Source organism: Helcococcus sp. SA-HE-C1, assembly GCF_985670335.1.
Genome location: NZ_OZ484652.1, coordinates 1,036,716 through 1,152,058, shown reverse-complemented (window position 1 = coordinate 1,152,058; position 115,343 = coordinate 1,036,716). Strand labels below are relative to the sequence as shown.

The 115,343-nt window shown below is 29.4% G+C and carries 90 protein-coding genes, 17 tRNA genes, 1 other RNA gene, 7 pseudogenes and 1 riboswitch (2 of these 116 cut by a window edge); of the genes and pseudogenes, 98 read left to right on the top strand and 17 right to left on the bottom strand.

The features are described 5' to 3' along the window. The 13 genes and pseudogenes from AC4KN9_RS05975 to dut form a co-directional block, all read left to right on the top strand. A protein-coding gene (locus tag AC4KN9_RS05975) for a diacylglycerol kinase (RefSeq protein WP_491017687.1) crosses the window boundary here: on the top strand, nucleotides 1-695 show its 3' portion. 55 nt of this gene lie to the left of the window's left edge; only the last 695 of its 750 coding nucleotides appear in the window; the start codon falls outside the window, past its left edge; the stop codon is at nucleotides 693-695. 7 nt (nucleotides 696-702) lie between these two features. Continuing rightward, complete coding sequence (gene era, locus AC4KN9_RS05970) at nucleotides 703-1,590, top strand: GTPase Era (RefSeq protein ID WP_491017686.1); 888 nt, start codon at nucleotides 703-705, stop codon at nucleotides 1,588-1,590. Continuing rightward, the gene (recO, locus tag AC4KN9_RS05965) at nucleotides 1,577-2,308 is read left to right on the top strand and encodes a DNA repair protein RecO (protein WP_491017685.1); all 732 of its coding nucleotides are present in this window, start codon (nucleotides 1,577-1,579) and stop codon (nucleotides 2,306-2,308) included. The genes era and recO overlap by 14 nt, the downstream gene beginning before the upstream one ends. Nucleotides 2,309-2,318: 10 nt before the next feature. Then, entirely contained in the window at nucleotides 2,319-3,203 is an 885-nt protein-coding gene (gene glyQ, locus AC4KN9_RS05960) for a glycine--tRNA ligase subunit alpha (RefSeq protein ID WP_491017684.1), read from the top strand. Continuing rightward, nucleotides 3,196-5,267, top strand: a pseudogene (gene glyS, locus AC4KN9_RS05955) (glycine--tRNA ligase subunit beta). Before glyQ ends, glyS begins: the two are co-directional and overlap by 8 nt. A 2-nt stretch (nucleotides 5,268-5,269) precedes the next feature. Beyond that, the gene (locus AC4KN9_RS05950) at nucleotides 5,270-6,064 is read left to right on the top strand and encodes a pyruvate, water dikinase regulatory protein (protein ID WP_491017683.1); all 795 of its coding nucleotides are present in this window, start codon (nucleotides 5,270-5,272) and stop codon (nucleotides 6,062-6,064) included. A gap of 8 nt (nucleotides 6,065-6,072) precedes the next feature. Beyond that, nucleotides 6,073-7,395, top strand: a complete 1,323-nt coding sequence (dnaG, locus tag AC4KN9_RS05945) for a DNA primase (protein WP_491017682.1) — start codon at nucleotides 6,073-6,075, stop codon at nucleotides 7,393-7,395. 80 nt (nucleotides 7,396-7,475) lie between these two features. Beyond that, entirely contained in the window at nucleotides 7,476-7,820 is a 345-nt protein-coding gene (locus tag AC4KN9_RS05940) for a hypothetical protein (protein ID WP_491017681.1), read from the top strand. A 9-nt stretch (nucleotides 7,821-7,829) separates the two neighbouring features. Continuing rightward, entirely contained in the window at nucleotides 7,830-9,857 is a 2,028-nt protein-coding gene (rpoD, locus tag AC4KN9_RS05935; protein WP_491017680.1) for an RNA polymerase sigma factor RpoD, read from the top strand. A 51-nt stretch (nucleotides 9,858-9,908) separates the two neighbouring features. Then, on the top strand, nucleotides 9,909-10,595 hold the full coding sequence (locus AC4KN9_RS05930) for a tRNA (adenine(22)-N(1))-methyltransferase (RefSeq protein WP_491017679.1): 687 nt from the start codon (nucleotides 9,909-9,911) through the stop codon (nucleotides 10,593-10,595). Further along, entirely contained in the window at nucleotides 10,577-11,341 is a 765-nt protein-coding gene (locus AC4KN9_RS05925) for a Nif3-like dinuclear metal center hexameric protein (protein WP_491017678.1), read from the top strand. Before AC4KN9_RS05930 ends, AC4KN9_RS05925 begins: the two co-directional genes overlap by 19 nt. Before the next feature lie 37 nt (nucleotides 11,342-11,378). Further along, an RNA gene (rnpB, locus tag AC4KN9_RS05920) (RNase P RNA component class A) lies at nucleotides 11,379-11,706 on the top strand. A 91-nt stretch (nucleotides 11,707-11,797) separates the two neighbouring features. After that, nucleotides 11,798-12,160, top strand: coding sequence for a dUTP diphosphatase (dut, locus tag AC4KN9_RS05915; protein ID WP_491017677.1), 363 nt, complete (start codon nucleotides 11,798-11,800; stop codon nucleotides 12,158-12,160). A 284-nt stretch (nucleotides 12,161-12,444) separates the two neighbouring features. Here the strand turns inward: dut and AC4KN9_RS05910 are convergent, their stop codons facing one another. From AC4KN9_RS05910 to AC4KN9_RS05890, 5 genes are all read right to left on the bottom strand, one after another. Further along, the gene (locus tag AC4KN9_RS05910) at nucleotides 12,445-13,605 is read right to left on the bottom strand and encodes a galactokinase (protein ID WP_491017676.1); all 1,161 of its coding nucleotides are present in this window, start codon (nucleotides 13,603-13,605) and stop codon (nucleotides 12,445-12,447) included. Between the two features lies 1 nt (nucleotide 13,606). Continuing rightward, complete coding sequence (gene galT, locus AC4KN9_RS05905; protein WP_491017675.1) at nucleotides 13,607-14,596, bottom strand: galactose-1-phosphate uridylyltransferase; 990 nt, start codon at nucleotides 14,594-14,596, stop codon at nucleotides 13,607-13,609. A 95-nt stretch (nucleotides 14,597-14,691) separates the two neighbouring features. Beyond that, entirely contained in the window at nucleotides 14,692-15,717 is a 1,026-nt protein-coding gene (gene mglC, locus AC4KN9_RS05900; protein ID WP_491017674.1) for a galactose/methyl galactoside ABC transporter permease MglC, read from the bottom strand. Nucleotides 15,718-15,725: 8 nt separating this feature from the next. Continuing rightward, the gene (locus AC4KN9_RS05895; RefSeq protein WP_491017673.1) at nucleotides 15,726-17,225 is read right to left on the bottom strand and encodes a sugar ABC transporter ATP-binding protein; all 1,500 of its coding nucleotides are present in this window, start codon (nucleotides 17,223-17,225) and stop codon (nucleotides 15,726-15,728) included. 57 nt (nucleotides 17,226-17,282) lie between these two features. After that, the gene (locus AC4KN9_RS05890) at nucleotides 17,283-18,338 is read right to left on the bottom strand and encodes a galactose ABC transporter substrate-binding protein (protein ID WP_491017672.1); all 1,056 of its coding nucleotides are present in this window, start codon (nucleotides 18,336-18,338) and stop codon (nucleotides 17,283-17,285) included. A gap of 289 nt (nucleotides 18,339-18,627) precedes the next feature. On the opposite strand from AC4KN9_RS05890, the gene AC4KN9_RS05885 reads away from it, so the two are divergent. From AC4KN9_RS05885 to AC4KN9_RS05835, 11 genes are all read left to right on the top strand, one after another. Next, nucleotides 18,628-19,494, top strand: a complete 867-nt coding sequence (locus AC4KN9_RS05885) for a class B sortase (protein ID WP_491017671.1) — start codon at nucleotides 18,628-18,630, stop codon at nucleotides 19,492-19,494. 5 nt (nucleotides 19,495-19,499) lie between these two features. Then, nucleotides 19,500-20,255 (top strand): DNA-3-methyladenine glycosylase family protein, encoded by a 756-nt coding sequence (locus AC4KN9_RS05880; RefSeq protein WP_491017670.1) that lies wholly within the window; start codon nucleotides 19,500-19,502, stop codon nucleotides 20,253-20,255. Between the two features lie 425 nt (nucleotides 20,256-20,680). After that, nucleotides 20,681-20,959, top strand: a complete 279-nt coding sequence (locus AC4KN9_RS05875; RefSeq protein WP_491017669.1) for a hypothetical protein — start codon at nucleotides 20,681-20,683, stop codon at nucleotides 20,957-20,959. A 1-nt stretch (nucleotide 20,960) separates the two neighbouring features. After that, the gene (gene groL / locus AC4KN9_RS05870; RefSeq protein WP_491017668.1) at nucleotides 20,961-22,586 is read left to right on the top strand and encodes a chaperonin GroEL; all 1,626 of its coding nucleotides are present in this window, start codon (nucleotides 20,961-20,963) and stop codon (nucleotides 22,584-22,586) included. Between the two features lie 118 nt (nucleotides 22,587-22,704). After that, nucleotides 22,705-23,418 (top strand): response regulator transcription factor, encoded by a 714-nt coding sequence (locus tag AC4KN9_RS05865; RefSeq protein ID WP_491017667.1) that lies wholly within the window; start codon nucleotides 22,705-22,707, stop codon nucleotides 23,416-23,418. Nucleotides 23,419-23,426: 8 nt separating this feature from the next. Continuing rightward, a complete protein-coding gene (gene pepF, locus AC4KN9_RS05860) occupies nucleotides 23,427-25,175 on the top strand; it encodes an oligoendopeptidase F (protein WP_491017666.1) in 1,749 nt (582 codons plus the stop codon). Nucleotides 25,176-25,203: 28 nt separating this feature from the next. After that, nucleotides 25,204-25,662, top strand: coding sequence for an MGMT family protein (locus AC4KN9_RS05855; RefSeq protein ID WP_491017665.1), 459 nt, complete (start codon nucleotides 25,204-25,206; stop codon nucleotides 25,660-25,662). Between the two features lie 20 nt (nucleotides 25,663-25,682). Then, nucleotides 25,683-26,930: a bifunctional metallophosphatase/5'-nucleotidase gene (locus AC4KN9_RS05850; RefSeq protein ID WP_491017664.1), complete on the top strand. Its 1,248-nt coding sequence runs from the start codon at nucleotides 25,683-25,685 to the stop codon at nucleotides 26,928-26,930. Between the two features lie 144 nt (nucleotides 26,931-27,074). Further along, the gene (locus AC4KN9_RS05845; RefSeq protein ID WP_491017663.1) at nucleotides 27,075-27,503 is read left to right on the top strand and encodes a hypothetical protein; all 429 of its coding nucleotides are present in this window, start codon (nucleotides 27,075-27,077) and stop codon (nucleotides 27,501-27,503) included. Next, nucleotides 27,493-29,202, top strand: a complete 1,710-nt coding sequence (locus tag AC4KN9_RS05840) for a M3 family oligoendopeptidase (protein ID WP_491017662.1) — start codon at nucleotides 27,493-27,495, stop codon at nucleotides 29,200-29,202. Before AC4KN9_RS05845 ends, AC4KN9_RS05840 begins: the two co-directional genes overlap by 11 nt. A gap of 80 nt (nucleotides 29,203-29,282) precedes the next feature. Then, the gene (locus AC4KN9_RS05835) at nucleotides 29,283-29,615 is read left to right on the top strand and encodes a putative heavy metal-binding protein (RefSeq protein ID WP_491017661.1); all 333 of its coding nucleotides are present in this window, start codon (nucleotides 29,283-29,285) and stop codon (nucleotides 29,613-29,615) included. 119 nt (nucleotides 29,616-29,734) lie between these two features. Here AC4KN9_RS05835 and AC4KN9_RS05830 read toward each other — a convergent pair whose 3' ends face one another. Beyond that, entirely contained in the window at nucleotides 29,735-31,342 is a 1,608-nt protein-coding gene (locus AC4KN9_RS05830; protein WP_491017660.1) for a Na/Pi cotransporter family protein, read from the bottom strand. Nucleotides 31,343-31,910: 568 nt separating this feature from the next. On the opposite strand from AC4KN9_RS05830, the gene AC4KN9_RS05825 reads away from it, so the two are divergent. The 6 genes from AC4KN9_RS05825 to AC4KN9_RS05800 all read left to right on the top strand — a co-directional run bounded on the left by AC4KN9_RS05825 (nucleotide 31,911) and on the right by AC4KN9_RS05800 (nucleotide 41,501). Then, nucleotides 31,911-35,150 carry a hypothetical protein gene (locus AC4KN9_RS05825; protein WP_491017659.1) on the top strand — a complete coding sequence of 1,080 codons (3,240 nt, stop codon included), beginning with the start codon at nucleotides 31,911-31,913 and terminating at the stop codon, nucleotides 35,148-35,150. Beyond that, nucleotides 35,095-35,298: a hypothetical protein gene (locus AC4KN9_RS05820; protein ID WP_491017658.1), complete on the top strand. Its 204-nt coding sequence runs from the start codon at nucleotides 35,095-35,097 to the stop codon at nucleotides 35,296-35,298. Before AC4KN9_RS05825 ends, AC4KN9_RS05820 begins: the two co-directional genes overlap by 56 nt. 118 nt (nucleotides 35,299-35,416) lie before the next feature. Beyond that, on the top strand, nucleotides 35,417-37,075 hold the full coding sequence (locus AC4KN9_RS05815; protein WP_491017657.1) for a G5 domain-containing protein: 1,659 nt from the start codon (nucleotides 35,417-35,419) through the stop codon (nucleotides 37,073-37,075). A gap of 61 nt (nucleotides 37,076-37,136) precedes the next feature. Then, a complete protein-coding gene (locus AC4KN9_RS05810) occupies nucleotides 37,137-37,301 on the top strand; it encodes a hypothetical protein (RefSeq protein ID WP_491017656.1) in 165 nt (54 codons plus the stop codon). Between the two features lie 107 nt (nucleotides 37,302-37,408). Then, nucleotides 37,409-37,621, top strand: a complete 213-nt coding sequence (locus tag AC4KN9_RS05805) for a hypothetical protein (protein ID WP_491017655.1) — start codon at nucleotides 37,409-37,411, stop codon at nucleotides 37,619-37,621. Nucleotides 37,622-37,682: 61 nt separating this feature from the next. Next, the gene (locus tag AC4KN9_RS05800) at nucleotides 37,683-41,501 is read left to right on the top strand and encodes a hypothetical protein (RefSeq protein ID WP_491017654.1); all 3,819 of its coding nucleotides are present in this window, start codon (nucleotides 37,683-37,685) and stop codon (nucleotides 41,499-41,501) included. Nucleotides 41,502-42,142: 641 nt separating this feature from the next. On the opposite strand, the gene AC4KN9_RS05795 is transcribed toward AC4KN9_RS05800, so the two are convergent. Then, entirely contained in the window at nucleotides 42,143-43,051 is a 909-nt protein-coding gene (locus tag AC4KN9_RS05795; RefSeq protein ID WP_491017653.1) for a CPBP family intramembrane glutamic endopeptidase, read from the bottom strand. 12 nt (nucleotides 43,052-43,063) lie between these two features. Then, on the bottom strand, nucleotides 43,064-44,161 hold the full coding sequence (gene ychF, locus AC4KN9_RS05790) for a redox-regulated ATPase YchF (RefSeq protein ID WP_491017652.1): 1,098 nt from the start codon (nucleotides 44,159-44,161) through the stop codon (nucleotides 43,064-43,066). 210 nt (nucleotides 44,162-44,371) lie between these two features. Here ychF and gap point away from each other — a divergent pair, with 210 nt between their 5' ends. The 4 genes and pseudogenes from gap to hprK all read left to right on the top strand — a co-directional run bounded on the left by gap (nucleotide 44,372) and on the right by hprK (nucleotide 50,047). Further along, nucleotides 44,372-45,370: a type I glyceraldehyde-3-phosphate dehydrogenase gene (gene gap / locus AC4KN9_RS05785; protein WP_491017651.1), complete on the top strand. Its 999-nt coding sequence runs from the start codon at nucleotides 44,372-44,374 to the stop codon at nucleotides 45,368-45,370. Nucleotides 45,371-45,508: 138 nt separating this feature from the next. Then, complete coding sequence (locus tag AC4KN9_RS05780; protein ID WP_491017650.1) at nucleotides 45,509-47,263, top strand: aminopeptidase P family protein; 1,755 nt, start codon at nucleotides 45,509-45,511, stop codon at nucleotides 47,261-47,263. Further along, a pseudogene (gene uvrC, locus AC4KN9_RS05775) lies at nucleotides 47,263-49,092 on the top strand (excinuclease ABC subunit UvrC). The gene AC4KN9_RS05780 and the pseudogene uvrC overlap by 1 nt, the downstream one beginning before the upstream one ends. Then, nucleotides 49,085-50,047, top strand: a complete 963-nt coding sequence (gene hprK / locus AC4KN9_RS05770; protein WP_491017649.1) for an HPr(Ser) kinase/phosphatase — start codon at nucleotides 49,085-49,087, stop codon at nucleotides 50,045-50,047. Before uvrC ends, hprK begins: the two are co-directional and overlap by 8 nt. A gap of 79 nt (nucleotides 50,048-50,126) precedes the next feature. On the opposite strand, the gene murJ is transcribed toward hprK, so the two are convergent. Further along, nucleotides 50,127-51,662, bottom strand: a complete 1,536-nt coding sequence (gene murJ / locus AC4KN9_RS05765) for a murein biosynthesis integral membrane protein MurJ (RefSeq protein ID WP_491017648.1) — start codon at nucleotides 51,660-51,662, stop codon at nucleotides 50,127-50,129. 213 nt (nucleotides 51,663-51,875) lie between these two features. On the opposite strand from murJ, the gene AC4KN9_RS05760 reads away from it, so the two are divergent. The 12 genes and pseudogenes from AC4KN9_RS05760 (at nucleotide 51,876) to metK (ending at nucleotide 60,997) form a co-directional block, all read left to right on the top strand. Further along, entirely contained in the window at nucleotides 51,876-52,166 is a 291-nt protein-coding gene (locus AC4KN9_RS05760) for a metallopeptidase family protein (protein WP_491017647.1), read from the top strand. Continuing rightward, on the top strand, nucleotides 52,163-53,605 hold the full coding sequence (locus tag AC4KN9_RS05755) for an alpha-amylase (RefSeq protein ID WP_491017646.1): 1,443 nt from the start codon (nucleotides 52,163-52,165) through the stop codon (nucleotides 53,603-53,605). Before AC4KN9_RS05760 ends, AC4KN9_RS05755 begins: the two co-directional genes overlap by 4 nt. A gap of 38 nt (nucleotides 53,606-53,643) precedes the next feature. Continuing rightward, a riboswitch (FMN riboswitch) is annotated at nucleotides 53,644-53,756 on the top strand. Nucleotides 53,757-53,854: 98 nt separating this feature from the next. Further along, a complete protein-coding gene (locus tag AC4KN9_RS05750; RefSeq protein WP_491017645.1) occupies nucleotides 53,855-54,466 on the top strand; it encodes an ECF transporter S component in 612 nt (203 codons plus the stop codon). A gap of 8 nt (nucleotides 54,467-54,474) precedes the next feature. Beyond that, entirely contained in the window at nucleotides 54,475-55,188 is a 714-nt protein-coding gene (locus tag AC4KN9_RS05745; RefSeq protein WP_491017644.1) for a pseudouridine synthase, read from the top strand. 8 nt (nucleotides 55,189-55,196) lie between these two features. Beyond that, nucleotides 55,197-55,826 carry a uridine kinase gene (udk, locus tag AC4KN9_RS05740; RefSeq protein WP_491017643.1) on the top strand — a complete coding sequence of 210 codons (630 nt, stop codon included), beginning with the start codon at nucleotides 55,197-55,199 and terminating at the stop codon, nucleotides 55,824-55,826. Nucleotides 55,827-55,904: 78 nt separating this feature from the next. Then, a tRNA-His gene (locus AC4KN9_RS05735) sits at nucleotides 55,905-55,979 on the top strand. Nucleotide 55,980: 1 nt separating this feature from the next. Further along, nucleotides 55,981-56,065: transfer RNA gene (locus AC4KN9_RS05730), tRNA-Leu, on the top strand. A gap of 431 nt (nucleotides 56,066-56,496) precedes the next feature. After that, nucleotides 56,497-57,342, top strand: coding sequence for a hypothetical protein (locus AC4KN9_RS05725; protein ID WP_491017642.1), 846 nt, complete (start codon nucleotides 56,497-56,499; stop codon nucleotides 57,340-57,342). Nucleotides 57,343-57,364: 22 nt separating this feature from the next. Continuing rightward, nucleotides 57,365-57,853 (top strand): WxL domain-containing protein, encoded by a 489-nt coding sequence (locus AC4KN9_RS05720; RefSeq protein WP_491017953.1) that lies wholly within the window; start codon nucleotides 57,365-57,367, stop codon nucleotides 57,851-57,853. 84 nt (nucleotides 57,854-57,937) lie between these two features. Further along, a pseudogene (locus AC4KN9_RS05715) lies at nucleotides 57,938-58,645 on the top strand (WxL domain-containing protein). 62 nt (nucleotides 58,646-58,707) lie between these two features. Further along, a complete protein-coding gene (locus AC4KN9_RS05710; protein ID WP_491017641.1) occupies nucleotides 58,708-59,754 on the top strand; it encodes a WxLIP family cell surface protein in 1,047 nt (348 codons plus the stop codon). A gap of 68 nt (nucleotides 59,755-59,822) precedes the next feature. Further along, nucleotides 59,823-60,997, top strand: a pseudogene (metK, locus tag AC4KN9_RS05705) (methionine adenosyltransferase). Nucleotides 60,998-61,063: 66 nt separating this feature from the next. Here the strand turns inward: metK and yaaA are convergent. Beyond that, the gene (gene yaaA, locus AC4KN9_RS05700; protein ID WP_491017640.1) at nucleotides 61,064-61,777 is read right to left on the bottom strand and encodes a peroxide stress protein YaaA; all 714 of its coding nucleotides are present in this window, start codon (nucleotides 61,775-61,777) and stop codon (nucleotides 61,064-61,066) included. An 85-nt stretch (nucleotides 61,778-61,862) separates the two neighbouring features. Between yaaA and tadA the strand changes: the two genes are divergently transcribed. The 10 genes and pseudogenes from tadA (at nucleotide 61,863) to uvrA (ending at nucleotide 77,903) form a co-directional block, all read left to right on the top strand. Further along, complete coding sequence (gene tadA / locus AC4KN9_RS05695; protein WP_491017639.1) at nucleotides 61,863-62,324, top strand: tRNA adenosine(34) deaminase TadA; 462 nt, start codon at nucleotides 61,863-61,865, stop codon at nucleotides 62,322-62,324. A gap of 4 nt (nucleotides 62,325-62,328) precedes the next feature. Further along, a complete protein-coding gene (locus AC4KN9_RS05690; protein ID WP_491017638.1) occupies nucleotides 62,329-65,787 on the top strand; it encodes a DNA polymerase III subunit alpha in 3,459 nt (1,152 codons plus the stop codon). An 8-nt stretch (nucleotides 65,788-65,795) separates the two neighbouring features. Beyond that, entirely contained in the window at nucleotides 65,796-66,755 is a 960-nt protein-coding gene (gene pfkA / locus AC4KN9_RS05685; RefSeq protein ID WP_491017637.1) for a 6-phosphofructokinase, read from the top strand. Between the two features lie 14 nt (nucleotides 66,756-66,769). Then, complete coding sequence (gene pyk, locus AC4KN9_RS05680; RefSeq protein WP_491017636.1) at nucleotides 66,770-68,527, top strand: pyruvate kinase; 1,758 nt, start codon at nucleotides 66,770-66,772, stop codon at nucleotides 68,525-68,527. 153 nt (nucleotides 68,528-68,680) lie between these two features. Then, nucleotides 68,681-69,367 (top strand): cell division ATP-binding protein FtsE, encoded by a 687-nt coding sequence (gene ftsE, locus AC4KN9_RS05675; RefSeq protein ID WP_491017635.1) that lies wholly within the window; start codon nucleotides 68,681-68,683, stop codon nucleotides 69,365-69,367. Next, a complete protein-coding gene (gene ftsX / locus AC4KN9_RS05670; protein WP_491017634.1) occupies nucleotides 69,354-70,280 on the top strand; it encodes a permease-like cell division protein FtsX in 927 nt (308 codons plus the stop codon). Before ftsE ends, ftsX begins: the two co-directional genes overlap by 14 nt. Then, nucleotides 70,270-71,718, top strand: coding sequence for a murein hydrolase activator EnvC family protein (locus tag AC4KN9_RS05665; protein ID WP_491017633.1), 1,449 nt, complete (start codon nucleotides 70,270-70,272; stop codon nucleotides 71,716-71,718). Before ftsX ends, AC4KN9_RS05665 begins: the two co-directional genes overlap by 11 nt. A 127-nt stretch (nucleotides 71,719-71,845) precedes the next feature. Next, nucleotides 71,846-73,081, top strand: a complete 1,236-nt coding sequence (locus tag AC4KN9_RS05660; protein WP_491017632.1) for a S41 family peptidase — start codon at nucleotides 71,846-71,848, stop codon at nucleotides 73,079-73,081. A 12-nt stretch (nucleotides 73,082-73,093) separates the two neighbouring features. Further along, the gene (uvrB, locus tag AC4KN9_RS05655) at nucleotides 73,094-75,076 is read left to right on the top strand and encodes an excinuclease ABC subunit UvrB (protein ID WP_491017631.1); all 1,983 of its coding nucleotides are present in this window, start codon (nucleotides 73,094-73,096) and stop codon (nucleotides 75,074-75,076) included. Nucleotides 75,077-75,084: 8 nt separating this feature from the next. Beyond that, a pseudogene (gene uvrA / locus AC4KN9_RS05650) lies at nucleotides 75,085-77,903 on the top strand (excinuclease ABC subunit UvrA). A 64-nt stretch (nucleotides 77,904-77,967) separates the two neighbouring features. Here the strand turns inward: uvrA and AC4KN9_RS05645 are convergent. Both AC4KN9_RS05645 and AC4KN9_RS05640 read right to left on the bottom strand, forming a co-directional pair. After that, a complete protein-coding gene (locus AC4KN9_RS05645; RefSeq protein WP_491017952.1) occupies nucleotides 77,968-78,891 on the bottom strand; it encodes a penicillin acylase family protein in 924 nt (307 codons plus the stop codon). Then, nucleotides 78,888-80,321 (bottom strand): penicillin acylase family protein, encoded by a 1,434-nt coding sequence (locus tag AC4KN9_RS05640; RefSeq protein WP_491017630.1) that lies wholly within the window; start codon nucleotides 80,319-80,321, stop codon nucleotides 78,888-78,890. The genes AC4KN9_RS05645 and AC4KN9_RS05640 overlap by 4 nt, the downstream gene beginning before the upstream one ends. Nucleotides 80,322-80,611: 290 nt before the next feature. Here AC4KN9_RS05640 and AC4KN9_RS05635 point away from each other — a divergent pair, with 290 nt between their 5' ends. Continuing rightward, nucleotides 80,612-81,607 carry a metal ABC transporter solute-binding protein, Zn/Mn family gene (locus AC4KN9_RS05635; protein WP_491017629.1) on the top strand — a complete coding sequence of 332 codons (996 nt, stop codon included), beginning with the start codon at nucleotides 80,612-80,614 and terminating at the stop codon, nucleotides 81,605-81,607. Nucleotides 81,608-81,662: 55 nt separating this feature from the next. On the opposite strand, the gene AC4KN9_RS05630 is transcribed toward AC4KN9_RS05635, so the two are convergent. From AC4KN9_RS05630 to AC4KN9_RS05620, 3 genes are read right to left on the bottom strand one after another with little or no spacing between them, the layout of a single operon-like run. Continuing rightward, the gene (locus tag AC4KN9_RS05630; protein WP_491017628.1) at nucleotides 81,663-82,631 is read right to left on the bottom strand and encodes an RnfABCDGE type electron transport complex subunit D; all 969 of its coding nucleotides are present in this window, start codon (nucleotides 82,629-82,631) and stop codon (nucleotides 81,663-81,665) included. Further along, complete coding sequence (locus tag AC4KN9_RS05625; RefSeq protein WP_491017951.1) at nucleotides 82,631-83,074, bottom strand: 4Fe-4S dicluster domain-containing protein; 444 nt, start codon at nucleotides 83,072-83,074, stop codon at nucleotides 82,631-82,633. The genes AC4KN9_RS05630 and AC4KN9_RS05625 overlap by 1 nt, the downstream gene beginning before the upstream one ends. A gap of 50 nt (nucleotides 83,075-83,124) precedes the next feature. Then, entirely contained in the window at nucleotides 83,125-83,928 is an 804-nt protein-coding gene (locus tag AC4KN9_RS05620) for a hypothetical protein (protein WP_491017627.1), read from the bottom strand. Nucleotides 83,929-84,143: 215 nt separating this feature from the next. On the opposite strand from AC4KN9_RS05620, the gene AC4KN9_RS05615 reads away from it, so the two are divergent. From AC4KN9_RS05615 to AC4KN9_RS05420, 40 genes and pseudogenes are all read left to right on the top strand, one after another. Beyond that, nucleotides 84,144-84,851 carry a metal ABC transporter ATP-binding protein gene (locus AC4KN9_RS05615; protein WP_491017626.1) on the top strand — a complete coding sequence of 236 codons (708 nt, stop codon included), beginning with the start codon at nucleotides 84,144-84,146 and terminating at the stop codon, nucleotides 84,849-84,851. 1 nt (nucleotide 84,852) lies between these two features. After that, the gene (locus AC4KN9_RS05610) at nucleotides 84,853-85,710 is read left to right on the top strand and encodes a metal ABC transporter permease (protein WP_491017625.1); all 858 of its coding nucleotides are present in this window, start codon (nucleotides 84,853-84,855) and stop codon (nucleotides 85,708-85,710) included. Then, nucleotides 85,710-86,570, top strand: coding sequence for a metal ABC transporter permease (locus AC4KN9_RS05605; RefSeq protein WP_491017624.1), 861 nt, complete (start codon nucleotides 85,710-85,712; stop codon nucleotides 86,568-86,570). Before AC4KN9_RS05610 ends, AC4KN9_RS05605 begins: the two co-directional genes overlap by 1 nt. Further along, the gene (locus AC4KN9_RS05600; RefSeq protein ID WP_491017623.1) at nucleotides 86,537-87,190 is read left to right on the top strand and encodes a metal-dependent transcriptional regulator; all 654 of its coding nucleotides are present in this window, start codon (nucleotides 86,537-86,539) and stop codon (nucleotides 87,188-87,190) included. Before AC4KN9_RS05605 ends, AC4KN9_RS05600 begins: the two co-directional genes overlap by 34 nt. Nucleotides 87,191-87,376: 186 nt before the next feature. Beyond that, the gene (rpoB, locus tag AC4KN9_RS05595) at nucleotides 87,377-91,021 is read left to right on the top strand and encodes a DNA-directed RNA polymerase subunit beta (RefSeq protein ID WP_491017622.1); all 3,645 of its coding nucleotides are present in this window, start codon (nucleotides 87,377-87,379) and stop codon (nucleotides 91,019-91,021) included. A gap of 38 nt (nucleotides 91,022-91,059) precedes the next feature. Continuing rightward, a pseudogene (rpoC, locus tag AC4KN9_RS05590) lies at nucleotides 91,060-94,609 on the top strand (DNA-directed RNA polymerase subunit beta'). 132 nt (nucleotides 94,610-94,741) lie between these two features. After that, the gene (gene rpsL, locus AC4KN9_RS05585; protein WP_491017621.1) at nucleotides 94,742-95,149 is read left to right on the top strand and encodes a 30S ribosomal protein S12; all 408 of its coding nucleotides are present in this window, start codon (nucleotides 94,742-94,744) and stop codon (nucleotides 95,147-95,149) included. 120 nt (nucleotides 95,150-95,269) lie between these two features. Continuing rightward, complete coding sequence (gene rpsG / locus AC4KN9_RS05580; RefSeq protein WP_491017620.1) at nucleotides 95,270-95,740, top strand: 30S ribosomal protein S7; 471 nt, start codon at nucleotides 95,270-95,272, stop codon at nucleotides 95,738-95,740. A 21-nt stretch (nucleotides 95,741-95,761) separates the two neighbouring features. Next, a complete protein-coding gene (fusA, locus tag AC4KN9_RS05575; protein WP_491017619.1) occupies nucleotides 95,762-97,855 on the top strand; it encodes an elongation factor G in 2,094 nt (697 codons plus the stop codon). A gap of 20 nt (nucleotides 97,856-97,875) precedes the next feature. Continuing rightward, on the top strand, nucleotides 97,876-99,069 hold the full coding sequence (tuf, locus tag AC4KN9_RS05570) for an elongation factor Tu (RefSeq protein ID WP_491017618.1): 1,194 nt from the start codon (nucleotides 97,876-97,878) through the stop codon (nucleotides 99,067-99,069). Between the two features lie 124 nt (nucleotides 99,070-99,193). Continuing rightward, entirely contained in the window at nucleotides 99,194-99,811 is a 618-nt protein-coding gene (locus tag AC4KN9_RS05565; RefSeq protein ID WP_491017617.1) for a thymidine kinase, read from the top strand. A 193-nt stretch (nucleotides 99,812-100,004) separates the two neighbouring features. Then, nucleotides 100,005-100,340, top strand: coding sequence for a hypothetical protein (locus AC4KN9_RS05560; RefSeq protein ID WP_491017616.1), 336 nt, complete (start codon nucleotides 100,005-100,007; stop codon nucleotides 100,338-100,340). A 25-nt stretch (nucleotides 100,341-100,365) separates the two neighbouring features. Further along, nucleotides 100,366-100,527: a hypothetical protein gene (locus tag AC4KN9_RS05555; protein ID WP_491017615.1), complete on the top strand. Its 162-nt coding sequence runs from the start codon at nucleotides 100,366-100,368 to the stop codon at nucleotides 100,525-100,527. A gap of 261 nt (nucleotides 100,528-100,788) precedes the next feature. After that, nucleotides 100,789-101,619, top strand: coding sequence for a hypothetical protein (locus AC4KN9_RS05550; protein WP_491017614.1), 831 nt, complete (start codon nucleotides 100,789-100,791; stop codon nucleotides 101,617-101,619). Then, nucleotides 101,616-102,803, top strand: a complete 1,188-nt coding sequence (locus tag AC4KN9_RS05545) for a TadA family conjugal transfer-associated ATPase (protein WP_491017613.1) — start codon at nucleotides 101,616-101,618, stop codon at nucleotides 102,801-102,803. The genes AC4KN9_RS05550 and AC4KN9_RS05545 overlap by 4 nt, the downstream gene beginning before the upstream one ends. Next, the gene (locus tag AC4KN9_RS05540) at nucleotides 102,796-103,497 is read left to right on the top strand and encodes a type II secretion system F family protein (protein WP_491017612.1); all 702 of its coding nucleotides are present in this window, start codon (nucleotides 102,796-102,798) and stop codon (nucleotides 103,495-103,497) included. The genes AC4KN9_RS05545 and AC4KN9_RS05540 overlap by 8 nt, the downstream gene beginning before the upstream one ends. Next, a complete protein-coding gene (locus AC4KN9_RS05535; protein ID WP_491017611.1) occupies nucleotides 103,498-104,349 on the top strand; it encodes a type II secretion system F family protein in 852 nt (283 codons plus the stop codon). Nucleotides 104,350-104,357: 8 nt separating this feature from the next. After that, a complete protein-coding gene (locus AC4KN9_RS05530) occupies nucleotides 104,358-104,534 on the top strand; it encodes a Flp1 family type IVb pilin (protein WP_491017610.1) in 177 nt (58 codons plus the stop codon). Next, the gene (locus AC4KN9_RS05525; protein ID WP_491017609.1) at nucleotides 104,518-105,033 is read left to right on the top strand and encodes a hypothetical protein; all 516 of its coding nucleotides are present in this window, start codon (nucleotides 104,518-104,520) and stop codon (nucleotides 105,031-105,033) included. Before AC4KN9_RS05530 ends, AC4KN9_RS05525 begins: the two co-directional genes overlap by 17 nt. Further along, a complete protein-coding gene (locus AC4KN9_RS05520; RefSeq protein WP_491017608.1) occupies nucleotides 105,023-107,650 on the top strand; it encodes a DUF5702 domain-containing protein in 2,628 nt (875 codons plus the stop codon). Before AC4KN9_RS05525 ends, AC4KN9_RS05520 begins: the two co-directional genes overlap by 11 nt. Beyond that, nucleotides 107,650-108,123, top strand: a complete 474-nt coding sequence (locus AC4KN9_RS05515; protein ID WP_491017607.1) for a hypothetical protein — start codon at nucleotides 107,650-107,652, stop codon at nucleotides 108,121-108,123. The genes AC4KN9_RS05520 and AC4KN9_RS05515 overlap by 1 nt, the downstream gene beginning before the upstream one ends. Further along, nucleotides 108,035-109,162, top strand: coding sequence for a hypothetical protein (locus AC4KN9_RS05510; protein ID WP_491017606.1), 1,128 nt, complete (start codon nucleotides 108,035-108,037; stop codon nucleotides 109,160-109,162). The genes AC4KN9_RS05515 and AC4KN9_RS05510 overlap by 89 nt, the downstream gene beginning before the upstream one ends. Further along, the gene (locus tag AC4KN9_RS05505) at nucleotides 109,152-109,664 is read left to right on the top strand and encodes a prepilin peptidase (RefSeq protein ID WP_491017605.1); all 513 of its coding nucleotides are present in this window, start codon (nucleotides 109,152-109,154) and stop codon (nucleotides 109,662-109,664) included. Before AC4KN9_RS05510 ends, AC4KN9_RS05505 begins: the two co-directional genes overlap by 11 nt. Further along, a complete protein-coding gene (locus tag AC4KN9_RS05500) occupies nucleotides 109,661-110,932 on the top strand; it encodes a WG repeat-containing protein (protein WP_491017604.1) in 1,272 nt (423 codons plus the stop codon). The genes AC4KN9_RS05505 and AC4KN9_RS05500 overlap by 4 nt, the downstream gene beginning before the upstream one ends. Further along, nucleotides 110,925-111,575, top strand: coding sequence for a DUF6382 domain-containing protein (locus tag AC4KN9_RS05495; protein ID WP_491017603.1), 651 nt, complete (start codon nucleotides 110,925-110,927; stop codon nucleotides 111,573-111,575). The genes AC4KN9_RS05500 and AC4KN9_RS05495 overlap by 8 nt, the downstream gene beginning before the upstream one ends. A gap of 159 nt (nucleotides 111,576-111,734) precedes the next feature. Beyond that, nucleotides 111,735-111,809, top strand: a tRNA-Glu gene (locus tag AC4KN9_RS05490). Nucleotides 111,810-111,814: 5 nt separating this feature from the next. Beyond that, nucleotides 111,815-111,890 (top strand) — tRNA-Val (locus AC4KN9_RS05485). Between the two features lie 5 nt (nucleotides 111,891-111,895). Beyond that, nucleotides 111,896-111,972 (top strand) — tRNA-Asp (locus tag AC4KN9_RS05480). 39 nt (nucleotides 111,973-112,011) lie between these two features. Then, nucleotides 112,012-112,087, top strand: a tRNA-Thr gene (locus AC4KN9_RS05475). A 13-nt stretch (nucleotides 112,088-112,100) separates the two neighbouring features. Next, nucleotides 112,101-112,185, top strand: a tRNA-Tyr gene (locus AC4KN9_RS05470). A 55-nt stretch (nucleotides 112,186-112,240) separates the two neighbouring features. Further along, nucleotides 112,241-112,314, top strand: a tRNA-Gly gene (locus tag AC4KN9_RS05465). Nucleotides 112,315-112,325: 11 nt separating this feature from the next. Further along, a tRNA-Arg gene (locus tag AC4KN9_RS05460) sits at nucleotides 112,326-112,402 on the top strand. A 6-nt stretch (nucleotides 112,403-112,408) separates the two neighbouring features. After that, nucleotides 112,409-112,484 (top strand) — tRNA-Gln (locus AC4KN9_RS05455). 4 nt (nucleotides 112,485-112,488) lie between these two features. Then, a tRNA-Lys gene (locus AC4KN9_RS05450) sits at nucleotides 112,489-112,564 on the top strand. A gap of 5 nt (nucleotides 112,565-112,569) precedes the next feature. Further along, a tRNA-Ser gene (locus AC4KN9_RS05445) sits at nucleotides 112,570-112,658 on the top strand. 8 nt (nucleotides 112,659-112,666) lie between these two features. Further along, nucleotides 112,667-112,760: transfer RNA gene (locus tag AC4KN9_RS05440), tRNA-Ser, on the top strand. A gap of 33 nt (nucleotides 112,761-112,793) precedes the next feature. After that, nucleotides 112,794-112,869 (top strand) — tRNA-Phe (locus AC4KN9_RS05435). A gap of 21 nt (nucleotides 112,870-112,890) precedes the next feature. Next, nucleotides 112,891-112,966 (top strand) — tRNA-Trp (locus AC4KN9_RS05430). A gap of 4 nt (nucleotides 112,967-112,970) precedes the next feature. Next, nucleotides 112,971-113,047: transfer RNA gene (locus AC4KN9_RS05425), tRNA-Ile, on the top strand. 15 nt (nucleotides 113,048-113,062) lie between these two features. Further along, nucleotides 113,063-113,139, top strand: a tRNA-Ile gene (locus tag AC4KN9_RS05420). Between the two features lie 348 nt (nucleotides 113,140-113,487). Here the strand turns inward: AC4KN9_RS05420 and ald are convergent. Then, nucleotides 113,488-114,599: pseudogene (gene ald / locus AC4KN9_RS05415) on the bottom strand (alanine dehydrogenase). Between the two features lie 92 nt (nucleotides 114,600-114,691). Here ald and AC4KN9_RS05410 point away from each other — a divergent pair. Then, the gene (locus AC4KN9_RS05410) at nucleotides 114,692-115,297 is read left to right on the top strand and encodes a hypothetical protein (protein WP_491017602.1); all 606 of its coding nucleotides are present in this window, start codon (nucleotides 114,692-114,694) and stop codon (nucleotides 115,295-115,297) included. A 28-nt stretch (nucleotides 115,298-115,325) separates the two neighbouring features. Here the strand turns inward: AC4KN9_RS05410 and AC4KN9_RS05405 are convergent, their stop codons facing one another. After that, a protein-coding gene (locus AC4KN9_RS05405; protein ID WP_491017601.1) for a ribonuclease H-like domain-containing protein crosses the window boundary here: on the bottom strand, nucleotides 115,326-115,343 show its 3' portion. 789 nt of this gene lie beyond the right edge of the window; the window shows 18 of its 807 coding nt (coding positions 790-807); its start codon lies off the right edge, out of view — the gene reads right to left on this strand; its stop codon occupies nucleotides 115,326-115,328.

Below are 115,343 nucleotides of genomic sequence, written 5' to 3'. Positions count from 1 at the left end.
ATGCATCTTTTGATAATGCCATAGAAGGAATAGTGGAAAGTATTAACACTGAAAGAAACATGAAAATACATTTGATTTCAGCTTTTTTTATAATACTGATATCTTTTTTTCTTGACTTTTCAAGGGTTGAGTTAATTATAATATCTATCACTATTTCTTTAGTTATAGCCTTCGAACTTATAAATACAGCGATTGAAACTCTTACTGATATGGTTGTTGAGGGGAAATATAGTAAACTTGCAAAAAAAGTCAAGGATATTTCTGCTGGAACAGTTTTAATTATGTCTATAAATTCAATAGTTGTTGCATATTTGATTATTTATCCAAAAATAAAAAGATTTTTTTTCAGTGACTCTCTTTACGAAAAGGTATTTACAAATTATGAGCATTTAACGGTTTTATCTTTGACGTGTGTTATATTTGCGACAATATTATTGAAAGGTATTTTCTACAAAAAGAACACTACATTTTTAGTTGGAGGAATTGTTTCAGGTCATAGTGCAATAGCGTTTAATATTGCGACTATTCTTACAATTATAGTGAGTAATATATATTTAAATATTTTATTTTTCATACTAGCAATAGCTATATCGGTATCTAGAGTAAAGTATAAATTTCACACTAAGATAGAAGTTATATTAGGATCACTTTTAGGAATAGCGGTAGCGCTTTTATTCTTTATAAAATATATATAGGAGAAATATGTTTAAATCAGGATTTATAACAGTAATAGGAAGACCAAATGTTGGTAAATCAACATTATTAAACGGATTAGTTGGTGAAAAAATTTCAATTATTTCTGATAAACCTCAAACGACAAGAAATAGGATTCAAATGGTTTATACGGATGAAAAAATGCAATGTGTATTTTTAGATACGCCCGGGATTCAACAGCCCAAAAACAAACTGGGTGATTATATGTTGTCAGTTTCTAAAAAAACACTTAGTGAAGTTGATTTAATAACATTTATGGTAGATTTAAGTGAAAATATTGGTAAATTAAATCAATATATTCTAGAACTTTTAGAGGATGTTACTACAAAAGTTATCTTATTAGTAAATAAGATTGATTTAGCTGAAAGTCAAACTCAAATTGATGAATTAGTTAAGAAATATGAAGAAACTGAAAAATTTGAAAAAGTAATAGCTATATCAGCTATAAATGAGCAAAACTTTGAAAAATATTTTGATGCAGTATATGATATTCTAGAAGAGGGGCCATTATACTATCCAGAAGATATGATAACTGATCAACCGGAAAGAAATATTATTGCTGAAATAGTCAGAGAAAAAGTTCTTTTGAATATGTATGACGAGATACCTCATGGTATAGCGGTAGAAGTTATTAAGATATCAGAAAGAAAAAATAAAGAGTTGATGGATATTGAAGTAAATCTTTATGTCGAGCAAAATTCTCATAAGGGAATGGTGATCGGTAAAGGTGGCTTAATGCTCAAAAAAATTGGTACAGAGGCAAGAAAAGATATTCAAAACTTACTTGATATTAAAGTAAATTTAAATATATGGGTTAAGGTAGCTAAAGATTGGCGTAAAAAGGACATGAGGTTAAAGGATTTTGGATACCTATGATGCAAAAGCATTTGTAATAAGAGATGTAGATTATGGAGAATCAAGCAAAATATTGACTTTATTTACAAAAGATAGAGGACTTATTTCTGTGATGGCAAAAGGTGTCAAATCTGCTAAGTCTAAAAAGTTAAATTTAATATCTGTATTTACAGAGGCTAATTATGAACTAACAGAAAAAGATGATTTCTACTTCTTAAAAGATGGACAGATAATTGAAAGTAACTTAGAAATACGAAAAAGTATAGACAAAATTTATCTAGCACAGCTATTTTTTGATATAATAGAACGAACAAGTTTTAATTATGAAGATGAGAATATTTATTTACTTTTAAAAAAATCAATACTCTATTTACAAAAAACAGATAATACTATAAGATTAGCGAATATGTTTTTATTAAAATATATATCGATGATTGGTTTTAAGCCATATTTAAATCTAAAAAATATAGATAATAAATTTACAATATATTTTTCATTGTCAAAAGGAAGAATAGTATACAAGAGTACATATGACAATGAAACAGTAAATATTAGTTTTAAGGAAGCTAAATATTTAGAAAAAACACTTTTAGAGGTGTTAGAAAATATTGATGAAATAGAAAATGATATCGATGAGAAGAAAATTTTTAAATTGATAATTAATTTTATTAAATACAACCTAGACATTACTATGCCTCAATCATATTATGGGTTTATTAAATTAAAAGGTATAGATTAAAGGAGATTTTATGCATTTACAAGAGATGATAGAGAAATTAAAAAATTATTGGGCAAATAATGGTGCAGTAATTTTAGAATCCTATGATATAGAAAAAGGAGCAGGGACTATGAATCCTCATACATTTATGAGAGCATTAGGTCCAGAGCCTTGGAACACAGTTTATGTTGAACCTTCAAGAAGACCCGCAGATGGAAGATATGGCGAAAACCCAAATAGACTTTATCAACACCATCAATTGCAAGTTATCTTAAAACCAAGTCCTGAAGATATTCAAGATTTATATTTAAAATCGCTAGAATTAATAGGGATAGATCCTACCATTCATGACATAAGATTTGTTGAAGATAATTGGGAAGCACCGACACTTGGAGCATGGGGTGTAGGTTGGGAAGTGTGGTTAGATGGTATGGAAATTACTCAATTTACATATTTTCAACAAATAGGGGGGATTTCTCTTGATATAGAAGTTGGTGAAATCACTATGGGTATAGAAAGATTAGCTATGTACATTCAAGACGTAGACTCAGTTTATGACCTCAAATGGAATGATAATATTAAATATGGAGATCTTTTCCACGTTTCAGAGTATGAGAATTCTTTGTACAGTTTTGAAAAAGCGGATGTTAAAATGTTAGAAACTACATTTGATTTATATGAAAAAGAAGCATTAAAAATGTTAGATGAAAAATTAGCTATACCAGCATATGATTACGTTTTGAAATGTTCACATATTTTTAATGTGTTAGATGCTAGAGGATCAATATCAGCATCAGATAGAAATAATTTTATTCAAAAGGTAAGGAATTTAGCAAAAAGAGTAGCGAGTGTACATCTTGCTAAAAGAGAAGAATTAGGATTTCCATTGATCAAGAAAGAGGTTGAAAATGAGTAATTACCTATTGGAAATTGGGGTAGAAGAATTTCCTGCAAAGCATATCAAATCCACACAAAAACAACTAGTACAAGGTATAGAAAATGTTTTAATGGATAATAATTATATTTTCGAGAGACTTTTTGTTAATAGTACACCAAGAAGATTTGCAATTGAGGTGAATGGAATAGCTACTGATTCAGAAAATTCAATAGAAATGATTAAAGGGCGGCTAAAAAAATAGCCTTTGATGAAGAAGGAAATCCATCAAAAGCTTTGCAAGGATTTATGGTAAGCAAAAGTATTACACTTGATGATATAGTCTATGAAGAAGTAAATGGTGAAGATTATATTTATGCAAAAATAGAAAAAGAAACAGTTGAATTGGATAAATTGCTGGTTGAAAATATTCCTCAAATAATTAAAAGTATCTCTAATCCTAGACAGATGAGATGGGGAGGAAAAAATATTAAATTTTTAAGACCTATCAGATGGATAGTATCAATATTGGATGATAAGGTGTTAGAGTTTGATTTAGAAGGAATCTCAGTATCAAATATTACAAGAGGCCATAGAACTTTAGGAAATAAACATATTGTAATTGAAAAAATTGAAGATTACGAAAAACTGCTAAAAGATAATTATGTAATCGTTTCTGAAGAAGAAAGAAGAAAAATTATAGTTAGAGGTATAAATAGGTTATCGAAAGAAAGAGGAGGAAATTATATAGCTGACGAAGACTTATTAAATGAAGTAGTACAGATAAATGAGTATCCTACACCATTTTTAGGTGAATTTGATTCTGAATACTTAAATTTACCAAAAGAAATTATTATAACTCCAATGAAGGATCATCAAAGATATTTTCCAGTAATAAATGATGATGGAAATTTACTTCCTTATTTTATAACCGTAAGAAATGGTGATAATAAAGGGATAGAGAATGTAATTGATGGAAATAAAAAAGTATTATTAGCTAGATTGGAAGATGCGAAGTTCTTTTATAATAAAGATATTAAAAATACCCTTGAGGAATATGTTCCAAAGCTGGATAAATTAGTTTTCCAAGAAGGTTTAGGTAATATGCTAGATAAGAGCAATAGATTGATAAAATTATGTGAAATAATTGGGGAAAGAATTAGTTGTGGTGATGAGGCGATTGATTTAGCAAAAAAAGCAGCTTATTTATCAAAAGCAGATTTAGTAACATCTACAGTTATTGAATTTACGAATTTACAAGGTGTTATGGGTAGGATTTTTGCTGAAGAAAGTGGTGAAAATCCATTGATTGGACAAGCAATTGAAGAACAATACATGCCTGTTAAAGCTGGTGGTGAACTACCTACAACTACAAGTGGTATAATTTTATCATTGGCAGATAAAATTGATAATATAACTGGATTGCATTCTATAGGCATAGAAGTTACGGGTTCACAAGATATGTATGGACAAAGAAGAGCGTCATTAGGAATACTTAATATACTTATTGAAAACCAAATTAGTCTTAATTTAGAGCCTATTATAAGAGAATCACTTTATAGTTATGTAGATAGCTTTGGTGAAACATTTAGTTATAACGATGTTGTTGAAAAAGTAATGGACTTTATTAGAATTAGATTTAAGAATTTAATGCTAGAAAAAGGTCTAAGATACGACGTTGTAGATTCTGTAGTTAAAGCAGATGAAATGAATCCTTACAGCATGTATAGTAAAGCTGAAATGATAAACAATCGATTTAAAGAAGATAGCAGATTTAATGATCAAATAACTAAATATTTAAGAATAGTGAATATATCGTCTAATGTAGAAGCTCATAAAATTGAAGAAGATAGATTAGATGAAAATGATATAAAAATTTATGAATTATTAGAAAAATTAGATGATGTAGATGTTTTATTTAATGAACAGAAGTTTAAGAGTGGCTTAGAATCTTTAGATATTGTGGTTGATAAAATGGATAAATACCTAGATGATACTCTGATAAATGTAGATGATGAAGTTGTTAGAAAAAATAGGCAATCCTTAGTAAAAATGGTATGTGACAGAATTTTAAGAATTTTTAACCCGAAAGAAGTAGTGAGGTAAAAATGGTTAATTTATATGTTATTTCAGATTCAACAGGAGAAACAGCAAATCAATTAGCGAATGCGATTATGATCCAATTTCCAGATGTAAAATTTAATAGGGTCAGAAATTCTAAAGTTGTGAATAAAGAGCAAGTTGATAATATATTTTATGGTGTAACGGGTAAAACTATAGTATTGACTACTATTGTTAATAATGATGTAAGAAAAGCCATAGAATCAAGAAAATCAGATGATTTTATAGTGATTGATTTATTAATGGGACCGGTAACTAAAATGGAAGAATTTTTGGGAGTTACAGCACAACATGAAGTTGGATTAATGAGAAACTTAAATAATAGCTATTTTGATAAAATTGAAGCTATTGAGTTTGCTATGAGTTTTGATGATGGTAAAAATCCAAAAGGATTTTTAGAAGCAGATGTAGTTTTATTAGGTGTTTCGAGAACATCTAAGACTCCATTGTCGATTTATTTAGCAAATAAATCGTATAAGGCAGCAAATTTACCTTTAGTACCTGAAATTACAATACCAAAAGAAATATATGAATTAGACAAAAATAAATTAATTGGATTAATAATTGATCCGGAAAAATTAAATGAAATTAGAAATCAAAGGTTGATAGCTCTAGGATTGGATCCAGAATCGTCTTATGCAAATGACGGAAGAATCGAAGAAGAGTTAAAATATTCAAGAGATTTATTTGAAGAGTTAGGTTGTGAAGTTATAGATGTTTCTAAATCTACAATTGAAGAAACAGCAGCAAAAATAATAGAGCATATAGAAAACAATAGATAGGATATCATATGGGGTTTATTCCTGAAAATCAAATAAACGAAGTAAAAGATAGACTAGATATAGTTGATATTATATCTAAATATGTAGAATTAAAAAGGGCGGGATCCAATTTTAAGGGATTGTGCCCGTTTCATAATGAAAAAACACCATCTTTTATAGTGAATAGGGAAAAGAATAATTTTCACTGTTTCGGTTGTCATGAAGGTGGAGATGCAATTTCTTTCATAATGAAAATGGAAAATATATCATACATTGAAGCGGTAAAATTTTTAGCGGATGAGTTAGGGATTATTTTAGAAGAAACCGAATATAATAAGGAAAAAATTGAAAAAAATAAAAAATATTATGAAATTAATGCTGTAGCCGGGAGATATTATTTTGACAATTTTAGAAAAAATAATCTTCCTAAAAAATATTTACAAGATAGAGGAATCGATATAAGTGTCATAAATAATTTTTATTTAGGATATGCAGAATCAAATAATGGTCTGTATGAACATTTGAAGAAAAAAGGAGTGGATGATCAAGATATGCTTGATCTAGGTCTGGTTGGAAAATCTCGAAATGGAATGTTTTATGACAAGTTTAGACAAAGATTAATTTTCCCTATATTAAATAATAAAAATAAAGTCATAGGCTTTGGAGCAAGAACATTAAACAATCATAAAATAAAATATCTTAATTCTCCAGAATCCGATATTTTTATTAAAGGTAAAAATATTTATGGCGTTCATATTGTAAATAAGACTAGAAATAATAAAAAAATTATTTTAGTAGAAGGATACATGGATGTCATAGGTTTATATAATCAAGGGATAGATTATGCTGTAGCGACTTTGGGGACAGCACTGACAGAAGAACAAGCTAAATTAATAAAAAGATATAGTGATGAAATATACATAGCGTACGATGGTGATGGAGCAGGAATAAAAGCATCATTGAGAGCAATTGAAATATTTAAGAATATGAATGTCCAATTAGGAATTTTATCATTTCCTGATGGTTCTGACCCTGATGAATTTGTAAATAAATATGGAAAAGAAAAATTCGAAGAATTATTAAAAAATGCAGATGATCCAATTGATTTTAAGCTTCAAAAATTAGCGGAAAAAAAATTATCTAAAATGGATCAAATTAAAGAAATAATTGAGTTTCTATCAGATATAGAAGGAAATGTAATTAGGGATTTATATATTGATAAAAGTTCTAGATTTATTGGTGTATCTAAAGATTCTCTTAGAAGAGATGTTGATATAGAGATTAAAAAAAGAAAAAAAGAGAAGATCATAAGACAAATAATTTTAATAATAAAGTATTTGGGTATAATCTAAATACGTCTAAATCGAAGAAATCAGAAAGATTAGATGAAAAAAATATACAATTACAAAAAGAAATTGTAGTACAATCTATAATGGATATTAAGTATTATCAACAACTTAAAAAATATGAAGAAAATATAGTTGAAGAAGATCTAAGGGCTTTATATTCTAAAATTTCAGATTTACATGAAAATCTAATAGAATTAGAAGATTTGATAAATTTAAGAGAATTTAAAGAAAATAAACTCAAAGAAATATACTATCATAAGAAGAATAATGAAGAGAATTTATCCGATATAATTTATGAATTGACAGAGAGAGTGGATAGATTTATACTCGAAAAAAGAAAAAAAGAATTACAAGATATTATTTCATCAGGGAAGGGTACAAGTGAAATCCTTAGTGAATATACTGAAGTGATAAAAAAATTGACTTAAGGAGGATACATGAAAGATAAAAATATTGAAATTGAAAACTTAAAATTATCAATTATAGAAGAGGCTAAGTTTATCGCAGAAGAAAATAGTGGGACTTTATTAATTTCTCAATTAGAGTCAATTCATGGATACAGCAATTTAGATGAAGAGGAAATTGAATCAATAAGAAAAGAATTAAATGATTCTGAAATTGATTTATTAAAAGATGAATTTTTACTGAGAGAATCGGATGATATAGAAGAAGTAGATTATGATAGTATTGATGATGATGCTGCTGAATATAATGATGAAGATGAAGAAAAGACAGATCTTAATGAATTAAAGGGTGTTTTTATTGATGATCCCGTAAAAATGTATTTAAAAGAAATTGGAAAATTAAATTTACTATCAAAAGAAGAAGAAATCAAACTTTCTAGACAAATGGAGGATGGTGATATTGCCTTAAAAGCAGTACAAAATGAAACATTTACTATTGAAGAAGAAGTGGAATTATCTAAGAGACAAGTTTATTTTGATATTGCAAAAAGTATCCTAAATGGTTACAGTAGCCTTGAAAAAGGAGAAACATTTCCTGAAAATAAATTAAATGAAATAAAATTTATTTATTATCTAAGGAAATTTACAAATGCAAATACAGTTAACGAAGAAAGAGATAATAATGGTTTAGATTTATTAAAGTCTCTTAATGACCTCGTTGTAACAAGACTTGATAAATCAGTTATTTCTGATGAGCAGATGAATGATATTTCAACAGCAATAGAAATGATTAAAGCGATACTTTTTGGTCTTGTAGTTCCAGAAGATGAAGATTTAGTATTAGATGGAAAGAGTATTAGTGAGTATAAATATATCGAAGATTACACATACAAGAATAAAACGGAAATAATGAATCTATCTAAGAAGATAAATGAAAAGACAGATGATGAATATCATTTTTTCACTGATTTTTCAGAGTTAAATATTGAACCTATTTCTGAAAATGAAAAACTTTCAACACAAACAAAATATGAAATATTAAAATATTTTGTTTACTCTGATGTATTAGTTCGTGAAAGACATAAAAAAGATAATAGAATAGTAGTCTCTGATGAAGAGGAAAATTATCGTTCTTTGGATGCTGGGATTGAAAAAATATATAATAGAATTCACGGAAATGGCAATGATTCAAACAGTTCTCTATTGAGTATGGATGAATATGATATACTAAAGGGAATCTATGAAAAAGGTAAGCTTAATGAAAAAATAATTCAAAGGGCTGAATTAGATGACCAAGACATTTCATATCTAAAGAAAAAGTATAGAGTTGGTAAATTAGCTAAAGGAAAACTTGCTGAAACAAATTTAAGACTTGTAGTTTCAATTGCGAAAAGATATGTTGGTAGAGGCATGAATTTTCTAGACTTAATACAAGAAGGTAACTTAGGGTTAATGAAGGCTGTTGAAAAATTTGATTATAAGAGAGGTTTTAAGTTTTCAACATATGCTACATGGTGGATTAGACAAGCTATTACTAGGGCGATTGCAGATCAAGCTAGAACAATCCGTATCCCTGTTCACATGGTGGAGACGATAAATAAACTTGTAAGAGTACAAAGACAATTAGTACAAGAATTGGGAAGAAATCCATCAAATGAAGAGATTGCAAAAGAGATGGGGATTGAAGTAGAAAAAGTAAGAGAAGTAAGAAAAATTGCTCAGGAACCAGTATCATTAGAAGCTCCTATAGGTGAAGAAGAAGATAGCCATTTAGGAGATTTTATAGAAGATGAAAAGGCATTAGCTCCGGATGAAGCAGTTAATCAGACTATACTAAAGGAACAACTTGAGGAAATCCTATCATCACTGTCAGATAGAGAAAAAAGAGTTATTGAGTTGAGATTTGGATTGTTAGACGGTGTACCCAAAACTCTTGAGGATGTAGGAAAAGAATTTGATGTTACAAGAGAGCGTATAAGACAAATTGAAGCAAAAGCAATAAGAAAACTTAGAAGACCAGGAAAAGGTGATAAAATTAAAGATTATTTAGAGTCATTCTAATAAAATGAGGAGTTTATGACTCCTTATTTTTTCGAGAATACAGAGGTTGATATGAATAGATTAGAAACAATTATAAATTATATTGATGAAAATAAAGTGATAGCTGATATAGGTTCAGATCATGGAATTACTTCCATAAAAATTTATGAAGAGAAAAATCCAAAAAGAGTGATTGCAACAGATATTTCAAAAAATTCTCTACAAAAACTTGTGGATAAATTAGAATACTTAAACTACGACATTGAAACAATGGTAACTGATGGTCTAACAGACTTGCCCAATGACGTAGAAGAAATTATTATATCGGGAATGGGAGGATTTTTAATTCGTAAAATTTTAGAAGATGGAATAAGTCTAGCAAAAAAGGCTGAAAAATTAATTTTACAAGGAAATAATTCTTTAGAGCATTTAAGAAAATGGCTACATGATAATAATTTTGAAATAATAGATGAAACATTACTAGAAGATGAAGGATTTAAGTATACTATAATAGTCGCAAAATATTCTATCAAAAATATTATTCCATACAAATCAGATTTTGACTATATATATGGGAAAAAACATATTGAAGAAAAAAATCCATTACTAATTGAAATTGTAAAAGACGAAATAAATCATTTACAAAAAATTGTAGACAAAATTTCCGGATTAGATACTGATGACGCTATAACTAGAATAGAGGAATTAGAAAAGCGTGTTAAAAATTTGAAGGATTTATTATGCGAATTAGTGAGTTAATAGAAAAAATAGAAAAGAAATTTCCTTTAGAATTTCAAGAAAAATGGGACAACTCAGGGTTTTTAATTGGAAATATTGAAAATGAATTAAAAAATGTACTGGTATGTTTAGAAATTACACCCGAAGCTATTAATGAAGCAAAGGTTAAAAATTGCAATATGATAATTTCTCACCATCCATTAATTTTTTCAGGAATAAAAAAAATTGATATGGATTTTAAAGGTAAAAAAATTTTAGAATTAATAAAGAATGACATTGCTCTTTACTCAACGCATACGGCTATTGATGTAAACGGATTAAATGAATATATTTTTGAGAAAATTGGATTTACCTCGGAAGGCATTATTTCACCTACTGTCGAAAAATATGGATATGGAAATTACCAGTCTTTAAGAATATCTGAAAAAGAGATAATTTCAAGGTTAAAAGATAGCTTAGGATTAGAATATGTTGTTAAATATGGAAAGAAAGAAGAATTTTACAAAGTAGGATTGATAACCGGGGCTGGTATGGATTTTATAAATGAAGTAAAGGCTTTAGACATAGATTTATTTATTACTGGAGATATAAAGCATCACGAAGCTATGGATAGTGTTGAAATGGGAATAAACTTGATAGATATTACACATCAAGGAAGTGAAAAATATTTTGCTGAATATATGAAAAAGTTCATTGACGATATGAAATTAGATATAACTACTTTTGAATACTATAATATAAAAAAATATGTGCCTAAAATACTTTAGATTGTCTAAAAAGTTTTAATATGATAGAATTATATAGCGAGTATATTGGATAATCACGAGATTTCTCGAGGAAAGTCCGTGCACCACACAGCAGAATGCCAGATAACGTCTGGTGGAGGCGACTCTAAGGCTAGTGCAACAGAGATATACCGCCCGTAAGGGTAAGGGTGGAAAGGCGAGGTAAGAGCTCACCAGCATATAGGTAACTATGTGGCTATGTAAACCCCATTCGGTGCAAAATCAAAATAGGATAAAAACCCAGTAGCTGGCTGGGCGGTAGGTAGATTGCTTGAATACATAGGTGACTATGTATCTAGATTGATGATTATCGATAACAGAACACGGCTTATAGATATGCTCGCAAATACATATTGCAATTCCGGAGGCAACAAATGAAATTAAAATTAGTTACTGAAAAATTTATTCCGAAATATGCTACAAAAGGGTCAGCAGGTTTTGATTCTTTTTTGCAACAATAAAAAAGAAATAATTGCGAAACCGAATCAAGTAGTAAAAGTGCCAACTGGATTAAAAATGTCCATTCCAGAAGGATATTTTGGTGCAGTGTATCCAAGGTCTTCAGCTGGAATAAAAAGCAGAATATCGTTAGCAAACTCAACGGGAATAATTGATAGTGATTATAGAGGAGAATTGATTTTATTTTTAGTAAATAATGGAGATGAAGAGTTAGTAATTAATAACGGAGATAGATTAGCTCAAATGGTAATACAGCCATTTGTACAAGTAGACTTTGAAGTAGTAGAGGCTTTGGATGATACTGAGCGTGGTGAAGGTGGAATTGGAAGTACAGGAAAGTAAAATAAAGAATAATATTATGAATAAATGTATTAAATTGAGTAAATAATTGTTAAAATTTTAAGATTAATATGAGATTAATTACTATAGTAATTGATATATTTTGATACAAAAAAGTGTATCAATGCTTGATCTTATTGAAAGAGTATCTCCTTTACTGACAAATCAGTAAAGGGGATACTTATTTTTTAGAGTTTAAATTGATACATAAAATTATTTATAGACTTCTTTTCAATATTAAATCCGTCTACTATTTTAATGCTTTTATGTTATTGACAATAAAGCTATTAAATTTCAGACACTCTATTTCCTACATCTGAAATTATAAATTCAGCTTTAATACCAGTATCCTCAGTATATTTAGGACCAACATAAGCTTTAAATTCTTCTATTTTATCAGATTTTACGATTGCAATTCCACAACCACCAAACCCTGCTCCAGTCATTCTAGCCCCTAAGCAATATTCAAAATTATTAGAATGCTTAGTTATTGAATCTAAATGAGGGCCGGTAACTTCATAAAGCTCCCTTAAGCTGTCATTTGACTGAATCAATAAATCACCTAATTCTTCAATATTTTTATCTCTTAAAGCCTTAACTGTTTTTTTTACTCTTAAATCTTCTTCAACAACATGTTTTGCTCTTTTTCTTACAACTTCATCCTCAATTTTTTCAAGTAAATGAAATTCATCTTTTTTTAAATCACATAAATTTTCTATATCAGTGTATTTTTGAAGAATCTCAAGTGCTTTTTCACATTCTGCACGTCTCTCGTTATATTTAGAATCTTTTAATTCTCTTCTTTTATTAGTGTTTAAGATAACAATTTTTTCATTTTCTAATACAAAAGGAACATATTCGAAATCGAGAGATCCAGTATTTAATAATATGGCATGGTCTTTTTTTCCATTTGCTATTATAAATTGATCCATAATACCAGTATTTACTCCGATAAATTTGTTCTCACATTCCATACCTATTATAGCTAAATCTTTGTATGGGATTTTTCCGTCATTGTAAAATACACTCTGGATTTCTCCAATTAATACCTCAAGAGAAGCAGATGATGAAAGACCGGACCCATTTGGAATATTTCCGTAAACTAATATGTCTAATCCTCCAATTTCAAATCCATGTTCTTTTACAAATTTAGAAACACCTAGAGGGAAATTCATCCAATCATTTTCTTTATTATATTTAATGTTTGTTAGATCAACTTCACCTTCAGTTTCTAGATTTAAGCTTTTTAATCTTAAAACATTTTGATTATTTTTTCTTGCGATACCATAAGTACCAATTTCGATTGCGCAGGGAAATACTTGTCCACCGTTATAATCAATATGCTCTCCAATTATATTAATTCTACTTGGAGAAAAAAAAGTCTTGATTTCTTTTTCATTTTCACCAAAATGAGAAATGAATTTTTCTTTTAATTGATTTATATCCATATTATTTTGCCTCATTTTCTTTATATTTTTTATAAGTTTCTCTTAATTCTTGAGCAGTATCTTCAACTCTTCTTGGATTGGTTTTTGCCCAAACACAAGTTTCAGATGAGGCATTCCATTTAATTGAATTTGCACCCCTTAGAGGAGGGAAGAATTTAACATGGAAATTATAGTAAGATTTAGATTCTTTTTCTAACTCACTATTAATTGGATTTTGATATATACCCATCATATATGGAAATGATTTATCAAATACTGCATCAAATGTACCTAATAAATCTTTAAGGATTTTGGCAAAATCCTCTTTAATTTTTTCATTAAAATCTTCAAAAGTGTAAATATTATTTTCTTTAGGTACTAAATAAACTCCATAAGGATAGTCGGTGTAGAAGGGAAGAAAAGCAACAAAGCTATCATTTTCTATTACAATTCTTTTCTTTTCTTTTAGTTCTTCATCTCTTATTTTTAAAATTAAACTTTCTCCAGTTTTGTCAAAATGTTTCTTTGAATTTTCTAGTTCTAATTTTATTCTTAAAGGTGTAAATCCATATCCGTAGATTTGACCATGTGGATGGATTTGTGTTGTTCCAACTTCTTCACCTCTATTTTCGAAAGTTAAAATATATTTAACATTATTATCTTTTTTTATTTCAATAAATCTTTCTTTCCACAATTCAATTAATTCTTTAATATGATTTACAGGAAGTTGCCATAGTGAGGCGTCATGATCCGGTGAGTAGAGGATAACTTCGGCTTTACCATATGACTTAGCAGTTTTATAAAAATCTGTGGCAACATCATCAGGCATTGGTGGTTCTGGCATCATTGAAGGCCAGTCATTATCATATTTTAATACCGTATATGTCTCTTTTATTTGTTCTGAACCAGGACAAAAAGCACAATAATCTTTTGGTCTATCTGGTCTGTTCTGTCTATCACCATTTACAATTGTCCAATCATTAAGTAGTGGATTATATCTAAATTCAGCCATAATTTCTCCTTTTATTATTACTAATTAATAATAATTTATCAATTTTTCTTATTTAAAAAGCAATCAAATACTAAAGTATTAGATTGCCTTTTGATTTATTTCTTAGTTAAGTATTTTCTTGTATCTAAAGCTACAGCAATTATTATTAAAGCACCTTTAATTACGATTTGCCATGCAGAGTGAACTCCGATAAATACAAGCCCATATGTGATAACTTGTAATAAAATAACACCGAGTACAATACCCCTTATTTTACCAACACCACCAGAGAATGATACACCACCGATAACACAGGCTGCAATAGCATCCAAGTCGTAGTTTGTACCCAAGTCAATTCTTACAGAACCAACCCTTGGTCCTTCTAAGAAACCAGCAATACCGTACATTATTCCTGATAGTAAAAATACAGTTAAGATAACTCTATCTACGTTGATACCTGAAACTTCAGCAGCTTCTTTATTACCACCAACAGCAAACATTTTTTTACCTAGTTCAGTTTTATTCCATATAAACCACATAAATATTACAGCTATAGCAGCGAATAAAATTAAATATGGAATTTTATATCCTCCAATATTCAACCCTTCAGTTGCTAGTGCTCTATAGTTTTCCTTAAATCCACCAAGAGGAGTAGGTCCTTTTGGATGAGCATTTATAATGATTTGGATTAGACCGTATAAAATTAATTGTGTACCTAATGTTGCGATAAATGCGTGCAGTTTAAGTTTAGCAACACCAAATCCATTAAATAAACCAATTAAAGCACCGGTTATAACAGCTGCACCAAGTCCCACAACAATTGGTAATTCAGGCATATCTGGGAAATATTTTGTTGCTGTCCCAGAAGCTTGTAATAATATTGTTGATATCATTGCAGTTAAACCTATTGCACGACCTGCGGACAAGTCGGTACCCGCTAAAACGATCAGACCACCAGCACCCAAAGCTATAATTAATTTTGTAGAAGATTGGGTTATAATGTTTAGAAAGTTTTGAACACTTAAAAAGTTGGGTTCACTAACAACGATATATAGTATTAAACCTAATATAACAATCATTAATCCTTGATCTATAAGAAACTGAGTGATAGTTTCCTTAGAAAATTTCTTTTTTGTTTCCATAATTACTCCTATAAATATTTTGTAGCTAAAGACATAACCTTGTATTGGTCGGATTCTTTAACATCTACTATTCCAGCAATTTTACTATTGCTCATTACCATAATTCTATCACAAATACCAAATAGTTCCGGCATTTCTGAAGAAACTACTATAACACCTTTTCCATCATTGGCTAAATCAATTATTAATTGATAAATTTCATATTTAGCACCAACATCAATACCTCTTGTAGGTTCGTCAAGAAGTAAAACTTCTGGTCTGGTCAATAACCAACGTCCAAAAATAACTTTTTGTTGGTTTCCACCAGATAATGATCTTATTAAAGTTTTTGTATTAGGTGTCTTTACTCTCATTGAAATAACTTGTTCATTTGTAGCCATCTTCATCTTACTATCATCTAGTAGAAAACCTGACTTGTATTTTTTTAAACTTGAAATAGTTGAGTTGAAAGTAATATCTGCATAAGGGAATATACCTGTAAATCTTCTTTCTTCGGTAACTAAAGCGAAACCATTTTTGATAGATGCCTTAGGACTATTGTTATGTATTTTTTTATCGTGTAAAAATATTTCACCTTTTTCTAGAGTTCTAACACCAAATATGGTTTCTAGTAACTCAAATCTTCCAGCTCCAACAAGTCCGGCAACACCTAATATTTCACCTTTTCTTAATGTGAAATTGGCCTCTTCGATACCTGGTTTGTATTTTGAAGTTAAGTTTAAAACTTCTAAAAGTGTTTCACCGGGTACATTTGTTTTAGGTGGATACACATTTTCGATATCTCTACCAACCATTAATGAAATAATTTTGTCTATAGTTAGATCATCCGAAGATTCCGTAGCAACCCATTGGCCGTCTCTCATGATTGTTACGTCATCAGAAATAGCTAAGATCTCATCCATTTTATGAGATATATAGATTATGCCTACACCTCTATCTTTTAATTTTTTAATAATGGTAAAAAGTATATCAACCTCTTTATTAGTAAGTGATGAACTCGGCTCATCAAGTACTAAAATTTTAGCGTTGTATGAAACCGCTTTAGCAATTTCGATTAATTGTCTTTTAGCTACTGATAAATTCTCAGTAATTTCCCTTGGATTTACATCAATTCCCATATCATCAAAAATATCTTGACAATATTTATACATTTTATTTTGGTCTATCATCAATCCTTTTTTTGGATATCTTCCTAAGAGCATATTGTCGGCAACGTCTCTTTTCATAACCTGATTAAGTTCTTGGTGCACCATAGCAACACCACTTTCTAGTGCCTCTTTTGGATTGTTGAACTTAACTTTTTCTCCATTTAAGAAAATATCACCAGAGTCTTCGTGATAAATTCCAAATAAACATTTCATAAGAGTAGATTTACCAGCACCATTTTCGCCCATTAATGCATGAACTGTACCAGGTCGTACTTTAAGTTGAGCGTTATCTAGTGCCTTTACGCCTGGAAAAGTTTTAACCAAATTTCTCATCTCTAAAAGATATTCTATATTTTCCATATAAACTCCATATCATTTAAAAAGGCACACATAAGTGCGCCTTTAGTAATTCAGCAACTATTGTACTTTCTCGTAGTCCATTCTTACAGACTTTTTATCACCTTCAAAAATCTTATAGTTTGTACCTTCTGTCCAGTCTTTACCAGATAATTTATTTTTAATTAAATCAATAACACCTTTTGCCATTGTTTCATTATTTTGTCTTACAGTACCTGATAATTCTCCTGTTTTTACCTTAGCAACAGCTTGTTTTGTAGCATCAACACCGTATACTGGAATGAATTTATCAGTAGATACTTTACCTTTGTCGTCTAGTTTGTTGAAACCAGCTTGTTGTAAAGCGTTTAATGCACCGATAGCCATACCATCGTTGTTAGCAAAGATAACTTCGATTTTATCTCCATATTTTGCTATCCAAGCATCTGTAGCATCTTTAGCTTTTGTATCATCCCAATCTGCTACTTTTTCATCTAGTCTTTCAACTTCAACACCTTTTTCTTTGAATAATTTTATAGATTCTTCTGTTCTAGCAACAGCTTCAGCGTTATCATAACCACCGTGTAGTGTTACGTATTGTAATTTACCATCTCCGTTTTTATCGCCACCATTTTTCCATTTTTCGTAAGCGATTTCACCTTGCATTACACCAGCTTGAGGAGCTTGTGTACCGAAGAAGATTAAGTTTTTCAAGTCTGCTTCAGCGATATCTTTTGTAATATCTCTGTTCCAGAATACTGTTGGAATTCCAGCACTTTTAACTTTATCGATAACTGCTTTACCAGCACCAAAGTCAACGACGTTAATTAATAAAGCATCAACTTTTTTTTGTACTAAAGCATCGATTTGATCATTTTGTTTAGCTTGGTCATTTTGTGAGTCTTGGATATCTAACTCAAATGAATCATCAGCTTTATCTAAAGCTTCTAAAGCTTGTCTTACTGTACCAATATAAGGGTCAGCACCATTAAATAGTAGTACCCCAAATTTTTTAGCTTTTCCGTTATTGCCAGTTTTACCAGCATCACCACCTTTATTTTTGTTACCACATGCAACAAGTGAAAACACTAAAATTAATGATAATAATAGTGCTAATATTTTTTTTGTAGATTTCATTATAAAAATCCCTCCTTTTTTTTGTTAACTTAATTCTATAAAATATTGACAAGGTTGTCAACTATTTCAAAAATAAAATATATTAAAATAATGTTTTTTAATAATAAATTATGTAGAAATTACTAAATTTCAACAAAATAATTCATATTATAGCCATATTATTTTTATAAAATTTTTAAAAATATAGCGTGAGTAATCAATGAAAAATGATATCATTGACAAGGTTATAACAATTTTGTATTATTTTATACTTCTGATAAAATAATATATAGAAAACAGAGGAGTAATAATGGAGAAAAAAACAAAAAAAAAGAGAAACTTTATTATCACATTTATTCAGATAATATTATTCGCTATAATGATATATAGTGGATATCAAATATTTAGTTATTATTATGAAAACTATAAATCAACTCAGCAATTAAAAGAAGCAAATAAATTAGTTAATGAAGTTGAGAAAGATTTTAATAAAAATTTAAGTTTAGAAAATAAAGATAAGAAAAAAGATAATGATAATCAAGAAAAAAAATTAAGCAAGAAAGAACTAGATGAACGTGCAAAGTTAGTTGTAAAAAAGCTTAAAGAAAAAAATAGCGATGTAGTTGGATATGTAAAATTTGAGGAAGCTAAAATTAATTTTCCAATACTATATAAGAAGGGGAATAATAGTTACTATTTATGGAAGGATTTAAATAAAAATTTTTCTAGACCGGGTTCAATATTCTTAAATGGTGGTAATGAACCAGATTTTAAGGATATGAATACCACAATATTTGGTCATAATTTAAGAACAAATCCAGAACAATTTGCACCAATGTTTAAGTTACTCTTACAATTTGAAGATAAGAAAAATGTTGACCCAAATAAAGAGTATTTTGTCGAAATATATACCGAAGAAGGATACAAAAAATATAAAGTATTTACAGCATACTATTCAACATCTAATGATGATTATATTTTAAGTCAAAGAAACAAAAATAACTGGACGAAATACTTAGATGAAAGAAAAGATAAATCGATTAATAAATTTACTGATCCGCAACCATTTACATCAGATGACAAGATTTTAACAATGTCAACTTGCGATTATGGTGATGGAGAATTTGGTAATGATGGAAGATTTGTGGTTCAAGCAGTTGAAGTAGAAGTGAAGTAGAAGATATGAAATATACAATAGAGAAAATAGAGAATGGGATAAAAATAATTGGTCTAAAGAATTTCTATTTACCACATATTTTTGAAAATGGACAAGCATTTAGATGGGAAAAAACTGAAAAAAATTCTTATATTATTGTAGCAAATAATTCTGTTGCAGAATTTATGCACGATAAAGAGAATCTCATAGTATATAATATAACAGAAAAAGAATTTAGATCGTTTTGGCATGAATATTTTGATTTAGATAGAGATTATGATGAAATCAAACAATTACTTTCAAAAACTTTAGCTTACGAAAAAAATGACAGTCTTAAAAAAGCAATTAAATTTGGGGAAGGTCTTAGAATTTTGAATCAAGATGAATACGAAATAATAATTTCATTCATTATTTCAGCCAATAATCAAATTCCACGAATAAAAAATTCTATAAGACTATTATCCGAAACTTATGGTGAATTTATAGAAGAGTATAAAGGAAAAAAATATTATTCATTTCCAAAACCAGAAATCTTATCAAAAGCAAACCCTTTAGAAGTTAAAGAAATATGTCGTGTTGGATTTAGAAATGAGAGAATAGTTATTGCTTCAAAGATGTTTTTAGAACAAAATGAAAAATATTCAGATGAATTAGATGATGAGATTTTAGGGGATAATCTTTTAGAAATACCTGGAGTTGGCCAAAAGTTAGAGACTGTATACTTTTATTTGGATATAGTAGGGACAATACTTTTCCGGTTGACGTTTGGGTTAAGAGATTAATGGAAACTCTTTACTTAGAAGATAAAATATCAAATTCGAAAATACTAGATTAAGCACAAATTTTATTTGGCAATTTAAGAGGGCTTGCACAACAATACTTATTTTATTATGCAAGGGAAAACAAGATTGGAAAATAAAATAATATTTTAGTTTCATATAAAAAATGTATTAAAATTAAAATCGTACTATTTAAGAAGAAACGTGAGATTACAATCTCACGTTTCTTTTATATTTTGAATAGGACAATATAGATACACATATGTAAATTTAATTAATCTATAAAACATTTAATCGTATACTAAGTTTTATAAATCATATATCTGGAGCTTATCTTAAATATGGATTTATAACTTCAATTTATCAAATAAAAAAAATATTATATAATAAATTCATAAAAGACTTAAAACATTATAAAAGGAGATTCAATGAAAGTTAAACCTGTAGGAGATAGACTAGTTATAAAAGTTAATAAAGTTAAGGAAACTAATATGTTAGGGATTGTCATAATAGAAAATGAAGAGAATGAATCTCGTGTTGGTAAGATTGTAGCGATTTCTAATAATATAAGCAATCAAGAATTTAAGATTGGAGATTTAATTCTCTATTTGAAATCTGAAGCTAGTATACCAGGAAATAATGAAGAAGAGTATTTAGTTGTTAATACTAAAGATATTCTGGCAATTGTACAAGAAAGTGAGGTGTAAAATGTCTAAAGATATTAAATATGGTTTGGATTCTAGAAAATCTTTAGAAATAGGAATAAATAAACTCGCAGATGCTGTAAAAGTCACGATTGGACCAAAGGGAAGAAACGTAGTAATCGATAAAGGATTTGGAACTCCACTAATCACAAATGACGGAGTAACTATAGCCAAAGAAATAGAATTACAAGACAAATTTGAAAATATGGGAGCACAACTATTAAAAGAAGTTTCAATTAAGACTAATGATATTGCAGGTGATGGAACTACAACGGCAACAATATTAGCTCAGGCAATAGTATCAGAAGGATTAAAAAATATTGCTGCTGGTGCTAATCCTGTTATATTACAAAAAGGGATAAAAAAAGCTACACAAATTGTAGTCGAGAAAATCAAATCATTTTCTACTCCGATTCAAACAAGAGAAGATATTGCTCAAGTAGGTGCAGTTTCATCTGCAGATCCTTCTATTGGTGAATTAATTGCCGATGCAATGGAAAAAATTGGTAGAGATGGTGTTATCACAATCGAAGAATCTAAAACTATGGAAACGAATTTAACAATTGTTGAAGGAATGAAGTTTGACAAAGGATTTTTATCATCGCATATGATTACAAATAATGAGAAAAAAACGGCAGATCTTGAAAATCCATATATTTTGATAACTGATCAAAAAATAGAAAATATCAAAGATATTCTACCAATGCTACAGGAATTAGTTGAAATGTCGAAACCACTTTTAATCATATCAAGTGAGATGGATAGTGAAGTGGTGACAAATCTTATCTTAAATAAATTGAGAGGAACTTTTAATGTTGTTGCTGTAAAGGCTCCAAGTTTTGGAGATAATAGAGCGAATATACTCGAAGATATAGCTATTTTAACGGGTACAAATGTATTTAAGGAAGAATTAAAAGATGATTTAAAAAAGGTAACACTCAAACAATTAGGTAGAGCTAAAAGAGTAAATATAGATAAAGACTCAACTACAATTGTAGAAGGACTTGGTTGTTCAGAAGAAATTAAAAATAGGATTAATAGAATAAAAAATGATATATACGAATCTGATTCTGATTTTGACAAAGAAAGACTTAAATCAAGATTAGCAAAATTATCAGGCGGTATTGCTGTTATAAATGTAGGGGCAGTAACAGAAGTTGAAATGAAAGAGAAAAAGCTCAGAATAGAGGATGCTCTTGCGGCCACAAAGGCAGCGGTAGAAGAAGGTATCGTAGCAGGTGGAGGTACAGTTTTTATAGATTCTATTAAATCGCTAGATAGATATATTGATGAAAATGTTGGCGATGAAAAAACTGGAGCAAAAATTGTGTCAAAAGCATTAGAATATCCAGCATGGCAAATAGCAGAAAATGCCGGAATAAAAGGAGATGTTATAACATATAAAATCAAAAGTTTAGAAGAAGGAATAGGTTACAATGTATTAAATGATAAATTTGAAAATATGGTTGAGAAAGGAATAGTAGATCCTACTAAGGTAGCTAGATCTGCTCTTGAAAATGCAGCCTCTATTGCGGGGTTAATACTTACAACCGAAGCAGCGATTGCAGATGTAAAAAATGAAGAAGAAATAAATCATATATCACAAAGTATGGAAGGGTATGGATATTAGTAAAGAGGCTGTTAATTCAGATTTTGTCATATTGTAAAACACGTATTAATTGCTTTTAATTTTCAAAATATTAAATTTATGTTATAATTTAAATATAAATTTAGGAAGAGGTGGAGATGTGAAATTATTATTAGTTAATTCCGAACAAGAGTTTATAGACAATTTTATATACAGTTTTAAGTCTGAAGAGTATGAGATAAGTTCAGCAAAAAATATAAAAGATGCTATAGATTTAGTTTCTAGATACTCATATGATTTGATGATTATTGATATGAAATATAGAGATGGAACAGGTCTGGATTTAAAAAGAAAAATGAATGAAATATCTAAAATTCCAACCATTGTTGTGTCCTGTAATAAAGAGCCTAATAATGTGGTATTAGCTTTAGAATATGGTTGTGATGACTATATTCAACGCCCCTTTTACCTCTTGGAGCTAAAAGCGAGGATAAGAGCTGTTATTAGAAGAGCAAAAGATAATGTGACAACTTCAGAACAAAATATTGTTAATGAAAATAATAATAAACTTACTAAAGAGAAATTTGAGTTTGATGTGTTATCTAGAAAAGTCAAAGTAGATAATATAGAAATGGATTTAACTGGTAAAGAATTTAATTTGTTATATATACTAGTTTCAAATAAGAATAAAGTATTTTCTAGAAGAGATTTAGCAAATGAATTATGGAAAGGTATAGATGAATCTAATATAAGAACGGTTGATGTTCATATTAGAAGACTTAGAGAAAAATTAAAAGCGACAAATACAGATAAATATATCCAAACCAGTTGGGGCGAAGGATATTTTTATGATGATGAAATAAAGAAATACTAGGAGAATTTATGTCAATTGAATTAAGGTGGAAGTTGGAAGATATATATGCTTCTAATGATCAGGTAAATGTAGATATTGAAAAAGTGTTAAAAAATACTAAAAAAATTAAAGAATTAAGTAAAGAACCAAAGAAAAATTTAGCAGAATTAATAATATTAGACTCAAAACAGGATAGACTTATTAGTAAACTTCACACATACGCACACATGAAAAAAGATGAAGATTCAAATATTACTGAATATCAAAAATTAGAAGCTGAAATTATTAACTTAAATAATGAAGTTGCTACAGAACTATCATTTTTACAACCTTTACTCTTATCATTGTCAGATGAAGAAGTAGAAGAATTAAAAAACGATGAAAGATTAAAAAATCATGATGTTGTATTAAATAGAATATTCAGATATAAAGAACACACTCTTTCAGATGTTGAAGAGAAACTTTTATCCAATTTAAACTCTTTAGCACAATCACCATCCGAAGCTTTTTATTATTTAACAAATACAGATATGGAATTTCCGTATTTAGAGAAACATGATATTCAAATTGAAAATAGTAATTTTGTAAAATACCAAATGAATGAAAATAGAGAGATACGAAAAAAAGTATTTAAGAATTTTTACAATAAATATAACCAATTTGGTAATACAATTGCACAACTATATTATTCTCATGTAAATAATTTAACTAAGATTGCTAAAGTTAAGAATTATGATTCAGTAAGAAATATGTTTTTATATAAGGATGATGTTAAGGAAGAAGTATATGACGCTTTAATAGAATCGATAAGTAACAATTTGTCACATTTACAAAAATATTATGATATAAAGAAAAGAGTTTTAGGTTTAGATGAACAGCATATGTATGATGTATATATGCCGATTACTAGTAATTTTGAGAAGACATATACTTTTGAAGAAGCTAAAGAGATGATAATAGAATCAGTAAAACCACTTGGAGAAGAATATGTTCAAAATCTAAAGAGAGCTTTTGATGAAAGATGGATTGATGTTGAGCCAAGAAAAGGAAAAAGAGGTGGTGCATATTCATCAGGCTCATATGATACCAATCCATATATATTGATGAATTTCAATGGTACGCTTGATACTGTATTTACGCTTGCTCATGAATTAGGTCATTCTTTACATAGTTTTTATGATAGAGGAAATAATGATTTTCTACATTCTGGATACACAATATTTGTAGCAGAGGTAGCATCAACATTTAATGAAGCACTATTGTTAAACTATTTATTAGAAAGGGCTGAAAGTAAAGAAGAAAAACTTTACTTAACGGATTTTTATTTAAATAGTTTTAAGAGTACAGTTTTTAGACAAACAATGTTTGCAGAATTTGAAAGAGAAGTTCATAAAAAAATTGAAGCTGGTGAAGTACTTACAAAAGCAGATTTTACAGAAATTTATTATGGATTAAATAAGAAATATTTTGGTGACTCTATAGTGTTAGATGAAGAGATTGGGTATGAATGGATGAGAATCCCTCATTTTTATTCAAACTTCTATGTCTATAAATACGCAACAGGATTTGCGGCATCAGCGATATTATCTAGAAGAGTTTTAAACAAAGAAAAAGATGCGTTAGAAAATTATTTAGAATTTCTAAAAGACGGTAATAAACATTTCCCAATCGAGCAACTAAAAATTGCAGGTGTTGATATGTCAAAGCCAGACACAGTAAATGAGGCAATGCAGCTATTTGCAAGACTAGTAGACGATTTAGATAATTTAACAAGATAATTTTAATGAAAAACAAAAGGAGATAAGAGTGGCAGTTAATTTTAATAATAGATACAGATTTAATACGGGTGTAGTAACAGTTACTATATATGCAGGAAAAGATCTAATTCTAGGAATAGAGTTAGATCACTCAGACAAGTTAGAATTAGATGGAGTATTTTTAACAAAAAGTAATAACTTAATCGAACAGACATTAAATCAATTACAAGAATTTTTTAATAAGGAAAGAACTGAATTTGACCTACCTTTAGATTTGTCAGATGACAAACTAGTTCAAAAAGTAGTAAAAGAAATTAAAAAAGTTAAATTTGGTGAAACTCTTACATTTAGTGAACTATCAAAAAATATTGGTGAAGATGTTAAAGAAGTTAAAAAAGCTATTAAAAATATCAAATTTCCATTACTTATACCGGTGCATAGAATTGTAGATGAAAAGAAAAAGACAAATGATGAAGCGTTTCAAAGTTTATTAAATTTTGAAAAATAATTTCAAAGTCTAGAGGAGACATGAAAGATATTTTTAAAGTCACCATACTTTGTACCAGTGATATTCACGGATATTATATGCCTTGGGATTACTCTGAGGATATATTATCAAAGATTGGTGGGCTTACTAGAGTAAGTACAATTTATAAAAAAATAAAGAGAGAAAATCCAAATACTTTTATCGTAGATAATGGAGATTTAATTCAAGGTAATAATGCAGAATTTTTCATATCTGAGGAAGAAAATCCAGGAATTAAAGCTATAAATGAGATTGGATATCTACTTTATAATATGGGAAATCATGAATTTAATTTTGGTATGGATAAGTTAATCAGCGTAATCAGACAATTTAAGGGGATTGCAATGATGGGAAATTTATATCGTAAAAAACATACGATGAGATTCATGAATGGAGTATATTATATTAATATTGAAGATGTAAAAATTGGAATTGTTAGTTTAAATACCCCCCTAGTTAGAAAATTTGAAGCTCAAAGAGGAAACATAAAAAATTATGATGTTATAGATGCAGACTTTGAATTAAAAAAACTTTTAAATGAAGTTGGAGAATGTGATGCATTAATCGGTCTTTTTCACCTAGGTGAAGAGAATGAGAACAATATCGAAAATACAGGTGCGATAGATTTACTAAAGAATGTAGAAAATTCAAATAAAATAGATGCTATATTTGCTGGACATATGCATAAAATCGAAAATAAAAAAATTGGTGATACAATATTTTTAGAGCCAGGAGTTCATGCAGAAGCAATTAGTAGATTAGATCTGTACTTTGATCCAAATAGTAGCGATAAATTAATTGATATTAAATCATCAATAATTGAGGTCGATGATAGAATCGAGTCGGATATTGAAATTGAAAAAATATTAAAACCTTATCATGAACAGCTAAGAGATAGAGCTAATAAAGTACTAGGATACACTGAAGTGGACTTTAACTTAAATGATGAGATTAAAGGAATACCGCAATTAAGAGTTGAACAAACAAATCTATCAGAATTCTTTATAGATGTTATGCTATATTATAGCAAGGCCGATGTTGTTGCTGTACACTTCGATAATCCATATCCACTCACATGTGATGGGGAGATTAGAAGAAAACACATAAATTCAGCATATAGTTATTCTGGTGGAGAGATTACCAATTTTGAAATAACGGGTAAACAATTGAAAAAATATATGGAGTGGTCAGCTTCAGTGTTTAATCGTTCAAATATAGGGGACATAAATATTTCTTTTAAAGAAGATTGAACTAAGTTTAAATATTCGACATTTGATATTTTTGGAAATGTTAAATACGATATTGATATCACTAAAAAAGATGGTCATAGAATTAAAAATCTTAGATTTTTAGATGATAGCGAAATTACTGATGATCAAAAAATAATAATTGGTATGAACAAGTATCGACTAGATTTCTTAACATCAGAAACTGGTCCTCTTAAAGGAGCTAAGATAAAAGTGCTTTATTCTACAATAAGTGATAAAAATATTGGTGTTAATGGTACGATTAGAAATTTATGTGCACATTATTTATCAAATCTTCCAGATAAGACATATAGAAAAAAGCATGATATAAGATGGAAAATAGTAAAAAATGCCAAATATAACGAGTATATTGAATATGCTAAAAAACTTATAAATGAGGGGTCGCTATTGCTATATCAAAAAGATAGCAAAATAAATTTAAATAAGTCAATTAATATATTTGATATTTTAAATAGAGAACAGATACAAAAATTAAGAGAAAAATATGAATTTCCAAGAGATTCTATTATGCTAATAGAGATAATAAATGAAATAAGGAGAAATGATGGATTTTAACAAATTAGAGTATAAAAGACCTGAGTTTGAATCATTTTTTACAGAGATATATGAAAAATTAGATGTGTTAAAAAATGCTAAAAATGAAGAAGAATTTTTTCAAACATTTAAGAATTTGGAAAAAATTACTGCAAAATTTATGCAGGCATATACTATTGCTTATGTTAGATTGACCATAAATACTAAAGATGAATTTTATCAAAAAGAAGTTGAGAAAATTGAGAATATTTTACCAAGATATTCAGAATTTTCAAATAAATTACAAAAAGTTAGATTGGAATCACCATACAGAAAAGAATTTGAAAGAAGATTTGGTGAAAATATAACTAAAACTGATGAAATACAATTAGATATATTTAAGCCTTCTATAATGGAGGACAGAGTAAAAGAGTCAAGATTATCTAATGAATATCAGAAGTTAATGGGATCTGCAGAAATTGAGTTTGATGGAAAGATATTAAATATTTCTCAAATGCCACCATATTTGGAATCAAGAGATAGAGAAGTTAGAAAATCAGCATCAAAAGCGTTTACAGACTGGTTTGAAAAAAATAGTGATGAGTTCGATCGAATTTACGATGAACTAGTTAAAGTAAGACATGAAATTGCAAAAAAATTAGGATTTGATTCATATATTGAGGTAGCATATAGATTGTTTGGAAGAACTGATTGGGATAGACATGATGCTAAAATATATAGAGAAGCGATAAAAAAACATATTGTACCGCTAACTAAAAAGTTTTATGAGGAACAAAGACAGAGAATTGGCGTTGATAAATTAAAACACTACGATCTACCTCTTAAATTTTTATCAGGGAATCCAACTCCAAAGGGAGATAGAGAAGAATTAGTAAAAATTGCTCAAAAAATGTATACGGAATTATCTCCGGAAACAGAAGAGTTTTTCAATACAATGATTTACAGTAACTTAATGGATTTAGATTCCAAAGAAGGTAAAGCTCCAGGTGGATACATGGTTAGTCTTGATGAAATAGGACTTCCGTTTATATTTGCAAACTTTAATGGGACTCAGCATGATGTAGATGTTTTAACCCATGAAGCGGGACATGCTTTTCAGGGATATTTAACAAAAGATGTTCATCCAAGAGAAAATGCTGGGGCATGTATGGAAATAATGGAAACTCATTCGATGAGTATGGAATATTTTGCTCATCCATGGATGAGAGAATTTTTCAAAGAAGATACAGAAAAATATTTCTATAGTCACGTAGTTGGAGCCTTAGAATTTTTACCATATGGTGCTACAATTGATGAGTATCAAGAATGGGTGTATGACAATCCTAACGCTACACCAGAGGAAAGAAATAATAAATTTAGAGAGATTCAAAAGATATATTCTCCTCATATTGATTATGACGGAAATGAATATTATGAAGCTGGTAAGAGATGGCATGCACAAGGACATGTATTTCAGTCACCATTTTATTATTTAGATTATACAATTGCGCAATTAAATGCTTTCCAATTCTTCGTACTTGATATGGAAGATCATCAAGATACTTGGAGTAAATATATTGAATTTTGTAAATTAGGTGGAAGATTAAGCACTAAAGATATAATCGCTCACGTTGGGCTGAAAAATCCATTTGAAGAGGAAACGTTTGAGTTTATTGTGCCTAAATTGATTAATTATCTAGATGGTTTAGACAAAGATAAAATTGATAATACTAAAAACTAAAATAAATACTATTGTTCATTGTGTTTTAGATACTATAATGGGTATATGTATTTTGAAAATAATAAAAATTAGGAGGAAATATGTTATATACAACAACAAATAGCATTGAAGGATATAGAGCTGTAGAATATAAAGATATAGTTTTTGGAGAAGTAATTACAGGTGTAAACTTTATTAAAGATATAAGTGCTAGTTTTAGAGATTTCTTTGGTGGAAGATCTAATAGTTATGAAGAAGAATTAATCAAGGCTAGAAGAGAAGCTATAGATGAAATGCTTATTAGAGCCAAAGAAATGGGAGCTAATGCTGTTATTGGAATAAATATAGATTATGAAGTTTTAGGAGAAACAAATGGGATGCTAATGGTTACAGTAAGTGGCACAGCAGTAGTCGTTGAAAAAAATAATTACTAAAATTTAATATAGTTATTATAATTTAAACTGACATCAAAAATTGAATTTTTAACTTCAATTTTTGATGCCAGTTTTTTGTATAAAAATATATAATAAAGAAAAATAATTTCATTTAAATATTAATGTAAATAAATATCTTCATATTGATTAACAATATTTAATAAATGATCTCTTAATCTTAAAATATATGTATAGGTCTTATCATATATAAGTCCAGATTCAGCGCCACATATCTCATCTCTAATACGGTGGATTGAATTATCTCTATTTCTACGTGCTAATATTTTTATTTTATATGCCTTGGTCTTTATAGCCTTCATATCAAAGTCGTTATTCTCTAAATTATATCTAACTATATTGAATAAGTCCTCTAATTCTTTTATGATATCTTGTAATTCATTTTTAGATATATCAGAAAGACTTAAATTTTCAATTTCTAATCTAGTAGAGAGTTTGCTAATATTATAAGCGTAGTCACCAAGTCTTTCAATGTTTGAACTTATCTTTATATAGTAGGAAAGCTGTCTATATTGAGATCTATTTAAATTATCTTGTAAGGCTTTTATAGAAATATTTGTTATTTCTTTATTTAAGTAGTCAATAATTTCTTCATTGTACTGGATTTTATCACCTAGATCTATATTTTTATCCATAAAATCTTTAATTGCTAGATCAAAATTTTTTTTAGCATAGTCATACATTCTTAAAGTTTCTTGCTTTACTGATGCTATCGTAGGGATAGTTTCTCTATAGTTATTTGGGTTTATATACATCAAGGTTAGTTGCTTATCTCTTTCATCTACCCCGGGTATCAATTTTCTAGAAATTGATGCCAATAGTCCAGTAAAAGGAATTAGCGAAATAGTTGTTGCGATATTAAATACAGTATGTAAAAATGCTATTTGTTTTGTAGGTTCTTGTGTCCAAGCCTTAAACCACTCAGTAAGTGGAAATACAAATGAAAATATTGTAAAAATAATCGTACCTAAGGTGTTAAAGCTAATATGTGCTACAGCAACTCTTTTAGCATCTTTAGTAGCATTTAATGTGGCAAGCATGGAAGTTATACAAGTACCTATATTTGAACCTAATATCAAATAAAAAGTTGAGTCAAATGTAATTACCCCATTAGATGCGAATGCAATTAAAATACCAGTTGTTGCTGATGAAGATTGTATAATGGCAGTAAATATAGCTCCAGTTAAAATACCTATAATAGGATTTTTTGAAATTGCAAGAAATCTTAAAAAATCTTCATTATTTGAGAGTGGCTTAACTGCATCTCCCATAAACTTCATCCCCATAAAAAGTATACCAAATCCAAATAAAATGGTACCTGCATATTTAACTTTTCTTTTTTTTATAAAAAGCATCATTATCATACCGATAAAGGCTAAGATAGGTGCTATAATTGCGATATCCAATGTAAGTATAAGACCTGTTATTGTCGTACCAATATTAGCGCCCATAATTACGTATATAGCTTGATTTAATGTTATTAGTTTTGAGCTTACAAAACCAACAGTCATAACGGTGGTAGCAGAAGAAGATTGAACTATTGCAGTCACTAAGGCCCCTACTAAAACACCTAAAATTTTATTATTAGTAAGCTTTTCAAGAATAGACTGGAGTTTATTTCCTGCGAGTAACTCTAAGCCTTTGCCCATTTGATCCATACCATAAATGAATAAGGCTAGTCCTCCAAAAAGCATGGGTATTATTGTCATACATCCTCCTAAAATTGTTACAAAATAAGTATAACATAAGTCATATTTAAGTTGTATATATCTTGATATTTTAATTATAATTTTATACAAGTATTCCTTAAAATAAAATGCAATCTAGGCTGGATATTTCTGTATATACTTGTTCTTTAGATGGAGTGATTGTAATTATGTGCGTTCTTTAAAAAAATCTTCTGAAATAATTTACTGAAAATATTTTCTGGAAATCTTTTGGAATATTTTAGTCTAATATAGGCTACATTGTAAATTAATATAGTTTCGTCTAATTATTCTGATCCAACAGTAATTACTAAAACTTCATGTCCCATTTCTTCATACATTTTTTTATGTGACCGTTTGTGTTGATATATCATTTATATATTAATGAATATGTTTCTGTAAAGATAGAAATTAGCATACATTCTTCCTTGTTCAACAATTATATTATATCAAAACCTTGTATGAAAATTCAAAAAAAAAAAAATGAAAATTTTAAATTATTATGGTAAACTAATAAAACAAAATATAGTATAGATTAATTTTTAATTAGTAAATTTATTTAGGAGGATATATGATAAATAATAATAAGGAAATGAATAAATTTTCAGAATCAAATCAAAAACGATTTAATTCAAAAAAATTTAATAAAATTGTAATTAGTTTGCTATTAACTATATCTATCTTGGTAGGTAATATACCAATAGTAAATGCAAATACAGATACAGGTGAGCCTTTAGCAAATGTGTCGAGTGAAAAAGAAGGAGAAAAAGAGAAAAAAGATGCAGACACAAATCAAGCCGATAAAAGTGAACAAAAAGCTGTAGATACAAATCAAGGTGATAAAAGTGAACAAAAAGCTGTAGACACTAATCAAGACAACTCAAGTGAATCAGATACTCCTTCAGCGATAGATACAACTATAGAATCTAGTGATGGAGCATCTTCAAATATTCCTGTTCAAAAAATTGATCAAGATGGAAAAGTAGTTTATGAAAAAGATGGTTTTAGAATTGAATTAGTAGATGATAAAGATGCTAATGAAAAATTGGAGTATAAAGGTGAATATGTTGGAGAAGGTAGATATAAGAGATTAAATATTAAATATGTAGGGGATAGAGAATTTAAAGATGTAATATTAAAAATGAGTATTCCTAATGAAATATCTAATAAACACGAAAATGAAAATGACAATAATCAATTTAATCTAAATCCTAATAGGTTATATATGGGTTTAATCAATGTTGAAGGAGCTGAATATAACTCTAACAATAATAGACACAATTATGATATTCAAATTAATGGTATATCAAAGAATTATTTTAGATCAATTCCTTTTGTGATTAGTACTCCTTCATATGCCAAATTAAATGAACAACTAGAAGTATCATTATCTGAAAAAAATGATAACAGCATATTTAAAACTAAGATGGAAATAGAGCAAAAAGGTCTAATAAGATTAACAGCTGATGATATAACAGATGTAAGAATCACATCTGATAATATTAGATTAGGTGAATATGATTTAGGAGACCCTAGTAAGATACACCGCAGTAGTTTTAATATTAATTATGATATTAAGTTTAGTGGTAAAAATACTCAAAAAGCACCTGCGTATGTTGCACCATTGGAAGTTGATATCAAGCTTCCTTCGGAAATTAACCCTGATGGAATAGATACTTATTGGAAGAATTTTGAAATTCTTAAAAAAACAGATAATATGACATATAAAGTTAAAACAAAAGCTAATTTAGCTTATGAGATCAAAAATGAAGTATCAAAATATAAAACAGATTTAAGGTTTCAAGGATTTAAACATTTAGTGGACAATCCCTTTGTAGAAAATCCAAGTTCACTCATTGAAGGGAATGATCCAAATAGATATTTTTATCCAGATACAAAAAAAGAATTTGAAATTTCAGTTAATTTTGGTAATGAAAAAACATATGAAAGTAGAGTACCATTTTATTGGATATTTAGGGATTCTAGCTTAAAATCTGATAATATAATTTCTGAACTTAATTTTGAAAAAACATTTTTTCCCAATACAGAAAAATTTAAGCAAATAATTAAAGAAAATTTTAATGAAATAAATGATAAATTATATTATAAGACAAAATTGATAAAGGGGGAAAATAATAAATTAATTTTTACAGATATAAAAAAAGAAATAACTTTACCGGTAGATGAAAAAGGTAATGCGTTAATAAAAATAAAAGGTATATCTATAGAAGGATTTGAAAATGAAAGAGCTATTGTTACATTAAATGGGAAACAATTAAGCGAATCGGATAAAAAAACAAATTTTTATGAATATAAACCCGATGATAATGTAATTAATTACACGCTTGATATTAAGTTTGCAAATACTATATCTAAAAAGGGAGTAAAAGAAGAGGTTGTAGGAAGTATTTCTGTGTATTACAATCTAGTTGATATAGAAAAAGTAGATGAGTTGACTAATAATTATAATACAAATAATGAATATAAAAATGGGGAAGAAAACACTAGTGTATATAACAAAGATGAATTAATTTTATCTAAAAAAAGCAACTACAAACGAGTGTTATATAAAGATAGTGGAGAAATAATGTCGTTTTCTAATAGACCAATATCAAAGGGCGACAAACGTGTAAATGAGAAGATTGAATTAAGTTATAGTGATGTCGCTGTATCATTTAATCTTAAGAACTATGAATTTTATGAATATTATATTGGATTGTATAATCTGGAAAAAGTAACGATAAAAGCTGAGGTGAGTAAGGGAGTAGAAATTGATTACTCTGAATTTAAGAATCTACCCGAATTCTCATATACTGTAAATGAAGAAAGTGATAAGAGAATATATACTGTAACTTTAACTAATATAGACGCATTTAAAGCATTTGGATATGATATTAAAAATCAAAATGATAGTTTAGTTTCTAAAATTTTGCGAGCTGATGCTATCGTTACAACAAATGTTTTTAGTGGAAAAAAAGTTTCCACAACTGATATTAAACTTAAATACAGCGTAACGGTAGAAGGCGAAACAAATGGACTAAAGGTTCGTGAAGACTTAAAAAAAGGTACAGAATCATTTATAGAAATTGATACGAGAGCCATAATGCCACAAGGATTAAGTGTTGAACATTCGTATTCAAATTATAATGATAAAATCTATAAAAAGACTGATGATCAAGGTTCAATATTACACAATGAAGAGGTATATATAAAAGGGGAATTAATTAATTTAGACGATTCGCAACAATCAGATAAAGGACTTTTATTTTTCTTACCAAGAAAAAATGGATATACATTCTTTGGAAAACAATCAAATGAACATGATATATATTTAAGAGAACTACCTCAAGTAATTGATAAATATGATATATATTATACAACTGATGTACTAGATGAAAATAGTAGTTTAGAAAATGTAAACTGGGAGAAAATAACTCAAGAAAATGAATCAGTTAATTTGCAAGATATTACAGTAATTAGATTTGAACTTAAAAATCCAATCGAAAAATATAGTATAGAAAGCTTAAAATTAAAAGTGTCCTCACCTGATAAAGAAGTAGGATATGATGTTTCATTTAATTCGTATTTAAGCCTATATGATTCTAGAACAAAAGTAGTTGACAAACCAGAAAAAATAACATTTAGGATAGCTGAATTAAAGGCAGTTACAACTAATGTTGCTATACCTCACGGAGAAAATGTAACTGAAAGTCCAGCAGTACCAGAAGGTGAACAAAGAGTAACTGAAGGTCGTGATGGTAATATCGCAAACAACAAAACACTACAAACAAAGAAATGGTGTAATAGTTGATGAAAATAATCCAGTGAGAGTAGATGAACCAGTAAGAAGAGATCCAGTTGCTAAAGAAATAGTAAAAGGTACAGGAGTATTACCAACACTTGCCGTAAAAGAAGACTATGTAAATGATGCTACAAACAAAGTAAGTGTAAAAGTCTGATGATGCAAATACTCAAAAAACAAGCGTTAAATTCTATAACGAGGCTGGTCAAGTAGTTGACAAAGAAATAAACGCCCTACAATTAAAATATGGGACAACTCTTGATGAATTAAAACAAATGCTTTATGCAAATGATAAAAATACTGGAGATATCGATTTATCACGTGTGACACATACATTTAAGGACGATAACAATCCATTTACTGACAATAAAGCAACAAAAGTTGGAAGTGGATATAGCGTGACATTTAAGATTGTTGATGAGCATATGACTGATAAATTCACAGAACTAACCGTACCATTTGAAGTACTAGAAGCAGATAGAGTATTCTTACCAAAAGAAGATATAGAATTTAATCAAAAAAATGAAACCACTGAAAGAAATCAAGATGGTAATTTAATAACTTATGTAGGTAATATTGAAATCATACAAAGAATAACCGACTATAATATAACTTATCAACCAAAAGAAGATTTAACATTTGGTGAAAAGAAGGTATTAGTAGAAGGGCAAACAGGGATTGAAGAAATTAAACTCCAATATGATGTAAACCTACAAGATGGTTCACTAAGCAATAGAAGAGAACAATCACGTGAAACAGTAGAAAAAGCTAGAGATAAAGTATTTGGTGTAGGTAATGTAGAAAATAAAACTGAAGCAATACCAATGCAAACTATCTACAAAAGGCTATACAAACAAGATGGTACACTAGCAGATGGTATTACTAAAGACGAACTTCCAGAAAACTTAGCATTTGGACAAAGCTATGTGAAAAATGAAGGAAGTGAAGGAACAAAGAAAATTAAAGTAACTTATGAAGTAAATCCAAAAACTGGTGAAACTACAAATCCTAGAGAAGAAGTAATAAGTGAAACTACCAATAATCGTGTGGTATATATAAATAATCTTGAAATAGAAGATGCAAGTGTAGGAAAAGAAATAACAGAAAAAGATAAAGAAAAAATCAAAGAAGCTGTAAAAGAAAGCCTACCAGAAGTATTTAAGAAAAATCCAGATGTGAAAGTAAGTGTAGAAGATAACGCACAAGTTGGAGGAACAAAAGAAAAACCAACAGTAAGTGCGAAAATCACATTCCCAGATGGAAAAGAGCAAGAAGTCGAAGTACCAGTAACTCAAGAAGATGTAGAGGTAGGGGTAGAAAAAGACGGCTCAAACAAAGTAGAAGTAGAAGATGCAAGTGTAGGAAAAGAAATAACAGAAAAAGATAAAGAAAAAATCAAAGAAGCTGTAAAAGAAAGCCTACCAGAAGTATTCAAGAAAAACCCAGATGTGAAAGTAAGTGTAGAAGATAGCGCACAAGTTGGAGGAACAAAAGAAAAACCAACAGTAAGTGCGAAAATCACATTCCCAGATGGAAAAGAGCAAGAAGTCGAAGTACCAGTAACTCAAGAAGATGTAGAGGTAGGGGTAGAAAAAGACGGCTCAAACAAAGTAGAAGTAGAAGATGCAAGTGTAGGAAAAGAAATAACAGAAAAAGATAAAGAAAAAATCAAAGAAGCTGTAAAAGAAAGCCTACCAGAAGTATTTAAGAAAAATCCAGATGTGAAAGTAAGTGTAGAAGATAACGCACAAGTTGGAGGAACAAAAGAAAAACCAACAGTAAGTGCAAAAATCACATTCCCAGATGGAAAAGAGCAAGAAGTCGAAGTACCAGTAACTCAAGAAGATGTAGAGGTAGGGGTAGAAAAAGACAGGCTCAAACAAAGTAGAAGTAGAAGATGCAAGTGTAGGAAAAGAAATAACAGAAAAAGATAAAGAAAAAATCAAAGAAGCTGTAAAAGAAAGCCTACCAGAAGTATTCAAGAAAAACCCAGATGTGAAAGTAAGTGTAGAAGATAACGCACAAGTTGGAGGAACAAAAGAAAAACCAACAGTAAGTGCAAAAATTACATTCCCAGATGGAAAAGAGCAAGAAGTCGAAGTACCAGTAACTCAAGAAGATGTAGAGGTAGGGGTAGAAAAAACAGCTCAAACAAAGTAGAAGTAGAAGATGCAAGTGTAGGAAAAGAAATAACAGAAAAAGATAAAGAAAAAATCAAAGAAGCTGTAAAAGAAAGCCTACCAGAAGTATTCAAGAAAAATCCAGATGTGAAAGTAAGTGTAGAAGATGGCGCACAAGTTGGAGGAACAAAAGAAAAACCAACAGTAAGTGCAAAAATCACATTCCCAGATGGAAAAGAGCAAGAAGTCGAAGTACCAGTAACTCAAGAAGATGTAGAGGTAGGGGTAGAAAAAAGACGGCTCAAACAAAGTAGAAGTAGAAGAAGCAAGTGTAGGAAAAGAAATAACAGAAAAAGATAAAGAAAAAATCAAAGAAGCTGTAAAAGAAAGCCTACCAGAAGTATTCAAGAAAAATCCAGATGTGAAAGTAAGTGTAGAAGATGGCGCACAAGTTGGAGGAACAAAAGAAAAACCAACAGTAAGTGCAAAAATCACATTCCCAGATGGAAAAGAGCAAGAAGTCGAAGTACCAGTAACTCAAGAAGATGTAGAGGTAGGGGTAGAAAAAGACGGCTCAAACAAAGTAGAAGTAGAAGATGCAAGTGTAGGAAAAGAAATAACAGAAAAAGATAAAGAAAAAATCAAAGAAGCTGTGAAAGAAAGCCTACCAGAAGTATTCAAGAAAAACCCAGATGTGAAAGTAAGTGTAGAAGATAACGCACAAGTTGGAGGAACAAAAGAAAAACCAACAGTAAGTGCAAAAATCACATTCCCAGATGGAAAAGAGCAAGAAGTCGAAGTACCAGTAACTCAAGAAGATGTAGAGGTAGGGGTAGAAAAAGACGGCTCAAACAAAGTAGAAGTAGAAGAAGCAAGTGTAGGAAAAGAAATAACAGAAAAAGATAAAGAAAAAATCAAAGAAGCTGTGAAAGAAAGCCTACCAGAAGTATTCAAGAAAAACCCAGATGTGAAAGTAAGTGTAGAAGATAACGCACAAGTTGGAGGAACAAAAGAAAAACCAACAGTAAGTGCAAAAATTACATTCCCAGATGGAAAAGAGCAAGAAGTCGAAGTACCAGTAACTCAAGAAGATGTAGAGGTAGGGGTAGAAAAAGACGGCTCAAACAAAGTAGAAGTAGAAGATGCAAGTGTAGGAAAAGAAATAACAGAAAAAGATAAAGAAAAAATCAAAGAAGCTGTAAAAGAAAGCCTACCAGAAGTATTCAAGAAAAACCCAGATGTGAAAGTAAGTGTAGAAGATAACGCACAAGTTGGAGGAACAAAAGAAAAACCAACAGTAAGTGCAAAAATTACATTCCCAGATGGAAAAGAGCAAGAAGTCGAAGTACCAGTAACTCAAGAAGATGTAGAGGTAGGGGTAGAAAAAGACGGCTCAAACAAAGTAGAAGTAGAAGAAGCAAGTGTAGGAAAAGAAATAACAGAAAAAGATAAAGAAAAAATCAAAGAAGCTGTAAAAGAAAGCCTACCAGAAGTATTCAAGAAAAATCCAGATGTGAAAGTAAGTGTAGAAGATAACGCACAAGTTGGAGGAACAAAAGAAAAACCAACAGTAAGTGCAAAAATCACATTCCCAGATGGAAAAGAGCAAGAAGTCGAAGTACCAGTAACTCAAGAAGATGTAGAGGTAGGGGTAGAAAAAGACGGCTCAAACAAAGTAGAAGTAGAAGATGCAAGTGTAGGAAAAGAAATAACAGAAAAAGATAAAGAAAAAATCAAAGAAGCTGTAAAAGAAAGCCTACCAGAAGTATTCAAGAAAAACCCAGATGTGAAAGTAAGTGTAGAAGATAACGCACAAGTTGGAGGAACAAAAGAAAAACCAACAGTAAGTGCAAAAATCACATTCCCAGATGGAAAAGAGCAAGAAGTCGAAGTACCAGTAACTCAAGAAGATGTAGAGGTAGGGGTAGAAAAAGACGGCTCAAACAAAGTAGAAGTAGAAGATGCAAGTGTAGGAAAAGAAATAACAGAAAAAGATAAAGAAAAAATCAAAGAAGCTGTAAAAGAAAGCCTACCAGAAGTATTCAAGAAAAATCCAGATGTGAAAGTAAGTGTAGAAGATAACGCACAAGTTGGAGGAACAAAAGAAAAACCAACAGTAAGTGCAAAAATCACATTCCCAGATGGAAAAGAGCAAGAAGTCGAAGTACCAGTAACTCAAGAAGATGTAGAGGTAGGGGTAGAAAAAGACGGCTCAAACAAAGTAGAAGTAGAAGATGCAAGTGTAGGAAAAGAAATAACAGAAAAAGATAAAGAAAAAATCAAAGAAGCTGTAAAAGAAAGCCTACCAGAAGTATTCAAGAAAAATCCAGATGTGAAAGTAAGTGTAGAAGATGGCGCACAAGTTGGAGGAACAAAAGAAAAACCAACAGTAAGTGCAAAAATCACATTCCCAGATGGAAAAGAGCAAGAAGTCGAAGTACCAGTAACTCAAGAAGATGTAGAGGTAGGGGTAGAAAAAGACGGCTCAAACAAAGTAGAAGTAGAAGATGCAAGTGTAGGAAAAGAAATAACAGAAAAAGATAAAGAAAAAATCAAAGAAGCTGTGAAAGAAAGCCTACCAGAAGTATTCAAGAAAAACCCAGATGTGAAAGTAAGTGTAGAAGATAACGCACAAGTTGGAGGAACAAAAGAAAAACCAACAGTAAGTGCAAAAATTACATTCCCAGATGGAAAAGAGCAAGAAGTCGAAGTACCAGTAACTCAAGAAGATGTAGAGGTAGGGGTAGAAAAAGACGGCTCAAACAAAGTAGAAGTAGAAGATGCAAGTGTAGGAAAAGAAATAACAGAAAAAGATAAAGAAAAAATCAAAGAAGCTGTAAAAGAAAGCCTACCAGAAGTATTCAAGAAAAACCCAGATGTGAATGTAAGTGTAGAAGATAACGCACAAGTTGGAGGAACAAAAGAAAAACCAACAGTAAGTGCAAAAATTACATTCCCAGATGGAAAAGAGCAAGAAGTCGAAGTACCAGTAACTCAAGAAGATGTAGAGATAGGGGTAGAAAAAGACGGCTCAAACAAAGTAGAAATAGAAGATGCAAGTGTAGGAAAAGAAATAACAGAAAAAGATAAAGAAAAAATCAAAGAAGCTGTAAAAGAAAGCCTACCAGAAGTATTCAAGAAAAACCCAGATGTGAAAGTAAGTGTAGAAGATAACGCACAAGTTGGAGGAACAAAAGAAAAACCAACAGTAAGTGCAAAAATCACATTCCCAGATGGAAAAGAGCAAGAAGTCGAAGTACCAGTAACTCAAGAAGATGTAGAGGTAGGGGTAGAAAAAGACGGCTCAAACAAAGTAGAAGTAGAAGATGCAAGTGTAGGAAAAGAAATAACAGAAAAAGATAAAGAAAAAATCAAAGAAGCTGTAAAAGAAAGCCTACCAGAAGTATTCAAGAAAAATCCAGATGTGAAAGTAAGTGTAGAAGATGGCGCACAAGTTGGAGGAACAAAAGAAAAACCAACAGTAAGTGCAAAAATCACATTCCCAGATGGAAAAGAGCAAGAAGTCGAAGTACCAGTAACTCAAGAAGATGTAGAGGTAGGGGTAGAAAAAGACGGCTCAAACAAAGTAGAAGTAGAAGATGCAAGTGTAGGAAAAGAAATAACAGAAAAAGATAAAGAAAAAATCAAAGAAGCTGTAAAAGAAAGCCTACCAGAAGTATTCAAGAAAAATCCAGATGTGAAAGTAAGTGTAGAAGATGGCGCACAAGTTGGAGGAACAAAAGAAAAACCAACAGTAAGTGCAAAAATCACATTCCCAGATGGAAAAGAGCAAGAAGTCGAAGTACCAGTAACTCAAGAAGATGTAGAGGTAGGGGTAGAAAAAGACGGCTCAAACAAAGTAGAAGTAGAAGATGCAAGTGTAGGAAAAGAAATAACAGAAAAAGATAAAGAAAAAATCAAAGAAGCTGTGAAAGAAAGCCTACCAGAAGTATTCAAGAAAAACCCAGATGTGAAAGTAAGTGTAGAAGATAACGCACAAGTTGGAGGAACAAAAGAAAAACCAACAGTAAGTGCAAAAATTACATTCCCAGATGGAAAAGAGCAAGAAGTCGAAGTACCAGTAACTCAAGAAGATGTAAATGACTCAAAAATAGAAAAACCTTCTAAAGAGAGTACAAATCCAATTACAGGTGATACAGGTATAGAATTGTTTATAGTAGCTTTAGTATTATCGGCAGTAGCATATATTGGATTAAGGAAAAGTAAAAAAAATAGATAATATTTTAGAACTTTAGTGTGTGAATATGGACACCTAAAAAAGAAACTACTATAGAAGTAAACTGACCCCAAAAAGTTAAGTCTAAGGACAAACTTTGAGGAGGTCAGTTTTCTTATGTAAAATATAGTGCAAAATTAAAAATGAAAATAGCACTTATCATCAAAATACCCTAATATAAAGTTACCACAACAAAATAAAGGAGATAATAAGTGCGAAATAATAACACAAATATTTTTGATTTTAAAAATATAGTAATAAGTAATGTGGCAAAAAATATAAAAAGTATGTTGAGAGCTTATAACGAAATAAATTTAGTGATTACATACTAACATTCAAAAATTGAAAAGAAGTAAAAACTTAAAAGAATTTTGATTTTTTCTAGAAAAAAGTAAAATAAGTCTAGGTTTATTAAGTACGTCAAAAAATATATAAAAAAAACCCTCCATCCGTGTCCGGATTTTGGGGTTCAGTTCATTGCTAGGTATATGCTTTTTGTAGAGTATAGTCATTTGGAAATATGGTCTTGTTTTTAGTAACTTTTTTATTTGTCTATTAAAATTTTCCATAGCATTTGTCATATATATTAGAAGACTATGTAAAATTTTGATTTAATAGGCTTGGTTGGGGTTTACTTAAATTTATTATTGAGAACCTATAGCTATCATTAGTACAACCATAAATACTATATATATCCAAAAGAAAATATTTGTATAAAGTGACTTTAATCCAACTTTTTCTTGTGCGGTTAGTTTCAAATCTTCACGATACTGTGTTCTTCTTTTTTTCTTGAATGTAGATATAAAACTATAAACAAGCAATCCAATGACTAAGAGATTGATTATCATAGCAAGTGGTATGTTAGTGATATTACCATTTTTATCACTTTTTAGTATTAAGCCAAGAGCTGTGACAAAAAAATTATTCCATATATGCATTAAAAGAGCCGCCTTAAAGGAATAGAAGTAGGCAAGATATCCTAAAACCAATCCTATACCTAGTGTTCCAAAACCTTGAAGGAAATTCATATGTGCAAAAGAAAATATTAAAGTAGATAATATTATACTTAGCCATGCACCATGCTTTTTAAGGTGATTTAAATAAAATCCTCTATACTGTAATTCTTCCATAAAAGGTCCCCACAAAATAACATAAATAGCAAGAACTGGATTTATATTTTTTTGTATATCTGTGGTGACATTTACAGATTTAATATTAAATGTTTGCATTAAAAAAACAGTAATAATATTAAATGCGTATGATAGTAAAAGTATTAGTCCAGCAAAATATATAAAATCTATCAGCGTAAATTTTCTTTTTACAACATTTAGTTTGCTGATTTGATTTTTACCAATATAGTAATATATAGCAATCATAGCAATAGTTACACTTAATATGCTTAATATACCTAAATCTTTAGTTATATTTGATAATAAAATTATTGAAAAATTAAATATGAAAAAAAACAATATCGATGAAAATAAAACCTTATTAATTGTTTTTTTTAAATTTTTTATATCTTCTTCTGTTTTAAGTAATTGATTATCCTCCATGGATTCCCCCTTCTATACATTGTGCCTGAAGTGAACTACATCACCATCTTGCATGATATATTCTTTACCTTCAAGTCTTACTTTTCCAGCTTCTTTAGCCTTGGTCATGGATCCATCAAATTGCATCAGTTCATCATATCCGATAATCTCAGCTCGAATGAATCCCCTTGAGATATCAGAGTGAATTTTGCCTGCAGCATCTACTGCCTTTGTTCCCTTTTTTATCGTCCATGCTCTTGTTTCTATTTGTCCAGTTGTTATAAATGACATGAGCCCTAAAGAATTGTAAGATGCAATAATTAATTTTTCTAAACCTGGTCTATCTAATCCTATCATATTTAAAAATTCTTGCTTATCTTCGTCAGCTAATGTAGAAATTTCGGCCTCTATTTTTGCAGAAATCACAACAACAGAAGCTTCTTCTGTCTTAGCAAAGTCTTTAATTTTAGAAACCCACTCATTTGAAGCGCCTTCGTCAACTACTTCTTCCTCAGAAACATTTGCAACATAAATAATTGGCTTTGTGGAAAGTAAATTATATCCTTTAATAATTTTTTCTTCTGAATCCGTTAAATCTAAAACTCTTGCTGATTTTCCTTCTTCTAATGTATCATAAACTCTTTGGATCAACTCTAACTCTTCTTTTTTATCTTTGTCATTTTTAGCTTGTTTTTTTAGCCTATTCATAACATTATCAAGCATATCCATATCAGAAAAAATAAGTTCTAAATTAATGGTTTCAATATCTCTTAATGGATTAACTTTACCGTCAACATGAGTTACATTTGGATCATCAAAGCATCTTAATACTTCAACAATAGCTTCAGACTCTCTAATATTAGCCAAAAATTTATTACCTAAACCTTCTCCTTTGCTAGCTCCTCTTACAAGTCCTGCAATATCGTAGAACTCAATATATGCGGAAACAATTTTTTTAGAATTACTTATTTCGCTTAAGTTGTTTAGTCTTTTATCCGGCACGTCTACCACTCCAACATTTGGTTCGATAGTTGTAAATGGGTAGTTTGCAGATTCTGCACCGGCCTTTGTTATTGCGTTAAATAGTGTTGATTTACCAACATTTGGCAAACCTACGATTCCTAATTTCATAATTACCTCAACTTTCTTTCTGTTTTATTATAGAGTATTTATAACTAAATTTAAAGGTCAAACTATTATAATATAGATAATATAAAAAGCTTAATAAATTTGTATCTTATTATATAATAAAAATTGATTTAGTATTCTAGCTATGATATAATTGTGACGAAGTGATTCGATAGTCAATCACTTATGTAATTAAAGAGAATAGGAGATTTTATGTCAATAAAAGTAGCAATTAATGGTTTTGGACGTATTGGACGTTTAGCTTTAAGAAGAATAATGGAAACAGAATCAAAATTAGAGGTTGTAGCAGTAAATGACCTAACTAATAATGATGATTTAGCATATTTATTAAAATATGATACAGCTCAAGGAAAATTCCCTTATTCAGTGTCAGTTGAAAATGATGACTTAATAGTTGATGGTAAAGCAATCAAATCATATAAAGAAAAAGATGCTTCACAATTACCATGGGGAGAATTAGGAATAGATATCGTATTAGAATGTACAGGTTTCTATAACTCAAAAGAAAAAGCTCAAGCACATATCGATGCAGGTGCAAAGAAAGTATTGATTTCAGCTCCAGCAAAAGATAAAGAAACAAAAACTGTTGTATTTGGTGTAAACCATGAAATAGTAGATGCAGATGACTTAATTGTATCAGCAGCTTCATGTACAACAAACTGTTTAGCACCAATGGTAAATGTATTGCACAAAGAATTTGGTTTAGACAGAGCTTTAATGTCAACAATTCACGCTTATACAGCAACACAAGGTACACAAGATGCACCAGGTGGACGTAAGAGTCGTGCTGCTGCACAAAATATTATACCAGCATCAACAGGTGCAGCAAAAGCTGTAGGTAAAGTAATTCCTGAAGTTAATGGTAGAATTGATGGTACTGCATTAAGAGTTCCAGTAATTACTGGTTCTGTAGTTGAATTATACTCTGTATTGAAAAAAGATGTAACTATTGAAGAAGTAAATGCGGCTATGAAAAAATATGAATCAGATGCTTTCGGATATACAACTGATGAAATTGTATCATCAGATATAATTGGTAACCCAGCAGGTTCTGTATTTGATGAAACTCAAACTAATATCATGGCAGGTGAAAACGGAGAAAAATTAGTTAAAACTGTAGCATGGTATGACAATGAGTATGGTTTTACAGGAAACATGATCAGAACATTAGAATATTTAACAAGTCTATAATAAAATAAAAATTTAGTGGTGTTGTATCTATTTTGATACAGCATCATTTTTTATTTTTCATTTATGACCATTTTAGTGGTATAATCAATATAAATAAAATGGTTATAAAATTTTAGGTAAAAATAACTAGGAGGAGTTATGGATGCTTATCAAAAAATAGAAGAATTAAGAAAACTAATGAAGGATAGAGGTATAGAGGCATATATAGTGCCAACCTCCGATCCACATCAATCTGAATATTTAGCAGACTATTATAAAACAAGAGAATTTATTTCTGGATTTACAGGTTCTGCAGGAACAGCAGTGGTTACTAGAGATAAAGCGGGATTATGGACTGATGGTCGTTATTTTGTTCAAGCAGAGTCCGAATTAAAAAATACACCCTTCAAATTATATAAAATGGAGGAAGATATTTCTTTTATACAATTTATAGAAGAAGAAGTTAGTGATTTTGGTAAGATTGCAGTAGATGGAGCTAGTTATTCACTACAAAATTATAATGAATTAAGCGAAAAAATAGGAAATAGATTGTTATTGACCGATGTAGATTTTATTTCTCCAATTTGGAAAGATAGACCTGATTTGCCAAAGTCGGAAGCGTGGATATTTGATGAAAGTTATTGTGGACAATCTACAGAAGAAAAATTAAGTATATTAAGATCTATGATGGAATCAAGAGATGTCGATTACACATTTATAGGTGCATTAGAAGATATTGCATATCTTTATAATCTTAGAGGAGATGATATATATGCAACTCCAGTATTTTTTTCATATGCTTTGGTTAGTCAAGATGAAGCAATACTATTTGTAGATGAGAATAAAATTGATGAAGAAGTTAAGAGATATCTTGAAGACAAAAAAGTCGATATATATCCTTATGATTTTGTGTTTGAAAAAATAAATAAAATTAAAGGGAAAAACACCATTTATCTTGATCCAAGTAGAACAAATGTGATGATTTATCAAAAAATTAATAACAATGTTAAAATAAAAAAAGGAACAAATTTAACAACTCTTATGAAGGCTCATAAAAATGAAGTTGAGATTGAAAATGAAAAGAAGGCGTTTCATAAGGATGCAATAGCACTAACAAAATTTTTTAATTGGGTAGAAACTGGTGTGAAATCTGGAAGCCTTGATGAAGTAGTTGCTTCTAAAAAACTATTTGACCTACGAAACGAGCAAAGTAATTTTATAGAACCTAGTTTTTCTACCATTTCAGCATACGGAGCAAATGCTGCTATGCCACATTATGATCCTGAAAAAGTGATACCAACGACATTGAAAACAAGAGGACTTTATTTAATTGACAGTGGAGCTCAATATCTTGAGGGTACAACAGATATTACAAGGACAATTGCTTTAGGAGATTTAACTGATGATGAAAGAATTCATTACACGTTAGTTTTAAAGGCATTTATAAGAGGGGTAACAGCTAAATTTAAGAAGGGAAGTACTGGATATTTTATTGATTCAATAGTTAGAGATCCTTTATTTAGACATGGACTTGATTTTAATCATGGTACAGGCCATGGTGTAGGATATCTTTTAGGAGTACATGAAGGTCCAATGAGAATAGCAAAAACAAGTACGAGACCACTCGAAGAAGGAATGGTGTTTTCAATTGAACCAGGAATATACATCGAAGGAAGTCACGGTATAAGAATTGAAAACATAGTATATGTAAAAAAATCAAAAGAAGAAGGTATGCTCGAAGTTGAAACATTAAATTATATACCTTTAGATACTCGACCTGTAAAAAAATATATGTTAGATATGTGGGAAGTAGAATGGCTGAACAATTATAATAAAGAATGTTACGAAAGACTTAAAGATGAACTTGAAGGTTCTGATTTAGAATATCTAGAAAGATTTACAAGAGAGATTTAATGAAAGATTTTCAATATGAATTATCTAGATTACCAAATCAACCCGGGGTCTATTTAATGAAGGATGAAAATGATAAAATTATTTACGTGGGAAAAGCAAAAAACCTAAAAAACAGAGTAAGATCATACTTCAATAATGACAAGAATAAGTCTATTAAAGTTTTAAAGATGGTTGAAAAAGTTGATCATTTTGAATATATTATTGTAGAAAATGAAGTAGAAGCACTGGTTCTTGAATCAAATTTTATTAAAGAACATAGACCCCATTACAATATTTTGTTAAGGGACGATAAGCAGTATCCATATATCATGATTACAAATGAGGATTTCCCAAGAATAGAGAAAGTTAGACAAGTAAAAAATGATAAAAATGAATACTTCACCTATCCAAATGCTTATGCCGTAAATGATGTAATTAGGCTTTTGCAAAATACATTTAGAATAAGAATTGATAAAAATAACAATACTTATGGAAAAAACAAGAGACCGTCACTTAAACATTTTTTATATAAATATAATGATCCAGAGCATGATTATAGAGATTGAAAAAAATATATGGAAAATGTTGAAAAAGTAAGATCTTTTCTAAAGGGAGATACCAAGGAATTTATTTTAAGATTAGAAGAGAAAATGAGTGAATTTTCTAAAGAATTAGATTTTGAAAGAGCGGCAGAATATAGAGATCATATAAAATCTATAGAAGAATTAATGGAAAGACAAAAAGTGACATCTGTAAATTCTATAAATATTGATATCGTTTCAATGGCAAAAATCAATAAGTATATTTGCATACAAGTATTTTTTATGCGTGATGGCAAAATGGTTGATAGGGAACATTTTATTATGGAAAATGAATTTTCTGAAAATAATGCTGACATTCTTTCTTCTTTTATCAAGCAATTTTATCTTGACATGACATATATCCCATCTGAAATATTAATTGTTGAAAAACCAACAGAAGCAGATATTCTGGAAACCACACTATCACAAAAGCGTGGTAAAAAAGTTGTTATAAAAGTGCCTCAAAGAGGAGAAAAAGTAACATATATTGAAATGGCAACAAACAATGCAAAGAAAATGCTTTATGAATTTATAAAAAGATTAGATGAAAGAGAAAAAAATAAAAATTTAGGATTAAAAAAACTAGAAGAGTTTTTGGATGTGGATTCACTGAATAGAATAGAAGCCTATGACATATCTAATATCTCGGGAATTGATTCAGTGGGCTCTATGGTCGTATACGAAAAAGGTAAGAAATCAAAAAAAGATTATAGAAAATTTAAGATAAAGACCGTGAATGGACCTGATGACTATGCATCAATGTACGAAGTTTTAACTAGAAGATTTAATAGATACTTTCATTCACGAGGTAATAATAGCTTTGCCAAAAAACCAGATTTACTGATAATGGATGGGGGTAAAGGACAGGTAGGTATAGCTCTTGATGTTTTAAAAAAATTTAATCTAAATATTGATGTAATAGGATTAGTAAAGGATGATAAACATAAAACTAGAGGAATTATATATAAAAATAGAGAATATATCCCAGATAAAAATACAGCTTTCTATAGATTTATTTATGACATACAAGAAGAAGTTCATAGATTTGCGATAAATTATCATAATACCATTCGTAAAAAGAATCTCTTTGCTACAGAATTGTCCAATATTGACGGTTTAGGAGAAAAGAGGATTCAAGCTTTATTAAAACACTTTGGTTCAATTGAAAATATAAAAACTGCAAATAAAGAAGCACTATTGGAGTGTGATACTATAAATAACAATATCGCAGATAATATTATAAAATATTTTGGAGAAAATAATGAGTAAAGAAGTTAAATTAAGTGAAATTTCTGAAGAGTTAAATTTTAAAGAGATAATGATTTCTACTGACTATAATGAAATTACATTAAATAATAAAGATGTAAATAGGCCAGGACTACAATTATCAGGATTTATGGAATCATTTCCTTTTAAGAGAATCCAAATTATAGGTAATGTAGAGTACCACTATTATATGCAGATGTCGCCAGAATTACGTTATGAAAGATTTAGAGGAATATTATCAGAAGAGATACCCTGCATAATATTTTCATATGATAGAGAAGTATCTCAAGATATAATAGATTTAGCAAGACATTATAACAGAACAATATTAGTATCAGATTTACCAACTACAAGATTAATAAGTAAACTGAGTACATCACTTGAAAAACATTTAGCAGAAGATCTTACCTTACATGGAGGATTACTTGAAATGTATGGTTCGGGTGTTTTGATAAAAGGAGAATCTTCAGTAGGAAAATCAGAAACGGCTCTTGACTTAATAACTAAAGGCCATAGATTAGTTGCGGATGATGTTGTTGATTTAATAAAAATTGATAATCAATTATTCGGAACTTGTCCTGAAAATATCAGGCATTTTATGGAAATTAGAGGAATAGGTATACTGGATATTAAAAGGCTTTATGGAGTTGGGGCAGTAAAGTTAGATACTAAAGTGGATTTAGTAATATTACTTGAAAAATGGGAAGATACAAAAGAATATGATAGATTAGGACTTCATGACGAAACTATAAATATACTTGGAGTTGAAGTTCCTAAATTAACAATTCCTGTAAAACCTGGTAGAAATGTAGCTATGATTATAGAAGTTGCAGTTAGGAACTTGCGTCAAAAGAATTTAGGATATAATTCAGCTAAATATTTAACAAGTAGACTTTACAATGATATGAATCCTGACAAAAAAGAGACAGAATACACCCAATATTATGAATATGAATAAAAAACTTCTTGATACTACGATGTGTCCCCTCCTTACTAGTTTGTTCAGTAAAGAGGGGATATATCAATATTAAGAAGTTTTATTTTTTACCTATTTTTTTTCTATTAAATTTTCTATAAACTAAATTTAATATCTTTATTAAATGAGGTATTCTAATAAATATTATAGATATAGTATAAACAAATATAGAAATTAACAATGATATAGTTAATGCTAAAACATAATTCAAATTAAATAATGAATGGTAGATATAGTATGTTGCGACACCCATTATTGAAGAGGCTATAAGTATTTTTATCATTGAGATTATTAATATTTTATTTCCTATATTTCCATATTTTTTACTAAATAGAATTATAGCTACAAATGCCGCCACAAAACTTGAGATAGTTGTAGCAAGTGCAAGTCCTTGAAGGCCCATATATTGTGACAAAATCTTATTTAAGATAATATTTAATATTACTTGCACTAATGTAATTATTATCGGTGTAAAAGTATTTTTCAATGAATAGTATCCACGATTTATCATTTGTATGATAGTTTGTCCTAAAAGTGCAGGAATATAGTATATCAAAACGCTAGCAGTTATTTTAGTAGATTCGGCATTAAAATTTCCACCTTGAAATAGCAATCTGATTATTGGCTCTGATAATATAGATACACCTATAATTGATGGAATAATTAGTAAAAAAGAATAAATATTTCCATCAAGTAGAGTATTTTTTACTTTTTTTATATTATATTGATTAGCATATTTTGAAATGGTAGGATATATCGTTGTCGTAATTGATACAACAATAACTCCATTTATCAAAGTTAGTACAAGTGAAGCGAAACGCATTATTGAAATACCACCAGTTTCCATAACTAAAGTTGCATTTGACTGATTTGAAATTGTAGAAATATCAATAGCAGCAATAGATATAATAATAGGTATCGATATTTTTAATAATTCTAAAAATTTCTTGTCCTTAAAATTTAATATCCATCTATGTTTGTATCCAGTCTTTCTTATTGTTATTGGAAAGAAAAAATATTTTAAAATTTCTGTAGCAACAAATAAAATTGGTAGTAAATATATATTTTTAAAATAAAATGTTAGTATTAATGAAATGATGTACAGAAAATTCATTAATATTCCTGGAAATTCAGCTGTAATAAATCTATTATAAATTCTCAAATAGGCAATAAAAATTGGTGCAAATACTGATGTTATTATAGTTAATGACATTATTCTTGTAAACTCAATTGTTGTCTGCAATTTTTGACCAGTATAAGCTGGTGCAAAAATACCTACAAGTGTGGGAGCAAAGAAATATATAAAAACTATACAGAATATTGATATAATAAACAAAATATTTACTAAATTTGACGTAAATAAATCAGCTTTTCTTCTACTGTTATTAACTTGAATTTCTTGATAGATAGGTATAAATACCGTTACTAAACTTGTAAATATAAAGCTAAATAATATGATTGGAATGCTTGAAGAAGTATTGTAAATATCTAGTAAATCGCTAGTACCTAGATAGTAAGCGAAAAACTTTTCCCTTATTAATCCAGTTATTTTTGATATAAATGTGAATATCATCAATATTAATGCTGTTTTACCCATGTCGGCCCCTTAGTTTTCGTTAATAAATTTATTATATCATAACAAGTTATTTAAAATTAAATATTATTGATAAAATGATTTTTTTTCTAAATCACTGATATAATATAATTGTGAGGTGAAAAATGGATATAGATACAATACATGAGATATTAAATGACATAGTAGATGATATAGAATCCTGCTTTATTTGAAGGATTAAATGGTGGTGTTGTATTGCTCGATGAGGTGAAATATCATGATGAAGCAATCAATGAAGATTTAGTAGTATTAGGAGAATATAGAAGATATGGTGTAATTAAACAAATATCTATCTACTACGGCTCTTTAGAAAGTCAATACTCTCATTATAACTATGATCAATTGAAAAATAGATTAAAAGAATTAGTCAATCATGAGCTACGTCATCACGTTGAATACAAAGCAGGATTAGACGATTTAGTGGATGAAGATAATGATTTTATAAATAAACATAAAAAAAGAAGAGAAAAAGGAGATAAAAAATGAACGGATTAATGTTACAGGGGTTTGAATGGTATTTACCTCAAGATGCACAGCATTTTAAGAGAATTAAAGATAAATTAGATTATTTAAAAGATTATGGGTTTTCATCAATTTGGTTACCTCCAGTGACTAAAGCGACAGGACAAAATGATGTAGGATATGGAGTATATGACCTATATGATTTGGGAGAGTTTGATCAAAAGGGTAGTACCGCAACTAAATATGGAACAAAAGAAGAATTGATAGATCTTATAAATACGGCACATGAAAAAGGTATTAGAATATATGCAGACTTTGTATTAAACCATAAGGCTGGAGCTGATGAAACAGAAGTATTTAAGGCAGTAAAAGTAAATCCAGATAATAGAAATGAAGAAATAAGTGATGCTTATGATATTGAAGCGTGGACAAAATTTACATTTCCGGGTAGAGGAGATAAATATAGCGCATTTAAATGGAAATTCCAACATTTTAATGGAGTAGATTTCGACCAAAAGACTGGTGAAAATGGAATTTTTAAGATTTTATGGGAGGATAGGGATTGGAATTGGTCAGTTTCAAATGAAAAGGGTAACTATGACTATTTAATGTTTGCCAATATCAATCATTTTAATCCTGATGTTAGAGAAGAATTATTTAAGTGGGCAAAATGGTTTATAGAAGAAACCAATATTGACGGGATAAGATATGATGCCTTAAAACATATTGATAGAAACTTTATAAATGATTTAACAAAATATATTTTAACTGAAATAAATGATGAATTTTATTTTGTGGGAGAATATTGGGAAAATGATCAAGGAAATTTAATCGAATACATTGATGGTACTTCAAGCAATATTGATTTATTTGATGTGACATTCCACTACAAATTGTATGAAGCATCTACACAGGGCGAAAACTTCGACCTAAGAACCCTATTTGAAAATTCTATAGAAAGTCAAAGAAGACTTAATTCAGTAACATTTGTAGATAACCATGATTCACAATTAGGTCAATCTCTTAACTCATGGATAGAAGACTGGTTTAGGCAGACTGCATACGCTTTGATTCTACTTACAGAAGACGGATATCCATGTATATTTTGGGGAGATTTATTTGGAATAGGTAATGGTAGTGATTATGCAGGGATGAAAGATAGGCTTGAGCCTTTACTAGAATTAAGAAAAGATTTTGCATATGGTGAAATAAAAAGTTATTTACAAGGATTTAATGAAATTGGTTTTGTAAGATATGGAGATGAAAATCATCCAGGAAGACTTGCAGTAGCTATAAGTAATCATGATGCTGCGACCATTAGAATGTTTGTAGGGGAAGATCAATCTGGAAAGGTATATAAAGATAAACTTGGTAACAATGATTCTGAAATCACAATAGATGATGAAGGATACGGAGATTTCAATGTTTCAGCAGGGTCGGTTTCCTGTTGGATAGAAATGTAGAATTGACAAAAAAATTAATATAAGGTAACATATTAATAATAAATCTTCAGGGCAGGGTGTAATTCCCTACCGGCGGTTAAAGTCCGCGAGCGAAAGCTGAATCGGTGAAATTCCGATACCGACAGTATAGTCTGGATGAGAGAAGAAAATATTACATTTATGTGTTTTTAGCACGCTTTTTATGTATATAAATGGCCCCGAAGTTTCTAGGGGCTTTTTTAATGCCCTAATAACTATAGGGAGGATTTTATGGAAAGAATGGAAGAAAAGAAAAGAATATTAACAACAAATAACATGACTAAAATAGCAGTGTTCGGGTCGCTAGCTGGAGTATTAATGTTATTTAAATTCCCGTTACCTATTGCACCAGCATTTATGACGGTAGATTTAAGTGATGTAGCAACATTAGTCAGTGGGTTTGTTTTAGGACCATTATCGGGAGTTATAACGGTAATAATAAAAAATTTAATTAATCTGATTATTCAAGGCACTCAGACATTTTATATAGGTGAACTTTCTAATACTATAGTTGGAAGTATATTCGTTTATACTGCCGCAAAAATTTATTATAGAAAAAAAACAAAAAAAACTGCAATAATTGGATTGGTATTAGGTGTGTTTTCAATGACAGCACTCGCAACTGCATCAAACTTTTTTATAATTTTTCCATTATATGCTAGAGTCATGGGAGTAGAATTAAGTGCCTTTGTGTCAATGATGCCACCTAACAACTATGTTAACTCATTTTTAGAATTAATATTATTTGCTGTGATTCCATTTAATATAATAAAGGGAATGCTAAATGCCTTAGTTACAGTTTTAATATATAAACAAATTTCAAGAATAGTCAAAAGTATATAAGGAATAAGATGAGAATTGATAAGTATCTTTCAAACATGGGAGTTGGAAGTAGAAAAGAAGTAAAAGAATATATAAAAAAAGGATATGTACTTGTGAATGGAGATACCGTAACAAAGGGGACTATTCATATTGATGAAAACAAGGACGTAGTAAAATTTAAGGATGAAGATATAGAATATAAGAAATATGTTTATTTAATGATGAACAAACCAGCAGGAGTAGTTTCAGCTACTAAAGACATTGGTGATACAGTTATCGATTTGATTGATGAAAAATATTATGGAAAAGATATATTTCCAGCAGGAAGGCTAGATAAGGATACCGAAGGATTTATACTTTTAACAAATGATGGTAAATTAGCACATAATTTATTATCTCCAAAAAAGAAGGTGTACAAAAAATATTTTGCTATAGTTAAAAATTCCTTAAAAGAAGAAGATATTAAAACTTTTAAGAATGGAGTTTTCTTAGAGGGAGAAGACTATTTAACAATGCCGGCAAAATTAGAAATAATTGATGCACACAGTGCTAATGTATATATTCAAGAGGGAAAATATCATCAAGTTAAGAGGATGTTTCATGCTTGTGATAATGAGGTAACTTATCTTAGAAGGATTTCATTTGGCAATCTTGATTTGGATGAAAATCTAAAACTTGGTGAATATAGAGAATTAACAGAAGAAGAATTAATAATATTAGAAGAATCTACAAAAGTTAAATAGAGGTTGATATGCATAATGTAACTATAATAGGTGTTTGTGGGGGGACTGCATCAGGTAAGACCACAATAGTAAATAAGCTTAGAAAAAAATATAATAATGATTTAATTGTTCTCGGTCATGACTATTATTATAAGTCTCATGAAGGGTTGACATATGAACAAAGAGCAGAACTTAATTATGATCATCCTTCTGCGTTTGATACAGAAAGAATGGTAGAAGATGTTAAAAAACTTAAAAATGGTCAAGAGATTTATAGACCAGTATACGACTATGCTATTCATAACAGATCGCATGAAGTCGTATTAGTAAAGCCAAAACCAGTTATTGTTTTAGAAGGCATATTAGTTTTAGAAAGCTTGGAACTTAGAAACTTAATGGATATTAAAATTTTTGTTGAAACTGATGCTGATGAAAGAATTATGAGAAGGATACAAAGAGATGTAATCGAGCGTGGTAGAAATATAGAGTCCGTTATGGCACAATACAGAGAAACAGTAAAGCCAATGCACGAACAATTTATTGAACCTACTAAAAGATATGCTGATATTATTATTCCATATGGTGGGAAAAATGCTATTGCAATAGAAATGTTAATGAATAATATTTCTAAAATTGTAAAGAAAAATATGAATCAATAAAATTATAAAAAAATTTGACTTTTATTTTAAGTTGATATAAAATATAAAAAGTAGTCACTAAAAAAGTGGCCGCTTGTGGTGGGTATGGCCAAGTGGTAAGGCACAGGGTTGTGGTTCCTGGCATCGTGGGTTCGAATCCCATTACTCACCCCATGCAGGTGTGGCGGAATTGGCAGACGCGCTAGACTTAGGATTTAGTATCTTCGGATGTGGGGGTTCGACTCCTCTCACCTGCACCAATAAATGTATATGTCCCTATATAAGACCAAACGGTTAAATATAGGGGCATATTTTTTATATTTATTATTTTTTATATGAAACACTACATAAAACTATATAAAAATATGTTTTTGTAGTCATTTTGCCGTCCAAAAAAATAAGGAGAAATTGGAAGAGTTGAAAGAATTGGTTAAATTAAGATTAGAGAGTTTATAAAAATAGTATAGTATGTTATAATCGAAATTAAAGAGTAGGATTAGTACCGTATACGGGCTGTACTATTTTTTTTTATGATAATACTATTAATCGAGATAAATCCAGATAACTATATAATTTATTTAAATGAAAATAGACTTTATCAAGTGGGATGAAAGAAGTATATCTTTAATTAACTTCTTACTATATACTATAGTATTTAATTGATATATTAAATCAAAATTTAGGAGAATAAATGAATAAATTTATAAAAAAAATATTAGTTTTTATTGTAATATTTTCTTTATCCATAATTTATTACCCCAGCATAATAATTGGAAAAGATTTACAAAATAATATAGTTGATGAAGATTCAAAAAAAAAGTATAAAGAAAGTATTGAAACTAAAGAAGAGAAAATTAAAGAAGAAGAAACTAAAAATTCAAATTATATAGAACTTCAGGCGAATTATATAGGAGAAAATAAATTAAAAAAGAGTGAGCAAAAAACAGATTATCAAAATTTTGAAATAAAACTTATTAATAACACAAATAAAGACTTATCTAATTTTACAATTCTTAGTTTTTTGACAAAAAATGAAAATGTATCGTCTGATTTAGAAAAATCTTCTACATATCTAAAATTAGTAGAAACTATAAAGGATAATTTAGATAAATATAGAATTTTCTATTCAAAAATGAATCCGGGTACTTTGACTAAATCAAAATATCTAGAAGATGCAAATTGGATAGAGGGCAATGTCTTAACTTCTGATGAATATAAAGAAGTCAAAGCTATAAAGATAGTACCTAAAAAAGAAATTGTTTTAAGTCATAACTCTGAAATTAAATTTATATTAGGTGTGACAGTAGATGATAAAACTTTTGGCAATAAAGATAAATACATAGTCAATTTTTCATTTGATTTTAAAGTATCAAATGAAAAAGAATTTAGAAGTTCAAATATCGCAAGTACAATCTTTTATAAAAAACAATTAGAAACTAAAAGTGAAAATATTGAAAAGAAAGATTTAAGAGAAGATTCAAATAGATCATCAAGAAGCAAGCGTTCAGTGACATCTAGAGCAAGATTCTGTTTCTAATAGTGTTCCAGGACTAAGTTTTATTCGTTTACCATACTTTAATTTTGGAACTCATAAAGGAACTGGTAGTGGTACTTACTTTAAGAGTAGAGCTATAGATAGAACACACACGTTTGAGTTTCTTGATGAAGGGAGAAAAGCTCAGTGGAATGTATATGCTAAATTACATCCATTTAAAAATGAATTTGGGCATATAGGTTTAAGAGGAACAAAAATTAAAATGTTAAATGGAAAGGCAGACACTAGTTATGGAGGAAGGGATCCTTATTTCAGGCGTAGAAGAAATGGGATTTCAGGTATATTGGAAAGAAATATTGTTTTAGAAGAGGGAGTAATAAAAAAAATAGCTTCATCAAAAAATCGGCATCATAATCAAGTCAAGACTTTTTATCAATTTAGATGGGACTCAAGAAAGGGAGAAACAGTAGAAATAGAAATACCATATTCTAGTATAAAACGGGGAAAATATACAGGAAAGATAGAATGGTATTTAATAAATGGACCTATATAAAAATTGACAATACACCTAAATTATGTTAAAATTATGCCTATTGAGTATATATCTCAAAATTTAATAAAATAAAAAGGGGAGATTATGAAAAAATTATTAACAAAAATACTAGCAGCAAGTATTTTGTTTGTTGGAGCTAATAGCTTAGTATCTACGACTTTAGCAGCGGAGTCAGAAGTAAAGATTGAATTTACTTCGCCTACAGAAGATAATACAAATCCGGTTCAACCGCTAAATCCTAAAAATCCAGACGAAGCAAAGGAACCTCAAGATGGGAAAAAAACTGGTGAAAAAGGTGGTCTAACACTAGATGTTGTTCCAAACTTTGATTTCGGTACACATAGTGTAATTCCGACTAAGAGCACAACCTATGAATCAGTATCGCCGGAACCATATGCACAAGTAAGTGATAGAAGAGGTACAGGTGCCGGTTGGAAATTAACAGCAAAAATGGAAGATTTTACAAATGCAACACTAAAAGGTTCTACATTAACCTTAAAAAATGGTTTAGCAAAGACGTCAACAGATAATAATCATATAACAGGACCATCAGTATCTGCGAATATAACATTACAAGGTGGTGGACAAGCGGTTACTATAGCAACAGCGAATGCACGTACTCAAGATTAGCCAGCTAATACTGCACAAGGTTTAGGAACATGGTTGATTACTTGGTTAAAAGGAGATAGTGAAGATAAAAATTCAAAAGCTACTTTAACTCTTCCAAATGGTGGAGAAGTTGGAAATCATACAACAAAAATCGTATGGACACTATCTAATAGCCCTCAATAATATTAATGAAGATGGACGATTCTTTTGAATCGTTCATTATTTTATAGAAAGGAATTTAATTTATGAAAAAAAAATTAATTAAATTATCTATATTTTTTGGGCTCTTTGTTTGCGTATTTAGCACTTATGCTCACGCTAAAGAAGAAAATCCTAGTTATGATAAGGTGGGATATTCAGTAGAAGCAATACTTCCGGAAAATCAAGTAAATTCTTTAGTTACATATTTTGATATAGAAATGAGCCAAAAACAAGAACAAACACTACGACTAAAAATATATAATCATACAAATGAAGAAATAAAAATTTTAGGGGGAATAAACTTTGCCGCTACAAATGAAAATGGAATTTTAGTTTATGATGGTAGTGTTTCAGAATATGATGAATCAATGAAATATCCATTTAATAGAATAGCTGAATTAAATCAAAAAGAGTATACTATAAAGTCTAAAGGACAATCAATTGTAGAAATAAATGTGAAGGCACCAAGTGAAAAATTTGATGGAGAAATTTTAGGTGGAATATATTTAAAGAGAGTTTTTGAAAAAAAGAAAAATAATAAGCAAAACTCAATTGGTATCGAAAATGAATATGCATATGCTGTTGCGATTAGAATTAAAGAAAAAGATAATAATGAAGAAGTAAAAGGAAATATAGAATTAAAAGAAGTATTTCCAAGTTTAATTCACCATAGAACGGGTCTACAAACTGAATTTAGGAACACAACACCTACATTAATTAGTAAATTAAATTTTATTGGAGAAGTGTATAGAGAAGGTTCAGATAGACCATTATATAGACGAAGTGTTGAACAATTTTCGGTTGCACCAAATTCAAAATTTAATTTCCCTATTTCATTTGAAAATAAACCCTTAAAAGAAGGAAATTATATATTTAAGGGAAGTGCAAAAAATGAAAAATACGACTTTAAGTTTGAGCGAAAATTTACAATAAGTAAGATTGAACAAGAAGATATTAATGAAAAAGCTGTTGAATTAGAGAAAGAAAATAATTTTTTATTATATATATTGATGATGATGATATTTGTATTATTAGGAATAATCATTTTTATTTTATTAAAAAATAAAAAAAATAAAAAAGAAGATAACTAAATCGATAAGTTTGTTATATAATAAATTTATGCAGCTATTAATTTAATAGATAAAGGAGATATTAAATAATGAAAAAATTGTTAACATCAGAGTCAGTTACACAAGGACATCCAGATAAAATTTGCAATCAAATCTCTGACTCCATATTAGATGCATATTTGGAACAAGATAATGAAGCCAGAGTAGCCTGCGAGACTATGGTTACCACTAATAATGTGTTTATAGTAGGTGAAATAACTTCATCTGCTAATGTAGATATAGAAAAAGTAGTTAGAAATGTAATTAAAGACATTGGATACAATAAAATCGATCAAGGATTCGATTCGGAAAATTGTAATATTCATATTAAACTTAATGAACAATCTAAAGATATTGCATTAGGTGTAGATAACTCAAAAGAGTATAAAGAAAATAGTTCAGATCCTTACGATAAAATTGGAGCGGGTGACCAAGGTATGGTATTTGGTTATGCAACTAATGAAACACTAGAATTAATGCCTATGCCTTTAATATTATCGCATAAATTAGCTAAAAGACTTGCCGATGTGAGAATAAATGGAGAAATAGACTATTTAAGACCGGATGGAAAAACACAAGTAACTATTGAATACATTGATGGTAAACCTACAAGAATTGAGACAGTCCTAGTTTCTGCGCAACATGATGATGGAATAGAATTAGATCAAATTAGAGAAGATATAATAGAAAAAGTTGTTAAGTATGTTATCGATGAAGATTTAGTAGATGAAGATACAAAATATTTAGTAAATCCAACAGGTAGATTTGTTATAGGAGGACCACAATCAGATTCCGGCCTAACAGGTAGAAAAATAATTGTAGATACTTATGGTGGATTTTCAAGACATGGTGGTGGGGCATTTTCAGGTAAAAATCCATCAAAAATAGATAAATCCGGATCATACATGGCTAGGTATATAGCTAAAAATATGGTTGCAGCAGGACTTGCAGAGAAATTAGAAATAGGTGTTGCCTATGCTATTGGTGTAGCAAAACCGGTATCAATTTATGTAGATAGTTTTGGAACTGGTAAATATGACGATGATAAACTTACTGAAATAATAAATGAACATTTTGATTTAAGACCGGCAGATATTATAAACAAATTGGATTTAAAAAGCCTATTTATAGACAAACTGTAGCTTATGGTCATTTTGGTAGGACTGATGTAGATTTACCGTGGGAAAGACTTGATAGGGTAGAAGAATTAAAAAAGTTAATATAGATATGTAAATCAATTAAAGGCACTACCATCAATCGTATAGATTAAAGGAGTGCCCTGATTGATTTTTTATTTTTTTATAAATATCATTTTATTACCATTTGATAATTCTTTATTATATGAATATTCATCTTTAATTTTTTTTAGTTTGCTAATTTCTTTTATTTTATTTTTTGCAAGATAGGAAACCATCCATCCACGACCTTTTTTTGATATTGTTGAATGAGATTTTAACTTATTGTTTTTAATTTCGTAAAATTCAAAATCTATCCAAATATAATTTGATTTATCAAATAGTTCTGAAAATTCATTACTTGCAAGGTTTAATATAGTATCTCCATTTGAAATTTTAAGGTTATATAATGGTTTCCAAAAGGACTTTAAGCTTTTATTATCAATTTTTATCATTGATAAAAAGTCTAACCTGTATGGTTTGATGAGAGTATTAGGTAAAATAGGGCCATATAAAGATGACAATATAAGGAGGTGTTGATTTAAGTACTTTAATTCTTCATCACTTAATGTAGAAGGGTTAATAGTTCTAAAAGATAATCCATTATACATGAAAAGAGCAGGGTAAGTTAAATTTTCATCGAATGATGAAATGTAACTTTTTACTGTTTTCAAAATATTGTCATTTATTTTTAATTTTTTCTTTAATTCTTCATCTGATAGTTTTTTTAATTCATTAATTATTTTATACGTTTCCTCTGTTAGAACCCAATCTTTTGAAATTGGGCTATCTAAAACCATCTCTTTTGTTGGTGAGAATATAATTTTCATAGTAATCCTTTCTGTATTTGATAATTTTAATTATAACAGAAAATACAATCAATTTATGTGATATAATTTATATAAGTGAGGTTTTATGGATTTAGAATACTTTATGAATGAAGCTATTAATGAGGCTAAAAAAGCATTAAAAAATAATGAGGTGCCAATAGGTGCTGTTGTTGTATTGGATGGGAAGATTATTGGGAGAGGACATAATATGGTCGAAACTAATAATCACGCATTTGAACATGCTGAAATCATGGCGATTAAATCAGCTGAAGATTTTGTTGGAAACTGGAGATTGGAAGATGCGACTCTATTTTCAACATTGGAACCTTGTATAATGTGCTCTGGAGCCATTGTTCATAGTAGAATAAAAACATTAGTATATGGGACGAAAGATGTTCAAAGAGGATTTGCAGGCTCTGTATTAAATATAGTTGATGATAGCGTCTTCAACCACAGGGTTGAGGTTATAAATGGAGTGTTAGAGGAAGAGTGTCGAGAAATAATAATGAATTTTTTCGAAAAGAGAAGATTATACAATAAGGGTTAAAAATATGAAATTTACACATTTACACTTACATACGCCATATAGTTTGTTAGATGGATTTTCAAAAATAGATAAGTTATTGGATAGATGTAAAGAATATGGAATGGATTCAGTTGCAATTACTGATCATGGTGTAATGTTTGGAGCAATTGAATTTTATAAAAAAGCAAAAAAGAAAGGTATTAAGCCGATTATAGGTTGCGAAATATATCTTACTCCAGGATCGCTATATGACAAAAATCCGCAAGAGAAAAAAAGGCATCATCTCGTATTATTAGCAGAAAATTGGACGGGATATCAAAATCTAATTAAAATTATATCTAAAGCATTTGTCGATGGTTATTATTATAAGCCAAGAGCAGACCACAATTTACTACGTAAACACAGTGAGGGAATAATTTGCCTTTCTGCATGTCTAGCCGGGGAAGTGCAATACAATATAGTCAATAATGATTATGAAGAAGCATATAAGGCTGCAAAAAGATATAAAGATATATTTGGTCAAGATAATTTCTTTTTAGAACTTCAAGATCATGGTATACCGGAACAAAAAAAAGTGAATATAGAATTAAAAAAAATGAGCAAAGAGTTACAGATACCTTTAGTTTGCACCAATGATGTTCACTATACAGATGTGGAAGATGCAAAAGTACAAGATATTCTACTTTGTATTGGAACTGGAATGACAGTTAATGCCGAGAAACGAATGAGATTTCCAAATAATCAATTTTATTTAAAGTCCAGTGAAGAGATGCAGGAATTGTTTAAGGATACACCGGAAGCCATCCTAAATACACAAATTATTGCAGATAGATGTAATGTCGACTTTGAATTTCACAAAATGCACCTTCCATTCTTTGAAGTAGATAAAAATCATGACGTTTACTTAAGAGAATTAGTGTACAAGGGTCTTGAAGAAAGATATAAAGAAGTTACGAAAGAAGTTAAAGATAGAGCAGATTTTGAATTGAATATGATTTCTCAAATGGGATTTACCGATTATTTTTTAATAGTATGGGATTTTATTGATTATTCAAGAAAAAATAATATACCGGTTGGACCAGGTAGAGGTTCAGCAGCTGGAAGTATTGTATCCTTTGCATTATATATTACTGGTATTGATCCAATTGAATATGACTTACTTTTTGAGAGATTTCTCAATCCTGAAAGAGTCTCAATGCCAGATATAGATATTGATTTTTGTTATGAAAGAAGAGAAGAAGTTATAGAATATGTGAAAAGAAAATATGGTAGTGAAAAGGTCGCTCAAATAGCTACGTTTGGTACTATGGCTGCTAGAAATGCAATAAGAGATGTAGGACGAGCATTAGATGTTGATTATTCCACTGTTGATAAAATAGCAAAACAAATTCCACAAGAATTGAAAATGACGATAGAAAAAGCTTTAGAAAATTCAAGTGATTTTAAGAAGTCATATGATGCCAATGAAAAAAATAAGAAATTAATAGACACTGCTATTGAAGTAGAGGGGATGCCAAGGCATGTATCTACTCATGCGGCAGGAGTTGTAATTGCATCAAAGTCAGTTGATGATTTTGTTCCACTTGTTAGAAATGGCGATCAAATAGCAACTCAATATAATATGACAGAAATTGAAGAGTTAGGCCTATTAAAAATGGATTTTTTAGGGTTACGAACGCTTACAGTCATTAGTGATGCCGTAAAATTGATAAAATATAATCGTAAGAAAGTTATCGACATTGACAATATAGACTTAAATGATAAGAAGGCTATGGAAATCTTCACATATGCTGAAACAATTGGTATTTTTCAATTTGAATCAGGAGGAATGAGAGCATTTTTAAAAGAATTAAAACCGACTAAATTTGATGATTTAATCGCAGCTAACTCTTTATTCAGACCGGGACCAATGAATGAAATAGATAATTATATTAAGTATAGGCATAATCCTGAAGAAGTAAAATATTTAGATCCATCGTTAGAACCTATATTAAATACAACTTATGGAACTATAGTTTTTCAAGAACAGGTAATGCAAATTGTTCAGCAATTAGCAGGGTTTAGTCTTGGAGCTGCGGACAATCTTCGTAGAGCTATGGGAAAAAAGAAGATGTCTATAATGGAAGAGAATAGAGAGTATTTTGTCAATGGTAAAGTAGTAGATGGTGAAGTCGTATTAAATGGATGTGTGCGAAATGGTATAGATGCGAGAATTGCTAACAAAATTTATGACTTAATGATAGATTTTGCAAAATATGCCTTTAATAAATCGCATTCAGCAGCTTATTCTTTTATTGCTATGCAAACAGCTTGGTTAAAAAAATATTATCCACATGAGTTTATGGCAGCTTTATTATCGTCGGTAATGAATAATACGCCTAAGATATATATGTACATTAAAGAAGCTCAAAATTTAGGAATAAAAGTTTTACCACCAAACGTAAATACATCATTTAAGAAGTTTTCAGTTGAAAATGATAAAATTCGTATTGGATTATTGGCTATTAAAAGTGTAGGCTATAATTTTGTAGATGCGATTATAGACGAAAGAAAAAAAGGTAGGTTTGAATCATTTGATGATTTTATTAAAAGAATGGTTTATAGCGATTCTGCAAGTATTAATAAAAAAGCTATTGAAGCCTTGATACTTTCAGGTGCTTTAGATGGATTTGGATTACATCGGTCCCAAATGATGCAAATGCATATTGGAACTATAGAATTATATTCAAGACAAAGTAAAAACAATATTGTAGGACAAGAGAGTATGTTTTCAATGGCAAAAGAAGATGTATTTGAAATGAATATGCCTAACATTGAAGAATTTTCCAAAAAAGAGTTCTTAAACTATGAAAAAGAGTATCTAGGTGTTTATATTACAGAGCATCCATATTCTCAATATGAAAGTTTAGTTAAAGATAAAATTAATTTTGTCACATTAGATATAATTAATGAAAATGACATTAGAGAAAAACAGATTACATTTGGTGGTATAATAACAGAAGTAAAGACGATAATTACCAAAAAAAATCAAATGATGGCATTTGTGAAAATGGAAGATAGTTATGGAAGTGTTGATTTAGTAGTATTTCCTACTATTTTTGAAAAATATCGTTCAATACTGTTGGAAGATAAAGCGCTATTCGTTGATGGAAGATTGCAAGTGAGCGATGTGGAAGATCCTAGTATCATAGTTTCAAAACTTTCGGAAATAAAAAACGAAAAATCTTCAACAAATAAATCAGAAGATGGTATAATAAACAATGGAAAAGTTTTGTATCTTAAAATGATGTACTCTGAAACAAATAAATACGAAAAGATAAAACAAATATTACTTAAATATAAAGGAAATAAAAAAGTTACAATATATTTTGATGATATAAAAAAAGGTTTCGAGTTGAAAGATATAAAAGTTAATTTTGAGAATAAAAAGTTAATGGAAGAGTTAGCTCAAATTCTTGATAAAGAAAATATAGTTATCAAATAGGAGGAAGAATGAAGACGATTGGTGTTTTGACTTCAGGTGGAGACGCACCGGGTATGAATGCAGCAGTTAGAGCAGTAGCGAGAGCTGCATTTGCGAATGGCTTAAGAGTAAAAGGTATAGTAAATGGTTATGATGGACTTATTAAAGGTGATATATATGAAATGAATGTATCGTCTGTAGCTGACATTGTTCAAAAAGGTGGTACGATATTAGGCTCGGCAAGATCTAAAGAATTTATGACAAGAGAAGGACAAGACAAAGCTATTAAAGTAATAAAAGAAAATGAAATTGATGGAATTGTTGTTTTAGGTGGAGATGGCTCTTTCCAAGGAGCAAATGTTCTCCATGAAAGAGGTATCAAAACAATTGGGATACCTTGTACAATAGATAATGATATGGGTTATACAGAATTTACAATTGGTTTCTTCACAGCGGTAGAAACTTGTAAGGAAGCAATTAGTAAATTAAGAGATACATCTTCATCGCACGGTAGAGGAAATGTTGTAGAAGTAATGGGTAGAAATTGTGGAGATATTGCATTATACTCAGGAATTGCTGGTGGTGCAGAAAGCATTATAGTTCCAGAAATTCCGATTAATATGGAACAAATACTAGATAGAGTAAAAAGAGGAAAGGCAAGAGGTAAACTACATCATATAATTGTTGTTGCTGAGGGAATTGATAAATCTCATGAAATAGCTAAAAAAGTAGAAGAAGAAACCGGAGAAGAAACAAAAACTACAGTTCTAGGACACGTACAAAGGGGTGGAAATCCTGCTATGAATGATGTTATAATGGCGAGTCAAATGGGAGTTCATGCAGTAGAGCTGCTAGTTGAAGGAAAAAGTTCATTAGCAATTGGTACTAAAGGTAATAAAATATTTAGCATGCCGATACCAGAAGCTATTGAAGTAAAAAGTAAATTTAATACTGAATTATACACAATTGCAAGTATATTATCTAATTAATTGGGAGGAAATAAATGAAAAGAACTAAAATAGTATGTACAATAGGACCTGCATCAGAATCAGAAGAAAAGTTAAAACAATTAATGCAATTAGGGATGAATGTTTGTCGTCTTAACTTCTCACATGGTGATCATGAAGAACATTTACAAAGAATTAATAATATTAAAAAAGTTAGAAAAAGCCTAGGTTTGCACACTGCAATCATGTTGGATACAAAAGGTCCTGAGATTAGGCTTGGAAAATTCAAGGATGGAATGGTTGTAAGAATTGAACAAGGTCAAGATTTTACATTTACAACAAGACAAGATCAATTAGGTGATCAAAATATTGTATCCATTTCATATATAAATTTACCAAAAGACCTTGAAGTTGGATTAAGAATTTTAGTAGATGATGGTTTAGTGGAATTTATTGTTAAAGAAATTGATGGGACAGAAATCCATACAACAGCTGTGAACTATGGTGAAATTAAAGATAGAAAAGGTTTAAATGCACCAGGTATTAAAATTAGCTTACCAGCATTAACTAATAAAGACATTAGTGATATTAAATTTGGTGTAGAAAATGGGATTGATTTTATTGCTGCATCATTTATTAGAAAACCTGAAGATGTATTAGCTATTAGAGAAGTTTTAGAAGAATGTGGTGGTCAAGATGTACACATTATTTCTAAAATTGAAAGTGAAGAAGGTGTAGATAATCTAGATTCAATCATCGAAGTTTCTGATGGAATAATGGTGGCTAGAGGTGACTTGGGAGTTGAAGTTTCAAATGAAAGAGTGCCATTAGTTCAAAAAGATATTATTAGAAAATGTAATTTATTAGGAAAACCTGTAATTACAGCTACACAAATGTTAGATTCTATGATTAGAAACCCAAGACCAACAAGAGCTGAAGTAAATGACGTTGCTAATGCTATTTTAGATGGATCAGATGCAATTATGTTGTCTGGAGAAACTGCTGCTGGTAAATATCCAGACTTAACTGTTGAGACAATGAGAAGAATTTCTTTACATATTGAAGCATCAATTGATTATAAAAAAGCAGTAGAAGTTAGAAAAACATGGATTGAAAATGACCCAACAAATGCAATATCAAATTCAGTATCAAGAATTTCTGAGCAGTTAAATGCAGCAGCTATTGTTGCAGCTACAACATCAGGTACAACAGCAAGAGCTATTTCTAAATTTAGACCTGAAAAAGAGATTATTGCAACAACACACGTAGACAATGTAGCTAGAAAACTATCATTAGTATGGGGTGTAACTCCAATATTGACAAAGAAAATGGAAGCTACAGATGAATTAATTGACAACTCAATATCAGAAGCTTTAAAAAATAAGTATATTAAAGAAGGTGACTTAATCGTATTGTCAGCTGGTATACCAGCATCAACACCAGGTTCAACAAATATGTTAAAAGTACACACAGTTGCAAATGTATTGACTCAAGGACAAGCTATAGGTAAAGGATCAGTGGTATCTAGAGCGTGTGTCGTTGAAAAAGCTGAAGATCTAGAGAGTAAATTCCAAGAAGGTGATATTATTGTCTCTAACTATACAGATGCAGATATGGTTCCATTCATTCAAAAATCAGCTGGTATTATAGTTAAACAAGGTGGACTAACATCACATGCAGCTATAACTGCATTAAATCTAAGATTACCAGCAATTATTGGTGTAGATATTGACGGAAAAATTAATGATGGTCAATTAATTACACTTGATGCTAATTCAGGGTTTGTATATGAAGGTGCTGCAAGAGTAATGTAATTTATTAATAATATTATAATTATTACAAAAATTTTAAATCTGATATAAGAATAAAAGCTTATATCAGATTTTTTTTGTCAAAAATATTAAAATATAACAAAAAAATTAACTATTTTGTAACTTTTTTGTTATAATATATTTAGGTGGTGAAAAATGATAGAATTAAGAGATGTAAGTGTAAAATATTCAAGTAATATTATAGGCTTAAAAAATGTTAATTTAAAAATAAATCGTGGAGAACTTTTATTTATAACAGGTCCAAGTGGAGCTGGTAAATCTACAATAATAAAAATTCTTTTAAAAGAAATAGATCCAGATTCTGGAAGAATTTATTTAGAAGGAAAGGATATTACAAAGGTTAAAAAGACAAGAATTCCTAAAATAAGAAAAGAAATAGGAGTTGTATTCCAGGATTTTAGACTTTTAAAAAATAGAACAGTATATGAAAATATAGAGTTCGTATTAGATGTTCATGGATTTTCAAAAAGAGAAAAAGAAATTACAATACAAGAAGTATTAAAACTAGTCAATTTAGAAGATAGAAAAAAAGCATATCCGAGGGAGCTATCAGGTGGTGAGCAACAGAGAGTTTCAATAGCAAGAGCTTTAGCTATATCACCAAAGGTATTAATAGCCGACGAACCAACTGGTAATTTAAATCCATTGACAGCTTGGAAATTAATGGATTATTTTAAATTAATAAATTCAAGAGGAACTACTGTTATTATTAATACACATTCTAAGGAATTAGTAGATCAAATAGCTACACGTGTTGTTTCTTTAGAAAATGGAGAAATAGTAAGAGATTCAGTAGGAGGATATGAAAATGGAAATATTTAGAAGGCTAGGAAATACTTTTAAGGAAGCTCTAAAAACTATTTATAAAAACTTAAATTTAGGATTAGTTACAATCGCATCAGCTTTTTTTACCCTATTTATCATATGTGTAATTATAATAGTTTCATTAAATGCTAATAAAATTGCTAAAGAAATGAAATCAAAGGTAAATGAGGTTGAAGTTTTTATAAAATCTGATGCCACTCAATTTGAAATAGATAAGTTAAAGTCCGAGATTGATAAAATAAATATTAATAAAAAGGTTAAATTTAGATCATCAGAAGAGGCTTTAGATATTATGAAAAAAAGTTGGGGAGAAAATTCTGATTTATTAGATAATATAGAATCAAAGGGATTATTACCAGCGTCTTTTGTAGTATCTTTAGAAAATATTGAAGATATTGATGATTTTGTAAATCAAATCAAAGGCAAGGATTCTATTGATGATATTAAATACTTTAATGACTTGATAAAAAAGACAACAGATATAGCTAATTACATTAAAGTATTAGGAACAATTTTTATTATAATATTTATGATAGTGTCATTTTTTATTATTTCAAATACGATAAAACTGACAGTTTACTCGAGATCAAATGAAATTGCTGTTATGAGATATGTAGGTGCGTCAAACTGGTATATTGCGATACCAATTATAATTGAAGGTGTAGTATTAAGTTTAGTAGCTTCTTTATTAGCTTTTGGGGCTAGTTATGGAGTATATTCATACATTTTCGATACCTATTTGCATCAAGTTACAAACAATATAGGAATTATTAATTTTATAAATCCTCAAGAATTAACATTTACACTGTTAAAAATCATGTTATCTTTAGGGTTATTTATAGGATTAGTAAGTTCAGTATTTTCAATAAGAAAGTATTTATCAAAGAAAGAGGTTGAATATGTCAAATAAAAAGAAAATCTTAATATTTGGATTAGTTCTTACTTTATTTAGTTCTAGTGTGAATTTTTCACAAGCAGGTAATTTAAATCAAATAAAAAATGAAAAGAGTAAATTACAAGATAATTTAAAAAACTTACAAAATAAAATTAAAGAAGATAAAAATGAAATTGATTCATATCAAAACAACATTAAAGAAAATGAATATAGAAAAGAAGAAGCAGCAACAGAATTAGAAAATATAAAAAACAAGAAAAATACTGTTGCTGAAAAGATAAAAGAATTAAGTGCTACAATACAATATACTTATTATAAAATTTATGAGACAGAGACTGATATAAATAATATAGAAAATGAAATAAATGAAAAAAATATAGAAATTGAGAAAACTAAAGATAGCTTTAATTATAATAATGAATTACTTAAAAAACGTATAAAAGCTATGTATAAATTAGGAGAAGTTTCAAAAATACAAATCCTCTTAAATGCAACAGACATAAATGATTTTTTAAGTAGAACTACAATGATGGCTACCTTGACAGATTCTGATCAAAAATTGATTGGTAATTTAAGAAAGTACAAAGATCAATTAGAAGAATTAAAAACTAGTTTAGAAGAAAATAGTAAAAAATTAATTTCTAAAAAAAATGAATTAGAAAAAAGTAAAAAACTATTAGAAGATCAAAAAGCTTATAATGATGAATTATTTAGTGAATTGACGGAGGAAGAAAAAAGTAAAGATGTAACTCTAAATGAAATAAGCAAAAATATTAAAGAATATGAAAACTATTTATTAAACAAAAAGGGTGAAACATCATCTTTAAATGATGAAGAAAATAAATTAAAAAGAGAAATTGCTAAATTAGAATCTGATATTATAGCTGAAGAAAGAAGAATTAAATTAGAAGAAGAGGCTAAATCTAAAGCTGAAGCTAAAGAAAGAAGAATTAAATTAGAAAAAGAGGCTAAAGCTAAAAGAGAAACGAAAAATAAAGAGTTAAACTCTAAAAAAGAGAAATTAAAAAAAGTTAGTGATAAAGTTGCTAAGGCAACAAAAACAAGGCTACAGTGGCCAAGTGATGCGACTTATATCTCAAGCCCATTTGGATGGAGAATTAGACCTATTTATGGCGGCTGGGGTTTCCATAATGGTATTGATATCGCAGGACCAATTAATACAAATATATATGCAGCAGAAGACGGATATGTTGAATCTGTAAGACATATGTATGGAGATTATGGAAATGTTATAGTTATAGATCATGGAAATGGTCTTAAAACTTTGTATGCTCACTTAAACTCTTTTTTAGTGTCGCAAGGACAAAGAGTTAAAAGAGGTCAGCATATAGCTGAAATGGGTTCAACAGGATACTCAACTGGTTCACATTTACATTTTGAAGTAAGAATAAATGGTAAAAGAGTAGATCCTCTTCCTTATATTAAATATTAAATATAAAAACTGTTACATAAAATTTTAATTTTATTGTAGCAGTTTTTTACATAAAACGAACAAATTTTCTTTTTATAATAAAAATGTTATATAATATTATAAGAAAATACAAGACTGGAGAGAAAGAATGAAAAAATTAACAAAAAGAATATCTATATTTTGTATGGTTATATTAGTGGGGATTGGCTCATACTCACTTGGAAGAAGCAGTGTAAATAATAACGTACCAAGACAAACGGAAAATAAATCTAAGAATAATGGAAAAAAATTAGATAATACAAAATTAGATTATAAAAAAATAAATAAAAATATGGAAGCCATATTATCTAAAATTAAAAATGAATATCTAAAAGATTATAATTTAAAAGATATAGAAGAAGGAATATATAAGGGAATGTTGGCGTCATTAAAAGATCCATATTCTGTTTACTATAACGAAAAAGAATATCAACAATTGAATGAACATACATCAGGTGAATTTGGAGGTGTTGGTATACAAGTTAATGCATCAAAGGGAGATTTAATTGAAGTTATTGCGCCTATAAAAGGAACACCTGGTGAAAAAGCTGGTATTCTTCCAGGAGATAAAATTTCTAAAATAAATGATAAACCAGTTTTTTCTAAGGATTTTGATGAGGCAATTAAACTTATGCGAGGAAAACCGGGAACTAAGGTTAAGCTCACTATACTAAGAGGTGAAGGTTCAGATTCTAAAACTCTAGATTTTGATATTACTAGAGATACAATCTCTGTAGAGTCGGTTCATACAAAATTACTAGATAATGGTATTGGGTATTTGCAAATTACAGGCTTTCAAGAAAAAACAGCACAAGAATTTGCTAAAGGCTTAAAAGAACTAAAAGATAAGGGCGCTAAAAAGCTTATTTTAGATCTAAGAAATAATCCAGGAGGATTATTAAATGTAACTATGGATATAGCAAATATATTAATGGATGAAAAAGTAGTTATAAATGTTAAAAATAAATCTGGACAAGAGCAAAAGTTGTCTACTAAAAAAGGAAAAGATGATATACTAATGGTAGTACTCATCAATAAAGGTTCTGCGTCAGCATCAGAAGTATTATCAGGCGCATTACAAGATAATGGAAGAGCAAAAATTGTTGGAGAAACAAGTTTTGGTAAAGGTGTTATTCAAAATGTATACCCATTCGACAACGATGGAACAATAGAAGGGTTAAAATTAACAACAACTCAATTCTTTACGCCAAATCATAATAAAATACATGACGAGGGAATCAAACCGGATTATGAAGTTAAAATAAAAAAAGGGGTAACTAAAATAGGTGTTGAAAATATAGAAAATGATGCACAATTACAAAAAGCAATGGAGTTATTAAAATAGAAAAGAGAGTATATGAGTGAATCTATATTTGATTTAAAATCTAAATTTAGTCCTATGGGAGATCAGCCAAATGCTATAAATACATTAGTTGAGGGGTTAAAGAATGGTGATAAATTTCAAACATTAAAGGGAGTTACAGGTTCAGGTAAAACATTTACTATGGCAAATATAATACAAAAAACGGGTAGACCAACTTTAGTATTAGCACATAATAAAACTTTGGCATATCAGCTATACCAAGAATTTAGAGAATTTTTTCCAAATGATTATGTAGAATATTTTGTTTCGTATTATGATTATTATCAACCTGAAGCATATGTATTTGCTACAGACACATATATTGCAAAAGACTCATCAGTTAATGATGAGATTGATAAAATGCGTCACTCTGCAACGGCTGCTCTTTATGAAAATAGAAATGTAATTATCATAGCCTCAGTTTCATGTATTTATGGATTGGGAGACCCAATAGATTATGAAAATATGACAGTTTCAATAAGGCCAGGGCAACAAATAGAAAGAGATGAGGTTTTAAGAAAACTAATAAACATTCAATTTGACAGAAATGATATAGACTTTGCTCGTGGTACATTTAGAGTAAGGGGAGATGTAATAGACATATTTCCGGCAAATTCAGATGAGAATATATATAGGGTAGAATTTTTTGGAGATGAAATTGATAGAATTTCAGAAGTGAATTATTTGACCGGTGAAATTATAAGTCACTTAAACCATGCAGTTATTTTTCCTGCATCACATTATGCGACTTCAAGGGATAAAATTAAATTAGCTATAAAATCTATACAGGAAGAGTTGACCGAAAGACTACAAGAATTAGAAAATGAAAATAAATTAGTAGAATATCAAAGACTGGAACAAAGAACTTTATATGATATTGAAATGCTAACAGAAATAGGATTTTGTAATGGTATAGAAAATTATTCTAGACATTTGAGTCAGAGAGAGGCAGGTTCAAGACCATTTACATTATTGGACTATTTTCCAGAAGATTGGTTGCTTTTAATTGATGAATCTCATGTAACACTTCCGCAAGTGGGTGGAATGTATGAGGGAGATAGATCAAGAAAACAGAATTTAGTTGATTATGGATTTAGATTACCGTCAGCACTTGATAATAGACCGTTAAAATTTAATGAGTTTGAATCTTTAATTAATCAAGCCATTTTTGTATCAGCTACACCGAGCAAATATGAAAAAGAAAATCAAACGATAGAAGTAGAACAAATTATTCGTCCTACTGGATTGTTAGATCCAATTATTGAAGTCAGACCAACTAAAAATCAAATTGATGATTTAATAAATGAGATAAGATCTACAACCAATAAAGGATATAGAACACTTATTACTACATTAACAAAGAGAATGGCTGAGGATTTAACGGATTTCATGAAGGATCTAAATATTAAGGTAACATATTTACACTCCGATATTGATACAATTGAAAGAGTTGAAATATTGAGAGATTTGAGAATTGGAAAATATGACGTTTTAATAGGGATAAATCTTTTAAGAGAGGGGTTGGATTTACCAGAAGTTTCATTAATTTGCATCATGGATGCAGATAAGGAAGGATTTTTGCGTTCAGAAACATCTCTCATACAGACAATAGGACGTGCTGCAAGAAATGAAAATGGTAAAGTTGTAATGTATGCAGATGGTATTACGAAATCTATGGATAAAGCTATAACTGAAACTGAAAGAAGACGAGAAATTCAGCAAGCATATAATGAAGAAAATAATATAATACCAAAGTCAATCATTAAAGATGTTACAGATATTGTTACAGTATCAATGGCGGCTGAAAATGAAGTTGATTATGATGTCAAGAGTGATAGTATTGATTCGAGTCAATTACATGAAATAATTATAAATCTAGAACAAGAGATGATGAAAGCAGCAGAGATACTAGATTTTGAAAAAGCTGCAAATATTAGAGATGAAATTAAAAAACTTAAAAAAGAGTATGGAATTTAGGTGAAAAAATGAGTTTAGAAAAAATTGTTATTAAAGATGCTAGAGCACATAATCTAAAAAATATTGACTTAGAATTACCAAGAGATAAAATGATAGTATTTACAGGTTTATCAGGATCTGGAAAATCTTCGTTAGCATTTGATACAATCTATGCAGAAGGACAAAGAAGATATGTTGAGTCACTATCTTCATACGCAAGACAATTTTTAGGGCAAATGGATAAACCTGATGTTGAATCTATAGAGGGATTATCACCATCTATTTCAATTGATCAGAAAACGACTAATAGAAATCCACGTTCTACCGTTGGAACAGTTACAGAAATTTATGATTATTTAAGATTATTATATGCAAAAGTAGGTGTTCCACATTGCCCAGTTTGTGGAAAAGAAATTATTGCGATGTCGGTTGATCAAATGGTAGATAGAGTAGTGTCGCTTAAAGAAAGAACAAAAATATATGTACTAGCACCCCTTATAATCGGAAAAAAAGGTGAACATGTAAAACTAATAGAAAATATAAGAAAACAGGGGTTTAGTAGAGTAAAGATTGATGGAGAGATTTTAGATTTAACTATCGATGAAGTGTCACTTGAAAGAAATAAAAAGCATAATATAGATGTTCTAGTTGACAGATTAGTAGTAAAAGAGGGTATAGAGTCACGACTAACAGGTTCTCTGGAAACTGCACTTGAATTGGGTGATGGTAAAGTAAACATCGAGGTCTTAGAAAAAGAAATTTTCACTATGTCATCATCCCTTTCATGTCCTGATGGACATATGTCATTGGGAGAAATTAATCCAAGAATGTTCTCATTTAATGCACCATTTGGTGCGTGCGAGTCTTGTGATGGTTTAGGTTACCATAAAGATGTAGATGAGGAATTAGTTATACCAGACTATTCACTAACCTTTAATGAAGGAGCATTTAAACCTTTTGCAAATTCTAAAAAGGGAACATATTATTATGAAATAATAAAGGAGTTAGCGAAAAAATACAATTTTGATATGGATACACCTCTATCAAAAGCACCTAAAAAGCTAATAAATTCATTGATGAATGGTGCAAGCCAAACAGTAAATATTAGCTTTGGCTCTCATTTTAAGGGGAATATGAAAAAAGAGATACTATGGGAAGGTGTTAAGGAGAATTTAAAAAAACGTCAGAGTCAGTCTTTTTCAGAATCACAAAAAGCTAAAATAGAAGAGTTCATGAGTGAAGTGACATGCGAAACTTGCAATGGAAATAAGTTAAAAGATGAAATTTTAGCAATTACGGTCATGGATAAAAGCATTATAGAGATTACCAATCTATCTATCCAAGACGCATATGAATGGGCGACAAATATAAAACTTAGCAAGTCTGATATGATAATTGCTGAACCAATAATAAAAGAAATTAAAGCTAGATTGAAATTTCTAATTGATGTAGGATTAGAATATCTTACTATGTCGAGAGCAGCAGGAACACTTTCAGGTGGAGAATCACAAAGAATTAGATTGGCTACACAAATTGGTGCGGGACTAGTAGGTGTAGTATATGTTTTAGATGAGCCAAGTATTGGACTACATCAAAGAGATAATGAAAAATTATTGAAATCATTGAGAAATTTAACTGATTTAGGTAATACTCTTATTATTGTAGAACATGATGAAGATACTATGAAAATGTCAGATCTGATTGTAGACATCGGTCCAGGAGCAGGCATTCATGGAGGGAAAATTACATTTAAGGGAACCTATGATGAAATTATAAAAGATAAAAAATCTATTACAGGGCAATATTTATCTGGGAGAAAGAAAATAGCTGTTCCATCTGAGAGAAAAGAGCCTAAGGGGTATATAGAAGTGAAAAATGCACTACAGAATAATCTCAAGGGCATAGATGTTAAATTTCCTTTAGGCGTACTAACATTGGTGACGGGAGTTTCCGGATCTGGAAAATCCTCACTTGTAAACCAAATTTTTTATAATGGATTAATGAAGAAATTGCATAATTCAAGGCAAGGCCAGGTGAACATGATGAAATAATTGGGGCTGAAAAAATAGATAAATTAATTCAAATAGATCAAAGCCCAATAGGTAGAACGCCAAGATCAAACCCTGCAACATACACTAAAACATTTGATTATATAAGAGATGTTTTTGCAATGACAAATGAAGCTAAAATGAGAGGTTATGATAAGGGGAGATTTTCCTTTAATGTAAAAGGGGGACGCTGTGAAAATTGTAGCGGTGATGGTGTTATAAAAGTTGAAATGCATTTTTTACCAGATGTTTATGTACCTTGTGAAGTATGTAATGGAAAAAGATATAATCGTGAAACATTACAGGTTAAATATAAAGATAAGGATATTGCTGAAGTGCTAGATATGACTATTGAAGAAGCATTAGATTTTTTCAAAAATCATGATCCAATAGCAAGAAGATTACAAACATTGAATGATGTTGGATTATCCTATCTTAAATTAGGGCAACCATCAACCCAACTATCAGGTGGAGAAGCACAGAGAATAAAATTGGCAACTGAACTTTCAAAAAGATTGACAGGAAACACAATGTATCTATTAGATGAGCCTACTACAGGATTACATTCAGCTGATATTCATAAATTAGTAAAGGTTTTAGATCAATTAGTTGAAGGTGGAAATTCTGTTATAGTTATTGAACATAATTTAGATGTAATAAAGAGAGCAGATTATATTATTGATCTTGGACCTGAAGGAGGAAAAGGTGGTGGTAATATAGTTGCTGAGGGGACACCAGAAGAGGTTATAAAAGTTAAGGAATCATATACAGGTAAATTTTTAAAATCATATTTAGATTAAAAATATAATCCCAGAATTAGATTGTAAATCTTTTTCTGGGATTAAAATTATTTTATATTTAGTTTTAAGGGATTAATTTTAATTGATTTTTAATCTCCTGGTTTTCATTATATTCAATATATTTTCCATCTGCCCAATTTTGTACTTGATCTGTATAATATGGGGATAGGAAATGTCCACTTTGTCCTGGAGCTACAGTGTGATATCCAGTCTTTGTACTAAAATCATACACAAATCTCCATGAAGCACCATGGTTCACAATACCTTTTTCATTTTGTCTAGCAGCTTGAACGGTTACACCAAATCCATTGATAGGTATTTTTTTAGAGTTTAGAAAATGTCCTAAAAATGCAGAAGTCTTTCCTATAGGATGTTGGAATTGAAGTGCATGAAAATCTCCCCATTTCCAATTGTTTGGATTATTACCGTATTGTTTTTCAAGGGAACTAATAGCTGAAATAAAACTCGTATTTAAAACCTTCTTTAAACCTCCATTTTGTTCAATAAAGGCAGAAGTTTTTCCTTCAAATGCATTTCTAAATATTCTATCAGTCAAATAATTTTTATGCTTAAAGAAATTATAAACGTCTTTATTCATATCAGGTGTATATATCGTGGTCTTAATTTTTTCCATTATTTCATTAAAAATGAGAGTTTGAGGTTTATTTTTATCGTCATTAAAATCCCATTTTTTTAATAATTCAATTATTTTTTTATGTGTTTGAATAGTATCATCACTTAAATTAGACAATATTTTAGGTATAAATTCTTGAGCGTGTAGATTTTTAGTATCCATTTGCAGAGCTTGCATATCTTCATATGTGAAATCATTTTTTGAAGATAATACTTCGTCAATTCTATTTTTTCTATACGGTTGAGCCCAAATATTTGCTAAATAGTGAGGATAGTCTTCAATAGTTTTTGTATTTGCAGTGGATATATATCCAGAATCAGGATTTACTATTTTTGGGAGTTTATCATAGTCTATATATCCTTTCCAACCATATTCGCTAGTGTATCCAGGAACAGGAAGTGCTCCAGTTCCTTTTTTCTTATAGGAATATTTCCATTAGCCTTAAAGCCTATAAATCCAGAATTATCAGCAAATACAAAATTTTGAGCTGGTGATTTAAAGTCTTTAAGTGCATTTTCAAATTCTGTCCAATTTTTAGCTCTGTTAATTTTAATTATTGCTTCGAGTTCATTTGTGGAGTCAAGTGCCGTCCATTGCATAGAAAATTTGAGATTTTTATTATTTACTGGAGAAACCAATTCATCAATAATAGGACCGTTTTTTGTATATAAGACTTCAAAATTTTCGCTCGGTTTTCCCTTTATTTTAATTTCATGTTTTACAACTTCTGCATTATACCATTTGCCATCATACTCAAATTGATGAGGATTTTTTGGATTTATTTTTTCAATATATAAGTCTTGTACATCCGGACCAACATTTGTAACACCCCACGCAATATGATTATTATTTCCTAAAATTATTCCAGGTATCCCAGTAAATATTACTCCTTGAACATTAACATTTGGTGAAATCAAATGCATTTGATACCAAATTGAGGGTAAATTTAATCCTAAATGTGGGTCATCAGCTAATAGTGGCTTTCCAGATTTAGTTTTTTGAGCAGATAGAACCCAGTTGTTGCTTCCATTTTCAATATGAGGTAAGTCAAGATTAGCTAATTTATTATCTATTTTAGTTTCCACTAATTTATTTTGTTTTATGAGTTCTATATTATCAGGATTTTCATAGAAATCACTTGGAAGAAAATCCTTCAATTTTTCTTCACCAAGATTATTAAGTACCCAGTTATTAAACACTTGATAATCCCAATGGCCACCTAAATCATATGCCATATATTTACCTATTACCAATGAATCAATCTCTGTCCATGGGCTAGCCTTGATGTTCATCAGTCTAAATTCATAAGGTAATTTACCTTCTTTTTCTGCCATCTGTATATACGCATTTACTCCATCTGTAAAATCTTTTAATATTTTTTTTGCTTCATCGGAATAGCTTGCGTAAGACTCTTTAGCAGCTTTTAACAGGGAATAACTTAAAAACTTTTTATCATTTTTTAATGCAACTTCACCTACAATTTCTGATAACTGACCTTTTGCTTGTCTTCTAGCCATCTCCATTTGAAAAAGTCTATCCTGTGCTTGAGTGAATCCTTGAGCTTTATATAAATCAGAATCATTTTTGGCCTTGATAGTGGGTACACCATGTGCATCTCTATCAACAGTAACTTCATCTAATAGAATGTTTAATTTTAATTCGCCTTTAATTTGAGGTAATGATTTGCTTAACATGAAATAAATATATCCCATCGCAAATAATATTAATGTAGTAATTAAAATTAATGATATTTTTAATATCTTTTTATAACTTATTTTTTTCATATTTCCTCCATATTTTAGTAGAATATCAATAAAAAAATTAAAAGTAAATATATTTGAACGTAAATAGTATTAATTACTATATAAAAAAATATATTTTCTTAATAAAACCTATTTTTTAAGCGTTTCAAAATAATGAAAAAAATGTAATAAATAGTATTGAATACCATATAAAAACAAAAAACAATAATTCAAGTATACCCTAAACAATTTATTAGACTAACCTAAATAAAAACTTTACAAATATATATTTAAATGTTAAACTAATAAAAACAATAAAAAAGGAGAGTATTATGAAGAAAAGAATTTTATTACTAGTTCTAACAGCGATGTTACTTATTGTTGGTTGCCAGACTGGAAAGAAAACCGATAAAGAAAGTAAAAAAGAAACTACCATGGAACAAAACAAAGAAACTAAGAAAGAAACTTCTACTCAAAAAAATAAAGAAGGTTCTAAAAAGAAAGTTACTGTAACAACAACTTTTGTTAGTGATATGGTAAAAAGCTTAGTGGGAGATAAAGTAAATGTAGATTTAATTATACCAGCAGGAAGTGATCCTCACTTATATGAAGCTAAACCAGAAGATTTGAAAAAATTAAAAGATGCTGATTTAGTACTTTATCACGGTTTACATTTTGAAGGAAAAATGAATAATGTTTTAGAGAAAAGTGGTAAGGCTATAACTGAAGGGTTTGCTAAGAATGAAATTGGTGAGATGGAAGAAGATGGAAAAATGGAAACAGATCCACACTTCTGGTTTGACTTAAAATTATATAAAAAAGCAACTACAAATGTAGCTAAATATTTATCAGAAGTATTGCCTGAAGAAAAAGCTAACATTGAATCATCACTTAAAACATACTTAGGTAAATTAGATGAATTAGACAAATACAATAAAGAAATGCTTGCTAAAATACCTGAAAATTCAAGATATTTAATAACACCACACGATGCTTTCAACTATTTTGCAAGAGCATATAAATTTGAAGTTAAAGCTCCACAAGGTGTAAGTACAGATTCAGAAGTTGCAAACTCAGAAATTGAAGAAACAGCAAAATTTATTGCGAAACATAAAATTAAAGCAATATTTGCAGAATCAACAACAAATCCTGAAAGAATGAAAAAGTTACAAGAAGTTGTAAAGAAAAATGGATTTGACGTAAAAGTAGTTAGCGGCGAAGGTCAAGAATTATTCTCAGATTCATTAGCACCAGCTGGTGAAAAAGGTGATACATTTATCGAAATGTACAAACATAATATTGATTTAATTGTGAAAAACTTAAAATAGAATATAGGTAATTTAAAAGTCAAAAAACTTCTGATATGGTAGTCAGAAGTTTTTTTTATCTTCTAAATACTGAGTTAATAGGGATTATTCTACCCTTATGACCAAATACTCTTGGTGTAGTCAATGCATCAAATATTGGAGCTAATAGATTGGCGATAAGTATAGCTATCCCAACTCCTCCTGGTAAACTAAACATATATCTTAATAATCCAGTCAAAACACCTATAAATAAAGCATAGTATATTCTAGCCTTTTTATTGAGAGGTCCCGAAGTGTAATCGGTAATCATAAACACAGAAGCAAACATTGCAGTACCTGAAATCACATGATATAGAGAAAATACAGGATCAGTTTTACTAAATAATAAAGTTGTTAAAAATAAACCGATTAGCATTGCGATGGGGACTATAAAGTCTATAATTTTCTTAAAAACTAGATATATAAATCCTAAAATTATTGCCCATTTTACCATTTCGCCGATATTACCCCCAATATACCCAAAGAAAACATCCGTAAAAGATGGAGCTCCTTCACCAATTTTTTCTGCTCCATGTCCGATAAATTGAAGCGGGGTAGCTGTTGAAACTTGATCAGGTCCAGGTAGAACCCAATTAGTGATCCACGGTGTAAATAATATTTTTATTAAAACTCTAGCAAAAACAGCTGGATTAAACGTATTTTTTCCTATTCCACCAGGTAATTGTTTTATAATAACTATCGCTACAAAAGTACCAAATAATAGTACCCATATAGGAGCTGTTGGAGGTAAACTAAGTGATATTAATAATCCAGTAACTGCTGCAGAACAATCAGAAATGGTAACCTCTTTATTAAATATTTTTTGAAATGCATATTCAAAGAAAACAGCAGATGAAATTCCTAATATAATCATTATTAAACTAATGATTCCAAAATTGATCACCGCCATTATACTTACAGGTATTAATGCGATAATGACATCAAGCATAATTCGTTTACTGGTTTGTTCGGTTCTAAAAAATGGAGCATGTTTAATCTCAAACATTATGCCTCCTTCATTTCTTTACGTATAGCCTTAATATCTTTAAGTAAATCAATCTTAGAAGGGCAAACATACGTGCAAACTCCACAGTTAATACAAGCATCAGCTTTTAGTTCGTGTCCTAATTCATACTCTCTATTTCTATATGCGTTACTAATTAGTATAGGTTGCAAATTCATAGGACATTGATTAACACATCTTGCACATCTAATGCAAGGACTTTCTTGAGAAGTTTTTATGGTTGGTAGAAATAATAAGCTTGTAGTATCCTTATCGATAGGATTGTCTAAGTTCTTAAATGCTCGCCCCATCATTGGTCCACCATTTATCATTTTAACATCATCGGTTTTTAATCCTCCACAATAATCGACAATATATTTTGCACTTGTACCTATTGGAACTAGAAGATTTTTAGGCTTTTTAATTACTGGACCGGATACAGTAATAACTCTTTTATGAAATGTTTCATTTCCGATAACTGCATCATAAATAGCTTTTAATGTAGAAACATTAGATTGTAAAACTCCGATATCGCCAAATCTTTGGTGATCTTTTTTTCTATTCCAAGAACTTCTTCAATTTGTAAATCTGCATGTCCGGCAGGATATTTATTTGGTAATTCGTAAACAGTAATATTTTTTACATTTGATACTTTTATTGCTTTTTCAAGAGATTTTTTTGCATCATCAGCATGATTTTCAATTGCAAAATATACTCTATCAATATGATAAATTTCACTTATCAATTTTGATATTTTAATCAATTGGTCAGCATATTCAATCATGACTCTATGATCTGTAGTAGAATACGGTTCACATTCTGCACCATTTATCAATAAATACTCAGCTTCATGTTTTTCCATACTATATTTAACATGAGTAGGAAAACCAGCACCACCTTTACCAGTTATTCCAGCGTCTTGAATTCTCTTCTTAAATGCATCAATATCAATTTTTTTTGGAAGCGGCTCCAAGTGAACTTGCTCATCCTTAAAGTCATTTTCAATAACAACAGTTTTAGTATTACCTCTAAAAGAATCTCTATCGATAATATCTATAACTTTTCCTGATATTGAAGAGTGAACACTGGCAGATATATTTCCATCAATTTCACCTAACAATGACCCCATTTTTACCCGATCTCCAATTTTAACGACTACATTTGCAGGAGTTCCAATATGCATAGACATTGGAAAATATAGTATTTCTGGAGTTTTAATTTCCTCTATTTGTAAATCTTTTGTGTAGTACTTATTTTTAGGCAAGTCGACACCACGATTAAAAATTAATTTATTTAACATAATTTCTCCTTTTACTTTGTGGTTACGGTTGTTTATTTTATTATACATTAAAAGTCCATTATTATTCCATAATAAATTTAGTATTTCGATAAATACAAAAAATATGTGTTTAATATATAAAATAAAAAATACAATATCCTTGATTTACAAGATTGTATTAGATATAATATAAATTGATTAGGCACACCTAATTAAATGAAAAATAGGAGTAAGTTATGAATTCTATAATAGAAATAAAAAATTTAGATTTTGCATATGGAAATAATAAAGTAATTGACAATGTAAATTTGTCAATACCTAAAAATGTAAGATGTGCAATTGTTGGTCCGAATGGAGCTGGAAAATCGACATTATTAAAAGCTATACTAGGACTTTTAGACTATAATAATGGAGAAATAAAAATATTTGGACAAGATATTAAGAGTATAAGAAAAAAAATAGCATATGTACCACAAAAAGATTCAGTCAACTGGGATTTTCCGATAACAGTATATGATGTAGTTATGATGGGTAGATATGTCCATATTGGATATGGTAAAAAAATAACTAAAATAGATAAAGATAAAGTTGAAAAAGCTTTAGAAGAGATGGGGATATTAGACTTGAAAAATAGACAAATATCTCAATTATCAGGTGGACAAAAACAGAGAGTGTTTTTAGCGAGAGCATTAGCACAAGAAGTTGATTTATATATACTTGATGAACCATTGACTGGTGTCGATGTGAAAACTGAGAAAATAATTTCTGAAAAATTTGAAGATTTACAAAAGCAAGGAAAGACAATAATTGCTGTACATCACAATATATATACACTTGAAAACTTTTTTGATTATATAATAATTTTTAATAAGGATGTTAAGGTTGAAGGGGAAATTAAAGAAGTTAATACCTCTAAAAATCTTGATTTAGCATTTAGAGGTTAATGTGGAAATTTTAGAATCATATTCATTTCAAATTGTTGCCCTTGGAACTGTAATACTTGCTATAACTTCTTCATTAGTAGGAAGTATAAATTTGTACAAAGGGCAGTCTTTAATAGGTGATGCTATGGGACATTCCACACTTGCTGGTGTAATAATAGCTTATATGCTTTTTGCAACAAGAAATCCCATTGTTTTATTATTAGGAGCTATGTCAACAGCTTCAATCTCATATTTTTTGATAGATTACGCTAAAAAAAATTCTAAGATTGGTCTTGATGCAAATATGGCAATATATTTATCTGGTTTCTTTGGATTGGGTCTTGTGTTAAAATCATATATTCAAGGAAATGAAAACTTTATTGGAGCTTCACAGGCTGGATTAGATAATTATATTTTTGGACAGGCAGCATATTTATTACAGTTTGACGTGATACTTATATCTGTATGTGCGGTGATTTGTTCTTCAATAATTATTTATTTTTTTAAGGAGTTTAAGGTATATCTCTTTGATAGAGAATTTGCAATACTTACAGGTGTACCAGTCAATGTACTAGATTATCTTGTACTTTTTATGACAATACTAACAATTGGTGTAGGGATAAAAGCTGTCGGGGTAATATTAATTTCATCATTTTTGATTATGCCATGTGTAAGTGCCAGAATATGGAGTAATAAATATATAAATACACTTATAATAGGTTCGATATTTTCTGCAATATCTGCTTTACTAGGAAGTTACCTTTCTACCATGTATAAGGGATTTTCAACAGGACCAGTTATTATATTAGTTTCAGGAATAATATTTTTAATATCATTGATATTTGGTAAAAATGGCATTATAAGATCGGGAGGTAGATAATGGATATACTATCAGTTTTAATACTAACATCTATATCCTGTGGGTTTCTAGGTGTATTCTTGATTTTAAGAAGATTATCGATGCTTACAGATGCTATAAGCCATACCGTACTTTTAGGAATAGTTCTTACTTATTTTATAGTACAAGATTTATCATCACCCATTCTAGTTCTTGGAGCAACAATAATGGGTTTTATTACAGTATATTTAATTGAAAGTTTAGGTAACTCAAAACTTATAAAATATAATGATGCAATTGGTGTGGTATTTCCAGTACTTTTTTCAATTGCAGTTATAATAATAAGTCGATATTTTAGAAATGTACATTTAGATATGGATGTAGTATTGCTTGGAGAAGTTTTATTCGCAAGCTTAGATACGATAAAAATATTTGGTATAACAATATCAAAAACTTTACTTCAAAGTTTAATTACCACTATAATAGTAGTAGGTTTTATTTTATTCAATTTTAGAAATCTAAAAATTTCTACATTTAATGAAGAATATGCAAAATTAATAGGAGTAAAAGTAACATTACTATTTTATATGTTGATGAGTTTGTCGTCATTGACAGCTGTAGTATCATTTAATAGTGTAGGTGCGATACTTGTAATATCATTTTTTATAGCACCATCGGCAACAGCACTTTTATTTGCCAAATCACTGAAACAAACATTATTATTTACAGCTATGTTTTCGATTGTAAACTGCACGATTGCTTATATATTATCAATAAAATTAAATGTTTCAATATCAGGTATGGCGGCAACGATAAATGCATTAATGTTTACAATTATGTTAATCATAAATAAAAATAAGGGGAAAATATGTCTGTTAACAATCAAAGGGAAGAATACTTAGTAAATATTTTTAGACTTAGAAGAGATAACGATAAAGTAAGCAATAAAATGCTTAGTGAAAAATTAGAATTATCACCTCCAAGTGTAACTGAAATGCTTAAGAAACTAAAAAAAGATGGGTATATAGAAAATACAAGAGATATATCATTGACGGAAAAAGGTAAAAAAAAAGCAAAGGAAGTTCTTTCAAAGCATAGACTATGGGAATATTTTTTAACTGAAACCTTGAAATATAATTGGAAAGATGTTCATGAACACGCTCAAAAATTTCAATCAATAACTTCAGATGATTTATTTGAGAAATTAAATGAGTTTTTAGGATATCCGGATTATTGTCCTCATGGATCGATAATATACATTAATAACGAAGAGACTAATAGTGAACTTGTTAAGATGTTAGATGCGAATCCTGGTAATCATTACATCGTAAGAAGAATTACTGATCAGAGAGCGGTGTTAGATTATTGTGAAGAAATAGGTATAAAAATAGGTAACAAATTACAATTGGTTGATTTTGATAAATTTGATAATGCAGCTTTAATAAAAATTGGTGAAAATGAAAAAAAAATATCACCAAAGGCTACAACAGAAATTTACTTAAAAGAAATAAATAAAAACTAAATATTACAAAAATTTTAAAAACAAGCGAAGAAGAGTTGACTTTTTCGCTTATTTTTGTTATATTTACTGAATACTAAATAAATAGTTGATAATGGGTTAGTATGCTAATTTTCTAGCTATTTATAAAAATTATTACTAAATAAACGGTCGATATCCGCTAAATTCACACAATGAAAGGTGGTATTTATGAACAATCATACACAATTGTATGGTAAAAGAGAAAGAGAAAGTTTTTCTAGAATTCCAGAGTCGCTAGAATTACCTAATTTATTAGATATTCAAAAAAGCAGCTACGAATGGTTTTTAAGACAAGGTATAAAAGAGGTATTTGAAGATATTTCTCCAATTGTTGACCATTCAGGAAATATCCACTTGCAGTTCTTGGATTACTATTTTGATGATAAACCAAAATATTCAGAACAGGAATCAAAAGAAAGAGACGTTACTTATTCTAAAAAAATGCAGGCTAATACCCGTCTTATTATATTAGAAGATGGAAAACCTAAAGAAATTATTGAAAAAGACGTTCTTATAATGGATGATTTTCCATTGATGACTGAAAATGGTACTTTTATAATTAATGGTGCTGAAAGGGTTGTAGTATCACAATTAGTTAGATCTCCAGGCGTATACTATAGTGAAGATTTTGATAAAAATGGGAAAACTACAATTGCATCTACGGTAATTCCAAATAGAGGGGCTTGGATTGAATACGATACAGATGCTTATGGTGCTTTAACAATAAGAATTGACAGAACAAGAAGGATACCAGCTACAACATTTATGAGAGCATTAGTATTTGAGACCGATGAAGAAATAAAGGAAGCTTTTGGTGATTCAGCAGTATTAAATGAAACTTTAGAAAAAGAGATTTCAAGAGATAGAGAAGAGGCTTTGATTGAAATTTATAAAAAATTAAAACCTGGTGATCCAGCTTCAGTAGAAGCGGCTACATCCCTTTTAAACAATTTATTTTTTGATACAAAGAGATATGATTTATCAAAAGCTGGTAGATATACATTTAATAAGAAATTAGCTATAAGAAATAGAATTAGAGAAAAGTATGCAGCCCAAGATATAATTGATGAATACGGTGAAATCTTCTTAAATAAAGGTGATTTTATAACTCTAGATAAAGCGATAGAAATTGAAAATGCAGGGATTAATACCGTAGATATTAAATTAGAAGAAGATAGTGAAAATGTGATTAGAGTTGTTGGTAATCATTATGTGGATATAAACGTGTTTGAAGAAATTAAGGACTTAGACCTTTCACATATTAGATTATCTGAAAAAGTATTTTATCCTGAAATGGTTAGAATAATTGATTCATTCACAGATGAAATGACGGATAAAGAAAAAGTAAAACTAATTGAAAATTCTAAAGATATACTTTCTTCAAATACTGTTACATTAGAAGATTTAGTAGCATCATTCTCATATCAATTAAATCTATATGATGGTGTGGGTAAAATTGATGATATTGATCATTTAGGTAATAGAAGAGTAAGATCAGTTGGTGAATTATTACAAAATCAATTCAGAATTGGATTATCTAGAATGGAAAGAGTTATTAAGGAAAGAATGACCACTTCTGATCAAGATATGTTGGCACCACATTCATTAATAAACAATAGACCAGTTGCTGCAGCGATAAAAGAATTTTTTGGTTCTTCACAATTATCACAATTTATGGATCAAACAAATCCTATTTCAGAGTTAACTCATAAAAGAAGATTGTCAGCATTAGGACCTGGTGGTTTATCTAGAGATAGAGCAGGTTATGAGGTTAGAGACGTTCATACCTCACACTATGGTAGAGTTTGTCCGATTGAAACTCCAGAAGGTCCAAATATCGGACTTATAACTTCATTGACTACTTATGGAAGAATCAATGAGTATGGATTTATTGAAACGCCATATAGAAAGGTGATAAAAGGAACCGGTAAAGTAACAGAAACCATAGAATACTTAACTGCGGATGAAGAAGACATCTACATTATTGCTCAAGCAAATGAACCTTTAGATGAAGATAATATATTTATAAATGAACGTATTTCATCAAGAGGGATAAATGCTGTTAACGATTTGTATGAAAGAGAAGAAATTGACTATATGGACGTTTCTCCTCAACAAATAGTATCAGTAGGAGCTTCACTGATCCCATTTTTAGAAAATGACGATGCTACTCGTGCCTTGATGGGGGCGAACATGCAGAGACAAGCAGTTCCGTTATTAAAATCAGAAGCACCAATTATTGCAACAGGTATCGAGCATAGAACAGCGAAAGATTCAGGCGTTGTAATTGTTGCTAAAAATTCTGGAACAGTTAAATATGTTGGTGATGAGAAAATTGTAATTACTAAAGATACGCCAGACGAATTTGGTAAAGAAGATATCTATACGGTTCTTAAATTTAAGAGAGCGAACCAAGGGACTACAATTAATCAAAGGCCAATTGTAAAAACTGGTGAGCATGTAGAAAAAGGAGACATTTTAGCGGATGGTCCATCTACAGATTTAGGTGAATTAGCACTTGGTAAAAATATCCTTATTGCATTTATGACATGGGAAGGATATAACTACGAAGATGCTATGTTATTGAATGAAAAGCTAGTAATTGATGATGTATTAACATCTGTTCATATAGAAGAACATTCTGCAGAAGCTAGAGAAACCAAGTTAGGACCAGAGGATATTACAAGAGATATACCAAGTATTGGCGAAGATATGAGAAAAGACCTTGACGATGAAGGTATTATAAGAATCGGTGCAGAGGTACAATCAGGAGATATATTGGTTGGTAAAGTTACGCCTAAGGGTGAAACTGATTTATCACCAGAAGAAAGACTTTTAAGAGCTATATTTGGTGAAAAAGCTAGAGAAGTTAGAGATACTTCGTTGAGAGTTCCTCATGGTGAATCTGGTGTTGTTGTAGATATTAAAAAATATTCTAGAGAAGAAGGTGATGAATTAGCACCTGGAATCAATAAAGTAATTAGAGTATATATAGCAACAAAGAGAAAAATTTCTGTTGGGGATAAGATGTGCGGTCGTCACGGTAATAAGGGTGTTGTTTCAAGAATTCTTCCAGTAGAAGATATGCCATTTTTACCAAATGGTGATCCGGTTCAAATTGTGTTGAATCCACTAGGGGTACCATCACGTATGAACATTGGACAGGTACTTGAAGTGCATTTGGGTATGGCAGCTAAAAAACTTGGTTGGCACGTAGCTACACCTGTATTTGATGGTGCGTCTGACAAAGATATCGAATATACATTAGAAAAAGCTGGATATAGTAAGAGTGGTAAAATTCAATTGAGAGATGGTAGAACTGGGGAAAATTTTGTTAACCCAGTAACAGTTGGTTACATGTATATGTTAAAACTTCATCATTTAGTTGATGAAAAAATTCATGCAAGATCAACTGGGCCATATTCATTAGTTACACAACAACCGCTCGGTGGTAAAGCTCAATTTGGTGGACAAAGATTTGGTGAAATGGAAGTATGGGCCTTAGAAGCATATGGTGCGGCACATACATTACAAGAGATGATGACAGTAAAATCTGATGATATTAATGGTAGAGTTAAGACTTATGAAGCTATTGTAAAAGGTGAAAATATTCCTGATCCAGGAACACCAGAATCATTTAAGGTTCTTACGAAAGAACTACAAGCATTAGCGCTAAATGTAAAATTACTAGATAAAGACGGTCAAGAATTTATATTAGCTGAAAATGTTGATGAAAATGATGACTATCGTCAAGTTGAAAGAATGGTTGATGACGAAAAAGAAAAAAGTTCAGAAAAATCATTTATTAACTAGTCCAATATTAACAAAGTCAAAGAAAGGAGCATTTATTAATGACAACTTTTGACGCAATGCAAATTGGCCTAGCTTCATCAGAAATGATGAGATTATGGTCAAGAGGGGAAGTTAAAAAACCTGAAACTATTAACTATAGAACATTGAAACCTGAAAAAGAAGGTCTATTTTGCCAAAAAATATTTGGACCTTCTAAGGATTACGAATGTGCCTGTGGTAAATATAAAAGAATTAGATATAAGGGTGTAGTTTGTGAAAAATGTGGCGTAGAAGTAACAAAGGCAAAAGTTCGTAGAGAAAGAATGGGACATATTGAATTAGCTACACCAGTTTCCCATATTTGGTACTTTAAGGGTATACCATCAAGAATGGGATTACTACTTGATATTACTCCAAAGAAATTGGAAAAAATCCTTTATTTTGCAAACTATATAGTTACAGATCCAGGTACTTGTGATCAAGTAACGTATGGACAAGAATTGACAGAGTCAGAATATAATAAACTATATTTAGAATATGGAGATGAGTTTAAGGCTGGTATGGGAGCTGAGGCTATCGAAACTTTACTACAAAACTTAGACTTAGAAGAATTACACAAACAATTAAGTGAGGATCTAGATAAATATAGCGGACAAAGAAGGGTTAAAACATATAGAAGGCTTGAAGTTGTTGAATCTTTTATGCAGTCAAAGAATAAACCTGAATGGATGTGTTTGCATGTTATTCCCGTAATACCACCAGACTTAAGACCAATGGTTCAGTTAGAAGGTGGAAGATTTGCTACATCAGATCTAAACGATTTATATAGAAGAGTAATTAATAGAAATAATAGATTAAAGAGATTATTAGAAATTAGTGCACCTGACATTATTGTAAGAAATGAAAAAAGAATGTTACAGGAATCTGTTGATGCGCTGATTGATAATGGTAGAAGAGGGAAACCTGTAACAGGAGCTTCCAATAGACCGCTAAAATCTTTATCGGATATGCTTAAAGGTAAATCTGGTAGATTTAGACAAAATTTACTTGGAAAAAGAGTTGATTATTCTGGTCGTTCTGTAATTGTAGTAGGACCTGAATTAGAATTCTACCAATGTGGTTTGCCAAAAGATATGGCATTAGAATTATTTAAGCCATTTATTATGGAAAGACTTGTTTCAAATGATGAAGCTAAAAATATTAGATCAGCTAAGAAACAAATTGAGAAAAAAGATCAAGTAGTATGGGGTGCATTAGAAGAAGTAATTAAAGATCATACAGTTCTTTTAAATAGAGCTCCTACACTTCACAGATTAGGTATTCAAGCATTTGAACCAGTTTTAGTTGAAGGAAAAGCTATAAAACTTCATCCATTAGTATGTACAGCGTATAATGCCGACTTTGATGGTGACCAAATGGCGGTCCATGTACCACTGTCACTAGAGGCACAGGCAGAAGCTAGACTTTTAATGATGAGTACAAATAATATTTTAGCACCAAAAGATGGTAAACCGATTACGACTCCTACACAGGACATGGTTTTAGGATCATACTTTTTAACTTCGGAAATGACAGCAGAAGATACAGATTATATTTTCAGTGATTATAACGAAATGATAAAAGCCTTAGAAAATGATATTATTCATTTACATTCCAGAGTAGGTGTTAAAATAAAACTAAACGAAGAAGATAGAGGGAAAGTCGTTAGATCGACTGTTGGTAGATTTATATTTAATAGCCAAATACCTCAAGATTTAGGTTTAGTAGATAGAAAGAAAGATCCATATTCATTAGAAGTTAATACTTTAGTTGATAGTAAAATTTTATCAAAAATTATCGATAAGGCATTTCATAAATATGGAAATATAAGAACTGCTAGACTACTTGACTATATAAAAGCGACAGGATTTAAGTATTCAACAAAAGCTTCTATTTCAATTGGTATGTCAGATGTTGTAATTCCAGATTCTAAAAAAGCAATTATAGATGCTGCAGATGAAAAGATTGTAGAAATAGAAGAATACACAAATATGGGTATGTACACCGAGGAAGAAAGATATAATCAAGTAATCAAGACTTGGGAAGATGCAACAGAAGAAGTTACAAAAGCATTAATGGAAAATTTAGAGAAAACAAATTCAATTGCTATAATGGCAAATTCTGGTGCTAGAGGTTCTGTAAGACAGATTAGACAATTAGGGGGTATGCGTGGGTTGATGGCATCTACAACAGGTAGAACTATCGAAATTCCAGTTAAAGCAAATTTCCGTGAAGGACTTTCTGTTCAAGAATTCTTTATATCAACTCATGGGTCAAGAAAAGGACTTTCAGATACAGCCTTAAGAACTGCTGACTCTGGTTATTTAACAAGAAGATTAGTAGATGTTTCTCAAGATGTAATTATTAGAGAAGATGACTGTGGAACTGATTCATATATTGTAGTTAAAGATATTATGGAAGGTAGAGAAGTTATCGAGAATCTTAAATTAAGAATTATCGGTAGAACTTCATTTGAAGATATTTTAAATCCAGTTACAGGAAAAATCATTGTTCATAAAAATGAAATAATTACTGAAGAAATGGCAGAAGAGATTACTCAAGAGCACGTTACTGAAGAATTTAATGGAAAAACAAAAACTCATCAAATTAAAGAAGTGAAAATAAGAATCGGCTCTTGAATGTAAGGCTGAACATGGAGTGTGCGCTAAGTGTTATGGTAGAAACTTAGCTACAGGTAAAGAAACTAATATTGGTGAAGCGGTAGGTATTATAGCAGCTCAATCAATCGGTGAGCCAGGTACACAGCTTACAATGCGTACCTTCCATACAGGTGGGGTTGCCGGAGGTGGAGAATTAACTCAAGGTTTACCAAGGGTTGAGGAATTATTTGAAGCGAGAAGACCAAAAGGACAAGCTATTATTGCAAGAAGTTCAGGTATATTACAAATTGATGATTCAGAAGAAAGAATAAATGTATTTATTAAAAATGATGAAGAAACAACAAAATACTTGCTACCATTCCATGTGGATGTAAGAAAATCTATAGTAGATGGTGAATATATTGAAAAAGGTGAAAAAATTACTGAGGGTTCAATTAATCCACACGAATACCTAGAGCTATTGGGTACACAAGCTGTACAAGACTATATTATTAAAGAAATCCAAAAAGTATATAGACTTCAAGGTGTAGATATTGACGATAAACATATCGAAATTATAATTAAACAAATGCTACAAAAAGTTAATATACTTGAATCTGGAGATACAAACTTATTGATTGGTACAATGCAAAATAGAAGAACCGTTGAAAAAGAAAATGCTAAAGCTAGACAAGAAGGTAAAAAAGAAGCGGAATTTGAAAATGTATTACTAGGTATTACAAAAGCAAGTATTGCTTCAGACTCATTCTTATCAGCTGCATCATTCCAAGAAACAACAAGAGTTTTAACTGATGCATCAATCAAAGCTAAGAAAGATCATTTAATCGGATTGAAAGAAAATATTATTATTGGTAAATTAATCCCAGCTGGTACAGGTATTGATAGATACTCAGGTGTTCAAGTTGAAAAAAGAGAAAAAAATAATGAAAAAGTGGCTGATGAAAGTTAGTTTGCTTGACATGTAAATTTAGTAGTGATAGAATAGATTAGTCAATGGGTTGTCTACTGTTTACAATAGACAACCATTGGGTAAAAACCCAAAAATGTTGATATATAAATTTAAGAAAAAGGAGGTGCAAAAATGCCTACAATTAACCAACTTATTAGGAATAATAGACAAAGTTCAAAGAAAAAGTCTAACACTCCAGCATTAGGTTACAATTACAACACTCTTTTAAAGAAAAATACAAAAGTAAATTCTCCGCAAAAGAGAGGTGTATGTACATCAGTTAGAACTGTAACACCTAAGAAACCTAACTCAGCTTTACGTAAGGTTGCCAGAGTAAGACTTACAAATGGCGCTGAAGTATTATCCTATATACCTGGTATCGGACATAACTTACAAGAACACTCAGTGGTACTTATAAGAGGTGGTAGAGTAAAGGACTTACCTGGTGTTAGATATCATATAGTTAGAGGTGCTTTAGATACATCTGGTGTTTCTGGTAGAAAACAAGCTAGATCTAAGTACGGTGCTAAGAAGGCGTAATCATAGCACAAAAATAAATTAAATAGTGCTTTTGTTTAGATTTATATATCAGCAAGCACTAATCGATTTGAAATATAATCGAGTACCAATGAATTATTTTATGGTAAGGAGGGAAGAAAAGTGCCAAGAAAAAATAGTGTCCCAAAGAGGGATGTATTACCAAATCCATTATATGGAGATAAAGTGGTAACTAAGTTAATAAACAATGTTATGCTTGATGGTAAAAAAGGTGTAGCTCAAAGAATAGTTTATGGAGCATTTGAAAATATTGCTGAAACTACAGGAGAAGATGCTCTAGAAGTTTTTCAAAAAGCAATGAATAACATTATGCCTTTACTAGAGGTTAAAGCAAGAAGAATTGGTGGAGCGACATATCAAGTTCCTATGGAAGTTAGACCAGTAAGAAGACAAACTTTAGCTTTAAGATGGTTAGTAACATACTCTAGAAATAGAGGGGAAAAAACTATGAAAGATAGATTAGGTAAAGAAATATTAGATGCTGCTAATAATACTGGATCAAGTGTAAAGAAAAAAGAAGAAATGCACAGAATGGCTGAAGCTAATAGAGCTTTTGCACATTTCAGATATTAATAAAGTATCAAGGAGTATAAAGTGCCAGATATTAGTTTAGAAAAAATCAGAAATGTGGGGATAATGGCGCATATTGATGCTGGAAAAACAACAGTAACAGAGCGTATATTATTCTACACAGGTAAAATTCATAAAATGGGTGATACTCATGAAGGTACAGCAGTTATGGACTCCATGGCTCAAGAACAGGAAAGAGGTATCACAATCGCTTCAGCTGCAACAACAGCATACTGGAAAGATCACAAAATTAACATCATTGATACACCGGGACACGTTGACTTTACAGTTGAAGTAGAAAGATCATTAAGAGTACTTGATGGATTAGTAGCATTATTTGATGCTAAAAGTGGTGTAGAACCACAATCAGAAACAGTTTGGAGACAAGCTGATAAATACGGTGTACCAAGAATATGTTACATCAACAAAATGGATGCTACAGGAGCTGACTTCTTTATGTCAGTAGATACAATTTCAGAAAAATTAAAAGCAAATGCAACACCAATTCAAATTCCAATTGGAAATGCTGATACATTCAGCGGAATTATAGACTTGATTGAATTTGATGCAGTTGTGTATGATGAAGATGATGATACAGGAGTATCAGCAAAAACTGTAGAAATTCCAGTAGAATATTTAGATAAAGCAAAAGAATACAGAAATAAATTGATTGAAGCAATTTCAGATACAGATGAAGATATCATGATGAAATTCTTAGAAGAAGAAGAAATCGAAATCGAAGAACTAAGAGCAGCGGTAAGAAAAGCTACAATCGAAAGAGCGATTTACCCTGTTTTATGTGGTTCAGCATATAAAAAGAGAGGTGTTCAATCACTAATCGATGCTATGGTTTATTATTTACCATCACCATCTGATGTACCTTCAATTAAAGGTATAAAGCCTAAGAAAACAGAAGATGAAGAAGAAGTAGCAGATGAAAGACACCCAAGTGTTGATGAACCATTTTCATCTTTAGCGTTTAAGGTTGTATCTGATCCATTTGTTGGTAAATTAACTTATTTCAGAGTTTACTCTGGTGAAATTGACTCAGGTTCATACGTATTCAATTCAACAAAGAATAGTAGAGAGAGATTAGGACGTATTCTAGAAATGCACTCAAACCAAAGAACAGAACTAGAATCTATTTCTGCAGGTAATATTGGTGCAGCAATCGGACTAAAAAATACAACAACTGGTGATACATTATGTGATGCAGATAATCCAATTATCTTAGAAAACATGGAATTCCCAGAACCAGTTATATCTGTAGCTATCGAACCTAAAACAAAAGCATCTCAAGAAAAAATGGGTATTGCTTTAAGTAAATTAGCTGAAGAAGATCCAACATTTAAGACATTTACAAATACTGAAACAGGACAAACAATTATCGCAGGTATGGGGGAATTACACCTAGAAATTATCGTAGATAGATTGTTAAGAGAATTTAAAGTAGAAGCTAATGTAGGTAATCCACAAGTATCATATAGAGAATCAATCACAAGAGAAGCTGAAGCAGATGGTAAGTTTGTACGTCAATCTGGTGGTCGTGGACAATATGGTCATGTTAAGTTAAGAGTTAAACCTAATGAACCAGGTAAAGGTATCGAATTCATCGACGCTATTGTTGGTGGTGTTGTTCCTAGAGAATACATCGGATCAGTAGAAAAAGGTGTTAGAGAAGCTTGTGAATCTGGGGTATTAGCAGGATATCCAATATTAGATTTAGTTGTAACTCTATTTGATGGTTCATACCACGATGTTGACTCATCTGAAATGGCGTTCCAAATCGCTGGTTCAATGGGATTAAGAGCAGCAGTAGAAAAAGCTGGTCCAGCATTGTTAGAACCAATTGAAAAAGTTGAAGTTGTTACTCCAGAAGAATATCTAGGTGATGTTATGGGTGATATTTCTTCAAGAAGAGGTAGAGTTGATGGAATGAGAACTAGAGAAGGTGTTCAAATTGTTGATGCATTTATTCCGTTATCAGAAATGTTTGGATACGCAACATCTCTACGTTCAAGTACACAGGGTCGTGCGACATACTCAATGCAGTTCGATCACTATGAACAAGTTCCAAATAGTATTAAAGAAAAAGTAATGGAAGGTAGAAAGTCATAATAAAAATTTAGGAGGAAAAAATGGCTAAAGAAAAATTTGTCAAAGACAAACCACACGTAAATATCGGTACAATTGGTCACGTTGACCATGGTAAAACAACAACAACAGCAGCTATCACATTGGTACTAAATAAAAGATTTGGTACAGGTTCATTCACTGATTATGCAAACATCGATAAAGCTCCTGAAGAAAGAGCTAGAGGGATAACCATCAACACATCTCACGTTGAGTATGAAACAGAAAATAGACACTACGCTCACGTTGACTGTCCAGGTCACGCTGACTACGTTAAAAACATGATAACAGGTGCAGCTCAAATGGACGGTGGTATCTTAATCGTATCTGCAGCTGACGGTCCTATGCCTCAAACAAGAGAGCATATTCTTTTAGCAAGACAAGTTGGTGTTCCAAGATTAGTTGTATTCTTAAACAAAGAAGACCAAGTTGATGATCCAGAATTAATTGAATTAGTTGAAATGGAAGTTAGAGAAATGTTATCAGAATATGATTTTGATGGTGATAACACACCATTCGTTGTGGGTTCAGGATTAAAAGCATTACAAGAACCAGACGGAGAATGGGGAGATAAAATCGTTAAATTAATGGAAGAAGTAGACGCATGGATCGAAACTCCAGAAAGAGATACTGAAAAACCATTCATCATGCCAGTAGAAGACGTATTCTCAATCACAGGTAGAGGTACAGTAGCTACAGGTAGAGTAGAAAGAGGTGTTGTTAAAGTTGGTGATAACGTAGAAATCGTTGGATTAACTGAAAAACCTTCAACAGTAGTTGTAACTGGTGTTGAAATGTTTAGAAAACAATTAGAATTAGCAGAAGCTGGAGATAACATTGGTGCACTTTTAAGAGGTGTTACAAGAGATGATATCGAAAGAGGACAAGTTTTAGCTAAACCAGGAACAATTAACCCACATACAAAATTTGAGGGTGAAGTTTATGTACTAACTAAAGAAGAAGGTGGTAGACATACTCCATTCTTCTCAGGATATAGACCACAGTTTTTCTTAAGAACAACAGACGTAACTGGTGATATTCAATTAGCTGAAGGTGTTGAAATGGTTATGCCAGGAGACAACGCTACATTTACAATCACATTAATCTCACCAATCGCTATCGAAGAAGGTTTAAGATTTGCGGTTAGAGAAGGTGGTAGAACAGTAGCTTCAGGTGTTGTATCAAAAATTATCGAATAATTTTAATATACAAAAGAATTTAGTATTAAAGGGCATCTAATGATGCCCTTTTTTATTGGAAAAATAATGAAATTATTTCTAATATATTTTATAATTAGAATAAGTATAGTAAATGGAGTATGGTATGGCGAAATTATATTTTAGATATGGAGCGATGAATTCAGGAAAATCAACTGCATTGATGCAAGTGGCTCACAACTATGAAGAGAGAGGAATGAAGGTCAGATTATTAAAGCCGCTCATTGACTCAAAAGGTGCTGATATGTTGGTATCTAGACTTGGCGTAACAAGAAAAGTAGATTATATTGCACATAAGGGAGATAACCTATTTGAAAAATTTAATGATATTAGTAAAGGTGAAAAAATAGATTGTATTTTGGTTGATGAAGTTCAATTTTTTAGTTCAAATCAGATAGATCAATTAATGCAAATTGTTGTAAAAAAAAATATCCCAGTAATTTGTTATGGATTGAGGACAGACTTTATGAATAATGGATTTGAAGGTGCAGAAAGACTATTACTAATTGCTCATTCAATAGAAGAATCAAAGACAATATGCAGATGTGGGAAAAAAGCTATATTCAATGGAAGAAAAATTGATGGAATATTTGTATTTGAAGGGGAACAGGTAGCAATTGATGGTGTTCAAAAAGTTGAATATGAGTCAATGTGTGCAGAGTGTTATTTTATGAGAAAAGAAGAAGAATTAAAGAGATTAAGTGGAGAACAACTTTCATTTTAATTTTTTATGCAACTATATTTTATAGTTGCTTTTTATTACCTCTTTACAAATAATATCACCGTAATAATATTAATTAATCTATTTAAAGTCAATAAAAATAAATAAATATTAATAAATTATGTACAAATAGAATTGAAAATGTTACTATATATATGGTAAATATATAACTATAAAGTAAAAAAAGGAGGAGGCGTTGAGTAATCAAAGCATAAATCAAATTTATATTGTTGGAATAATATTTTTTTTATTATCAAATTTATATTATTTAATAATTCCTAAAAATAAATTTCCAAAATATTTTCAAATTGCAAGAGGATATCAATCTAATATGGAAAAATATGATTGGGATGAAACTATAAAAAGGCATAAAATTTTTTTGTTTGTTTCATTAATATTTTTAGTTTTATTTTATATACTATTTAAATTTTTAGGATTATTTATGGGTAATTTAGGTTTGATTCTATATGCTGTAATAGCAATAATATTATCTTTTTGGATTGGACCTGTAAAAAAAATTAAAAAAAATTAAAAAAAAAATATATTAAGGAGTAGATATGTTATTAGATTATTTTAATGGAAATTTTAGTTGGTATGGTTTAGTTAGTAGATTAATGGATATCGCTGGAGTGGGAGGCTCTAGTGATGTATATAATTTCTTTTCTAACTTTGCGTCTAATGTTGTAACAGCAGTAACAAATAAATGGAAGAAAAATTGATGGAATATTTGTATTTGAAGGGGAACAGGTAGCAATTGATGGTGTTCGAAAAGTTGAATATGAGTCAATGTGTGCAGAGTGTTATTTTATGAGAAAAGAAGAAGAATTAAAGAGATTAAGTGGAGAACAACTTTCATTTTAATTTTTTATGCAACTATATTTTATAGTTGCTTTTTATTTTTTAAATATTTCTAAAATGTAATAAGTTTGATAGTTTTTATATCTTATCTCATGATATTATAATAGCAGTTAGGAGGGAAAATGAAAAAAATAGCTATTTATATGAAAGACATAAATTACGCCAATATTTTAGCCAAGTCACTAAATTCTAAATATAAAGATATCAATTGTTTTTTAATTAACGAGTTAGAATCTGATAATCAGAAAGAAGCTTTAATTTTAACGGACTCAGACATTAAATCAGATATATGGCATATTAATCTTGCTGTCGACAATCATAGATATAAAGGGATAGAACATATTTATAAATTGATAGAAGATAGTTTAGAGCAAAATAGAAAAGATAAGAAAATAATAGTTTTTGCAAATATGTCTCAAAATCTATCGAATAATCAGGGAGCATTAGATATTTCTAAAGAGTTAATAAAAAAGGGAAGTACGTTATTAGTTAATTTCAATCATTTTCATAACTACGGATTTTATGAGAATGAAATAGGTTTAGAATCATTATTATTTTTACATGACGAAGATAAAATAGATTTTAACACACATGAGAATTTACACTATTTAAATTCCTCGTATTTACCATTACAGATATTAAAAGAAAATAATTATCAAAAAATTTTACATAAAATTGGATCTTCAGAATTTAATTTTATAGTAATAGATTTTTGTTTCAATTTATCAAAAAGAGATTTATATATTCTATCAGTTTCCAATCAAATTATATTTTACAATTCAAAAATTTACGACAAAAAATTAATAAATAAAACAATGGCTATTATTAACAGTGATGAAAAAATTACTAGTAAAAAGATATTTGTTCAAGAAGAAAATAACTCGTATAGAGTCATAATGGATGATGACATAAAAACTATTACTAAATTAACAGAATTAGTAGGTTTTATATGATTGACATAATGTCTTTTAAGGATTTTATAGATAACGATCAAATTATACTTATGCAGGACAAACAATTTAAAACGTATATTAAAAGAGAATTATCAAGGTTTTGTAGCATAAATAATATAGAGATTAGTATTACAGAAATAGAAAATATATCCAACAAGTTTTTTAATGAATATAGAGGGTTAGGTATTATCGAAGAATTATTATCGGATTCCGATATTAATGAAATTATGATTAATGCCTACGATGAAATATATATAGAAAAATTAGGGGAAATCACTAAAAGCAAAATAAAATTTAGAGATGAATTAGAATTGGATAGAATAATTCAAAAAATTGTTGGGGATGCTGGTAGAGAAGTAAATCAATCCAAACCAATCGTGGACGCCATGTTATATGATGGCTCTAGAGTAAATATTGTTCTCCCACCAATTTCTAAAGATAATCCATGTATTACAATTCGTAAATTTTCAGAACAAAAAATAACTATTAATCAATTAATAAAGTTTAATACCATAAGTGAGGATGCAGCAAAATTATTATCTTCATTAATTAAAACTAAATATAATATTATAATTGGAGGAGGAACATCATCAGGAAAAACAACATTCTTAAATGCATTATCTGAATATATTCCATCTAATGAAAGAATTATAACGATAGAGGATTCTCGAGAGTTACAATTACATAATAAAAATAATTTAATTAGTTTAGAAACAAGAAATTCAAATAATTCAAAAAGAGGAGAGATTGATATTAAAGATTTGATAAAAAACTCTTTAAGAATGAGACCCGATAGGATTATTGTTGGAGAAGTTAGAGCTGATGAAACTCTAGATATGCTACAAGCAATGAACACCGGTCATGAAGGAGCTTTAACAACTGCTCATGCAAATTCTACAAAGGATATGATTTCTAGACTTGAAACAATGGTTCTTAGGTCTAGTAGTGAAATTCCATTAGAAGCAATAAAAAGGATGATTAATTCTGCTATAGAATTTATTATCCATTTAAAAAGAGTTAGTAATAATAAAAGAAGAGTAACTGAAATATCTGAAATTATTCAAGATGAAAATGGAGAAACAATTATAAATACTATTTTTTTATATGATTTTAATAAAGATGAATTAATTAAAGTAGGAGATATTAAAAATAAAGAAAAATTAAAAAGAGGTGGATATGAATAAAAACACAACAATATCATATTTTATTTCTTTTATAATATTTTTTATATATTCCTTAACATTTTTTAAGAATATATTTCTTGCAGTACTGTTATCTTTAATAATTAGCCTTAAAGCATATTTAATTGTATTTCAAATATTAATGAAAAATAATTTAAGAACAAAAAGATTAATGTTTCGTGAATTTTTAGATATTTTTAATACAAATATTATTGCAGGAAACAACTTTTATAACTCTCTTAAAAATACTTCAATAGAAATAAAAAATATATTTTATGAAAAAATTTTTATAGTTAAGTATCTAGATAATTTAATACTAGATATTGATAATGGAAATAATATTATAGATTCGTTGTTAAATTTTAAGGAAAAATGTGATTTAGAAGAAGTAGATATATTTGTGGAAAGTATAATCATAGCGGTTAAAAGTGGCTTAGATATTTCAAAAATGACAGATGTAAGCAAAGATATGCTTACTGAGAATATATCTTTAGAGCTTGAAATTGCAACGTTAGTAAACAATGCAAAAAGAGAGTTTTTAATAATGACGATATTACCTGTAATTATTTTATTTTTAGTCAATTTTTCAAATACTCAAGTCTTAAACTTTACAGATTATATGGTTAGAGTACCAGTGTTTATAATATTTTTATTTTCTTTTTATATAGGTTATAAAATAGTGAATTTGGAGATATAAATGGAAAAATACATTAGCCTAGCAATATCAAGTTTTATCTTTTTAATATTTTTAATATATAGCTATATAAAAAGATATAATATAAAAAACTGTGAAAGTTTAATTAAAAATAAAATGTTAAGAGTATTTCTTGCACCATTTTATTATATTTCTAAAGAAAATTATAAGCTATCTTCATTTATGATTTCAGCTAAAATTAAAATCTATATGAAAAATTTATTTCAAAAAAAATCAAATCATGAAGAAATAAAGTTAATTTCTATAAAATTAATGTACACATTCTATTTTACACTAATAATATTAATTTTATTTTCGTTTATTCAGAACTATTTTATTCTTATTATAGGAATAGTTTTTATCTTTCTATTTAATTCATTTTTAGATTCAGGTATATTTAATCTTTATAAATTAGAAAAGGAAAAGTTTAAAAATGATTTGCCAAGTTATATTACACGACTAATCTTACTTATAAATTCAGGTATTAGGATTAGAACTGCTATAGACTTTATATCTGAAAATGCAACTGGTGAAGTAGCGAAAAAAATGACTAATGTAAAAAAATTAGTTCAAAATGGTATGAGTGAAGAAGAAGCTTATAATACAATCTTAATGAATACTGATGATATTTTAATTAGAAAATTTATTTCTAATATCATAAATAATATTAAAAAAGGAGGCGATGATATAGAGAAAACATTGAGTTTAATGAAAAAAGAAAGTGATGAATTTAAAAAATCACAAACAATCTTAAAGACACAAGAAGCAAATAGAAAACTATTATTTCCAAATTTACTAATTTTTATGGGGATAATGATAATGGTAATGTTACCAATTTTATTAAATCTAGCGTAGGAGGAAGTATGTTACAAAATATTATAAATAGAGTTGTAAACGATAAAAGGGCCGAAATTAATATGATTGCAATTGTATTGATTTTAATTGTAGTTATATTATTAGCAGTAATCTTTAAGGATTCAATGAGCGAATTATTAAAAAATATATTTCAAAGAATTAATCAAGATGTTCAAAACTTCTAGTATAATAAAAAAAATATTTTATGAAAAAAAGGCAAGTGTTGAATTTATAGAATCTTCAGTGGTATATCCAATTATTATGATTTTAATAGTGATGCTTATATCTATTTCTCTGATGGTAATAAATAAATCATTGGCTTTAGAACTTGAATATAATAAAGCTAGAAATTTATTAAATGTTACTAATGACAAATTTGAAATTATTAAAAATATAAATGGAGAATTAAAAGATAAAGTAGAAGATGACTTAAATGAAAAATTGGAAAGGATTGGAGAATCAAAAATAAAATTAGAATATAGGCCAGGAATAATTAATAATAAGGTAATTATAAGAAAACTTGAAAGTGGTAAATTACGAATAACGTCTAAAATACACTCTAAGGATTTTACAAGAAAATTAGATTTTATATCATACGTAATAGATGATATTGGATTAAATGATCTAATTAAATACAATATAAAAAATATTTTTAAGAGCAATGAAGGAAAAAATGAAAAATAATAAAGCCATGATTTCAATATTTTTATCATTATTAATTTTACCCATTTACTCTTTTGCTATAGTTTCAATTGATATAATTAAAATATTTTCGTCACAAAATCATTTGTTAAATGCTAATGAGATCGCCCTACACTCTGTGTTATCAAAATATGATAGAAAATTATATGAAAAATATAATTTATTAGCTATTAATGACGATAATGAATATTTGAATGGTTATGTAAATAATATTTTGACACAAAATATAGAAGATAATGTAAGTGATTATTATAATATGAAATTGACTAAATCAAATTTAAGAAAAAATGATGAAGGAAGACTTATTAATTCAAAAAATTTTAAAAAACAAATCTTAGATTATATGACATTAAAAGGACCGTATTTAACAGGAAAAGGGATATTCAACTTAATTGAAATGATTTTCGATTCTAAAAAATATACAGGTGTAATGAATAAGAAAATTGACTATGAAGAAGAATATTCAAAATTTAATATAAATATGGAGCTATTATCTAAAAATCTAATTTATTATGATAAAAATTTTAAGGATATAAATAAAGATTTCTTTGAATTAAATTCTTATCTTGATAAAAAAAAGAGTGAAATCAAATTGATAATAGATGAATACAAAAAATCTAAAAACGATAAATCTTATACTGAAGATTTTGATACAAAAAAAAGAATAATTAATTTATTAAAAGAAATATCAAGTTATAATGAAAATTTATGGTCTAAAATAACCATTTTAGAAACCAAAGTTAATGATATTATATTTTATTTAAAAATATTAAGTCGAGATAGTACAAATATTCAAAATAAATTAGATTCTTGGAAAGCTGACATAGATCTTTTAGATAAATCTGATATTAAATCGAATTTAAATAGTGAATATAAGGTTGCAAAACAAAAATTTACTAAGCAAAATATCGATAGTCTTCTAAATAAATTTTTAGATCACAAGGATACATTTACTAGGATGAAATCTACTATTGAAGAAGATCCCAAATTATACAAGCCCACTATTGATGTAATAAAACATTTTCTTGACTCAGAATACAAACTAAATAAAAATAAAAAATTGCCGTCATTAAATAATTTTAAGGTTTATAAAAATATTATAAAAAATAATGAAATTATTGAAATTTCTAAAGATAAGGTTAATGATGCGAAAAATAAAAAAAAGGAAATAGACCAGTTAAGTAAAAAATACGAAACGATAGAAAAGAAAAAAACAAATAATAAATTAAGTGATTTTATTTCCAAAGAGGATATAGAGAAAATATTAAATTTTAGTCCGGATTTAGTTTCGGATATAGATGCTTCATCTGATATAAAAAACTTTAAGAGTATAATGTCAAATACAGTAAAGTATATACCAAAAGATTCAAATGATATATTGGAAAAATATTATATAGCACAATACATAATGGAAAAATTTAATAATAAGCTAAGTGAAGAAGATTTCTCATCACAAATAGAATATATATTATTTGGAAATGATAAATTGAATTTAAATAATTTTAGTGTTCAAAATTTGGTTTTTGGAATAAGATTTATTCTAAACTCTTTATATGCATACACAAATACCGATTTAAAAGTTGAAGCAACATCGATAGCCACAGCTATTGCAGGCTGGACGGGTTTTGCTGTTCCACTATTAAGATCTTTAATTTTAGGAAGTATGGCATTTGGAGAATCAATAATTGATGTAAATGATTTGAATATAAAAAAAACAGTACCAACATATAAAAATAAAGGTACATGGAAAGTTTCAATTTCAGGTATTAATAATTGGGTTCATAAAGAAATCAAAGATATAGCAAGTTCAACTATTGATAATATTTATGATTTAATTGAAAACAAAACAAATGAAAGCTTAGATGAAGTAGAAAAGAAATTAAATGAGTTTATAGGTCAAAGTATGGACGGTGTGACAGAAACAATAATGAGTGAAGTTGTTTCCCCAATATATACTACACTAGTAGATGCTTTAGAATTTGAAATAGATTTAATAAAGGAAAATATTTCTAGTAGACTATATGAAATAGAAAAGAATCTTACTAGTATTAATCCTGTAGTGGATAATATAAAAAAAGAGGTTTTAAATTATATCAAATTAAAGTCTTCAGAGTTTATGAAGTTAGATACAAGTCATATAGAAGAATACTTTCATAATTTAAGATTTGAAATACAAAGTATTATAGTAAATAAGCTTTCCGATATAAATAGTAAGCTTAAAAGTAATATAAGTTCGATTTTATCTAAAAATAAAATTAATAAAAAAGAATTAGCAAATAAGTATATTGACAAATATCTTAAAGGATTAGGGCAGGAAAAAGTTGATAATCTTAAAGGCTTGACAAGTGGTTTAAGTTTTAAATATAGTGAATATTTAACTGCAGTTACGATATTAAGACTTATAATAGATGAAGAAGCAATATTAAATAGGATTTCGATATTAATTAACGCTGAAATGAAGAAAATAAATTCAAATTTTGATATAATGAATATGTATACAAATTATTTTTTAGAAACAAGAGCAGAAATAAACACCTTAATTCTGAAAAAATATATTTTAACTAACGAAACTAAAAATAGTATAACTGGAGGATATTAATGAGAAAAAAAATATGTTTAATATTGATTTTAATACTTGTAATGGTGGGATGTGAGAAGAAACCAAGTAGACAAGATAAGTTTGTGGAATATAAGGAAGATATATATTTACCTAAAAAATGGGCGTGGCAAGAAAAACGTGGTTATTATGGTGACTATTACTCAGATTTAGAAGATATAATACTTATGACGGTAATATTAAAGGAAAATAAAACTGAGAAAGAGATACTAGAAAGGATTCATACTTCATACAATTACTACAATGTTAAACTATTTAGTTTAACTGATAAATGGGAAAAAATGGATATAACTATAAATGGAGAAAAAGGATATAGAATCAAAACGGGAAATAAATTATATCCTGAAATATATGGGAGATTTATAAATGATAGAGGTAAAAATAAATTTATTTCAGTCTCTGCTAAAAATGGTGAAAAAATGGAAGAACTTATCAAACTTGTTTTTAGAAAATAAAGCCTTAATTACCATTGAAGCAAGTCTTGTATCCATGATTTTTCTCTCTGGATATTTAATCTTAAATAGTGTTGCAATGGGACTAATAACAGAATCAATAACGAGGAAAGCATTATTTGAAATGGGAATGGATGTATCTGCTTACTTACAAGTTTTAGATAAGATTGATAAATCAAATGATATATCAAATCAAAAGGATTATTTTGAAACATATAAAGAAGAAATTATTGAAAAATTAGATAGTGAATTTAATTTTAATAATATTCTCAATACAATTTTCAAATTGACTAAAAAAAATTTAAAATCATCTATAAAAACAGAGGTTTATAATAATGCTTTTCTTCCATTATTTTATAATAAATTAAATTCAATTAATTCATATTATAGATTGTCAGAATATAACATAAAAAATAAAATTAAAAATATCAGATTTGAAAATACACATATTTATCAAAATGGAAATTTATTAGAGTTAAATTTGAAATATAGTTATTCACCAGATGTTTTTGGATTGCTATCATTAAAAAATAATGTGAATCAAAAAGTTGTAATAGATAATTGGGTTGACAGGAAGAACAATAAATTACCCTTTAATACAATTTGGGACAAATCAAACTTTGAAAGAGGATGGTATTTTGCGGACTTAATCAAATCAAACACAGATATTCCACTAAAGGGTGGAACAGGGTTCGATTATTATGACGAGTCAACGAACTCGTTGACACAAGTTATATCCTTAAATGTATTTGCTTCACATTATTCAGAAAAAATTGGTGATAAGTATATAATTTCAAATAACTTCAATGAACAAATAAAAATATATATGAATAAAGTAATTGAAAATTATAAAAAATACAAAGATAAAATATATTCCAAATCAGGAGAGTTAATGTCGATAGATAATCCTAAATTAAAATTAAAAATAATAATGCCAGAGGAAGCAAAGCGTATGACTAATATAAAAGAAATAATTAAAAATTTAGAAAATAAAACGGAGTTAGAATTTAAATATTTAGAGAAGGTATTTAATGATAGCTAGTCTCTACCTTTATATAAAATATAAAGATAAAATAAAACATATAATTCCATTAATAATGTTAAATATGATAATAAGTATAGTTATCTATGTTTATTTTGGTTTTAAGGATTATATAATTATATCTATTTTAATAAATGCTAGTGTAATAGATATAAAAGATAGAATACTCCCCAACTTTTTCATTATTTTACTACTATTAACAGCAATTCAATTAAAAATTCCGACCATTACAATTTATGATATATTTACAATTATAATTCTGATTATAATGTTTATCTTTTCAATAAAAACAGGCAGTATAGGGATGGGAGACATTAAATTATTTATATCACTATATATATTAAAGGGAGCGATATTTTTTCAGTCAATGCTATTCTTATTATCGGCTTTAATATTCATTTTTTCAATATTTTTATTTTTTAAGAATCGAAATATAAAATCTTCATTTCCGTTAATTCCCTTTATTTCTATAACTTATATAATATTAAGGATACTAATATGAGAAAAATTTTAAATTTATCAATAGTGGTATTGTTTTTATTTACATGGCTGTATCATTTAAATTCAGATATAAAATCTCAGGATATTGCAAATGAGTACTACAATACGGGAAACAGATTTTTTGAACAGGAAGTATATGAAGAGGCAATAAAAAATTATAAATTAGCAAAGAAATATAATGAAAATATTGAAATAGATAATAAGATAATTGATAGTTATATACAATTAGAAAAATACGATAATGTTTTTACATATTTAACAACCAATAAGCTTGATAAAGATTATATTGCAAGTATACAAAAACAATTATTAAATATACTTTTAAAAAATAAAAATCATAAAAAATATAATCAGTATATAGATAAGGTTTTGTTGGAGGTATCTAGAGAATTTAAGAATAAAAATATAGCAAAATTTATAGAATTAAAAAATCAGTATACAGATGTTAATTATATACCACAAGATAAAAAATTATTTATAGTAAAAACAACGGACAAAGAAAATAGCTGGGCACTAGTTAATGATAAGTCTAAAATTTTTACAGTGTCTAAATTTGATAAAATATTAGGAGTTAACGACACCAATATTACAGTACAAGAAGATGGATATACAAAAATTTTTGACAAAACAGCTAAATTAAAATCCAAATTAAATGGATTATATTACTACAAATATTCAGAAGGATATTATATTTTAAGAGAAAATAATAGATTCAAATATGTTGATCGTGCAGGAACAGAAAATAAAGAAGTATATAAATACGCTAGTAATTTTAATGATGGGAAAGCTGTAGTATGTAGAGAAGTTTGTTCGCTAATAGATTCTAATTTTAATGAAATAAAAAAATTTGAATATTCAGAAGTTAAATCAGACACAAGAAATGATGCAATCCATGGTGAAATGATTATTTTTAAAAAAGAGAACAAATATTTAATATACGATATAAAAAACAAAAAGATATCACAAGAATATGATGATATTGATTATTCAATGGGAGAAAACATTGCTGTGAAAAATAATAATAAGTGGGTTTATATAGATAAAGAATTTAATTTGATAAGTGGTAAAAAATATGATGAAGCATCATCATTTTCGAATGGAATAGCGATAGTAAAACAAGATGGGGAATATAAAATAATTGATAAAGAAGAAAATATTAAGCACGAATCAAAATATAAAATCCTGTCATTTAATAGCGATGGGATAAGCTTTATAAATAAAGATGGTAAATGGAAAATGATAAGATTAGTGAGGCATATAAATGATTAATAAATATATAGATAATAGTACTCAAGTATCATACTTAGACGAAATAGTAAAAAATAATGATATAAAATGTTTATTAAATTATAAAAATAATGGTGATATGATTTCCTATGAAAATGATGGGTTAATAAATTTGAAAGATAATTTATCTGGTATTATTGATGTAAATAATTTTATAGATTTGCTACAAAAGATAGCAGAAAAACTACAAGACTTACATATGTATATGATTTTTGAAGAAAATTTATATTTAAATTTAACAGATATATTTATTGATACAAATAATAATATTTTTTTCATGCTATCATTAGAGGTTCAGCAAAATGATCTTAAAACATTATATCAAGAAGTACTTAAAAATGTATGTTTCAAGATAGAAGACAATTGCAAGCATATTATTGAAGTCAACAATTATTTTAATACAGAAAATTATTCTGTAAATGGAATATTAAAATTACTACAAAATAAATGTAAAGATAAAGACTTTAATTTAAAAATTAATAGTGAAGAGATAGATAAAAATAATATTAATGAATTTATTAACGAAAAAAAAGAAGAAAAAAAATCTTTTTTTACTAATTGGTTTTCTAAAAAAGATACACCGATAGTAAAAGAAAATGATCTAGATAACATATTTAAGATGTAAAAAACATGATTTTATAAGTATATTAAAAATCTAAAAAAAAATTTGACAAAGTAATTTCATTTTTGTATACTAGTAAAGTACTTCATATTGAGGTTAAAAAAATATAGAAAAAGTTTGACAAAACGTTTTATATATTATATACTTATAAAGTCACATTGTGGCCCTATGGTCAAGCGGTTAAGACACCACCCTTTCACGGTGGTAACCCGGGTTCGAGTCCCGGTAGGGTCACCATATATGGGCGTTTAGCTCAGTTGGGAGAGCATCTGCCTTACAAGCAGGAGGTCATAGGTTCAAGTCCTATAACGCCCACCATATATGGCCCGGTAGTTCAGTTGGTTAGAATGCCAGCCTGTCACGCTGGAGGTCGAGGGTTCGAGTCCCTTCCGGGTCGCCAAAATTTAATATTTTAAATTCAACATTATGAACGAAATACGCTGGTGTAGCTCAATAGGTAGAGCAATTGATTTGTAATCAATAGGTTGGTGGTTCAAGTCCTCTCACCAGCTCCAAACTTTCATTTGCGGAGGAGTACCGAAGTGGCGAAACGGGGCGGACTGTAAATCCGTTAGCTCAGCTTTCAGTGGTTCAAATCCACTCTCCTCCACCATTTTGAAATTTTAAATATTAAATTAATAGTTTAGTTTGAAACAATTAAACATAATGCGGGTGTAGCTCAGTGGTAGAGCCCCAGCCTTCCAAGCTGGTTGCGAGGGTTCGACTCCCTTCACCCGCTCCATGATAAATTGTGGACCTATAGCTCAGCTGGATAGAGCAACGGCCTTCTAAGCCGTGTGCCGGAGGTTCGAATCCTCCTAGGTTCGCCAATTTTTTGGGGTATAGCCAAGTCGGTAAGGCACAAGACTTTGACTCTTGCATTCATAGGTTCGAGTCCTATTACCCCAGCCAATATGATCCATTAGCTCAGTAGGTAGAGCACTTGGCTTTTAACCAAGGTGTCCAGAGTTCGAGCCTCTGATGGATCACCAAATATGGAGGGGTACCGAAGTGGCCATAACGGGGCGGTCTTGAAAACCGTTAGCGTGAAAGCGCACGTGGGTTCGAATCCCACCTCCTCCGCCAAAAAAATTGGAGAAGTACTCAAGTGGCTGAAGAGGCTCCCCTGCTAAGGGAGTAGGTCCTTTCAAACGGGGCGCGAGGGTTCAAATCCCTCTTTCTCCGCCAAAAAAGGACTTTATTTTTGTTTTATAAGGATAAGCCTGGATAGCTCAGTAGGTAGAGCAACGGATTGAAGCTCCGTGTGTCGCTGGTTCAATTCCGGCTCCAGGCACCAATAAACCAACTTAATAGCCTTAGGGGTATAGTTCAGTTGGTAGAACGTTGGTCTCCAAAACCAAATGCCGAGGGTTCGAGTCCTTCTACCCCTGCCAATATGGACCTGTAGCTCAGGTGGTTAGAGTGCACGCCTGATAAGCGTGAGGTCGGTGGTTCGAGTCCACCCAGGTCCACCAAATAATTATTAATAGGGTCCATTAGCTCAGTTGGTTAGAGCACCCGGCTCATAACCGGTTTGTCCTGGGTTCAAGTCCCCGATGGACCACCATAAAGTCCAGTAGTGAACTTTTTGTTCTCAAGGATACATCTAACGCATCATCTTCTTGTAGGTCAATCCTATCAATTAGTTGGTGCATTATTATTTTTAAATTTTTGCGAGTCTGTAAATAATTTTGTATATAAACCTAAATCTTGATAAAAGAGTAAGGTTGATATTCTTCAATTAACATTTTACTATTTTGATTCTTTTTGTTTTTAGTCTTTTTATGGGCATAAAAATTCCTCCTGATTAGTTTTTCTTTATCCTAATCAGGAGGTTTATATATACAAAATTTTACACAGTCCCTTTTTTAATATATTAGCTAAATAATTTTGTTATTTTTAAGTGTAAAATATGTTATTTTAAATCTTCAAAACTTTTAAACTCTAATTCTAAATCATTAGCAACTGATTTATTAGCGATATAACCCTTATATACGTTTAGTCCATTCTTAAATCCTAAATCTAACCTAAATGCTTTTTCTATACCATTATTTACTAAAGAAACTAGATAAGGTAATGTTACATTAGTTAATGCAATTGTTGAAGTTGTAGATACAGCACCAGGTATATTTGGAACTGCGTAGTGTAAAACGCCTTCTTCAACATAATATGGCTCATCATGCGAAGATATCCTATCTATTGTCTCAAAGATACCCCCTGATCTATTGCTACATCAACTATAACTGAACCTTTTTGCATCGATTTAACCATTTCTCTTGTTACTAGTGTAGGGGCTTTTGCACCCGGAACTAGAACCGCACCGATAACAACATCAGAGTCTTGAACAGAATTAGCTATATTTTCTTCATTAGATACAAGAGTTTGAATTCTGTGTCCAAAAATTTCTTCTAATTCTTTTAATCTATTTACACTTCTATTTATAATTGTTACCCTTGCTCCAAGTCCTATTGCGATAGTAGCAGCATTCATACCTACAGTACCACCGCCAATTATAGTTACCTTACCTTTAGGCACTCCTGGGACACCGCCTAATAATACTCCTGAACCATTATTTTTTTTAGTTAAAAGGTTTGCTGCGATTTGTACTGACATTCTACCAGCTACTTCACTCATTGGTTTTAGTAGTGGCAATTCTCCATCATTGTTTGTTACAGTTTCATATCCAATAGCTGTAACTTTTTGTTTTCTCAACTCTTCTGCTAGAGCTTTATCCGCAGCTAAATGTAGATATGTAAATAGAACCAAATCCTCTCTTAAGTATTCAAATTCACTCTTAATTGGTTGCTTAACTTTTACAACGACATCAGCAGACCAAGCTTCCTTCGCTGTTGAAACTATTTTTGCTCCATGGTTTTCATAATCTTCATTCGTAAAAGTTGAACCAATTCCTGCTCCATCTTGAACAAAAACTTCATGACCTAATTTTACTAATTCAGCAGTTCCTGCAGGAGTTAAACTAACTCTATATTCATTATTTAATACTTCTTTCGGTATACCTATTTTCATAAAAATCCTTTCTTTTTTACTTACATTATTTTATATACCCAAAATGTGATAAAATAAAAGTATTAATTATTTAACCATGATGTGAGGTGAGGATGAAAAAGAAAATTTTAATAATAGCTATTTTAATTTTTGTAATGGCAGGATGTGACAAATTAAGTGAAATAACTGTAGATAATACATCTAGTCCTACTAAAAAATTTAATGAGTCGGGAGTTACAGAAGCTGATAAACAATTTGGAAATTCTTCGACTGATAAAAAAATTACAGAAATTAGACCAAAGTTTAGTGATTTTTTAGAAAAAGAATTTGAAAATAAAAATTTAAAAGATATAAAATTAGGGACAATAGAATATAAGATTAATAATAAGGCAATATCGACGAGTTTTGATAATGAGGCACAGCATATTATTAAGAATAATTCTTACGATTATACTATTGATGTAAAAAAACTGGATAAAAAGTACTCTAATTCTGATTTTATAAAAGTGTTGAAAAAGAAAGATGCTAATTTGAAAGATTTGGAAGTGGGGGAAATAGGTGCGGTACTTGTAAAAAATAATAAAAATAACTACTCTTCTGAAATTCATGTCCTTTTCAATAAAGGTGAAGAATCTTATTATTATAAGATTAAATCAGATTTATTAAGTATTCCAGAAGTTGTAGTTTTAGCGAAAAAATTCTCGAAAAATTTAAGATAATTAATTTATATATTTTTTTAGAATTTGACTAATTATATTTTTTATT

Bases quoted from the DNA above. Each gene is read 5' to 3' on its own strand.
- gap (WP_491017651.1), top strand. From the start codon at position 44,372: ATGTCAATAAAAGTAGCAATTAATGGTTTTGGACGTATTGGACGTTTA.
- AC4KN9_RS05530 (WP_491017610.1), top strand. From the start codon at position 104,358: ATGTTACAAAATATTATAAATAGAGTTGTAAACGATAAAAGGGCCGAA.
- AC4KN9_RS05515 (WP_491017607.1), top strand. From the start codon at position 107,650: ATGAGAAAAAAAATATGTTTAATATTGATTTTAATACTTGTAATGGTG.
- AC4KN9_RS05545 (WP_491017613.1), top strand. From the start codon at position 101,616: ATGATTGACATAATGTCTTTTAAGGATTTTATAGATAACGATCAAATT.
- ychF (WP_491017652.1), bottom strand. From the start codon at position 44,161: ATGAAATTAGGAATCGTAGGTTTGCCAAATGTTGGTAAATCAACACTA.
- AC4KN9_RS05845 (WP_491017663.1), top strand. From the start codon at position 27,075: ATGAACAAGTATCGACTAGATTTCTTAACATCAGAAACTGGTCCTCTT.
- uvrB (WP_491017631.1), top strand. From the start codon at position 73,094: ATGAGTGAATCTATATTTGATTTAAAATCTAAATTTAGTCCTATGGGA.
- AC4KN9_RS05535 (WP_491017611.1), top strand. From the start codon at position 103,498: ATGGAAAAATACATTAGCCTAGCAATATCAAGTTTTATCTTTTTAATA.
- AC4KN9_RS05880 (WP_491017670.1), top strand. From the start codon at position 19,500: ATGAAATATACAATAGAGAAAATAGAGAATGGGATAAAAATAATTGGT.
- AC4KN9_RS05665 (WP_491017633.1), top strand. From the start codon at position 70,270: ATGTCAAATAAAAAGAAAATCTTAATATTTGGATTAGTTCTTACTTTA.
- AC4KN9_RS05620 (WP_491017627.1), bottom strand. From the start codon at position 83,928: ATGTTAAATAAATTAATTTTTAATCGTGGTGTCGACTTGCCTAAAAAT.
- AC4KN9_RS05755 (WP_491017646.1), top strand. From the start codon at position 52,163: ATGAACGGATTAATGTTACAGGGGTTTGAATGGTATTTACCTCAAGAT.
- AC4KN9_RS05725 (WP_491017642.1), top strand. From the start codon at position 56,497: ATGAATAAATTTATAAAAAAAATATTAGTTTTTATTGTAATATTTTCT.
- AC4KN9_RS05600 (WP_491017623.1), top strand. From the start codon at position 86,537: ATGTCTGTTAACAATCAAAGGGAAGAATACTTAGTAAATATTTTTAGA.
- pepF (WP_491017666.1), top strand. From the start codon at position 23,427: ATGTCAATTGAATTAAGGTGGAAGTTGGAAGATATATATGCTTCTAAT.
- AC4KN9_RS05835 (WP_491017661.1), top strand. From the start codon at position 29,283: ATGTTATATACAACAACAAATAGCATTGAAGGATATAGAGCTGTAGAA.
- AC4KN9_RS05940 (WP_491017681.1), top strand. From the start codon at position 7,476: ATGGATATTAAGTATTATCAACAACTTAAAAAATATGAAGAAAATATA.
- era (WP_491017686.1), top strand. From the start codon at position 703: ATGTTTAAATCAGGATTTATAACAGTAATAGGAAGACCAAATGTTGGT.
- rpoD (WP_491017680.1), top strand. From the start codon at position 7,830: ATGAAAGATAAAAATATTGAAATTGAAAACTTAAAATTATCAATTATA.
- AC4KN9_RS05795 (WP_491017653.1), bottom strand. From the start codon at position 43,051: ATGGAGGATAATCAATTACTTAAAACAGAAGAAGATATAAAAAATTTA.
- AC4KN9_RS05615 (WP_491017626.1), top strand. From the start codon at position 84,144: ATGAATTCTATAATAGAAATAAAAAATTTAGATTTTGCATATGGAAAT.
- pfkA (WP_491017637.1), top strand. From the start codon at position 65,796: ATGAAGACGATTGGTGTTTTGACTTCAGGTGGAGACGCACCGGGTATG.
- AC4KN9_RS05885 (WP_491017671.1), top strand. From the start codon at position 18,628: ATGGAGAAAAAAACAAAAAAAAAGAGAAACTTTATTATCACATTTATT.
- AC4KN9_RS05850 (WP_491017664.1), top strand. From the start codon at position 25,683: ATGAAAGATATTTTTAAAGTCACCATACTTTGTACCAGTGATATTCAC.
- AC4KN9_RS05830 (WP_491017660.1), bottom strand. From the start codon at position 31,342: ATGACAATAATACCCATGCTTTTTGGAGGACTAGCCTTATTCATTTAT.
- mglC (WP_491017674.1), bottom strand. From the start codon at position 15,717: ATGGAAACAAAAAAGAAATTTTCTAAGGAAACTATCACTCAGTTTCTT.
- AC4KN9_RS05825 (WP_491017659.1), top strand. From the start codon at position 31,911: ATGATAAATAATAATAAGGAAATGAATAAATTTTCAGAATCAAATCAA.
- AC4KN9_RS05520 (WP_491017608.1), top strand. From the start codon at position 105,023: ATGAAAAATAATAAAGCCATGATTTCAATATTTTTATCATTATTAATT.
- AC4KN9_RS05565 (WP_491017617.1), top strand. From the start codon at position 99,194: ATGGCGAAATTATATTTTAGATATGGAGCGATGAATTCAGGAAAATCA.
- AC4KN9_RS05550 (WP_491017614.1), top strand. From the start codon at position 100,789: ATGAAAAAAATAGCTATTTATATGAAAGACATAAATTACGCCAATATT.
- tuf (WP_491017618.1), top strand. From the start codon at position 97,876: ATGGCTAAAGAAAAATTTGTCAAAGACAAACCACACGTAAATATCGGT.
- AC4KN9_RS05895 (WP_491017673.1), bottom strand. From the start codon at position 17,225: ATGGAAAATATAGAATATCTTTTAGAGATGAGAAATTTGGTTAAAACT.
- AC4KN9_RS05410 (WP_491017602.1), top strand. From the start codon at position 114,692: ATGAAAAAGAAAATTTTAATAATAGCTATTTTAATTTTTGTAATGGCA.
- pyk (WP_491017636.1), top strand. From the start codon at position 66,770: ATGAAAAGAACTAAAATAGTATGTACAATAGGACCTGCATCAGAATCA.
- AC4KN9_RS05930 (WP_491017679.1), top strand. From the start codon at position 9,909: ATGAATAGATTAGAAACAATTATAAATTATATTGATGAAAATAAAGTG.
- AC4KN9_RS05750 (WP_491017645.1), top strand. From the start codon at position 53,855: ATGGAAAGAATGGAAGAAAAGAAAAGAATATTAACAACAAATAACATG.
- groL (WP_491017668.1), top strand. From the start codon at position 20,961: ATGTCTAAAGATATTAAATATGGTTTGGATTCTAGAAAATCTTTAGAA.
- AC4KN9_RS05500 (WP_491017604.1), top strand. From the start codon at position 109,661: ATGAGAAAAATTTTAAATTTATCAATAGTGGTATTGTTTTTATTTACA.
- AC4KN9_RS05540 (WP_491017612.1), top strand. From the start codon at position 102,796: ATGAATAAAAACACAACAATATCATATTTTATTTCTTTTATAATATTT.
- rpoB (WP_491017622.1), top strand. From the start codon at position 87,377: ATGAACAATCATACACAATTGTATGGTAAAAGAGAAAGAGAAAGTTTT.
- hprK (WP_491017649.1), top strand. From the start codon at position 49,085: ATGAGTAAAGAAGTTAAATTAAGTGAAATTTCTGAAGAGTTAAATTTT.
- AC4KN9_RS05495 (WP_491017603.1), top strand. From the start codon at position 110,925: ATGATTAATAAATATATAGATAATAGTACTCAAGTATCATACTTAGAC.
- AC4KN9_RS05815 (WP_491017657.1), top strand. From the start codon at position 35,417: ATGCTTTATGCAAATGATAAAAATACTGGAGATATCGATTTATCACGT.
- AC4KN9_RS05925 (WP_491017678.1), top strand. From the start codon at position 10,577: ATGCGAATTAGTGAGTTAATAGAAAAAATAGAAAAGAAATTTCCTTTA.
- AC4KN9_RS05555 (WP_491017615.1), top strand. From the start codon at position 100,366: ATGTTATTAGATTATTTTAATGGAAATTTTAGTTGGTATGGTTTAGTT.
- dnaG (WP_491017682.1), top strand. From the start codon at position 6,073: ATGGGGTTTATTCCTGAAAATCAAATAAACGAAGTAAAAGATAGACTA.
- galT (WP_491017675.1), bottom strand. From the start codon at position 14,596: ATGGCTGAATTTAGATATAATCCACTACTTAATGATTGGACAATTGTA.
- rpsL (WP_491017621.1), top strand. From the start codon at position 94,742: ATGCCTACAATTAACCAACTTATTAGGAATAATAGACAAAGTTCAAAG.
- AC4KN9_RS05525 (WP_491017609.1), top strand. From the start codon at position 104,518: ATGTTCAAAACTTCTAGTATAATAAAAAAAATATTTTATGAAAAAAAG.
- tadA (WP_491017639.1), top strand. From the start codon at position 61,863: ATGGATTTAGAATACTTTATGAATGAAGCTATTAATGAGGCTAAAAAA.
- AC4KN9_RS05910 (WP_491017676.1), bottom strand. From the start codon at position 13,605: ATGGATATAAATCAATTAAAAGAAAAATTCATTTCTCATTTTGGTGAA.
- AC4KN9_RS05875 (WP_491017669.1), top strand. From the start codon at position 20,681: ATGAAAGTTAAACCTGTAGGAGATAGACTAGTTATAAAAGTTAATAAA.
- AC4KN9_RS05635 (WP_491017629.1), top strand. From the start codon at position 80,612: ATGAAGAAAAGAATTTTATTACTAGTTCTAACAGCGATGTTACTTATT.
- AC4KN9_RS05890 (WP_491017672.1), bottom strand. From the start codon at position 18,338: ATGAAATCTACAAAAAAAATATTAGCACTATTATTATCATTAATTTTA.
- ftsE (WP_491017635.1), top strand. From the start codon at position 68,681: ATGATAGAATTAAGAGATGTAAGTGTAAAATATTCAAGTAATATTATA.
- AC4KN9_RS05710 (WP_491017641.1), top strand. From the start codon at position 58,708: ATGAAAAAAAAATTAATTAAATTATCTATATTTTTTGGGCTCTTTGTT.
- AC4KN9_RS05505 (WP_491017605.1), top strand. From the start codon at position 109,152: ATGATAGCTAGTCTCTACCTTTATATAAAATATAAAGATAAAATAAAA.
- udk (WP_491017643.1), top strand. From the start codon at position 55,197: ATGCATAATGTAACTATAATAGGTGTTTGTGGGGGGACTGCATCAGGT.
- AC4KN9_RS05630 (WP_491017628.1), bottom strand. From the start codon at position 82,631: ATGTTTGAGATTAAACATGCTCCATTTTTTAGAACCGAACAAACCAGT.
- AC4KN9_RS05690 (WP_491017638.1), top strand. From the start codon at position 62,329: ATGAAATTTACACATTTACACTTACATACGCCATATAGTTTGTTAGAT.
- AC4KN9_RS05640 (WP_491017630.1), bottom strand. From the start codon at position 80,321: ATGAAAAAAATAAGTTATAAAAAGATATTAAAAATATCATTAATTTTA.
- ftsX (WP_491017634.1), top strand. From the start codon at position 69,354: ATGGAAATATTTAGAAGGCTAGGAAATACTTTTAAGGAAGCTCTAAAA.
- AC4KN9_RS05660 (WP_491017632.1), top strand. From the start codon at position 71,846: ATGAAAAAATTAACAAAAAGAATATCTATATTTTGTATGGTTATATTA.
- AC4KN9_RS05840 (WP_491017662.1), top strand. From the start codon at position 27,493: ATGGATTTTAACAAATTAGAGTATAAAAGACCTGAGTTTGAATCATTT.
- AC4KN9_RS05950 (WP_491017683.1), top strand. From the start codon at position 5,270: ATGGTTAATTTATATGTTATTTCAGATTCAACAGGAGAAACAGCAAAT.
- AC4KN9_RS05605 (WP_491017624.1), top strand. From the start codon at position 85,710: ATGGATATACTATCAGTTTTAATACTAACATCTATATCCTGTGGGTTT.
- AC4KN9_RS05510 (WP_491017606.1), top strand. From the start codon at position 108,035: ATGATAGAGGTAAAAATAAATTTATTTCAGTCTCTGCTAAAAATGGTG.
- glyQ (WP_491017684.1), top strand. From the start codon at position 2,319: ATGCATTTACAAGAGATGATAGAGAAATTAAAAAATTATTGGGCAAAT.
- yaaA (WP_491017640.1), bottom strand. From the start codon at position 61,777: ATGAAAATTATATTCTCACCAACAAAAGAGATGGTTTTAGATAGCCCA.
- AC4KN9_RS05820 (WP_491017658.1), top strand. From the start codon at position 35,095: ATGGTAATATCGCAAACAACAAAACACTACAAACAAAGAAATGGTGTA.
- AC4KN9_RS05780 (WP_491017650.1), top strand. From the start codon at position 45,509: ATGGATGCTTATCAAAAAATAGAAGAATTAAGAAAACTAATGAAGGAT.
- murJ (WP_491017648.1), bottom strand. From the start codon at position 51,662: ATGGGTAAAACAGCATTAATATTGATGATATTCACATTTATATCAAAA.
- AC4KN9_RS05745 (WP_491017644.1), top strand. From the start codon at position 54,475: ATGAGAATTGATAAGTATCTTTCAAACATGGGAGTTGGAAGTAGAAAA.